This is a genomic window from Legionella donaldsonii (assembly GCF_900452385.1).
GTDB classification, from domain to species: domain Bacteria; phylum Pseudomonadota; class Gammaproteobacteria; order Legionellales; family Legionellaceae; genus Tatlockia; species Tatlockia donaldsonii.
Genome location: NZ_UGOA01000001.1, coordinates 1892978 through 2008320 on the forward strand (window position 1 = coordinate 1892978; position 115343 = coordinate 2008320).

A 115343-nucleotide genomic window follows, 5' to 3' on the forward strand; every position below is an offset into this window, starting at 1 on the left:
TAGCTTGCTATAAATGTCTCTTAATTTTACATGGCTTGGGATTTCATAAAAGGCTTTCTTAGCCTGCTCATCTAACCCTTTTGACTGGTCATACAGCTTATCAAGCTCTTTTTCAAGTTTCGGCATTAGTTGTTTTTGCTGGTTATGCAATGCAGCCCTATCCAGTGCAGGACGTACATAGAATTTTTGGAAAGCTTGCACTTTAGGATCGTCTGATTTAACGGCCATCGCCGCTGCTAATTCATTAAAATTAGCCATGCTCTTTTCAGAACGCTTAATCTCAGTCTCCAATTTTTTTACTCTTTGGATCATATAATTTGCTTTATCGCCTTTTTCACTGTCTTTGGCACCGGCAAATGACTTGAGTTGCGTATCTAATCGTGTATTTAACGTTTCTGGATTAATCTCATCTTTAAAAGCCACATAGCTCTCATAGCTCGATTTAACCTGAACCTCTGGCCTTGCCATATAAGCATCAAAGAACTCTTTTTCCAATGCCGGGCAACCACTGGCTTTTACTAACGCGTGAATATTAAAGAAATCTTCCGCAACACCAGGACTGGTACTTGGCTGTATACGAGCCCAAAACTCACCCTCATCGCTAAATTTTTCCTTCACAGGCGCAGAGACCAGGGAAGTCAGTCCACCCCAAAGTCTACTCACCATAGAAGTGTGAGTTTGTTTAGCGACATAGGGAGTATAATGAGATGGTAGTAGATATAATGCCCAGGAAGCCACTTTTCCAGCTGTAGGACCCACTGCGCGATAGAGTGAAGCAGTTGCATCCAGCATGGCATCAGCCGTGTTTCTAACTGACTCTGACGAGTTATTTTTAATAAAAGATCCTAAACCTGTGGTCAACCCGCCTACTACCTCGCCAGTAACGGATACTATGGCACTGCCTACAGCGACAGCATCGCCTGCATATTTTACATAATCAACAAATCCTGGTAGACGATCTCTGATTTCCTTGGGAATAGTTCCTATTGCAACACCAGCCTCTTCAACGCCATTTAGAAATTGTACCCAATCGTTGCCATCCCAGGTCGAAAATTGTCCTAATGCAGCGCCCGCATTACCTGCTGCCTGAGTGAGTTCCTGCATAGGTTTGTATAGTGAATTGACACAAAGAGTAGTTAAAGAAGGAAATTCAATACCCATTGCACTGAACAATGCTTTACGTGCACTTGACTGTTCTATACGTGCCTTTTCCCGAGCTTCTCGTGCCATCGTCTGTTCTGGAGTTTCGTCTTTTGCGGCTTCCTCTGCTTTTTCCAGGAAAAATTCCGTTTTTTGTTTTTCTAATTTTTTACCTTGATCCAAAATACCATTAACTACAGGCAACAAATCCTGGATACTTTCCAGAGTAACTGAATCGACTGGCAAATCAGGGATAGTCATTTTTGCTATTATTTTGACTGTTTGAACCAGCTTTTCTGCGGTCCAGCTACCTTCCTGGCTTTTTTGTACAGTATCTAATAAGGCACTAATGACTTGTGCGTTTTGTCGTGGGGTATAATTTCTACCGCTGTTTTGTTGCAGTGCACCAACTAATTTCTCAGCAGCAAACGGAAGATGAGCAACCGCATCAAGATAAGAAATGTGGTCATCTAATAAACTTTGATAGCCTGCCAATTCGGCATTTTTAGGATCGTCTTCTAGTTTTCCGAGTATTGAATCATGCAACACAGCAGCAGCGGTTCTTTCCTTGTATAAGGCAGGAAAAAAATAGTCATTAACAAGACGTTCTGCCGTAGATCGTTTATCCTTGGGAATAGCTCGCTGTTGCTCAATGCCAGACACAACACGCGACACAACCGTTGCAATTCTCTCATCAATTGCTTTTAACTTCTCTGCCCTGACTTCGTCTTCGACTTCAGTCTCATCGGCATCAAAGCCTATTTTAATGGCATCTTCTAACAACTTATCTAATTCCTGGGCATTCATGAAGGTATCGCGATTAACAGCAATCACTATTTCTGTAGTTGCCTTATCATCACTCCCCAGTCTGCTGTAACATAGTTGTCCGATATAATGTTTGAGACTTTCAATATCTGTTATTGGATCTGCCATAGCTAAATACCAAAGTGTTTATTTATAGTTCAATTATAGAATAATTATCCTTATGGTTTGATTAACAGATGGGCATAGAGAGAAAAAAATTAGAAAAAACCCCAGTAATTGATTAAAAACAAGCAATTAAGTAAAATAAAAAATCAAGTTAGGGATTCAATGAATCACCAAACTTAGGGAATTTAAGTCGATTACAGCAGAAATTTATTGTCTGATCCGCTATCCAGGCAAGCAATAATAGCTCGGTCTAACAAGAAAAGTATTTGATATTTTTTTGAAATAAACTTATTGAGTGAGTACCGTAATACTCGATACCTGCATAGGGATTGTTTAGCAGTTACGGCCTACAAGGTTAACCTTGTTTAAAGAGTTGCATGGGATTGTCAGGTGTCAAACAAGCGCGCAACATATCCGCCATACCATCCAATTTCTGTTTAGCTACCTGATTAGACGCTGTGGGTCTCGTCTCACTCATGGTATTGGTCGTGTTCTGCAAAGTTTCCAGAGGCGCAACAACAGTTTCCTGCACGACCGCCTGGGTCTTTTTTCCTAACAGAGCTGTAATAGTTTGGTAGTTACTCATTATCTATATCTATAAAGATCTATTTGAGATAAGACCTAACTATAACAACTATTTATTAACATAATATTAAGAAAACAAAATATAAACACTACAAATTTGTAATGTCCCCCTCAAAAAAAAGAAAATCTGTTCAGACTATCAAGGAATATTATTGGCTTAAAAGCCCGCTTATGTAACTATAATCGTTGGTTATTTTTATTTATATTATTAAATATCAAGTAGTTAGAATCGACTTTTTGCAAGGACATCAATTTTTGGCCAAAGGATATCAAATGAAGATAAAGCATTTAATACAAAAAATGCTTATGGGGATATGCGTTATCCTCATTACTACTCTAGCTTACGCAGGAAAACCCTTATGGACGTTCATACCCTTAACAGATACCACAGTAATTTTACCACTTACTGGCGCAGGAACTGTCAAATATAAAGTCACGAATCAATCCCAAAAATCACATACACTCGTGATGACAACAATTCCTGGTATTGTTCAGGCTACCACAGCAGGTAATTGCTCTAATCCATTTGTTTTAGGCTATCAAGAATCCTGTATCCTAACGTTAACTATCGATGGCGGCGCCTTGAGTGGGAATGTTAAACATGGCCCTATAGTGTGCGAACAATTTAGTTCATCTCTATGTTATCAGCCAAGTGAGCATGAAAGCCTGAATATTATCAGAGAAACTGCTGTATATTCGGCAATAGGTGGCTCTGTTTTCGGTCTTCTAGGCACTTTGGTCTTACAAAATAATAGTGGTGATGTATTGACCATGAATGCGGATGGCCCTTTTACTTTTTCCAATAGTTTACCCCCAGGAAGCCCTTATTTAGTTACAGTTCAAACTCAGCCGGCCACTCAAACTTGCACAGTAAGTAATGGTAGCGGTATCACTAACAAGACAGATGTGACCAACATAACAGTCAACTGTTCCACTAATACACATACAGTAGGAGGAACTTTATCAGGCTTATCAGGCACGGTTGTGCTTCAAAATAATGGTACAGATAATTTGCCTGTTAATAATAGTGGTTCATTTACCTTTTCAACTCCAGTGGCACAAGGGGCTGGTTATAACGTCACTGTATTAGCCCAACCAGCCACGCAAACCTGCACGGTAACAAATGGCAGTGGTTCGGTGGGAACGACCGACATCGCCAGTGTGCAAGTCAATTGTGCTGACAATGCTTTTAATGTGGGAGGTACTGTATCCGGCTTATCGGGTACAGTTGTGCTACAAAATAACGGGACAGATGATTTGTTTATTAATAACAATGGCTCATATACCTTTTCCACACAAGTGGCACAAGGGGCTGGCTATAACGTCAGCATATTAACTCAACCCGTTACGCAAACCTGTACGATAACAAATGGCAGCGGAACAATGGGGGGAATGGATGTAACCAATGTTGATGTTAACTGTATTAATAATACCATTTTATCTACCAGCATTACGGACTTGGCACTCTCTGTAAATAACACCGTACTCAACGCGGCTTTAACAGGTACAGCACGCGTGATTACTCTAAGGAACACAGGGAGCTTTACAGCAGTGAATCTGAATATTACTCCGCCTACCTGGCCTACAGGTACAACAAGCATAACGACCTGTGGCAGTAGTCTAACAGCAGGAAACGATTGTACTATTACTATTACTCCCGGTAGCACTGCCACCTCTAATGGTACAAATCCATGTTCTAATGGTACAGCACCGGTAGCGGGAGAAATCCAGATAACTGCGAATAATGCAAATAGCATTTCAACGAACGTGGTGGTATTGAGTTATGGTTGTATCTATCAAGGAGGCTACGTGTTCTCTGTAAATGACAGCACCCCAAATACGAGTAGTATTAAAGGTAAAGTAGCAGCCACTTCAGACGAGGCAACTTTACAATGGGCAACTGTATCCAATGACACTGGTGCCGATAGCAATTCAAATGGCTTGGCGAACACAACCGTGCTGGAGACACCCGCAGGGCAATATCCAGCCGCGCAGGCTTGTTCAAACAAAACAACCCAAGGTTACTCCGATTGGTATCTGCCAGCTATTTGTGAAATGGGCTATGATGCCTCAAGTGACGGTAGTGGTTGCGGTTCTGGAGGGGCCCCCCTATTACAAAATCTGTATACCAATCTAAAAACAAACGGCAATATAGGAGGGTTTGGTACAGCTATCTATTGGAGTTCTACTGAGGCGTCTGCAAGCCCACTCATTGTTGCGTGGCTTCAACTCTTCATTAATGGCAGCCAAACCTTCACCAATAAAACTGGCAATTTCCGGATCAGGTGTGTTCGTAGTTTTTAGTCATAAAGACTATAAAAATAGGGTTTTCCCGCGAAAGCGGGAAACTATTCTTTAAACTCGGACTTACTTTGCAAGATAACTCCTCACCTTCACGGGAAAGTCATCATTTGCGGAAAAAAAGGTTAAAGAATTATTATTTGTACAAACTATATCAGAATCACTTAGCGTGAGGGTGAAAAACCACTAGCTTCCTGTCTGCACAGGCGACGAATAAAGCTGACGCTCCTTCACGTAACAGAGTAACTACGCTTCATTAAAACTACCGAATAAAAATTATTATTTTTTGTCTTGACATAAAGCACGTTAAACGACAAAATCACGGCCTCTTGTGGCTATGTAGCTCAGCCGGTTAGAGCGCGGCACTCATAATGCTGAGGTCGGTGGTTCGAGTCCACCCATAGCCACCATTAAATTCCAAAATCGATAAACCTTCTGAAGCGCTTCCTTGTCTAGTACTTGAAGAGGTGCGCTGTCTCCACCACACGTGTTTTGCCATCTTTTTCATAGTTCAATCTTAACTAAACCTTAAAAATCACAGTTTTTGTTAAATACAAATGACTATCACTAGAGCATTTTAAATAATTTTTTACAAACAATTTTTTGGAAGTACTCTTCCTTATGGAAAGGTCATTAAAGAAAGATAATTTTCAAGGACAAGCCCTTACCTATTAGCCTGTATTTACTCCGCAGAATTGCGGAAAACGCTATTGTATCTTTCTAAATTTAGTTATTATGAGAATACTAATTATTCTATGGTTGTTTGATGCGAAAATTTGCGTTTTACGTGGTGGTTTTATGCTATTTAACCCTTGCCCATGCCGCTGACGTCAATATTAGAAAAGTTACCTATGAAGGCAACCCGGCCTATATGCTTGATGTGGGCGCTTTCACGCACGAAAATAACGCGCTTCAGCTCAAATTTAAACTTGCATCCTTAACGAAGCAGCCCGTTACAATTGATTTATCACCTGACAAAAAATTGTACTTTGTCAAAGTTGGCCCACTCACCGATTATGATCTTGTACAAACTATTCAAAAGCAAATACTCGCAGAGACACCCCTGCCAACAATTAACAGCCTTCCTCAACAACAACCCCTATTGCCCGTAGCAACGCCAGTCGCTGCTAAAAAAAGCGAAGCGGACGAAATTGAAGAAACTGAACCGGAAGAAAAACCTCAATCGGCGCTTAATGCAAAGCAAAAACTATGGAATCTGCGAAACGCAGATATTCGTGCTGTCATTGCTGAAGTATCACGCGTTACAGGTAAGAATTTTGTGATCGATCCTCGCGTGCAAGGCAAAATATCGATTGTTTCCAGTACACCCATGTCTGATAAAGAATTATATCAGGTATTTCTGTCTATCTTGCAGGTTTCTGGGTATGCAGCCATACCCAGCGGAGATGTGATCAAAATTATCCCCAATATCGATGCCAAAACTCAATCACCGGATTTACTGAGCCAAATGCGTAATCCACCACGTGGCGATGATATGATGGTAGAGGTTATACCAGTTCATTACGTTCCTGCTGAACAGCTTGTCCCTGTGCTTCGCCCTCTAATGCCACAGTGGAGCAGTGTATCAGCCTATGCCCCCTCTAATATGTTGATTTTATCCGGACGGGCGAGCAACATTAAACAACTATCACATATTATCAAGCAGGTAGATAGCTCCTCCTCTAATGGCATTGACATCGTGCCTTTAAGACATGCACTAGCCATGGACGTGGCCAATACTTTAAAAGATATTGTAAAAACACAACCAGGCAGCGGTCATAGTCAAACCATGTTAGCAGCCGACGATCGTTCCAATGCCATTTTACTCAGTGGTAGTAAAACTGAACGCATACGACTACGCCTGTTGATTGCCAAATTAGATCGACAAAGCCCTAATGGTACTAATAGTAATACTCAGGTCGTATATCTGCATTATTTACGCGCAGAAGATTTAGTCCCTATCTTGGCAGGCATTGCGCAGGCTAATTTTAGTGGTAATGTTGGTACTACCATCGGGACAATTACCAGACCAGAACTTGATAGCACTAACCCCGCTTCAAATCTGGTGAATAACTCTTCCAGCGGCAATCAAAGCAGCATGTCTGCTCCCAGCTCTCAAACATCCTACGGTAGTAGCAATCCAGCTGCGACTCCTAATACAAGCGGCGCAAGCACCCAAAATGAAGGAACAACCAAACCAACCGTGCAAATCATTGCAGAGCCCAATACCAATTCTATAATTATCAATGCTCCGGCAAGCCTTATTCGGATTTTAAAATCAGTTATCAGTCAACTGGATATTCGTCCTGCCCAGCTATTAATTGAAGCCCTGGTTGCTGAAGTTGATGAAAGTGATATCAATAACCTGGGTATAGAATGGGGCTCTGACCAGCAGACGGGTAAACCAAGTGATTTTAGGCCAGGTTTTGCCATTATCAATTCAAAAACATCCATTGATGATTTTCAAGCACAAATTTATGCACTGGCACAACAACGCAAGGCAAATATTCTATCAACGCCATCTGTTGTCGTATTGGATAACAGGCAAGCTAAAATTCTGGTAGGTAAGCAGGTGTCAGTGGCAACCACCACTTATCCTAATAACGCAGGTGGAACTACCACAGCCAGTCCTTATGTGACCTTTGATCGAGTTAACGTTGCCTTGCATTTGTATGTCAGACCACAGATTACTCGCGGGAGTGGCATTCAATTACAAATTGATCAGGGTAACGATACCCTTGACCCAGCCAGTACGACAAATACTGATAACCCTACTTTTAAAATTTCCAGTATCGTCACCTCAGTGCATGTGGAAAGTGGTGACATTGTTGTTCTTGGGGGATTGACCCAGGACAGTTTAGGGAAGGATGATAACCGTATTCCTATTATTGGGGATATACCCGGTCTGGGGCGCCTTTTCCAACACAATATCCGTAACCGTGAAAAACGAGTATTGATGGTCTTCATCAAACCAATTATTTTAAGAAGCGAAAATGATGCCGTACATATCTCTGGTAACAAGTATAATAATATACGCCAATATCAGTTAGACTGGTTACGTAAAGAAGACTATAACGAAACCGATGATCAAATATTATTGCCACCTCTAAATCAGCCAGCAACGTTGCCGCGCCCCTTTGCTCCTTTACCTAGAGAAACCGTAGTAATGGGTAGCGGTCATGGAAAATAATGACAAACCCAAACGACTACCCTATCTTTTTGCCAAAAATCAGGGCGTTATCGCCACTCAGGAAGAAGGAGGCAACATTCTGGTTTATCATTTAGCCACTCCGTCCTTACAGATTCTGGCTGAAATTAAGCGACTTTTAGGGGGCAAACTGATCCTTAAAGAAGTTAATGAGTCTGAATTTCAACAACAGCTGGCTCATCTATATCAATCGCAAGGCTCTATTCTTGATGCAGCGGAAGGAATGGAAGAGGAAATGGACCTCTCACTCCTTGCTGGTCAATTGCCTATTAGTGAAGACCTGCTTGATAATCAGGATGATGCCCCTATAATTCGTTTGCTCAACGCTCTATTTACCCAGGCCATCAAACAAAAGGCTTCTGATATTCACATTGAAACCTATGAGAATCGTGTCCTGGTACGGAATCGTATCGATGGAGTACTGCATGAAGTATTAGAAATTCAGCGTGCCATTGCTCCCCTGGTCATATCTAGGGTTAAAGTTATGGCAAAGTTAGACATTGCCGAAAAACGCATTCCGCAGGATGGTCGTATTGCACTGCGTATTGGAGGTCATAATATTGATGTTCGGGTATCCACTCTTCCTTCTAATCACGGTGAACGCATCGTTTTGCGGATTTTAGATAAGCAAACGGCGCAATTGGATTTAAGTCTTTTAGGGATGCCCAAAACGACTATGGCTGCCATGCGGAAGATGATCGCACAACCGCATGGCATTATCTTGGTAACCGGCCCTACCGGTTCCGGGAAAACCACTTCACTCTATGCGATGTTAACGGAACTGAACCAGGTAAGCCGCAATATCTTAACCATTGAAGATCCGATTGAATATGATTTACCCGGTGTAGGACAAACCCAGGTGAATACCAAGGTACAAATGACCTTTGCTAAAGGCTTACGTGCCATCTTGCGCCAAGATCCTGATGTCGTCATGATTGGGGAAATCCGTGATCTTGAAACCGCTGAAATCGCTGTTCAGGCAAGTTTAACCGGCCATTTAGTTCTCTCTACCTTGCATACTAACTCAGCCTTAGGAGCCTTGACTCGTTTGCATGATATGGGTGTTGAATCATTTTTATTATCATCAAGTATTGTGGGTTTGATTGCTCAACGTTTAGTCAGAAAACTATGCCAACATTGCAAAATCCCCCACAATTTGAGAGATGATGAGCTGGAATTGATGGGCATTCAAGCGGGAACCGATACCTCAAAAGTTTGCGAGCCACTGGGTTGTGATCATTGTAATCAATTAGGCTATCGTGGCCGGACAGGTATTTATGAATTAATCACTATCGATGAGGTCTTACGCGGAATGATTCATCGCAATGAAAGTCTGCAAATTATTGATAACTATCTTCGCCCGGCTACCCCCACGATACGCGAAGATGGATTCAAACGAGTACTGGCCGGTGACACTTCACTGGCAGAAATCTTACGTGTAACCAGCCAACATTAAAACACTTCTTTCAAAACGCTACTGCATTGGAGCATTACTTCGTCAATACAGCGATCGAATCCTCCTGCACTGTTGTGTACACCGTCTCTGCGCGCCGAATCTTCTCGCCCTTCGCACACTCTCATAGCAGCAAATTTAGAAAGAGGTCTACTATAAAGTGACCCGTTTTAGTCTTAAGATAAGCGCATTCCGTCTGGGGAGAAATCTTGTTCTGCCTGCTCCGTATTCATGTAAAGTTGATAAACAGGTGATTTATCCAATTCAGCCTTCGCCAAAGGATCTGCCAATAATTTTTCCATAGAGCGTCCAGTTTTCGCTAAAAGATTGTCTAACCACAACAGTTTTTCCTCCAACTGCTGAAAAGAGTCCTGTTCAGCCATCTCCAGCAAGTAATGATGACAAATAGCCTTTGCAATTTGCTGATTTTCCAACTGAAACCCTATGCGGGTTTCCATTAGAGGATTAAAAATTTCCGGTGAAGTCATAATTAAATCAAGTAAGAAGTGAGGTTCGTTTCGTAAGTGCTCGGCTAATTTGGTGGTAAACTCTCTTTCCCCCCTTTCCGCAATAAGAATTTCCACCTGAGCATGACTATCAAGCGCAGAAAAATCCTTATCTGCACGTGAAGAAAGCCAAGTGATAAAATCATTATTAGGAACCCTTAGAGAAGCTGCAAATTGAAATTGTGGTCTATAGCGAGACTGTGTAACGGGGAGATCCCAGTTGATGGATGAGCCTTTTTCTTCTGCCAAAGCATTCATTTTCATTTTCACGACATACAGTTCGACCCCATAATTTACAATGACGGGCAATGCTTGCTTTACAGCCGTAACCAACTCTTGTAATGAAATCGAAGGGCCCTTTTTGTAGTTATCTAAAGCATTTTTTAATCTTTGTACGTCAGGATGGATGCATTTCCCTGTTTTTTTTGTCTGAAGTTCAAACATATATGCTAATGAGTTCTCTAATTCCCCGAGTGGATCGCTCATTATCCCTCCTATTTGCGCTTCATAATTTAAAAGTAGTTCATAAATTATTATTTACCAAATAAGAGGCAACATGTTTTTATTTGATCTGTTTAAACCAATAATTAAATAAGAAGTATAAAATCTGCTTTAATGTTCACCCTGGTTATGCCACGGTAAAACCAAAACTACTGCCATCCATCTCATTTTCTTGCATTTTTTCAATATCTTGTGCCACAAAAACCTGTGGATGAAGTTTCAGTTCTCCACTGATTTGGCTAAAAATCTCCCTTCGCCGAGTTAATGTATTTTTTAGGGCTTCTCTTGTTTTTTCATGACTAATTGTCGTATCGATTATGTACCGATATTGCATGAATAATGTCGTTGTAATTCTATCCAGAGCCTTAAAAATCTCTTCCTTTCTTCGCGGTGAACTGAGAATATCCAGAAACCCAGGTTCCCACAGTAATTGTTGGGCAAAGCACCTTGCGAAAAAATTACTTTCTCGTCTTTGAAGAATTTGGCGCAGTTTGTTTGCCCTTTCTTCAGGCACAGGCCCCAAATCAAGATCGAAGATAAATCTTAATTCCCTCGCGATCATCTCATAAGTATTATGTTCTCCAATAAAATAAGAAGAAAAACAAAACTCAGGGTCAAATCTAACTACCTGCAACACATTCGTATTGCCTTGAACTACCCCGATATTACTGATATCAAAATCTCCTAAAAAATAACTGATGATCAAAGAAGTAATTAAATCAATAATAGGTTGATTTAAACCAAAAATTTCTTTCTCTTGGGCAATCAAGTCAACTTTTGTACTTATTAGATAACAGTTATCTTCATTGTTAGCCCTTCCCCCAATAAAATACATTGGCTGTGCCTCTCCCATAAGCAAGGCAAATAATTTACCCCCACAAACTGCCAACTCGGCTGATGTTTTTAAGGAATTTGCGTGCCAACCAATTCTGTTATAATAAAGTTCGCCAATCGTAGAAAGAAAAAATCTACGCTTCGTGAACAAATCCTCCAGTTCTCGGCTATGGGTATCAATGCTAGCTAACATAAATTGTTCGCCACGAACGTAAATTATTTCATTTACCCAAGACTCTGTGCTCACATCAGAATCATCTGAATCACTAAAACTAACATCAGAAAGAGTGTCCATGTCTTCACTCACCACAGAATTACTATCATTCGCGTCTAATGCGGACCCTATATTCCAATAGGAAGACTGTATATTTTTTTCTTCTGACTTATTTTTTTCGGAGGGAGGGTTAAATAAATGAAATTGGTACATATAATCCTAAAAAACAAAATGTATTAAATAAGGGATAGTTGCTTTCAAAAGAAAATGGCTAGTTATAGATTAAAATTTACTTTTTTAATACAGAAAGATGGGGTTATCACTTGTAGCAGTTAGAAATAACCCGCAAGACTTGCGGCAATTATCAAACTTCGTATAACAGCAATAACAAAAATACCTTAGCCACCTCAAGATTTATCTTTAAAACTAGTAGACTATTCTCCTCGCTTTCTCCACGTTGTGCCATTTGCCCCATCTTCCAATTCAATTCCTTTATTTGCCAAGAGGGTTCTAATTTCATCAGCACGCGCCCAGTTACGCTGGGTACGCGCTTCTAATCGTTCCTTAATCAGATTTTCAATCATATCTTTCTCATCATCTTGCAGACCCGCTTGCAAGAAAGATTCTGGCTCAGCTTGAAGTAACCCTAACAGGGAAGCCAAATGTTTTAACGTAGCAGCGAGGCGAGGTGAATTCGTCTTATTAAGTTCATGACTTAACTGAAACAAGACTGCCAGAGCAACTGGCGTATTAAAATCGTCATTCATGGCCTGGTTAAACTGAGCAAGCCATTCATTATCGATTTCATGATTGGCACTTAACTCAATCTCTTTTAAAGATTGATAAAGTCTTGTCAATGCTTTACGAGCATTCTGCAAATTTTCTTCAGAGTAATTTAATGAACTGCGATAGTGACTACTTAACAAAAAATAACGAATCACTTCGGGATGATGCTGTCCTAATATGTCCTCAATAGTAAAAAAATTACCTACTGATTTCGCCATTTTTTCATTATTCACCTGCAACATTCCGACATGCAGCCAATAATTGGCAAAATTTTTACCACTTGCTGCCTCACTCTGAGCAATTTCATTTTCATGATGAGGAAATTGCAAATCCAATCCGCCACCGTGAATATCAAATTGCTCACCCAATTCATGCATTGCCATTGCTGAACATTCAATGTGCCAGCCTGGACGTCCATCTCCCCATGGGGAAGGCCAACTCGGCTCATCGGGTTTTGCTTTTTTCCACAAAACGAAATCTAAAGGAGAGCGCTTTTCTTTGACTACCTCAATTCGAGCTCCGGCCATTAGACCCTCCAAATCTTTGTGGGATAATTTGCCATAATTTTTGAAAGAATCCACTTGATAACAAACATCGCCATTGTCACTGACATAGGCATGATCCGTATCAATTAATCGTTGAATTAATTTAATAATAGAATCAATATGTCCTGTAGCTCGCGGTTCTATATCAGGGGGCAAAATATTTAAGGCGGATGCATCATCATGCATTGCTTTGATGTACTGACTTGTTAGCTCATTAATCGATACGCCGCGCTCATTAGCACGGACAATAATTTTGTCATCAATATCAGTAATATTACGCACATAAGTCACTTCATAGCCTTGAGAACGTAAGAAGCGAACAATCACATCAAAACAAACCATCGAACGGGCATGGCCTAAATGGCAACGGTCATAAACTGTAATGCCACAAACATACATCCCGATTTTACCGGGTTGCATGGGTTTGAATGGTTCTTTTTTTCGTGTAAGTGAATTATAAAGATTTAACATGCCTGCCCCTTAACCCATTTTTCCCCAAGTATCTTTAAGACCTACAACGCGATGAAACGCACTAACCTTGTCGTTATTCAATTGATTGACGCAGTAATAACCCAAGCGCTCAAACTGAAAAACTTCTTCTAAAGACTGCTTAGCTAACGAAGGTTCGCAAAAAGCCTCTTGAACCTGTAAAGAATCATGATTGAGGAATTGCAGAAAATCCTCTTCCCGCGCAGGATTAGCGTCATTAAACAAGCGATCAAACTGGTAAATAGCGACTGGATGAGCTTGTTCACAGGATACCCAATGAATAACTCCTTTTATTTTTCGATCGGACGGATTTTTTCCCAAGGTATCTTCATCATAGGTACATCGCAATTCGCTAATATTACCCTGCTCATCATGAACGACTTCCGTGCAGCGAATCACATAGGCATGTCTTAAACGAACTTCGGCTCCGGGAGATAGACGGAAATATTTTTTAGGAGGATCTTCCATAAAATCACTCCGTTCAATATAAATCTCTCTACTAAAAGGCAGAATACGATTTCCTGCTTGTGGATCTTGTGGGTGAAATGGCGCTTCTAATTTTTCCACTTTGCCTTCTGGGTAGTTTTCAATGATCACTTTTAATGGCTCAACTACACAGAGGGCACGTTTTGCTGTTTTATTTAATTCATCCCGTACACACTCTTCGAGCAAAGACATATCAATGACTGAATCACTCCGTGAAATACCGATGATTTCACAGAATTGCCTAAGCGCTGCCGCAGGATAGCCTCGTTTGCGCATACCACGCAATGTTGGTAAACGCGGATCATCCCAGCCAGTAACAATTTTTTTCTCAACAAGCTCCCTGAGTTTACGTTTACTGGTGACTGTATGCGATAAATTAAGTCGGGCAAATTCAGTCTGCACCGGTTTTGCTGGAACTGGCAAATTATTTATAAACCAATCATAAAGTGGCCTGTGATCCTGAAACTCCAATGTACATAAGGAATGAGTTATTTTTTCCAAAGCATCTGATAGTGGATGGGCATAGTCATACATCGGATAAATACACCACTCATCCCCTGTGCGCTGATGATGGGCATGTCTTATCCGGTAAAGAACCGGATCACGCATATTAACATTACCTGCTTGCATATCGATGCGTGCACGTAATACATGGGCCCCATCGGCAAACTCACCGGCTTTCATCCGGGCAAACAAATCAAGATTTTCAGCAACTGAACGATTTCGATAGGGACTTTCACGGCCAGGCTCTTGTAAAGTACCACGGTAGGCTCGGATTTCTTCCATGCTTAAACTATCAACATAAGCCTTGCCTTGCTTGATTAAATCAACTGCGTAATCATACAATTGCTGATAATAGTCAGAAGAGTGGGTCATCTCACACCATTTAAACCCTAACCACTTCACATCATCGATAATTGCATTAACAAACTCCTCTTCTTCCTTAATAGGATTCGTATCATCAAAACGCAAATAGCACCGTCCCGCAAATTCTTCAGCCAGGCCAAAATTCAAACAAATTGATTTGGCATGCCCTATATGCAAATAACCATTAGGTTCTGGGGGAAAACGAGTTATAACATCCTGATGCTTGCCACTGGCTAGCTCTTCTGAAATCAACTGTCTAATAAAATGAGGTCTTTTTTCACTATTTTCGGTCATAATCATCTTACTCGTTATTATCCATCGCGCGCCGCATTGCATTTATCAAAGAAGCACCGGCAGCAGGTACATTATCGTTTGACTGATAGGCATTCAATAGTTGACTGATCAAAGCTGCTCCCACAATAACGCCGTCAGCAAATTGAGCAACTCCTGCTGCCATTGCAGCCGTTTTGATGCCAAACCCTATCATTAAAGGTAGACTGGTCTGTGACTTCCGTTGCTGGTACTGCTCCCGAACAGATTGCAAATCAAAATTACTTGAGCCTGTAACCCCTTTTAATGAAACGTAATATAGATAACCGCTACCATAGCGATTAATCATTTCCATACGCTCATTTGAAGTCGTTGGTGAACATAAATAAATACTATGTAAATTCTGAGCCTGCCAAAGAGGGGCAATTGCAGCACTTTCTTCTGGCGGTAAATCAACAAGAATTGTTCCATCAACACCAACTTGTTTAGCTCGCTGAGCAAATTGCTCATAACCATATTGCTCTATGGGATTGACGTATCCCATCAACACGATTGGCGTTTGTTTATCCTGTTCACGGAATTTTTCGACCATCGCCAATACATCGTCACAGCTAATATCATAGCTCAAAGCGCGCTCCATAGCAGCTTGGATCACAGGACCTTCGGCCATAGGATCAGAAAAGGGAATACCTATTTCAAGAACGTCAGCACCTGCTTTTACTAATTCATGCATCAAAGGGACAGTCAACTCAGGGTGAAGGTCGCCGGCTGTAATATACGGGCTTAACATTTTTTTGCCGCTAACCCGCAATTGCTCTAATGTTATGTCAATTCGATTCATAGATTACCTTCAATTTTATGCTGACTTACACTGATAAACCATCAATACTGGCAACTGTATGCATATCCTTATCACCACGACCAGATAAATTAACCACAATACTCTGTTGCGCTGACATCGTTTTTGCAAGCTTCATCGCATAAGCTACTGCATGACTAGATTCTAAAGCGGGAATGATACCCTCTACCCTGGTTAATGTGCGGAAAGCATCCAGAGCTTCATCATCATTAATTGCAACATATTGTACCCGTCCACTATCTTTAAGGTAGGCATGTTCTGGCCCTACACCGGGATAATCAAGTCCAGCAGATATTGAATGAGTGTCTTTTATTTGACCGTGTTCATCACAAAGTAAATAGGTGCGATTGCCATGCAAAACACCTGGTTTTCCCGCAATGAGAGAAGCAGCATGCTCGCCCGTTTCAAGCCCTTTTCCTCCAGCTTCTACTCCGTAAATAGCTACAGATTGATCGCCCAGGAAGGGATAAAACAAGCCAATAGCATTAGAGCCCCCGCCAACACAAGCAACCAAAGCATCAGGCAATTGACCTGTTTTTTCTATAATTTGCGCTCTCGCCTCTTCGCCGATTATTGCCTGGAAATCCCTTACCATCTGTGGATAAGGATGGGGACCTGCTACTGTACCAATAATATAAAAAGTATCATCTATGTTAGAGACCCAATCACGCATGGCTTCATTAAGAGCATCCTTCAAAGTTTTTGACCCGGCAGTTACCGGCACAACCTCGGCTCCCAACAATTTCATTCTATAGACGTTACTCGCCTGGCGTTTAATATCCTCTGAGCCCATGTAAACAACGCATCTAAGACCAAGTTTGGCAGCCACTGTTGCTGACGCCACTCCATGCTGGCCTGCACCCGTCTCGGCAATAATCCGAGTTTTTCCCATCCGCTTGGCAAGCAAAGCTTGTCCAACCGTATTGTTAATCTTATGCGCACCAGTGTGATTCAAATCTTCACGCTTTAAATAAATTTGTGCACCACCTATTTTTAAACTGAGGTGCTCGGCGTGATAAAGCGGTGTCGGACGTCCCACGTAATCCTGTAACTCAGCTCTTAATTCCGCTAAAAATTGAGCATCATATCGATAGTGCTCATACGCTTTTTGTAATTGTTCTAAAGCATGCACTAGAGTATCTGCTACAAACATTCCACCATAAGGCCCAAAATGGCCATGATTGTCTGGAAGCTCTTTTTCAATCATTTTTTACCCCATAATGCATTAACAAACTGGCTCATTTTGCCGTGATCCTTGACACCTGCTGATATCTCAACCCCGCTGCAAACATCAACTGCATAAGGTGAATACAAGTTTACAGCTTGCGCAACATTAGCCGCATTGAGGCCTCCTGCTAAAATAAGTGGCTTCTGCAGATTTTTTGGTATTAACTCCCAATCAAATACTTCGCCAGTACCACCATGTTGTATCGACGGTGTATCCAAAAGAATAGCGGCTGCATTCTCATGTTGGGCAACCAAATGCTCAATAGCCTGTGTAGATGTTGCCTGGATAGCCTTAATATACGGTTTTTTGAATTGACTACAAAACTCAGGAGATTCCTCACCATGAAACTGCAGCCATTGAATTGGTAATTCGCTGATAATTTCATCAACCTGCGCCAAGGTAGGATTTACCAATACCGCAACGACATCAACGAAAACCGGATGCTTGGCTAACAACTTCTTTGCTTGCGCAATTGAAATAAAGCGTGCACTTTTAGAATAAAAAATTAAACCAATAGCATCAACACCCAAAGCAATAGCCTGGGCTATATCTCTTTCCTGAGTCATCCCGCAGATTTTAATTCTTACCCTATCCCGAATCAATTAACGCTCCCACAGAAATAAAGGTCCAGGATTTCCTTCGATTACCCCGAATTCTTTGGGATAAGTAACCGCAACCAGATATAACCCATAAGGCGGTGCCGTTTCAGCGCCAAGGCGCCGATCTTTTGCCTGTAGCACTTCGTTTACCCAGGGAATTGGTCTTTTTCCTGAGCCAACAGCAATTAAAACACCCGCTATATTCCTCACCATATGATGCAAAAAGGCATTTGCAGTAATGTCAATCATTACCAAATCACCATTGCGCTTTACCTGTAAATGATGAACATTGCGCATTGGTGTCTTGGATTGGCATTCTACAGAACGGAAAGAAGTATAATCATTTTCACCAATCAAATGTTGACCCGCTTCCTGCATCGCACGGTGATCCAGTTGGCGATATTGCCAAGTCACACTACTACGCATAAGCGCTGGGCGAATCGGTGAATTATAGATGATGTACCGATACCGTCGTGATAGAGCAGAATAACGAGCATGAAAATCCTCAGGCATTTCTCGTCCCCACTTCACACATACATCTTTGGGGAGAAAAGAGTTTGCACCATGAATCCAGGAACGAATTGTTCTCTCTTTTTCACAATCAAAATGAATAATCTGATTGGTAGCATGAACACCCGTATCAGTTCTACCCGCACAGACAATACCGATTTCTTGATCGGCCACTTTAGCTAAAGCCTGCTCCAATACCAATTGCACCGTGCGCAGGCCTGTTTGCGCTTGCCAGCCATGATACTGGCTACCATCGTATTCAACCCCTAAGGCAATACGCATTCGCTTTTCCCGCTGAAAACGGCCAATGTATAACACCAGAACACATTTGTCTAGGGTATGAGTAAGTCTCAGAGCGTGTTAATTAACTCTACTAAAAATGAACACTGATAACCATTTCCTGCAGCTATTGTTCTATTTTTAGCGAATTAATTAACACGATCGCATTAACCTGGGATGATTGCATAAGTGGCCTTGCTATTTCATAATGCCATGCAAATTTATTCTTATCGCATAACATGACCGCATCTCTATTAGACGGCAAATTGGTTGCTGCACAATGTAAAAGTGAAATTAAATCGATCGTGCAGGCCAGGCAAGCTAAAGGCTTACGCGCCCCTGGATTAGCGGTAGTCCTGGTAGGTGATGACCCTGCATCCAGTATTTATGTTGCCAATAAGCGCAAGGCCTGCTTGGAAGTAGGTATCAATTCGTATGCCTATGATTTGCCAGAAAATACTACTGAAATAACGTTGCTTAATTTAATTGAAGAATTAAATCAATCTCCTGAAGTCGATGGTATTTTAGTGCAATTGCCATTACCTGAAAGAATCGATAGTAATAAGATTATAGAGTGCATTAATCCTGAAAAAGATGTCGATGGCTTCCACCCCTATAACGTTGGCCGTCTTACCCAACGCAATCCCCTGCTAAGACCTTGTACGCCCTACGGCATTATTAATTTACTGAAGTTTTACCAAATATCTCTTTCCGGCAAACATACCGTTGTCATTGGTGCATCGAATATCGTGGGTCGTCCAATGGCAATGGAATTTCTTCTGGCTGGTGCTACTGTGACTATCTGTCATCGTTTTACCCAAAATTTAGAACAGTATGTAAAAATAGCTGATTTAATAGTAGTTGCGGCAGGTGTTCTTGATGTCATCAATGTGGACTGGTTGAATGCTCAGCAAGTAATTATCGATGTGGGTATTCATCGCTTAGCTGATGCTACAATCCGCGGTGATGTGGATTTTCAACGGGCCAAAGACAAGGTCGCCTGGATAACGCCTGTCCCTGGCGGAGTGGGTCCTATGACTATTGCCATGTTATTACAAAACACAGTCAATGCAGCTAATCAACTTAATCCTCTGAGTTAGGCTATTGGATTGTTAGTTATAGATCTCAACGTTCGACATCATCCCAGTCGAAGTCTGTATCCCATTCCTCTTCGAGCTCTTCTTTTAAACGTTTGCGCTCCAGCTTTTCTTCCAGCATTTTGCGCACTCGTTTTTTATGGCTTAATTGCTCCACTTCTTCTTCATCATAAGAATATTCTGTAAAAGAGTGATTCTCATCATCATATTCTCTTGGCAAACTCATAACAGCCTCCATTTTCGCCTCTTTCCACCCTAAGTATAGTGCAAAATAGTTAGAGTAATTTTTACCAATAGAGGACTTAGGCTATAAAATTGGCTCCATTAGGTAACCATTCCTACCGTTGGACTATTATTAGAAAACCTAAAGCTAATACTGAAAAAATCATCACAGGATTGGATTAGCGATCACATAAGGCTATACTTCGGCATCTTCTTTTAGTTAAGTTCCTTTATGCTGAGTTATCAACACGGATATCATGCAGGCAATTTTGCCGATGTTATCAAACATCTCACCTTGTCACGCCTTATCAATTACATGATTGGTAAAGAAAAACCGATTTTTTATTTGGAAACTCATTCTGGCCGAGGAATGTATGATTTGCATGACAACCAGGCTGCTAAAACGGGTGAATATCTTCAGGGCATTCATTTATTGTGGGAGCATAAAAAGCAATTTTCACCACTGTTCACTCCTTATTTACACTCTATTAATAAGATTAATCAATCCGGTGAATTACGCTTCTATCCCGGCTCACCTTGTCTGGCTATTGATCTTTTACGTCCACAAGATAGATTATTTTGTTGCGAATTGCATCCTCGCGAATTCGAGCATTTAGAATCTTTGCCTCATTACGGTAAACGGGTATTTGTCAGCCATGAAGATGGGATAGCAAGCCTTCATGCTTCACTCCCACCGACAGAACGCCGTGGCTTAATTTTTATTGACCCTTCTTATGAGGTTAAAACAGATTATAAGCTAATACCTCAGGCTCTAAAATCAGCGTATCGTCGTTTTTCTACTGGTGTCTTTTGCCTTTGGTATCCCATAGTGGACAAACGCTTACATGAACAATTGTTGCGAGGATTAAAGGCAATCGAAGTAAACAGCTCATTGCATCTTGAGTTTTATTTAACAAGTGCTATCCAATCGGGTATGACAGGTTGCGGTTTATGGGTTATTAATCCTCCTTACGTTCTCGCTGAAGAAATGAAAATTATCCTGCAGCAATTACGTGGATTTTTTAATCCGGGTATTTCTTCTTTTATCGTTGAAAGTTGAGTTATTTACTCTAGACTAAACATAGAGCGAAAAGGAGTTTGCAATGAAAATTCTACCTATTCCCGCCTTTAACGATAATTACATCTGGCTATTAATTAATGAAGAAGAGCAAACCGCTATTTGTGTCGACCCTGGTGACGCTAACCCAGTCCTGGCCTTCCTGGAACAAGAAGAACTTAAACTAAAGGCTATTTTGTTAACTCATCATCACTATGATCATACCGACGGTGTTAACGAGCTTATCAATACCTATCCTGGAATCGCTATCTATGGCCCTAAAGACTCTCGCATACCCCAAGTGAATCACATCCTCCAAGACGGTGATCTGCTGCCCCTCCCTCCCTATCATTTCCGAGTCCTAAGTACTCCCGGCCATACAGCAACTCATATTAGTCTGTATGAGCCAGAATTTGGTTTGTTATTTTGCGGTGATACCCTATTTTCCGCCGGTTGTGGTCGAGTATTTGACGGGACTATAGAGGATTTATTTGCTTCTCTGCAAAAACTCAAAGCCTTACCAGATATTACACAGATATATTGTGCTCACGAATATACACGCCGCAATCTTCGTTTTGCAGCGACTGTAGAACCCGACAATTTAGCTATTCGCCAACATGCACATCGTTTAATGGCAAAAGAAAATCAGCGCTCTTTACCTTCCAATATTGGTCTCGAAAAAGAAATCAACCCCTTTTTCCGTACTCACCTGGAGAGTATGCAAAATTATGTGGCACTAAAAGGCAATAAAAATAAGGATCCTATGTCAGTATTTAAACAATTGAGAGCCGATAAAGACAACTTTTCTTAGCAATTAGAGTTAATTTAAACCTTTTAGGTTGATGTAAGAACAAAAAGGGTTTCTTGCCGGGATTTTATTTAGTACACTGTCCAGCCATTAATTCATAATAGGCTGTCACATTGAAGTTTAGACCAATGAAGTTTAGACCAATTAATCTTTTTAGGTGTTTCCTTTTACTAACCAGTTCCTATCTGTTTTCTAATATTGTTTATGCAGCACCCAATGTCTGGGATGTATTGCGTAGTCAATTCGCCTTAAACCATGAAGTAACACAACCTGAGGTTCAAACACAATTACGTTGGCTGGTTTCGCATCCAAGCTATCTGCAAAAACTAGCTCGATCAGAACCTTATATTTATCATATTGTGACTGAAATTAAAAAAAGAAGAATGCCTGGTGAGATTGCTTTATTACCCATGATTGAGAGTGCTTATGATCCCTTTGCTTACTCCGGAGCTGGAGCTGCAGGTCTGTGGCAATTAATGCCAGGCACAGGGAATAATCTTGGTCTTAAACAGGATTGGTGGTTTGATGGTCGCCGTAGTATTCGTCCCTCAACTGATGCAGCCCTCAATTACCTGACCTATCTCAATAAATATTTTAATGGCAATTGGATACTTGCTATTGCCGCTTACGATTCCGGTGAAGGAACCGTTGCACGCGCTATCAAAAACAGTCGCCAATACTCGCGAAATATCAGCTTCTGGACTTTACCCGTTCCACAAGAAACGAAAGCCTATGTGCCACGCTTGCTTGCCCTCGCTGAGATCATTAAATACCCACAGCGCTACCGTATAACCCTGCCTGATATTCCTCATGTTCCCTACTTTGAGGAAGTTAATATAGGTAGCCAAATTGATTTGAATCATGCAGCGAAGCTCGCGGGTATTTCCTACAAGGATTTAATTAAATTAAATCCAGGATTTAACCGTTGGACCACAGCACCTTACAAGCCGTTCAACCTTCTTATTCCAGCCGATAAAGTAGCTCATTTTAATCGTAATCTGGCCAATGTGCCGGAAGAAAAACGAGTCAGCTGGACACGACACCAAGTGTCCGGAGGTGATAATTTAGGTTCTATTGCCCGTAGATATTTCACTACTGTCAAATTAATTCGAGAACTTAATCAGCTAAAATCAGATAAATTAAAATTGGGACAATACGTGTTAATACCGAGTACAAAAAACACAACCGTTGCTGCTGCTAAAAAACCTGTGCCCCCTATCACTGATCAACCAGCAACTGCGCAAAGCTATAAAGTTCTCCATATTGTTCAAACAGGCGATACCTATCAATCATTAGAGAAAAAATACAATGTTTCAGCAGCTAACATTCGGCTTTGGAACCATATTAAAGGGAAAACCCCACTAAAAACTGGCTCACAATTAACACTATGGAAAACCACAGTAAAATATGGTGTTTATATTGTTAAAGCAGGCGATAATTTGAGTAGTATTGCGAAACGTAATAACACCAAAGTTGCAGTCTTAACCAGATTAAACCCCTCTATTAACAAAAGACTGCTGCGCCCCGGACAAAAACTGGTGATTGGTTAATTCTTTTTACTGTATCTACTGAATCAGTACCCTAGGGAAATAAGAACTCGAATAGCCTGTCAGTTCCAGCAAGTACAACACTGAGATCTCTTTTTCGACTTTTGTCGTGATAAAGGAGAGTGTCAATCAGCAAAGCTAAGGCTCTGTCTCTCCAGAGAAGGTTAATTACAAATAAATACAACAAAGTTAGAGGTGCATGAGAGTTACAAATCCTGTGTTATACTTATTGGAATGTTGGAAATTAACAAAAACACCATGAAATTACTCTTTGATTTTTTCCCGATTTTGATTTTTTTTATTAGTTATAAATTATTCGGAATTTATAATGCTACTGCTATCGCGATGGGGGCGGCGCTTATTCAAGTTGCTTTTTACCGCCTGAAACATCAGCGTTATGAAAAAATGCACTTAATCAGCCTGGCACTTATTTTTATTTTAGGTGGCGCGACTTTATTTTTTCATAATCCATGGTTTATAAAATGGAAACCAACTGGGATTTATTGGCTGACCTCCTTAGTGTTTCTCGGCACCTCCTTTATTGGCAAAAAACCACTTATTCAAAAAATGATGGATGGAAATATTAGCTTACCGCAAAAAATCTGGTATCGTTTAAATTATGCGTGGGCTGCGTTTTTTGTTGTAATGGGTGGCTTAAATCTCTATGTTGCTTACTTTTATAGTACAGATGTTTGGGTTAACTTTAAACTATTTGGTGGCGCAGGATTCACTCTGATTTTTGTTTTTTTGCAAGCAATTTACTTAACCAGGCATTTAATAGAACAACAACCCTCAGGCGATTCCCATTAAGGGCATGCCTTAACATTAGGAGCGGCAATGAGATTGCTACTTGTTGAAGACGATGAATTACTTGGGGATGCAGTTAAAGCCGGCTTAACTCAATTTGGCTATATTGTAGATTGGCTAAAAGATGGGGAAGCTGCTCGGGCTGCTGTCAAGTCTGAATCCTTCGAGTTAATTATTCTGGATCTGGGTCTACCCAGACTGTCTGGACTCGCCTTTCTTCAAGCTATTCGTCATGATGATAACAGAACACCTGTTATTATCCTGACTGCCCGAGAATCAGTAGAAGACAGAGTAAAAGGTCTTGATGCGGGTGCCGATGATTATATGACAAAACCTTTTGATTTAAATGAATTAAGTGCCCGAGTTCGAGCCTTGGTTCGACGCTCCCAAGGACGTGCTGATGCGGTCTTGCAATATCGTAATATTACCCTCGATCCAGCAGCGCACTCTGTTTATGTTGATGATGTTATTGTCAATGTTCCGCGCCGCGAATTTTCTCTCTTGCAAAAATTACTCGAAAATAGTGGTCAGGTACTGTCACGTGAACAATTAATGCAGAGTATTTATGGTTGGGATGAAGATGTGGATTCTAACGCCCTTGAAGTTCACATCCACAATTTGCGTAAGAAACTCAATGCTAATTTTATTCGAACCATTCGTGGCGTTGGTTACATGGTCGAGAAAAACGAGAGTAATTAAGTATTGTGAAATCTTCTATTCGTAAGTTTTTGCTAATTAATTTATTATTAGCCATCACAATTACTACAACTCTGACTGCGATAGGTAACTACTATCTCGATCAAAAAGATATTCAAGAGCATCTTGATACCTTAATGGCGATGTCAGCACTCTCCTATCAAGCCTTATTAGGTGATGACTTACACCAACGCCCACTGACTAAAATTCAAGATGCACTGGAGATCATCCCTCAAAAAATCGATAATTATTATCAGCGACGTTTTTTAAATGATTTACCCCCAAAAAATTATCTCGATAAATTTAATTTTCAAGTATGGACTAATGGCGGCAAACTCTTGCTCCACTCATCAACAGCCCCTAAAATCCCATTAATTGCTGAAATTGATGGTTTTAGCGATAAAATGCTAGGTGATCAAAAATGGCGTGTCTTTACTACCTATAACGAAAAAGCTGGTGTACGTACTGTTCTGGCAGAACGTTATGATACTCGTAATGAGTTAGGCCATCGCATTGCACAAGATGATCTATATATCATGTTGCTCACCTTCCCCTTATCAGGACTGCTTATCTGGATTATTATCGGTCGTGGTTTGGACAGCCTTGATCGTGTAGCACAAGAAGTTGCAAACCGCGCACCTACCCACTTAGAACCAGTAGACTTGCAAGAAGTTCCCGAAGAGATTAAGCCGGTTATTGATGAATTGAATAAATTATTTTATCGCCTCAAGGAAGGGTTTGAGCGGGAAAAACGCTTTGCTGCAGATGCAGCTCACGAATTGCGCACACCGCTTGCTGCTCTTAAAGCGCAAGCTCAGGTTGCTTTAAATACCAGTGATATGGATGAAAAGAATTTAGCCTTACAAAAATTAATTGCTAGTGTTAACCGTAGCACTCATATTGTTCAACAGCTGTTAACTATGAGTAAACTGGTTCCTGAAGCAACCAATATCAACGATATCGATGAGGTCAATTTAGTCAAGATAACCCGTGAAGTTTTAGCGATGTTGGCACCAAGTGCTGTAGAGAAACAAATAGAACTTGAGTTTGAACACGACGAGCAAACCCCTGTTTTTGCAGGAAATCTTACAGCGCTGAGCATTCTTATCCGTAATTTAGTTGACAATGCTATTCGTTATTGTAAGGAAAATGGTAAAGTATCTGTTCGCGTTTATAGCAAAGAGCAGGAATTAGTTCTGGAGGTACGTGATAATGGCCCGGGAATACCGAGTGAGCTGCAAAACCGGGTCTTTGAGCGCTTCTTCCGTGTCTTGGGAAATAAAAGCCCTGGTAGTGGTTTGGGCTTAGCTATTGTAAGGCAAATTACCGATCTGCATGGTGGACGGGTAGAACTAGACTCTCCTGCAGAAGGTACAGGTTTAATCGTGCGGGTCTACTTCCCCATTCCAAATGGAGCATCATCCCAACAAGGTTAACTTGAAAACAAACTCGCTACCCTGTTCTAGTGTAAATTGATTTTTAGCGAAGAGTATTTACCGGGATTTCTTGAATTTCACTCCTGATCGTATCAATCAACTCACTACTATCAGCGAAAGGAAATTCTGGATACATTTCTTCATCAGCATACAACGCGATAGAGTTATCACTGCCCAAACTAACCATTTCCAATGATTTTAGAGCAGAAAAGTACAGTTTGCTTACATTATCCACCAATATTCCGGTCTTATCCTTGGGTGCGAGCGAGTTAAGTAAAAATGCCGTTTGGTATTTAGCATAACCATCAATCAACAATTTGAATCTGCCGCAAGAGGTGGAATCCATCGCTTCAATGTAGTGTTGACTATTTTCAAGTAAGCTAACCAACGCTAATTTTTGTTTTTCGCTTAACCCATCTTTTTTTGCTAAATGATGAATGTGAACTAAATAGGCACGTAAAACAAAAGGATTCCCTTTTTGCAAACCCTTCTTAAAAAATTCACTTCGATCAATAAATTGCTCATATATTTCGTTAAATAATTTTTGTTGTGCACCAACTTCACCTAGAGCGGCTCTGTAAGTTATTAATTGCGATACATAATGTATTAAACTATTTGTATTATGTAATGATAAAGAAATATTTATTGGTAATGCCTTTCCCTTTGTACATTCAAAATACAGTTCCTTCACGAACGCCGAGACTTTTTCTTTTACTACAGAACTTTCTATTTTATGAGGATTCTTAATTATTGCCGCAATTAAGCTCACTATTTTATCTTTAGAAACCATGTCAACCTCTTGATGCATAAAACGACTCTACACCACCAAAAAATCACCGTCTTAAACTAATATTTCTTTAGCTCATAGTTGGCTTAAATTCATTATCCTCAATTTCATCAAGGACATCACCCACAGGATGAGTAAGTGCATTGGCCAGTTCATCAAGATCACCAAGATCTTCCATATCAGTTGGCCCTGCATAATCATAGCTTGTGATAGGATTTGCATCATCATGTATAGACCATCCGTAAGGCCCTAAATTTAGTACCGGTTTACTTAACCATTCAGAAATTTTTTTGTTAATAAAATAATAAGCGGAGTCAGTGAGATGTTCAGATGTTTGCAATGTTTCGCGGTTTGGTAATAAAGCCCAGGGCCTACTCTTATCCATTCGCCAGGGGGATGCCTCAGCCTGAAAATGACTAAAATTAGAACCTTGCACTTGTGTAGATTGTAAAAACAACACTTCAGGAAGTATGCGTCCGCAATTAATCCCCATCTCTTTACCAACCTTGGTGCTTGCAAAATGAGATGAAAATCTGACTTGAGCTCCCTCAATTTTGGCAAGCTCCCGATATAGAGTGCCACCATCTTTTATTTTAAAATGAGCTCCCTTTAGGAACTCATTTGCACTGTAACCCTTTAAACCATGTGCTTTTAAGCAAGACAAAATCTTTATTGCCCGAGAAAAATCATCTCCTACCTTGGAGTTTTTGGCTTTTTCCATGATCTTTGCTCTTAAATCTTGATCAAGTTCTAATTCTTGTAAGAGAGAACTTAGTTTCTTGCACTGAATAACCTGGGCTGTAGGATGAATAGTCTTTTTACCATAATTTTTTAATGCGTCCTTTTTGCTGGTTACCGTGTTTGATAATCCAGCAATTAGACTCCCAAGAAGAGAAGCATTTTTCATTTATTAATTTCCGGTTTTTAAAAACCAATATAAAAGATTGGTTTACCACAACTCGTCCGGAGTTATATCAAATAACAATCAATTGTGTTGAAACGACAAAGCATGAATGAATGTTTATAATCTTGATTGAATTAAAAACAGGAACTCAGCCCAGATGTTCATCGATTATCTAAGTAATCGACTGCGGGCAGATTCTACCGATTCATAGTAATAAAGCAAGCTGTTATCGGCTTGCTAATAGCTGCAGCGCCTGACGAATCAATTGCTCACAGGTTTTATTTCCATCATCAATTTTATTGATCGCTTTAACAGCCTCTTGTTGCTTATATCCCAATGCTTCCAATGCACTGATTGCTTCATCCTGCTCACGGTTAATCGATAGTTTCTGCGATAATTGGTTAGAATCCATGCTGTTAAACTGTTTCACACTATCTTTCATTTCAATCACCAGGCGTTCGGCTGTTTTTTTACCAATACCAGGTAATTTAGTAAGAACTACCGTATTCTGTTGGGTAATACATTGAATAAATTCAGCGGGCGTAATACTTGAAAGAATAGCCATGGCTAGTTTAGGACCCACACCATTCACTTTAATTAAAGCCCTGAATAATGCTCGCTCCTCTTTATCCAAAAAACCAAAAAGCAATAAAGCATCTTCTCGAACGATTGTATGAATATGTAAATTTATCAACCCGCGCTGTGATTCAAGTTGAAAAAAAGTTTGTAAGGAAGTTTCTACGTCGTAGCCTACTCCGTTGACATCAACAACCAATTTACCGGGTTGATGCTTATCAACAACCTGCCCACTTAACCAGCCTATCATCGCAAACGTCTCCTTGTGCTCGGCCGTGATCGTTGTAAACCGGATAGCCCATGCCGCATGTGGCTGTGACAAATTGCGATAGCCAACGCATCAGCAGCATCATTCTGAGGTGGGCTATTAAGCATGAGCAAAGTTACGACCATATGTTTTACTTGTTCTTTCTGGGCAGCACCATAACCTACTACCGCCTGTTTAATCTCACGAGCAGAATACTCACTCACACTAACACGATGGGAGGCAGCAGCAACCATGGCTACCCCTCTAGCATGTCCCAATTTTAGTGCTGAATTGGGATTTTGATGCATAAAAACCTGCTCTATGGCAACCTCATCAGGAGCATACTCGTCCATCAATTGGCAAATACCATTAAAAATTTGCAACAATTTTTGGCTCAATTCACCATCTGAAGTTCTAATGCAACCGCTATCCACATAAAAAATTTTGCGCTTTTCTTCTCGAATGATGCCATATCCAGTAATACGTGAACCAGGATCAATCCCTAAAATAATACTCATCAGACCGAGGTTTCAAAAAGTGATTCAGGAAACTCAGCATTACTATGAACCTCCTGCACATCGTCCAAATCTTCTAACATATCGATTAATTTGAGTAAACTCTCCGCTGATTCTTTATCCAAAGGAATCATTGTTTGAGCCCGCATCGTTAAATGTGACTGCTCAACATCATAACCTGACTGTTGAATCGCGGTTAAGACAGTGTGATATTTATCTGCAGGAGTAATTATTTCAAGCTGGCCTTCTTCGATTACCACGTCTTCAGCACCCGATTCTATAGCAACTTCCATTGCATCTTCTTCCGCTTGTCCGGCGGCCAGAAGAATCTCACCTTGCTTATTAAACAGATAAGCCACTGAGCCATCGGTTCCCAAATTACCACCATGTTTGGTAAAAGCATGTCTTACTTCAGAGACAGTACGATTTTTATTGTCAGATAAACAATCCACCAAGATTGCAACACCACCGGGACCATACCCTTCATAGCGCATTTCAATCATATTATCACCATCTAAACCACCTACACCACGCTTAATAGCGTTGTCGATCGTATCGCGCTTCATATTGGCTTTTAGTGCTTTTGTTACAGCATCGCGTAATCGTGGATTCGCCGTTTCATCACCACCACCTGCACGTGCAGCAACCGAAATTTCGCGAATAAGCTTGGTGAAAATTTTTCCGCGTTTGGCATCTTGTGCACCTTTGCGAAACTTAATATTAGCCCATTTACTATGTCCAGCCATAAATATACCTCAATCAAATACCCGCTCATCCCGAAAAATAATGTCATTTTCTAAGACGAGCTTACATTAAATAACATGGATTATACATCGTCAGTAACCTAAAAAGAACGGTGATTAGACCAGGCTCTGTTGACATTTCGCTAGCTTGAGTCGAGAAACGTTGATTTACAAGCATCCCAGCATAATTTACATGAGGGAACTGAGTAGCGAAGCACAGGAAATCAACGTTTTTCGGCGAGGATTACAGAAATGTCCACAGACCCGATAATCAGTCTCGACATTTTTCACTCTTTCAAGCTATGCTAATGGCGTTAAATTTACGAGGGAGATAAACGGTGTATTTGGCAGGATTTGGTAACCACCATCAAAGCGAAGCTATACCAGGCGCTTTACCTAAAGAACAGAACTCCCCTCAACACTGTCAATTTGGTTTATATGCCGAACAATTAAGCGGTACCGCCTTTACAAGACCCAGGCATGTTAACTCCCGCAGTTGGCTTTATCGTACCATTCCATCTGTGGTCCATGAGGATTACCAACCTTATGAGCATGCCGCAACAGCCAATTACGCGAAACTACAAGCACCCAATCCTTTCCGCTGGTCACCGTTTGAAGCCCCTACTGATAATAGAGATTTCGTTGATAGCTTATTTCACATTGCCGGTAATCAATCCACTAATGCCTACCTCTATCAATGCAGTCAATCAATGCAGACTCGCTATTTTAGTAATTATGATGGCGAAATGCTTCTAGTACCTTACTTAGGCGAGATAATACTTTATACAGAGTTTGGACGTCTTGCGATTGCTCCTGGAAAAATAGCTGTTATACCGCGCGGAGTAAAATTTAAGGTTGAACTCATATGCCCTCTGGCTTGTGGCTATCTTTGTGAAAATGCTGGGACGCCACTGGGTTTACCACCATTGGGTCCTCTTGGAGCAAACAGCCTTGCTAATCCACGTCATTTCCTTTATCCACAAGCCTCTTATGAAAATTATAATGACGAAACCACTTTAATTTGTAAGTATCAACAACAATTTTGGGTGGCCAAAAGCAATCATTCTCCACTCAATGTAGTTGCCTGGCATGGAAACTATGCCCCCTACATTTATGATTTATCCTTGTTTAACACAATTAATACCGTTAGTTTTGATCACCCTGATCCCTCCATTTTTACTGTTTTAACCTCAGAAAGCGAAATAGTTGGTGTAGCAAATCTTGATTTTGTTATATTCCCACCGCGATGGATGGTAGCAGAACATACTTTTAGGCCGCCTTATTTTCATCGTAATGTTATGAATGAGTTCATGGGATTGATTCACGGCGAGTACGATGCAAAAACAGAAGGATTTCTACCGGGCGGTATAAGTATTCATAACTGCATGACAGCACATGGACCTGATACAGAGACCTATCAAAAGACTATTCAAGAAGAACTAGTTCCAACGCGTTATCAAAATACCCTGGCCTTCATGTTTGAAACAAAAGCTCCCTGGCTAATTAGTAAAAAAGCGTTGGCTCACCCGAGCAGACAATTAGATTACACAAGCTGTTGGCAGGGCTTGGGAGCCGCCTCCACCAATGTCCCCTAGCTCTGGGCTCGCCTTTTTACATGACTTAAAATAAATCTTCCTGGGTCAAACCTACGCGCTCTAAAAGCCCTCTCAAGGTTTTTAAAGCCTCGACCTGGATTTGTCTGACACGCTCTCGAGTTAAATCAATTTCCTTACCGACATCTTCAAGTGTTGCCTTTTCAAAACCACGTAGACCAAAACGTCTAGCAATCACTTGTTGCTGGTTTTCCGTGAGTTTATCTAATAACGATTCAATATGGTTACGTAAATTCTCATCGGTTAAAAGCTCTGCCGGATTCATACTATTTTCGTCAGCAATAGTATCAAGCAACGATTTGTTTTCATCGTAACCAATCGGCGTGTCCACTGATGCAACTTTATCATTTAAACCAAGCAATTTTTCAACATCCTCAAGCGGTTTATCAACCATTTCAGCAATCTCTTCTGCCGATGGTTCATGATCAAGTTTTTGTGTCAGTTGGCGTGCTGCACGCAAATAAATATTAAGTTCTTTAACAACATGAATTGGTAAACGTATTGTGCGAGTTTGATTCATTATTGCACGCTCGATAGTTTGCCTAATCCACCAGGTAGCATAGGTCGAGAAGCGAAAGCCCCTATCAGGATCAAACTTCTCAACTGATTTCATCAAACCGAGATTTCCCTCCTCGATAAGATCAAGAAGCGGCAAACCGCGATTCAGGTAACGACGCGCTATTTTAACCACTAGGCGCAAATTAGATTCAATCATCTTTTTACGAGCGGCTGCATCGCCTTTAAGAGCCAGCTTTGCATAATGAACTTCTTCTTCCGCAGAAAGTAAAGGAGAAAAACCAATTTCACCCAAATAAATTTGCGTCGCATCCATAACCTTGGCAGCATGTCTACCGCGCTGAAAGCTGGGAAACGCTTCTTCATCACTAAAATCAGGCAAATGCTCTTCAATATCTTCGGCGTTTTCAACGTCGATACCCGTATCATCAGAGAGCAACGCGTCATCAGGAGATTCATCCCATTCCTCTTCGGGAGTTACCTCTTCTTTTGTTGATTCGTCATCTGCTTGCATGATATCACCTATCGTGTTTATATCTTTTAAGAAAAAAACACCATCTTCGCACTAAGCATGGTTAATAGAACCAATTTCTTGTTAACCTTTTTGCAGATAATTCAAAGGATTAACAGGTTTTCCTGCCCTTCTGATTTCAAAATGCACACCCCAAAACCGTCTATCTATAACTCCCATTTCGGCAATAACCTGGCCAGCTTTAACTTGTTGGCCTTCGTGAACCATATTACGTAAATTATTGCCGTATGCCGTTAGAAATTGGTTATTATGTTTAATAATAATCAAGTTTCCATAACCTGAAAGTCCGCTTCCAGCATAAGCAACAACCCCACCGGATGAAGCTCTTATTTTCTCTCCTTTCATTCCTGCAATATCTATGCCCTTTTTGCCTTGTTGCGGAATAAATTGAGTGGCAACTCGGCCGTTCACGGGCCACAACCAGGATTGGTAACGACCAGGTCTTGCCCAAGAAGCTTGATACGAAGGGCTAACAGGCCTTGCTGAAGGGATATTTCTTGCCGTATACACTGGTTTGGTTTTGGCATGATAATAATGTCTTGCCGGTGTTCGTGAAGCCCCCTGTAAGCGAATAATTTGACCTACGCGCAAGGCATAAGGACTATGTAAATGGTTTAATGCGGCAAGCTGCCGGTAATCTTGGTCATAGCGAAAAGCGACTGCATAGAGCGTTTCGCCACGCAGTACTCTGTGAGTAGTTTGATTCGGATTTTGCGGTTGCCACTTTAACTCCACCACAGGTGCTAAATCAGATCTTGATCCACAACCAGTAAGAAGAAGCGCCGATAAGAATACGCACAATTTGTACATATTTATTTTCTCAGAATAACCATTTTATAAAACATAAGCCCCTATTAATATTAGCGCAGAGAAATGCGCTTTGTTCGTAATACTAATTTTGGCTCATATTCCCAATCTTTTTGTTACCATAACAACAAAAACTGCAAGTCATGAAGTCCAACTAATCTCATCAATCAACGCCGATAATTGTTCAAACACCTTATAATGCGTCATATCAAGATGTAACGGTGTAATAGATACGCAATTTTGATTAATCGCATAAAAATCTGTACCTGGACCTGCATCAGCCTCTAAACCGGGAGGACCAACCCAATAAATGGGGCGGCCGCGTGGATCATATTCTTTAACAATGGGTTCAGCACCATGGCGTGTCCCCAGACGAGTCACTTCTATTCCCTTAATTTTATCCAATGGTAAATCCGGGATATTAACGTTGAGGATAGTTTGAGACGGCAACATATTTGCCCGCATTTTTAACACCAATTGCCGAGCAATTGCTGCACCAGTATCATAGTACTGAATATTATCGCCGACCATAGAAAAAGCGATGGCTGGTAAACCAAGATATCTCCCTTCCATTGCTGCAGCCACAGTCCCTGAATAAAGAATATCATCACCGAGATTAGCACCCTCATTAATACCAGAAACCACGATGTCAGCATTTGGATCTAGAAAACCAGTAAGAGCCAAATGCACACAATCAGTCGGAGTCCCTTCTACGCTATAATGCCCATTGTCCAATTGTTTGACACGCAAAGGCCTGGTCAAAGTCAAGGAGTTACTTGCACCACTACGATTTCTCTCGGGAGCTACAACGATAACATCCCCGATAGTTGACATTTCATTAGCTAAAGCACGAATTCCTGATGAATGCACACCGTCATCATTACTTACTAAAATTCTCATTAATTAACTCTCTGGTGACTCTAACCATCTGACAATTGCCAAGCGTTCAGCCAAGCGCTGCTCATTCTCTTCAATCATTTTTCTTAGTTCAGGCTGATTAGGGTTTTTCTTGAGTACAATACGCTGTTTTGCCAACTCTTGCTGTATAGACAATATTTGCTTACCAAACTCCTGGGGGTTAATTTGGATCTGGTAAACTAATTCATAAACAGAGCTGTTAATAGCGGCTAATTGCTGACAGCTTATCTGCGCTGGTTGTTTATGGGGGCAATCTTTAATTGCCTGCTGTAATGCTTGCGGATTCAAGCGATAATACTGTTCATCCCGGGTTGAGCAAGCAGCCAAAGCGATGGAAGCTGTACAAACCAAAACCCACAATTTTCTCATTACAACCTCTTGATGTTTCTACAAAGTTATCGATGTTATCATTTGTAAATAACTAACGCTATGCTAACGTGAGGCGTTACCTGCTCTTTGTTTTGGAGGCTGCAACCGATTTGCTTTTGTATTTATGAGCAGCAGTGTTGCCATGTTTAGGGGTGAATGTCCCATTTATCCCCGATTGTGATTTCGCTACTTTGCCTTGGTGAGCTATTTTCTTCTTAATTGCCGCAGTCGCCGGATTAGGCGTTGCAGGTAAAGAATGGTTAGGCTCAAAGTCATCGACCTCAACCCTCTCAATACGTCTTTTAATTAGTTTCTCAATATCATGTAACTGCTTGAATTCATCAGCACAGACCAATGAAATGGCCTGACCTGACGCCCCAGCTCGGCCAGTACGCCCAATACGATGCACATAATCCTCAGCAACCTGGGGTAAATCAAAGTTAATGACCAAAGGTAATTGATCAATATCTATTCCTCTAGCGGCAATATCTGTCGCCACCAAAATAGGTACTTTCCCTGCTTTAAATTCATTCAACGCATTCGTACGTTGAGATTGGCTTTTATTCCCATGAATAGCCAACGCTTTAATATTATCCTGTGCCAAAAGTTTTACCAGCTTATTGGCACCATGTTTAGTACGAGAAAAAACAAGTGCTTGTTGCCATTCTTTATCACGAATTAGATGACTGAGTAAGGCAGTTTTGCGAGCTTTATCTACAGGATGCACCAGCTGTACAACCTTGGAAGCTGCAGTGTTACGAGGGGCAACATCAATTTCAACCGGATTGATTAATAACTCTTTAGCCAGTTTGCGAATTTCATCAGAAAAGGTTGCTGAAAATAATAAATTCTGGCGTGTACGCGGCAAATAAGAAAGGATTTTCTTAATATCATGAATGAAGCCCATATCGAGCATTCGATCTGCTTCATCTAAAACCAAGGTTTCAATTTGTTCGAAACGAATAGCATTTTGTTTATAAAGATCCAGTAAACGTCCAGGAGTCGCTACCAGAATTTCAACACCGGAGCGCAATTTCATCATTTGAGGATTAATTTTAACACCGCCAAAAACAACGGCGGAACGTAAACCTACATATTTACCATAGAGCATCACACTTTCATGAACCTGCGCGGCTAACTCTCGAGTCGGGGTAAGTATCAAAACCAGAGCGCAATTATTCCGTGCCCGTGTTTTTTGGGCCAATCGATGTAAAATAGGCAAAGTAAAACCAGCGGTTTTTCCCGTTCCGGTTTGCGCTGAAGCTAATAAATCATCACCACGCAATACGGCAGGTATTGCTTGTGCCTGAATAGGAGAAGGGGCTTCATAGCCTTGTTCACGGATTGCTCGCAGCAAAGGTTCAGCTAATTGCAAATTTGCAAAAGTCATTGGTATTTCCTCTCATGGTTAGACTACATCTCACCATGAAGATCTACCCCCATTATGACCGATGTGTGAAGTAAGCACGTCCATGCACTCAAAAGTAAGCTATCCAGCTAGACTATTCATCCAGATTTTTAGATGAATTATGAATAAAGTCGTGACATTTTATCATAGTTTTGGGCAAATCGCATTGTTGCATTGAATAAATGCCCTTGATTGGCTATTGTATGCGCACTAAATTTTATCTGAAAATAACAACCATGCTAGATTTCAAAATAGTACGCGACGAGCAGACTGGCGAGCAGTTTATCGAAACTTCCATTTGCGGCAAACCCTTACTGACTATACCGCAACTTAACAAAAGTACTGCTTTTACCCAGGAAGAGCGACATGCCTTTGGGTTGTTAGGAAAACTACCGCATCGTGTTGAAACCCTTGATGAACAAGTAAAGCGCGCCTACTTACAATACTCAAGCTATACCTCACGTTTGCAACAAAACATTTATCTTAATAATTTACACGATAAAAACCAGATACTGTTTTATAAGCTAATTAGCCGTCATTTGGGGGAAATGCTACCTACGATTTATACACCGATTGTTGGTACTGCTGTTAAACGCTTCAGTCATGAATATCGCCAACCACGAGGTTTATACATTGCCCATTCAGATAAAAACCAAATCGAAGACATTATCAACAATCGTTCTAATCCAGAAATTGATCTAATCGTTGTCACCGATGGAGAAGGTGTACTCGGTATTGGCGATCAGGGCATTGGCGGTATGGATATCCCAGTTGCCAAACTAATGGTTTATAGTCTTTGCGGTGGAATAGATCCCACCAGAACACTGCCTGTTTTTCTAGATGTAGGAACAAATAATCAGGAATTACTTAATGATCCTCTTTATTTAGGTTGTCAGCATCCTCGTATTGACACAGAGCAATATGATGCTTTCATTCTTACCTTTGTGAATGCTATCCGCCAACATTTCCCTCACGCCTTTTTACATTGGGAGGATTTTGGTCGTGGAAATGCCCGACGTATTTTAGATAAATTTCAAGATGAGTTATGCACCTTCAATGATGATATCCAAGGTACAGGAGCAGTCACCTTGGCAGCCTTACTGGCTGCTTGTGACGTTAGTGGCATTAAGCTAGAAGATCATCGTATTGTTGTCTTTGGTGCAGGCTCCGCCGGAACAGGAATTAGTGATCAAATTGTTGATGCAATGGTAAGGCGTGGCTTAAAGGTAGAGGAAGCGTATAGACGCTTTTGGCTAATTGATCGCCAAGGCCTTTTAATCGACAGTGATCTGGAGCTAACTGAAGCACAAAAACCCTATGCACGGCAGTCAACCGAAATAGCCTCTTGGGAAATTCAGGGCAAACAACAACTTTCTCTTACCGATACAGTCCGTCAAATTAAACCAACGATTCTTATTGGTTGCTCAGCTCAACCTGGTTCATTTTCACAAGATATCATCGAGATCATGTCTAATACGTGCGAAAGACCAATCATTTTTCCTCTTTCTAATCCGGATGAAAAATGTGAGGCACAGCCTACTGATATTCTCACCTGGAGCCAAGGTAAAGCGTTAATTGCCACAGGCACCGCCTTCCCGGCAATTGAATATCAAAACCGTTTATTACAAATTGCTCAGTGTAATAATGCGTTGGTATTCCCAGGAATCGGCCTTGGTATTTTAGCAGTAAGGGCATCAAGATTATCCAAAGGCATGATTTGGGCAGCCGCAGAAATTTTAAGCGAACACGCGCCAAGTAAAAAAGACAGTTTTCTACCCCTCCTCCCCTCTCTTGATGATGCGCAGACAGTCGCTAAACACATCGCCGTTGCTGTTGCCCAAACTGCAATAGACGAAGGATTGGCCCAAATTAATCAGCAGGCTGATTTGGAAAAATTGATTCAAGAGCTATTTTGGGAACCAAGGTACTTACCATTCAGGAAACTGGGTTAACTTAATTAAGTCAAAAATTTAAATAATTCCAGGCCCTAAGGGTAAACCCTCAGATATTAATAGCCTAAAGAGTCGAGCGATGTGCATAAACCCACGCTTCTATACCAGAAGTTAATTGAATCTTCACACGAACATAATCATCTACTTCGTATTCATCTGCTTTATGCAATTCAGTCTCAGTTAAGTCAAACACCATTCCCTCTACGCTATCAGCTTCATTTTGTGTTGCTAACAGAATTTGATGCACGGCCTGGCCACTCACTTCGATAACATAAGGATCGGTAATTTGCAGATCTTTGAGCACATAACCTTGCAAACTATCTTTAGTCCCTTTTAATAAACGGGAAAAAGTAGCGATTTGAACGGATTCCAATTGCAGGGTCCCATAAGAAAAAAGCTTTTGCATCACCTTCAATACTCCTGTTCGCTCATGAAGGCTGATACTTTAACATAGCGTGACTTTAATCTACAAAAGCCAGCAGAGAGGGAAGTCATTACTATAGAGACGAAGTAACAGTAACTAAATGTACTATTCCAAATTGTCCACCTGAAAAATTCATCTGAACCAATAAATTGTGGGTTAGCGCTTCTACGCCTTATTTACCATGCTATGATAATTGCTGCCAAAATATGACAGCATTGTTCTAACTAACCATTTAGGGAACTATAAATTGACTCGTACTGAACGCCTGCTTGCCCTCTTACAAATTTTAAGACGTAATCGATATCCAATACGGGGAGCAACCCTTGCTGAAGAATTAGGCATCAGCCTTCGTACTCTCTATCGTGATATTGCCACACTGCAGATGCAAGGAGCCCAAATAGAGGGTGAACCAGGGCTTGGCTATCTTCTAAACCCTTGCTATATGCTTCCTCCTTTGATGTTTTCTGAAGAAGAAATTGAAGCACTCGTTCTTGGCTCGCGCTGGGTAGCAAAACGTGCCGACTCCTGGTTGGGAGCAGCTTCCCGTGATGCCATCGCAAAAATTGCTGCCGTATTACCTGTTGATTTACGCAACAAACTTGATGCCTCTTCTCTGCTTATTGGCCCAGGACAAGCCATTATGGGAGGGGATCAAGAACAAGCGCTTATCAGGCAAGCTATACGTAATGAACGTAAACTTGTAATTCGCTACAAAGATGTCCAAGAAAACGAAACTGAACGTACCATCTGGCCTTTTGCAATGGGATTTTTCGAACAAACACGGATAGTCATTGCCTGGTGTGAATTAAGGCAACAATTTCGTCATTTCCGCATCGATAGAATTACCGGTCTTAACCTCACTTCAATTCGCTATCAACGTCGCCGTCAAGCCCTTTTGAAAGAATGGCGATGCCTGGAGAATATTCCTACTCAATAAATAAAAGACGATTACTACTGCAGCGACAAGAAGAAACAGCGCGGAATCGCTGTGTAGACGCCAAAACATGTGGATTCGAATATCGTATCGACGAAGCAATGCTCCAAATCCAGTAGAATTTCGAAAGAAGTCTACTGACAGAATTTGGCAGTAGTGTCCCTTAAAATCAATAAACCTGAATGACTTCGGGAATAAGGCCTAAATTTTTTAGGAAACTATCTTTTTAACAGGGAGACTCCTATGTTGGATCCAAATTTTATAATACTCTATGTCAACAAGCCCAGTATCAGTACTGCCTTTTATACAAAATTACTCAATAAACAACCTGTTGAATCTTCACCCGCTTTCGCAATGTTTGTATTAAACTCTGGTGTTAAACTAGGCTTATGGTCAAAAGATGATGTAAAACCAGCGGTAACAGCCGCAAGTGGCAGTAGTGAACTTGCTATTGCCGTTAACGACGATGAGCAAGTTCGTACTTTGTATGATGAGTGGAAAAAAAAGGACTTATGTCTAATACAACCACCAACTCCAATGGATTTCGGACTGAATTTCGTAGCCCTTGATCCAGATGGCCATCGGATTCGTGTGTTTACTCAGACTTATTGATCACCAGGCTGCCCCCGCAACTTGTTTGCGGGAGCAGTCAGTGTTTACAGTACTTCTTGTTGTATACCACCAACAACCCAATCAGGATTATTGTTGAACTTACGGAAATGCCAAATTTCATTTAACTGGGTTAGCTCACCATTTTCCTTAATAGTACCGGTAAAACGTACACTTGCCATTATTGAATCAACCTGGTTTGAAACATCCAGCAAGTGGGCATCCAGATTAATAACGTCTGTGGTATTGGGTTCATTACCACGCTCCTCAAGTTGCATTTTGATTTCAGCGAAGACTTCAGGCGCCGTAAAAGCAGTCAGATCAGCGAGATTTTGTTGATCATAAGCAGCCTGTAAGCGAATGAACTTGACTTTGGCATCACGTAAAAAGGATTCCTCCACAAATCCTGCTGGATAGGCAGACGAACTACCGCGTGCTTGAAAATTGTTCCTAAAAGCATCAGCCGTTTGATTAAAAGGAGACGCTTGCCTAAACGCATTCGATTGAGTCGATTGAAAACCAGGCTGCATTTTGCGGCGCAAAAACCCAACGAGAAAGAAGAGAATTGAACCAACAATGAGCCAGGATAATAAGCCACTGCCCAAGCCATTGCCCATAAACAGGCTGGCTAATAATCCACCCGCCAATAAGCCCCCTAGCACCCCACCCCACTTACTTTTATTGTTAGGGGCACGTTGCCCGAATGATTTGGTTGTTTGTGCAGAATGGGAATTATATAAACTACTGTGGGAACGTTGTACCCCAAAACTCCTCCCGCCACCAAACCGCTTGGCAGCAGCTTCATTAACTACTAAACCAAAGGTCAGAAATACAATTAAAAGACATGAAAAAACACGACTCATTTTATTTACCTTTATTTTTTAAGGAAAACTATTATAACTGAACAAAAACTAACTTGCCTGTATAAACCAATAATTTTTCTACTGCCAACATTGCAGAATTAACGGCTCGATAAGGCAATTTTTAGACCGAAACCAATGAAAAGACCACCTGTTAAACGATCCAATGTTTGAATAACTTTAGGATTTTTTAGTCCTCGAGTCAGTGGCTGACTTGCTAAAATCAACAAGGCAAACCAAAGCATGCCGAGTAGTGAGTGAATCAACGCTAATAAAAAAGTATAACCAGCAATCGGCATATCCTGTGGAATGAATTGCGGTAGGAAAGAAACATAAAAAATACCCACTTTCGGATTCAAAAGATTTCCTAAAAATCCTTTCCATAGCCAGCTAAAATCACTTATTTTTTGCCCCGATTGCCCTACACCAGTTACACCGGAAAAATCTGTTCGCGGACTTAACAGCAACTGCAAACCTAACCAAGCAAGGTAGAATGCTCCCACCCACTTGAGTAGTTCATAGGCCAGTTGCGAAGCTGAAATAAGTGCACCCAAACCAAACGCAACAGCAGCTCCCCAGGTTAAACAACCAATATTGACACCAATTGCAGCAAACCCTGCTTTTTTAGCCCCTTCTGCAGCAGACGTTCTCAAAACCAAGGCGGTATCCAGTCCAGGTACAATAGTGAGGAGTCCGCCCGCGAGGACAAAAGCAATTAATGATTCACTAACAGTCATAGATATTCCAAAATAGGTCGCTTTTTAATAGCAGTACGATCGTCATCTTAACCTAGAGGTTAGAAAGTTTAAATATATCTCATGGACTATCAGAAATTATAAGTTGACTTGAAGAACCATTTGCTCAGATATCAAAACGAAGGGAGCTTATGGTGCTAAAAAACAGAACGTTCTTCCTCCCTATTTATTCCAGTTACCCTACAGGAGAAGCGTCTAACCACCCTCATTAAGCAACACTGTTACCATAATTATCCAAGTAAAAACTTACCTTCTTTTGGAGCAACTTAGAAAGTCGTTGAATACAATTTTGAATAGAGGAAGTTGCTTTAAACTGCACTTAAATAAAAGCTATGATATTTTACTCGCATGAGGAACAAGCGTGATAAAAGAATATGAGTGACTTAGCGATTAATCAAGTACGAGCTGATACACCAGGTTGCCAACTGGTACTACACTTCAATAATGCAGGAGCAGCTTTACCTCCCAATGCAGTAGTAACCGCAATGAAAGAACATCTGGATTTAGAAGCGACCACTGGTGGTTATGAAGCAGCCGCACTTCATTTGTCCCAATCCGAAAAAATGTATGTTAATGCCGCCCGTTTAATCCATTGCAAACCGGAGGAAATCGCCTTTGTCGATAATGCCACCCGGGCGTGGGAAATGGCTTTTTACAGCTTTCAATTTAAAAAGGGTGATCGCATTCTTACTGCATGTTGTGAGTATGCCAGTAATTACCTCGCATTCCTTCATAGGGCAAAACGGGTTGGTGTCGATATTGAAGTCATTGCTAATGACCAATATGGCCAACTTGACTTGGGGGATTTGCAGAAAAAAATTGATAAGCGAATTAAATTAATTGCCATTACTCATGTACCAACTCAAGGTGGTCTTATTAATCCAATTATCGAAGTGGGGAAAATTGCTAAGCAAGAAGGAATCCCCTATTTGGTGGATACAACTCAATCAATTGGTCAAATGCCCATTGATGTCGAAGCAATTGGTTGTGATTTTCTGTGTGCTACTGGTCGCAAATACTTGCGTGGCCCGCGTGGAACTGGTTTTTTATACGCTCGTAATTCAGTCCTTCCCCAATACGAACCTCCTTTTATTGATCTGCATGCCGCTTGCTGGATTAGCGATAATGACTATCAATTGCGCACTGATGCGCGTCGTTTTGAAACTTGGGAGCAAAATATTGCTGCTAAAATCGGTTTGGGCGTGGCCATTGAATATGCTCTTGAACTTGGTATTGATGTTATTTGGCAAAGGATCCAATATCTCGCAACACGATTACGCCAGCAATTAGCTACTCTACCCTCACTTGCATTACACGATCTTGGTCAACATCAATGCGGTATCGTTACGTTCACCTGTAAAGGAATAATACCCAGCGTCATACAACAAGAATTAAGCAAACAAAAAATTAATGTTTCGATTTCCTTGCAAGAATACGCTCGCTTAGATTTAGCTCCGAGGAATTTACCCGCTTTAGTACGTGCATCTGTTCATTATTATAACAATGAAGAAGAAATCGATCAATTTTGTAATGCCTTACAAGCCTTAATACAAACGCGTTAATCGTTGCTTTTGATATTGGCTCAACAACACCAAACTGTTAACTAAAAAAGTTAAAAAAGCGGTCATTATTGGTACGATAATGAAAAAATGCCAGCGCTTAGTTAAAGCAATATCCAGTATAAAGGTCGCCAGGTATTGATTGATAAGTGTTGCGGTCGTGACAGCCAATAATCCCGCATAAAAACCGATGATTAACGATTCACTACTTTGGATCCAAATGAGTTGTCTCTGTCCTATACCCAAGATTTTAAGAATCTGTGTTTCTTGCTGTTTTAAGCCGCTAAAAGACAACATAGCTAAGGTCACAATGATTAAACCTGCTAAAGCGCCAAAAAAAGCCATAAAATTAATGGCCTTGCTAGTATTATCGAAGATAGAATGAATTTTATTTAATATATTTGCAATGTCGATGATAGTCACATTAGGGAATTGAGTAACGAGAGCATTTAACACTTTTTGCTGGCTGCTTTTCAGATAAATACTGGCAATGTATGTTTGTGGAAAATCGTTAAGAAGACCTGGTCTGAATAACATAAAAAAGTTAGGTGTAAATGCAGCCCACTCGACCGTACGAATACTAGTGACTTTGGTAGAGATAGTTGTTATTCCAATTCGAAAAGTCATAACATCGTGCAGTTTTAAACCCAACTGATTAGCCACTCCCTGTTCTATAGATACCCAATTTTCCGCCTTATCAGCAACGGGCCAACTTCCCGCGACAATTTTATTATCGGGGGGTAATGCAGAAGTCCATGACAAGTTAATTTCTCGTTGTAACGCATTAATCTCTTTCATTTTTTCGCCAAACAGTCGTTGCACTGGTTGACCATTAATAGCGATCACCCGCCCTCTAACCATGGGATAGAGATTGGAAGTCCTAATATTTTTTTTCGCTAAAAATTGAGTTAGTGCTTCAACCTGGTTAGGTTCAATATTAACGATAAAGTAATTAGCCGCAGTATCAGATAATTGCTGCTGCCAATTATGAATTAAATCATTCCGGAGAATATATAAACTCAGGATTGCTGTTAAAGCCAAGCCAATACCAATAACCTGCAAAGAACTATTAGCAAGATTTCTCGCAATATTCGCAAAACCAAAGCGCCAATTAAGATGGATATAATGTTTAATCGTGGTCAAATAATTAAAAATGAGCCATAAACTACCTGTAACTACCGCAATAAATCCAAGACAGGCGTATAGGACACTTACTGTGAGGCGCCAGGATTGCGTATAAAAATAAGCGAGTCCGGCAAGCAATAAAAAAGCCAGGCCATAACCCAGCCAGGTTTCAGTGGTCCAGGCCAATTTCTCTTTACGTAAAATAGTGACTGCTGTCACATGACGCAGTTTTAAAATATTCATCAACGAAAAACACAATAAGACGATCATGCCAGTAGTTATACTTAGCAAAGCCGGTTTGATGGTTAAAGACGCCTTAAACTGTGGTAATAAGCCACTTAGCCATTGCTTCAATAAAGGCTGTAAAACATAACCCAGAAAAACACCCAACAAGCAGGAGATAAATCCTAAAAAAAGAATACTACTTAAATAAACAGCAATAATCTGGCGTTGAGAGGCACCAAAGCAGCGCAAGATTGCAACCTGCTGCGTATGACGCTGGCTATATCGAAGACTGGCCATACTAATTGCCACACCGGCTAATACCAGACTCATCAAAGTACCTAAATTAAGATAATCCAAAGTACGTTGAATCGTTTGAGTGACAGAGAGATTTGTGGTTCCATCAGCTAATTCCTGCTGTTCCGTCAACTTGTCTTTTAAATAGTATTTCAACTGTTCAAGGTTGTTTTTCTCGCCAGTTAATAACCACCGATAAGCTAAATTACTACCCGGCTGAACTACCTTGGTTTTAGGAATATCGACCTGATTCATGATGATTCTTGGCGAAATGTTAAACCAATCCCCTGTCTGACCAGGTTCCTCTATCAACAACGCAGCCACTGTAAACTCCGCGGCTCCAATCGTTAACGTACCACCTACCGCAACATTTAATAACGGCAATAAGCGGGGACTTAACCAAACTGTACCGTTTTCAGGTATCTCATAAATGCTGCGTGCCTGCCCAGATAGGGTATTCGCAATTTTTAACTCCCCTAACAAAGGATAAGGCGCTTCAATCGACTTGATTTGAGCCAGTTGCAGATTCTCGTTATGAGCCACCATACTTAAGAAAGTTAACGTAGTGGTTTGCTTTAACCCCAGCTCTTTTGCCTTGATAAACCACTGTGAGGAAATCGGCACACTACTACTAACAACCAAATCTGCGCCCAGCATTTGTGAAGCCTGTTGCACTAATTGTTGGTTCACCATGCCGGCAAAAATAGTTAGCGCGCTCACACAAGCCACAGCAATAACTAAAGCCAGTGACAAAAGAGTCAACTCACCACTTCGCCAATCCCGTAACACAGATTGTACGGTCAAGGGGGTCCTCAGCATATCAATTTTCCATCATCAAGAGGCCAATGCAGCTGACAGCGCTTTGCAAGACTTTCATCATGCGTAACAATTACCAGCGTTGTCTGATGTTGCCTGTTCAGATCAAATAACAGATCTATAATTGTTTGCCCTGTTTTTTTATCCAAGTTACCAGTTGGCTCATCAGCAAACAGTACATCTGGAGCCGAAGCAAAAGCTCTGGCAATAGCAACTCGCTGCTGCTCACCACCCGATAACTGAAGAGGATAATGTTCGCCTCGATCTCTTAAACCCACTTTATCAAGCCAGTACGTCGCTAAAGATAAGCCATCTTTTCGATGGTGAATTTCCAGTGGCAACATAATATTTTCTAGAGCGGTTAAATTAGTAAGCAATTGAAAAGATTGAAAAATAAATCCGACGTAGTTCGCCCGCAATTTAGCTCGTTCATCTTCACTCAATCTCGTTATTTCTTGCGAACCATAATAGACCTGCCCGGAGGTGGGAACATCTAAACCGGCCATAATATTCAATAAAGAGGTTTTGCCTGAACCAGAGGCCCCAGTAATTGCGATAGTAGATCCCGCTTGGATTGCTAAACTAATATCTTTCAAAATATGCAGCTGACTAGAGCCACTCATTACTATAAAATTGATCTTATCCAAGCTAATGACAACATCCTGACTATTCATGAAATCCGCTATCCTGGCAATATTCCTATTAGTTTTTAGCATAGCACCAATCCACGCAAAAACGATTGTTGTGCTTGGTGACAGTTTGAGTGCTGGCTATGGTATCGATGAAAAAAAAGGCTGGGTTAACTTGCTCAATAAGGAATTACAAAATAATCATTATCCATATCAGATTGTTAATATGAGCACCAGTGGTGATACGACGAGTAATGGTTTAGCAAAATTACCGCAGGTCCTACAGACCTATCGTCCTGCCTTCGTACTTCTACAACTAGGAGCCAATGATGGTTTAAGAGGCTTGTCCTTGACTCAAATGAAATCCAATCTCGCCCAACTCATTGAAATAAGCCAGAAAGCAAATGCAAAAGTTCTACTCATTGCCACCCTGTTACCTCCTAATTATGGGCCTGTTTATCTGGAGAAATTTAAGCAGGTTTATCGGGATTTAGCCAAACAATACAAGATACCCCTAATACCCATGTTTTTAGAAGGTGTTGCTGGTAATCCGGTTTTTATGCAAAAAGATGGGCTACACCCCAATCAACAAGCGCAAAGCAAAATACTGGCTAATATCTGGACCACCTTAATGCCTATGCTAGATAAAGAATAAGTGCTAAATTAATAATCATAAAGGAATTATTTTGTTCGTTTCCATAATGAATAAAATAGTTGGAGGATTCCCTTATGAAACATATCCTATTGCTGTTGCTAGCTTTATCACCTAACTTTTCCAGCGCAGCTAAAGCAGCTTCAGAAGTTATACCCACTTACTATGGTACTGGTCTCTGCAATTACCCTCAATACCAGTGCATTAAAATACAAAGCGGGCAAAGTTGGGAAAAATTGTTCCCGGATCCGGTACAACGAGACGTAGTACAACGTTTAAATCGCACCTATAATCGTTTATGGGCCGGGAAAATCATTGCTGTTCCACGCGCACTTGCCACTACCACTATCTTTGATATATCCCCCTTTGAGTTAAAAATTCCTCCTTCTGAAGACACACAAATTATTGTTGATCAAGAGAAATTGGCGTGGGCTGCATACAATAGACAAGGGCATTTAATAAAATGGGGGCCCATTTCATCAGGGCGTGACAAATGTTCTGACAGCAATAACTCTTGTCGAACGCTAACTGGAATCTTTAGAGTATTCAGTAAGGAAAATGAACACTGCAAATCTAATGCATTCCCTGCTGGCCGTGGCGGCGCGAGAATGCCTTATTGTATGTTCTTCCATAAAGGTTTCGCCTTGCACGGTTCCGACGACATACCGGGCTATCGAGCCAGCCACGGTTGCATCCGCATGTTTATTGAAGATGCCAAATGGTTAAACCATCATTTTGTTGAATCATCCGATAAGAAAAATAATTTTTCTGGTACGATAGTTATCGTCCGCCCCTTAACGACTTCATTGAAAACCAGTAAATCAGTAAGGCATTAATTTTATTATCATAATCCGGAGGAAAAAAAGTAAAGATAGACAGTAGTTTCAAAAGATCTGGAGCTTACCACAACAAAATTTTGCTTAGTCTGCCCTCCTGAATAAAAGCAATTTTAGCTGACTACTAGCAAGATTATGGAATAATGATACAATATAGGCTCGAACAACTAGGAATAGCAACATGTCAGAGAAAATTCGCGGTAAAGTAAAATGGTTTAACGAGAGCAAAGGCTTTGGTTTTATCGAAAGCAACGGTAAGGATTACTTTGTTCACTTCAGTGCAATTCAAGGTAGTGGTTTTAAAACCCTTCCTGAAGGAGCTGCTGTATTATTTAAAGCTGGACAAGGACAAAAAGGCCCACAAGCTGAAGAAGTTGAAATAGCTTAAATAGCAAGAGGCAAGCAGATCATAGATCTGTAGTTATTTTCGGGCATGATATTCAAAAGTGCCTATAAAATATCAAACTACCCCATTGTTATAAAACAATGGGGTAGTTTCAGTTATTGCTATTCAGATCAGCCTTCTGAAAATTAACTGTTACATTTTTCAGCGTGCCACTCTCAGGTTCCCAAGGCCTGGCGTACTTAAACTGCATAATAGTGTTTTGGGGATACGTTTTCCCTTTCACCAATTCAAATTTAAATTGCATCTTCCCCCCAGCTCCCATAAGATTTGTTTGTGGAGAAATATAGTGACTGGTTATCAATTGTAAAAATGATTTATCGTATTTTTTGACCGTCCATTGGTATCCTGTCGTTGGATTGGCAGGCAAGGTAATTGTAAATTGAGTTTGATTTGGATCAATGTTAACTGACATAGAATCCCCCGCATTAACCAGCCCCATAAAAAATAACAACAAACTGCCCAGTAAGATTTTCATGAAATCACTCGTCCAATTGATTGTTTTTTAATTATAAGCCATTCCAATACAACTACCCCAGAAATATCTCTCCCTGTAAATACAAACGACACGCTCCTGACAATAAAACCCTTTTATCTTTAATTTCACAGATCAACTCCCCCTGTCGCTTTAAGCCCTGCAACGCATGAATGGTATTTTTTTTAAAATAGTCACACCAATAAGGAGCAATAACACAATGAGCTGAACCAGTGACAGGATCTTCAGGCACATCACAACCTGGGTAAAAACAACGGGAATAAACATCTGCTTTTGCAGACGGTGCAGACAAAATAACACCTCTATGAGGCAAAAGACTTATCGCATTTAAATCAAGCCTCGCTTTTTCTACCTCGGATTCGCTCTTCAAAATTAAAAGTAGATCAAACGTACTTTTATAAACAGCCTGTGGAGAAACATTCATTGCCGCAAGCAATTCTGTTGATGGCTCAATCTGGGTGTAGGGTAAAATAGGAAAATCAAGTTGTAACTGTTCTCCTTGTCGATTAACACATAACTCTCCACTTAGGCTATCGAATATGATTTGATCTTTCTCATGACCAAGCATTTTAAAAATCACATAAGCACTAGCTAAAGTAGCATGCCCGCAAAGAGATACTTCCGTGTTTGGTGTAAACCAGCGAATATGATAGCGCTCACCATTTCGGACAAAAAAAGCTGTTTCAGATAAATTATTTTCTCTGGCAATCGCCTGCATTAAAGCATCACTTAGCCATTCTTTTAAAGGACAAACCGCTGCCGGATTACCACCAAATAATTGTGTGGTAAATGCATCAATCTGGTATATGATTTGTTTGTTCATAGTAACTCCAACTAATTAAGGCATAGCTATATAATAGCTTGCTATTAATTAGCAAGCAATACAATGGGATTTTTATGCAAACTTCTACCTTATTAAAAAAAGCTAACCGTCTTTTGATTAAAAAAGCCAACGAACTCTTAAAGCCATACAAGATTACACATGCTTATACTTATTTTCTTATGGAACTCTATAATCAAGATGGTTTAACACAAGCAGAGATGCACAAACGAATCGGTATAGAGCAACCGACTGCAGTAAGAACCTTGGATAGAATGGAAAGAGACGGATTTATTCTACGTAAACCATCCTCTGATGACAGACGTGTTGTTTTAATTTATCTCACCGAAAAAGCACAGCACTGTAAAAAGGAAATTGATCAATGTGCCGTTCAACTTAACGAATTGGCATTATTAGGTTTCAATGAGGAAGAAAAAATAAATTTAAATCAAATGCTTAAACGATTAAATCAAAATTTAGAGAAAAAATAAGCGCTTGTGTCTATGATATAACTCTATATTAGTTATTTTTATAAGGACATCACATGAAAGCAATTGGCTATCAGCATGCTACACCCATTGAAAATATCAACAATTCACTGATTGACATCGAGTTACCAACCCCTCAAGCATCTGGCCATGATTTGCTTATTGAAGTCAAAGCCATTGCAGTAAATCCAGTCGACTGTAAAGTGCGCCGAAAAGTAGATCCTGATAAAGGAGAATACAAAGTATTAGGTTGGGATGCGACGGGTATTGTTAAAGCTGCAGGTGCCAAAGTAACGCTCTTTCAGCCTGGCGCAGAAGTATGGTATGCCGGTGATTTAACTCGTCCCGGTTGCAATAGTGAATTTCATTTGGTTGATGAGCGCATTGTCGGTAAAAAACCCGAGAGTCTGTCTTTTGAGCAAGCAGCTGCCCTGCCTTTGACCACGCTCACAGCATGGGAATTACTATTCGATCGCCTGAATATAGATCCCAAGGAAAAATCAAGCCTTTTAATTACGGGCGCTGCTGGTGGTGTTGGATCAATTCTAGTGCAATTAGCCAAACAACTTACATCTTTAACCATTATTGGCACTGCTTCCCGGGGCCCATCAATGGACTGGATAAAACAGAACGGTGCTCATCACGTGATCGATCACAATAAATCAATGTCCCAACAGCTAACAGAGTTGAATATCAATGAAGTAGATTATGTCATTAGCTTGACCCATACTGATCAGCATGTAAACGAACTCGTTCGCTGCTTAAAGCCACAAGCCAAGTTTGCTCTAATTGATGATCCGGAACAACTTGATATCAAACTGTTTAAACCAAAAAGTATCTCTATTCATTGGGAAATGATGTACACCCGTTCCATGTTTAAAACGCCAGACATGATTAAGCAACATCAAATTTTAAATGAGGCAGCTCAATTAGTTGATAAAGGTATTATTAAAACCACCTTGAATGAGCACTTCGGTGCGATAAATGCGCAAAACTTACGACGAGCTCATCAACTTCTTGAAAGTGGGCAGGCCCGAGGGAAAATTGTTCTTGCTGGCTTTGGTGCATAAAAATATTAGGCCAGCTCCATTCTAGAGGCTGGCCCTTCTAACTCATCAGTATTTCATCCTGACTGCCATAACTATAGCCCTGTTACTAACCGTTTTGCCAACAGCCGATTAAATTAGCAAATCACTTGACATTAAACTCACTTTAAATACATACTGAGCACAATTTGGTGATAATCAATCACCTACCAAACTACTGAGATGAAGATGCAAAAACATTTCACAACAATGATGATGCGAAACCTGGACACTGTTTTCCAGGTTGGCAGATAAGTTTGTGAATAAGCGTTAAACATCTAATCTAGTTCCAACACCAGTGTCCAGGAGCAAACACACTGGTTCCCCTCCTGAACCAAATCCCAACGCTCATTATTACTTAAATGAAGTCATTTTCGTGCTGAATTTAAGTTGAAGTTTCGGCTTTTTCTTGAAGCTTCAGATGTAAAGCGAGGTTTTTATGAGTACAAATCAACTTGATGTGCGCTTAGCGCATACCGAACTTCTATTTCTTTTCAAAACTTATATTCAGGCAAATATTCCAGCAATAGGACCGAAGTATGCAAATTACCCCAATGAAACAGGTGTTAACCCAGCCTTGGAATCAATTAAAGAAGTCCGCCAGAGACTTAGAGTAAATGAAAAACGATCTTTTGCCATACGTAGTGATTGCACTCTGGTAACAGGCGTTAAAAATGCTTATCAAGAATATAATTATCATGGCTTAAGAGATGTTCTTGATGAATCCGTACACCAGTATGTTAATTGGCAAGATCGTTACGGACACCCTTCTCTTGCCGGCGAAGATGGCAAACTACTCTATGCAGGATTTGTTTGTCAGCGTAAAAATTATCTGGAGATTTTTTTATCTTCAGGGCGTTTTAATCGCGTTGATCGGCAGAGTGAAGGAATTGAACCTCTAACAGAAGATCAGGTAACAGTGATTGAAACTTATCTGGTTTTACAATTCAACAAAGCCTACGGCACTCAACCAGTCATTGTTTATGATACCTTGCCTGGACAGCAAGATGATGAAGATTCAGCTCTCTTTTTTATGGACAAACCTTTCCCTCAAAATAAAAAATACCGCAAATACTCTCAATCCTCTATTTCTTCTGCAGTAGCGATTATTGAGATTGATGCAAAATACAGAAACGCTCAGCATTATATACAGAAAAATATTAGTCCGGTTAAACCTAAATATTCTTATTCAAATGAAAATAACATTAATCCAGCTTATCAAGAAATTCATTGTGTTGAGGCCGCTTTACAACCTTTTGAAAAACGGATTTGGGTGCTAAGAAGTGATTTTATTTTAGCAACAGGAGTAAAAAATGCTTATCAAAAAGAATTTGGCTATACCGGATTAGCTGACACGTTTTCAAAAGCACTCCACCGCTTTTTAGATTGGGATGATCGATACGGACATCCTTCTCTGACTTTAGCCACTGATACTTATGATGGAGGAGTGTTTTATGCGGGATATATCTGTCAAAGAAAGGGTTACTTACAAGTGTATTTAGCGTCAGGGCGTTACGATCGCACCGATTTAACAACAGAGCAAACGGCCGTTCTTGAAGCTTACATTGCAGCTCAATTTCAAGTGGCTTATGGCAACCAAGAAATTGTTTTTGATTATGCAAATCCGGACGATAGTTTTTACCACACAACCTTCTTCAGTCATGGCATCTTTCCAAAAACCAATCCTCAACGCCGCTATACACAAACGCTAATTAGGGATATTTTGAATGGAATCAATAGTGATAGCGATCACCTAAAAAACATTTCAACCTCTGAGAAGGAAGAAGATATGGCGACCAACACAGGAATTTATAATCCTTCTTAGATCGCTTTTTCATTATCCAGCCTTGATGAAATTAGTCTCATTAAGGCTGGTGAAAAATCACTGAGACGGTTTCTTATTCCTTGGGAGAATCAGTGCGTCATCTCCTGACAAAGGAGTAGAGATTTATAATTCCTTTCTAAAATAGTACTTCGCCATAGGCCCTTCATTAAGGTAGCCCAGTTTTTTATAAAAATCATGGGAACCATCTTTAGCTCTTCTTTGACCGGAGGTCAGATCAATAATGCAAGGGCAGAAAGCCCTGGCATAGTCTTCCAGGAAATGCATTAATTTTTTACCGATACCTTGCCCTCGATACTGATTATCAACGACAAGTCCTTCGACATGAATACGAACTTTAGATGAAACAAAAATCATCGTTGTTGACCAGGCAATACAGGCAATAATTTTTTTATCCCGCTCTGCAACAGCAATCCCGTAACCATCTTGCTCAGAAAATAAAGCAATCCGGTTCTCGATTTCCTCCAAACTTTGGGGATAACCTAGCTGTTTCAGTAAAGGGAGCAAAGCTGTTGCGTCCTGTCTAGCTGCACTCCTGATAATTGTCATTTTTACGCTACCTGGTCTAAAAATATTTAATAAAAAAGGTTTTAGTCAATTTAGGATTGGTTTTATTTTCTCGTACAAACTCAACTTCATAGCCACATTTTTTATAGAAAGCAGGTGCTTGAAAAGCATTGGTCACCAAATTAATGTTGTTATAGCCTTTCCCTCTAAAATGGTCTTCCAGTGCAGTTAACAATAACCGCCCATAGCCTTGGCCGCGGATAGATTTGTCTATCCAGAGATCATCAACATAGATCTCCGCATAGACTGTAAACGCGTTAAGAACCCCAAAGGCAATCTCTTGCTCGTCTAACAATAGAAAATAGAAACGCTTGTAATTGATTTCAATCCCATGCTCTTCCTCATACTCAATAAATCCTTGCTCCATTCTTTTTTCTACGTCTTCACTTAAGGTTTCAGTTAATTTAATTTGCAAGTTTTTCATGGTCTAAGCGCTGGAGAATGACTTAATTAGAAAAATCTTACCATTATTTATTGTCAGGAATGAGAATTTTATTACCAATCAACAAAATACACTTGATCGCCCTGTTTTGATTTGGGATTATCGACGAGTTACCCATTAAAAGGATTTAACGTTCCACTCTAAATTTCAGTATGATTTACTTTTAGCAGGCCTGCTGCTTTTGGCATTAACACCACGTCTTGCTAAAAAACATTTATCCGTCTTTCAATGACCTTATGATAAGATCTAAGAAGGCAAACTTGCACATCGCCTCTCACATTCATTAGAGTTATACTATTCATTAAGCCATTGCCCCAAGTACTATTTCCAGGAGCATTTAAGTTTAATGATCAAGATAAAGGTACCGGGTAATAAATAGATACTTCTGAACGACACCAAGCTCAAGTAATAGCGTTTGAGGGAAAATAATGAATCAAAAAGTTTTTGTAAACCGTATCTTAAATATGAAAAAAATCAAGCTTATTGGTTTAGACATGGACCATACTCTGGTTCGTTACAATACAAAAAACTTTGAAGAGCTGGTTTTCAAACTTGTCATCGATAAGTTAATCGAGAAAAAACATTATCCCGAAATAATCAGGAGTGTTAAATTTAATTTTCACGACGCCATTCGCGGTCTGGTGATTGATAGTAAAAATGGTAATATATTAAAACTCAGCCGTTATGCAGCTATTCGTCATAGCCATCATGGTACCAGACCAATTAGCTTTGCTGAGCAGAAAAAAATTTATCGCAGTATTTATGTTGATTTAAATGATCCTAATTACATGGCAATTGACACGTCTTTTTCAATTGCTTTTTGTGTTTTATATGGCCAATTAATTGATCTGAAAGATACACATCCGCAGGAATTTCCAAGTTATTCTACGATCGCTATCGATGTATTGAATTGCGTAGACACAGTTCATTCTGATGGTAGCTTGAAGTCTTATATTAGCCAAAATCTTGATAAGTATGTTCTCAAGGAAAAAGAAGTTGTGGACGGACTTAAACGTCTTATTCGCCATGGAAAAAAAATATTTATCCTGACTAATTCAGAATATCATTACACCAATCTCTTGCTCGAACATACGATTGGTCCTTTCCTCAACAAAGGGGAAACCTGGCATGACCTATTTGAATACGTTATAACTTTAGCGAATAAACCACGTTTTTTTTACGATAATTTGCGATTTTTATTGATCAATCCCAGTGATGGCAAAATGACTAATCTCAATGGAAGGATTGTTCCCGGGATCTATCAGGGAGGTTGTGCCACCAAACTTACCGATGATCTGGAAGTCAATGGCGATGAAATTCTCTATATTGGCGATCATATTTATGGGGATATACTGCGATTGAAAAAAGATTGTAATTGGCGTACAGCGCTTGTAGTTGAGGAACTTGGAGAAGAAATAGATTCACATACCAAAGCCCTGCCAATAGAGAATAAGATCGTTGCTACTATGAATATAAAAAAGACCTTGGAACAACAATACATTGACCTTCACACTATAAGTATTGAAAGCGAATCAAAACAATACGATGAAGAATTGGCTGAATTGCAAAAGCAAATTACAGTTCTTGATGCAGAAATATCCAAATTATTACAAGAAGAGCAGGCTTTCTATAATCCTCAGTGGGGACGTGTCTTTCGTGCGGGAGCAGAAGAAAGTTATTTTGCTTACCAGGTAGATCGATTCGCTTGTATCTATATGGAAAAACTTGCTGATTTGCTTGCACAATCACCAATTACTTATTTCCGAGCAAATCGGCGTCCGCTCCCTCATGATTTAGATAACTGAATTTGACAGGTTAGTAAGTCTAAGGTGCTCACAAAATGCTATTAAGCAACATTGTCAACCAAAAATTAATTGTTGCCAATGCTTGCTAATTTTCTACTTGGATTTTATTCGCTGAGTCTTGCTGACCGCCCCATAACACCAGTTGATTGACTGCATTCTGTAATGCTTTTAAATGCACAGGCTTACGCAATACTTGATTCATCCCCGATTGCAAACAGCTATCCTGTACTTCATTCACTTCTTGCGCAGTTAAACCTACAATAGGTAACGGCTTTTTATGCATTTCTTTTTCCCATTCACGAATGCAAGGCGTTAGAGTCTTGCCCGAAATACCTGGCAAATCAACATCAGTAACGATTAGGTCAAAATCATTTGTCTTTATTAACTCCAAGGCATGCTCGCCATCAACCGCTGAATAATATTCATATCCCGCCTTTTCAACAACAGTTTCAATAAGACGCAGAGCATTCATATTATCTTCCACCAGGAGAATAAGTGGCACTGTCGCTTCTTTTTGATTTACTGCGACCACAGGAATTTCGGTTGTAGTAATACTTCGAGCTATATCATCCTCATCCCTTGCTACTTTCATAGTAAGAGTAAAATAAAAGGTTGAACCGTTGCCTAGCTCACTATTTAGGCTTATTTCCCCACCTAATAAACCCACATATTTTTGGGCGATATGTAAACCGACACCACAACCACTATGCGTTCCCTTATACGATGGATCGGCACGAAAGAAGCGATCAAAAATTCTGACTTGTAATTCATCAGGAATACCAATGCCGGTATCTATTATGCTAAATCGCAGTTGAACATAATCATTTTCATTGGCAAGCACTCGGACCTTAATAGTGATACTACCTTTATCAGTGAATTTTATGGCATTCCCTAAAAGGTTTAAGAAAACTCTATGCAGTTTTGTACCATCCGTAATTACGCGCTGTGGAACAGCTTCATCAATTTCAATATGCAACTGTATTTTTTTCATTTGCACGGTTGGCTGTACAAGCTGAGAAATATCCTGGATGTTTTTACGCAGATCAAAAGATTCATCCTGAACATCACTTTCGCTAATATTATCGACTGAAATGAGATCCAATACCCCTTTTAACAATTCAAGTAATTGCTCACCACTTTCGTTAATCCAACGAGCATACTGTTTTTGTTCGGGATCTTGAACTTGCTTCTCTAAAAGCTTCGACATACCCACAATACCACTTAAAGGCGTATGGATATCATGGCTCATATTAGCGATAAACTCCGTTTTAGCTTGGTTTGCAACTTCGGCATTTTCTTTTGCGCGGCGTAAAGCAACTTCCATTTTCTTGCGTTCAGTGATGTCCAGAGAAATCCCTAGCACACCAATAATTTCATTATTCTTATTACGTAAAGGGACTTTTTGTGAAATATAAATAGCCATTCCATTCGCCATTACAGCGTATTCTTCTGCGGTATGTGGTATTCCCGTTTCCATTACCAAATTGTTGACTTTGTTTAACTCTTCAGCTTGATCTTTCCATGGCATATCGAAATTAGTTTTACCAACAATATCTTTTCTTGACGACAATTGAGCATTCTTAGCTTGTAAATCATTGCACCCCAAAAAAATATTATTTCTATCTAGCCAATAAACATGCCCAGGCATTAGAGCAATGATACCTTCATAATAATCATGAATGCTTTGCAATTCATTTTTAAATTTTTGCTTTTCTTCTTCCATACGGGCAGTCAAACGATAAATTTCGTCATTCTTTTCATCAATAATCTTTTGCAACTCATTTATTTTTTCGAAATCCATCTTCCACCTTCGATAATCATAATATTCAGAAGACCACACCATCATAAGTTAACGATTATTCTCACAAAATTCCACGAAATAAAGAGGATACTTTGCACATTATCAATATCAACCCTCTTCACTATGAAAATCTACTCTTCTCTCTAGATAGTAGCAGAGATTATAACTTAATTATGAGGCACGAAGTGAGTTATTTTCATCATTTTTTATCATAATGATCTATTTTTGTGCTACAATTAGGTCCAAAACATGAGGATAATATTAAAATACTTAATATTAGCCTAATAATCGTCAAGTATAATTAGCCAAATTTTTTAACCAGTAGAGAACACCACATTGGTTGGTGGATGTATAAAACTCTAAGGACCGTAAATGCCAAAAAAGCTTGTCAAGGGTTCCAAAGACGGTAAAGTTACCCAAACCAGTTTTGTCGGAAACTCAAAAAGCCTCTTCTCCTCATTAAAAACCACTAAAGACTTAGTTCTTCTCAGTATTGCTGGAAACGAACTCTGTGCTGGTGAATACCTGCAAGGCATTGTTAAGCAAGCAGTTGTGAATCATGAAGGCAATCTGAACCCAGGGGAGCAAAGAGGTAAAACAACTTTTTTAATTGCAGATGAAATTTATTGGCACAATTTAAAAAAATTAAATCCGTCAGATAATGATGTTGCAGATCTTAAAGCCCAAGCCATGCAATTAGGAGATAGCTATTTTACCGATAATATAGCCGCTTTTTTAGCACCATTGGGTTTAACCCCTGAAGAATTTAATAATGCGCATGGGGGAAAAACAGTTACCGAAAAAATCGCTATTATTAACCAATTAGCTGCGGAACAAGGCAAAAATTTTGAAATAGTCCGCTGGCAAACTTGGGTTAGCCAAGACAGCACAAAGCAAATAGAAAAAATGATACCTCTTTATGAATCTGTAGAGGGGCTAAGCGATAGTATTTCTTTGGCTGTAAATGACTTTGCCAAACGCCATAGTGACGACAATAATCCTGGAAGCAAGGAGCTGTGGAAACACCGCTCTAGAGACTACCTCACTGAAGAATGCCCTTCTGTAATGTGGTTAGCGGCTTCTTTAGGGTATAACTTTGTTATTTACCCGGGTGAAATGATACCTCCTTTTGGAACAACAAAGGATTTCTTCGTTGTCGGAGAACATAAAGCAAGAATAGAGAATGGAGAGAATATTAAAGAAGCCTGCGCTCATTCTGAGTTTTGTGTCCATGTTAAAGATCCCAGGCGTTTAGTTAATTGGCTGGAGGTTCATTTCCAAAAAAGTCCTCTTACACCACCAAAAAAACCTGAAACGGTTGAATCTGAGCCAACGGTTCCAGTTCCTCCTAAACAAACTTCCAGTACAGTTTTACGTGGTTCTAATACCTTTTTCGCCCCCAATCCAGGTAATGCCCTGACTTCAAACGATAATAACACACCACTCCAAGACGAGTTTGTTTTGGAGAGAACCTCTACTGAAGGCGAATCTACTGGTGATAAAGGCGTATCGAATGAGCAGAGAGTATTGATGGAGTCGTTGATTACAGGAATTAATCAAGCGCTAGGACAGGAGGAGCCTCAAATCCCCTCCAAACAACGAAAATCGAAAAAGCATGAGCAAGAAAATCTAACTGATATGTTTCGTGGCATTGCGTTAGGTATTATGGAGACACCCACAATCAGTGTTCCAACAAAGCTAGAAATACTGACAAAACTTGTTGACGACTTCACTAGTAAACATCTACCACAAGTTCAGCTCTCTCTACAAAAAAAGTCCCCTGAATCTTGTCCAGCGTCAGATCCAGAGACGAGTAATAGAACAAGGCGAGTACTCTAACTGCTTCTTCAGAAAAATTTGGCATCAAGGTTATTATCTTACTGAATCATACCCACCTTTGATGCCTGTTTTCGAAAAAACGATTTGCCATAACTGCATCACACGCGAATTAAAACCACCCGCACAACACAATAAATAGTAATTCCACATCCGAAAAAACGTTTCGTCATAATTAGCTTTTAGTATCTGCCAGTGTTGATTAAAATTATTGTGCCAAGCCATCAATGTTTTATAGTAATCAACACCAAAATTATGCCAATCTTCCATTATAAATAATTTCTCTGTTGCCTTCCCAATTTGCATAACCGAAGGCAACATGCCATTAGGAAAAATGTACTTTGCAATCCAGGGCATTACCTGAGTCGTCGTTTCATTACCTCCTATAGTATGCAACAAGAATAACCCTTCATCGACTAAACAATGATGTACTATTTGCATATAATGGCGGTAATTCATGTATCCAACATGCTCAAACATACCAAGCGAAACGATACGATCGAATTTTTCATCCACATCACGATAATCCTGGAAACGTATTTCTACGGGCAGATTTTTGCAGCGCTCCTTGGCCAACTCATATTGTTGCTTAGAAATGGTTATGCCAACCACCTGCACATCATATTTTTCCGCTGCATATTTAGCCAAAGCCCCCCAACCACAGCCAATATCAAGTAAACGCATACCTGGTTTAAGTAATAACTTCCTGCAAGACAAATCTAATTTGGCCAATTGCGCTTGTTCTAAGGTTTGCGCATTCTTCCAATAACCACAGGTATAATTCATATTACTGTCTAACATGGCTTTAAATAAGTCGTTACCAAGATCATAATGTTTTCTTCCAACCTGTAAGGAGCGCCTTTTGTTTTGAAAGTTGAAAATCCTCGATAGTAGTAATTTAAATGCAAAGCGGAAGTTAACTCTTAGTTTATTTTCAATATTTGCCTCAACAATGCGAGTAATTAACATATCAATACGGGGGCAATCCCACCAACCTTCCATATAAGCTTCACCTAAACCCAAATCTGCATCATGCAAGACACGGGCATAAAACTGCTCATTATGAATTTGTGGATCCCAAAGTGCGTGGCCATTAATAGTAATGCCTGCTACCTGGAGAAGATCAGTAATCATTGCCCTAGCCAAATTTGTCTTCATGAAAATGATCCATTCAGTCCATTTATTTGGATTAATTAATCAAGAATTAAGCCAATTTAACTCAAATAAACTGCTTGGAAAGCATTTTCAGCGACTATTAAAATCGTAATTAAAACAACGGATTTTATGGCGGGTATAAAGAATTAGGAAGGCTATAAAGAAAGAGTAGTACCCTTGTCGCAGTTCGTCATTAAAAAGTGGATTCCTCTTGAGATGTTTTAGGCTTCTTAATACAGGTTAAGCTTGCACACCACATCTACAATCTGGCCTCCATAATTTGTCTTATTAGCCGGACAAGAAATACTACATCTTAGTTTTAAAGATAACTCAGTCATTCTGTAATTGCAAATGAGGAATTGTTAAATTATAGAAAACAATATCAATCGGTTCTCTCTTCGAATAATTGTATCATGATGAAATCATTGAAAAAAAAGTACTATTTCCTGTCAAAGATCCACTGCCTGAAGGGGTTCATTAAAAAGAGCCAGAACAACCTCCTAGCGAGGTGAGAGAAAAGATCAAGCACCTTGCTGCGGTTGTTGCTGCTCATTAATCGCTTATTTATGGAGCATCAGTTATAGAAATACTTCCAGTTACCCCCTGTGCCTGTATGGTTGGTACATACATGGATTCAGCAAAAACTGGAGGCACTTTATATGTGCCTATATTGGTCGCTTTGATGCGATAAACAAGCTCTTTAGCATTTTGATCGACATTCATAAAGAAAACTACTCGATCTTCTCGTATGTCTGCATAGTCAACATTATCGGTACTAACAGAATCGCGTATTACCTCAAAACCTCCTGGTAGCAGATCAACAACAGCCACATGACTCAAGTAACTATCATTTAAGGCTCTCAATTGAATATGAACTTCAATATCGCTACCTAATGTGGCACTGGTGATCACCTTTCCTTCTAAATCGCGGTACTCACGATAAATCTCCAAGCCCTGCTTGATGGGTTCAGTTGACAATTTTTTATCAAAACCTGCCTGGGTAAGCTGATAAAAATAAATTTGCTTACCAGGGCTATTAAAGGTAATTTGCTTCACATTTTCATCAATACTGACCTTTTGATAAGTCTTATCAAGAGTAGTCAACGTTTTTTGCTGGTTATCGTTAAAAATCTCGTTAATTGAGAAAGTAGCATGATTACTTGTTTGATTAGCTTGCCCATAGGCACTCAATGCCAAACTTGTATAACCTGACAGGAGAGTATTGATTTCATCGCTATTCATTGCCGTTACCAGCGGTTCTATCAACTTATTACCTAGACTCATTAGACGCTCAGGGAAATGACGGGCCACCAAGTACAAATATTGTGCATTGGCACTGTTTTGGTCATAAAAATCCGTCGCCTCCGCTCTATTTTCTTGCGCTTTGTAACCTGTAATCAATCGCTCAGCTTCAGAAGCACTTTTCAATAATTGATAAGTCGCTGCCATATAAGCACTGCTAATATCTTGTCGCCATACCTCTTTATGATTTTGTTCCAAATAAATTTGCAGGTTAGTTAAATAATTAGTGGTAACAATTTCATTACGCGTCAAAATATAAATAGCGTAGGCCTGAATGCGTGCTACATCAAGACTGGTAGCATTTTGCGCAGCCAAATCTTTAAGGTAGGCAATCCCTGCACTAAACATTTCATTAGGGATACTATACCCTTGTGCTCTGGCCTCTGTGAGAAAATGCATCGCATAGACGGTTGAGAAACTATTACTATTATTCTCACCCAAGCCCGGCCAATAACTAAACGCTCCACTCGACATTTGCCGTTGTCCCAGCATTTGCACAGTGGTTAAAATTTTCTCCGTAATTGCTCGGGTATCATTGGCAAACCAGGATTGACCGGCCATCGCCAACAAAGGCATCGCTTTACTGGTTAATTGTTCCGTACACCCATAAGGGAAATCCTCTAAGTAACGTTGTAAACCAAACACTAGAATTAAAGGACTGCTGGAAATAGCTGCCTCTACTTTACGGTATTCGGGATAAAGAGAACGCTCCAGAACAAAAGATTTACTTGCACTCTGAGAACTACCGCTGATTAAGGAAGTAGTAAAATTACTTGCAGGCCGTACACTGAGGGTAGCATCCATGCTACTAAATTTATCCCCAGTATTAGCGACTAGAGTCATTTTGGCAGAACCCAAAGAGGGTTTTGCCCGCAGTTTAAACCGAACGGTTTTCTCTTGCCCTTCACTAATTTCTACAGATTCAGTGGCGGAACCTAATATTTCTAATTCCGGTGTAGTCTTTAGTTGAACAGTCACATCAGCATTAGCGCCAGAATTTTTCGCATTATTAGCAACACTGGCTGTGATTTCGAACTCATCACCAGGCGCCACGAAAGTAGGTGTGTTTGGATTGATGACAAAATTACCGCGAACCTCTGATTTCTTTTCAGCTGCACCGACAGAATCATTGGCAACAGCAACAGCCATTACTCTCAAGGTGCCATTGAAATAATCAGGGATCTGATAAACCAACTGCCGTGGCGTTGAGTCGGTATCAACAATCCCTGACCAATAAGCAACCGGCAGATCCGTTTTACGTTTGAAAGGATTCAGGTTGGAGGCCAGGAGCTCTTCTCCACCGTCACCTCCAACTGCAGAAAGCTCTCGTTCCATAATAAACTTCGGTAAAATCTGATCAACCGTTTGTTGAGTAACTACTTCCAGAGCTCGCTTTTGGAAAAAGAAAGCAAGTGGATCAGGTGTTTGATATCTGCCTACTTGTAAAATACCTTCATCAACAGCAAACAGGATAATTTTACCGGGTTTATCACTTTTATATTCTATTGGGAACGGCTCACCTGGACGTGCCAATGCTGGTGTATTTAGATCAATATGAACGGCATGCTTCTCATGATCCACCTTAAATGGAATGACACTGTAGCTAAGAGGGCTAATGAAAATATCCGGTGAATTCCAATCACGAACAAAAGCAACATTCACATAGCCGTTACCTTGAAAATCACTGGGGATATGAATTTTCTGTACGGAACTGGTCGTGTCAGCTTTAAACCATTGGACTGCATAAACCTTATCTCTCTCTATAGTGATTAGGCCAGCACCGGTATAGGGTGCTGTAATTTGCAACTCAATATCTTCATCCGCCTTATATTCTTCTTTATTTAATTTAACACTAAGCTCGGCATTTTTAGCTAAAGGTAACTGACTAGCGCCTACAACACTAAATTTTAAACGACTCAATTCTGTATTGTTTTTATCGAGTATATTGATAGCAAAATCGCCGATCTGGTCGGTAGATAAAACATAATGACTACCCTGCTCATCAACAGTAAATGGCTTGGTACTAAGCACCGTTGTTTGAATAATGGATTGGTATTGATAAGTTCCATCTGATTTTTTAACTAGAGTAGACACTGGATGTAAGGCAACCAGTTGTATTTTTAAATCCTTAACCGCTTGTTGGTTTAATTGCGGATTTACAGCAATGAAATTCACACTGCGTTGGCTATTCTGCTTGATGTAAGCCAAATCACCGTCTGGTTTATAACCAATAAAATAAGGAAGTGGGCTAACTAATGCCGTAGATTGGGTCGTGACACTACGACCACCTTCGGCCTCAAAACCTTCCGCAAAAAAAGTTAATTGATAAGTCGCCTTATCAAAACGCTCCAAATTCAAATCAAATTGTGCTTGACCTTTATCGTCTGTGGTTACCGTAGCTAAGTTATCAGTAAATACTTTCGGCGGCTTGTTTGGATCAAGAAGCGGATCAGCAAACACGTAGTCAGGGTATTTATCAAATTGAACACGCTGAGGAGTTAACAAAATTTTTGCAGCTATTTTTCTATCAACTGCAGGCGCACCATACAAATTCCATAAACCTACTTTTGCAATAAGTCCTGCCGGAGAAACCCAACCTTCTACAGGTTCTGGTGCTAGATGCGAATTGATACGCATGCGATCCGGTAAAAATTCAGCGACACGAACAGTTGTTGAGCCAAGCAGGCTGTCGGGATGATTGTCCTTAACGATATAAAGATTGATCAGGTATTGCCCTGTTGGCGAAGTTGCATTCGTTTGAAAATCCAAACTTAAATACCCACTCGCATCCAACGTCAATTTTTGATCCTGGATTGTAGTTCCACGCGGATCAATGACTGTCGCCTGAAGAGGCAAACCAGCAGGCTGCGGTTGGGCATAAATTTGTTTTACGATCATCCCTAAATGGACTTTATCACCAGGACGATAGATGCCACGATCTGAAAATAAATAAGCACTCAAACTATGTAATTCTTGATTATTGTTATAGACACCACCAATATCATAGCGTGAATAATTTAATTGGCGATTGTAGTTAGAGTATGGAATAAAAGAAACATCGCTACCAAAACTGGCAAGATAAACAGTAGGTTCCCGGTCTTCAATAAAATCCTTCAATCCTGGAAAATTGACTCGGCCTTGGACATCCGATGTACGCGTCAAAATAGGAAGACCATTTTTACCTAAAACAGTGACATTGGCATTAGCAACAGGCACGCCTTGGGTAATCGATTGTACAAATACATCATGACTACCATCGTTGTTATCTTTGACCACCAACCCCAAATCAGTGATTAAAACCAATCGACTTGTTTTGACATCCAAAGGCTGTTGTTGTTCAATATCCCAGCCTGTAGCCTGCAACAGGAATAATCCCTGTGGCCCGCCGGTATTCATTTCCGTGGAAAGATACTTGGTTAAATCCAAAGCGGTATATTGCTGTTTCGTTAAATCAGTCGAATCAAATTGCCTTATTTCAGAGAAAATTTCACTAATATTTTGTTGAGTAAAGCTTTGGTTAATAAAGTAAGGGTTATTAAAATCACCCTGCGTTTGTGTCACCAATTGATTGACATTATCCGGCAGCACCCGCGCGATAGAAAACTTAACGGCGGGTAAACCACGAATAGTAACTGACAATTTTTTCTCACCACCTAAAGCGAGCAAAGCTCCTTTATGAAGAAAACTAATTTCTTTTGGATACTCAGGTACTTTAATAATCGCAGCATAATCATTCGTTAAAACAAAATCACCGAAAGCACGAACACCTTTATCCAATTTAAGATAAATATAGCGTGGAGTTTGAGCATTAAATCTGTAACTATGCAAGGTCGCATACTTCCTGTCTGCAGGAAGAGGCTGCATAGGCAATGCAGTTGAAAGCGCCAAAATATTTGCCGTCACTTCTCCTGGATTTTGCCATTCATAATTTTTCTTTTCTTCTTCTGCCGCTGTAGCTGGGTAGTTTTCTGGTAATAAATAAACATGTAAAGATTTATTAATTTCAGCGTCAGTAACCCCTAAGGTTGTCTCTACAGTTAACATTTGTTCTGGTCTATCCTGTTCATTACGAATGATGGACGCAGACGCCGTACTAACTTTGAAATAATCACCGCTATCCGGAATTAAAAGATTTTGGGAAACAATCTCACTTGTTTCAGAGGAATCAGTTGCGGATTTTACGCCTTTATCAATAGTTAAGAGTAGATAACGGGATACTTCTGGCAGCGATAAGGTTTCAGAATGCAAATAAGCGGTACGCTTAAATTTGTCATAGGTCACTGTAAATTTATATTTTTGCGCCCCTAAATCCAATCGCTCCTTTTTCAAGGCTTCAAGCATAAGAGAAATTTTACGCTCAAGACTATCCGGATCAACGGGGAAATTGAAATTAATCGTGGCAATTGCTTGTCGAATTTTAGCATCAACAGGATCTTGATAAAACTTAAATTCAGTAATCGTGGCCTGGAAAGGCTCGGTAGAAAAAGAATAGTCAAAACGTTCCATTTTTGCTGCCGTCGCAAAAGCATGTTTGGCAAAATGAATATCGTAGCTTTGTCCTGCCGGCCAATCGCGATCCGGTGTAAATACCAAACGGCTATCATTCTCCCATCGCCATTTCCCTGGCATCGCAGGTGATAACTCAATGCCCTCTGGAACTTCTTTACCAATTAATTGAAGTGGTGCCACTGATTGTGTAACAAAATTATCCGGCCCTTCTTTGAAACCAAAATCAATAGTTAAGTTATCTGGAACAAGCGTTTCTTCCTCAGTCAAGGGTGTAATTTTAGGTGCCGTAATTGAGGCAGTTACTAGCTGAGGTTTTGGTTGATTTTTGTACCAATAATAACCATAACCCAAACCAAAGAGTACAATGAAAGCGGCACTCACAATCCCCCAAAAAGGTTTTGGGCTTGCAATAGCTTTACGCCGCAGGAAAGCGAGCCAGGGAGGACTACTCCAGTTGAATTTACCGAGTATAAGAGCAAAAAAAGAACCGATAGCGGCACCCAACTTAGTAAACGGTTTTTTGTTCATATATAATCCAACTTGACAGGAAGGTATATTATGCCACAGGGTGGCTAACTATATTAGATAGCTGTCCAGCTTTTTAACGACATTTCATCACAATTTGATGTAATTAACATGCAAATTACACCTATACCCCTCTTCATGCTGTATAGTAGTACTCACTATGAAGAAGTTTTGTAAAATCTCTAGCATAATACTAGTTTTTGTTTTTGTCAGTGGATGGACAATACTATTTTTTTCACCTAAACCCGCTTTATTAAGCGGGATCAGCTTTTCCACCGCCGTGTATGATGAACAACAGCATTTACTGCGCCTGACTCTCAGTCGTGACGATAAATACCGCTTGTTCACTCCTTTAGATAAAATCTCCAAACAACTCGTTGCCGCCACCTTATTACAAGAAGATCAATATTACCGCTGGCATTATGGGATTAACCCTTTTGCGACGCTTAAGGCGGGTTGGCAAACCTATGTCATCAAATCGCGCCGAATTGGTGCCTCAACCATTACAATGCAAGTCGCTCGCCTTCGCTTTGGCATTAATTCAAAAAAATTCTCAGGAAAACTTTGGCAAATTATCCGCGCGCTACAACTGGAAAGGCATTACAGCAAAGACGAAATTTTGGAAGCCTATTTAAACCTTGCGCCATATGGCGGGAACGTTGAAGGAGTTGGGGCTGCAAGCTTAATTTATTTTGCTAAACCAGTTAAGAATCTTAGCCTACCAGAGGCATTAACTTTAAGTATTATTCCACAAAACCCGACACAACGAACCTCTCAAAATAAAAATCTTAAGCAAATTCGCAATAAGCTTTTTAGCCGTTGGCTCACTCAACATCCGGAGGATGAGAATAAAAAATCGGCTATTGATTTGCCGCTGGCAATACAGAATGTTCATTCTTTACCGTTTGCTGCTCCTCATTTAGTTAATACAATATTGAATACAACTCCCCCTCAACAACAAGAGATAACAACTACCTTAGATATACGCTTACAAGCTATTTTGGAGCGTATTACCCGTAATTATTTAGCACGGAAAAAAGGAATCGGTGCTTTTAATGCAGCTATTTTATTAGTTGATAGCCGTGATATGAGTGTCAAGGGATTGGTAGGCTCTGCCAATTTTTTTAATAAAGCGATTAGTGGACAAATTAATGGCACAGAAACCAGGCGGTCGCCTGGCTCTACTTTAAAACCTTTCATTTATGGTTTAGCACTTGATCAAGGCTTAATTCACCCTAATACCGTACTAAAAGATGTACCTCACAGTTTCAGCGGCTATAACCCGGAGAATTTTGATTATGATTTTATGGGGCCCATCAAAGCAAAGGATGCTTTAATCCTAAGCCGTAATATCCCAGCCATTTATCTTGCCAGCCAGTTGAGTAATCCTACTCTACATGAGCTACTAGAAAAAGCGCAGGTCGCTAATTTGAAGTCAGAATCCTACTATGGCCTGGCTTTAAGTCTTGGTGGTGCTGAACTAACCATGCGAGAACTCACCGGCTTATATGCCATGTTAGTTAATGATGGACTGTGGCATCCTTTGCGGATGCGAAAAGATGAACCCATACCTCCTGGTAAACGCTTACTCAGTCCCGAGGCAAGTTTCCTGGTATTAGATATGTTGAAAGATACTCCCAGACCTGAAGCTGCTTATACACCAACTAATCATAAAACAGCAGTGGCATGGAAAACAGGAACCTCTTCAGGCTATCGAGATGCCTGGTCAGTAGGGATCTTTGGCCCCTATGTTTTAACAGTATGGATTGGCAATTTTGATAATAAAAGCAATCCTGCTTTTGTTGGAAAGAATATAGCAGCGCCTTTATTTTTTGAACTCATTGATGCAATTAGGCATGAAAGAGGTCCTATACCAATTGTAGAAAAACGTCCAGAAAGTATGCATCTAACGCAAGTTGAGGTTTGTAAAGCCTCCGGAATGTTACCTACCCGTTATTGTTACGATACAGAAATGACTTGGTTTATCCCAGGAAAATCTCCCATTAAATCCGATACGATTTATCGTGAGATTGCTATCGATAAAAATACTGGCTTGCGTACTTGTCATTTCGATGACAATACTCGCTTCGAAATCTATGAGTTCTGGCCCTCGGATTTACTTAGAATATTTAAACAAGCCGGCATTCAGCGTCGTACTCCCCCCTTTTTTGATCCCAGTTGTTCACCACAAGGGCATCCAGGTTTAAGTCCACAGATTACCTCACCCCAAACAGGTTTAAGTTATATCCTGCGCACTAATGCATCCGAGAAAGCCCAGATCCCGTTTATTGCGGTCACTGATGCCGGTATAGAAACACTGTATTGGTTTATTAATGAAACCTATTTGGCAAAAACCCGCGCCGACCAGCCTTTCTTATGGCAAGCCAAAGCAGGGAAATTTGTGGTCCGTGTAGTTGATGATCATGGCTTGTCAGATGCACGCGATATTGAAATTCAAATAAGCAATTAATGAGTTCAATATAAAAAAAGGATCCCGTATTTTAAAGTGAAAATAAATCCTCTCCAAAGAGATTTTGTTGTACATAAGAAGCTGTATCACTCACGGGATAAAACTGCACTCCTAATCCCAACAACCTGATCGCTTGATTCCTGTTAGCATGAATTTTGTGAAACAAATCGTTATACCGTTTTAAAACCAGTTGTTCGCTTTTTATTTCGGCTGTTACCTGCTTGAAATCACTAAATTTTATTTTAATGAATTGCGTCTTAATTAACCGATTGGGCGCGGATGTTTGAAGTCTTCTTGCAAGACTCAAATACAAGTGATGAATTATTTCAATACAATGCCTATAACTGTTAGTATCTTGTTCAAGCGTTGTTTCGACACTCAATGACTTCCTTATTCTATTAGGCTCAACCGGCCGATTATCAATACCTCGGGATTGGTTATACAGATGAACGCCAAATTTACCGAATTGTTGGGTTAGGAACGACAAAGGCAAGTTTTGTGCATCAGCACAGGTAATAATGCCTAGCCTGTGCAGCTTTTGAGCTGTAATCTTACCGACCCCAAACAATTTGTTAATTGGTAATGGCTGAATAAAAGCCTCTACTTGTTCTGGGGCAATAACAAACAAACCATTTGGCTTATGCCAGGCACTCGCTATTTTCGCCAAAAATTTATTAGGTGCTACGCCTGCCGAAGCAGTAATTTTTTCCAACTCTAAGATTTTTCTTCGAATTGCCTGTGCTATCCAGGTCGCGCTACCTTGATAATTAACAGAATCAGTCACATCAAGATATGCTTCATCAAGTGATAAAGGCTCGACTAAATCAGTAAACTCATGAAAGATGCGATTGATCTTCCTGGAAACCTGAACATATTTAGGCATGTTAACTGGTAAAACGATAAGATCTGGGCAATGGCGCAAAGCGATAGAAGTCGCCATAGCCGAATGAACACCATATTGGCGTGCAATGTAATTACAGGTACAAAGAACACCGCGCTTTCCAGCTGCCCCACCCACAGCCACTGGTTTACCGGCCAAGTCCGGGTTATCACGAATTTCTATAGCTGCATAAAAACAATCCATATCAACATGGATAATTTTTCTTGCTTTATGATTCTGCAGCGTTTTTATTGACATAGCAAAACCGCAAATTGTTAGGAAATCAAATGACTACTGACACGAGGTCAACCAGGACTGAGTATAGCATTTATCGGTAAGACTCATTCACGCTCTTCTGAAAAATGAGATAAAATGTTATTGTTGCCCTATATCAAAAATGCAAAGGATTGTCATGGATTTCAGCGATAAAAAAGTAATCGTTACAGGTGCAAATCGCAGTATAGGGAAAAGAATAGCATTGGCTTTTGCAGAGGAAGGTGCGGATATTGTCATCAGTTATCACAATGATAACGCAGGCGCCAAAGAAACGGTTGAAGCAATTAAAGCCACCGGCCGTAATGCATTGGCACTTTATGCCGACTTTTCTAAAATGGACAATATTCCCTCTTTCGCTGAACAGGCTCTCATGCATTTAGGGCATGTTGATATTTTAATTAATAACGCAGGCATGCTATGCCGTGAAACCTTGTTTGAGCTGCCTCCAGAAAAAATGCAAGCAGTTTTCCAGGTTAACACCATTTCCCCCCTCTACTTATCACAGTTGTGTGCAAAAGATATGGTCGATAAAAACACTAAAGGCTGTATTTTGAATATTTCCTCTATTAGCGCCAATGTAACTATGCCCAAAGGCATTGGCTATGGTTCGTCTAAAGCAGCCATGAACAAATGGACCAAACATGCAGCATTGAATCTGGCAGAACATGGAATTCGGGTTAATGCCATAGCTCCAGGGGTCATCGAGGCCGGTATGAATGAGGATACTGCGACAACTAATCCGGCTTTATGGGATTATTTCCTCAGAAATATCCCACTAAAAAGACCTGGCACACCAGATGATGTAGCCAATATGGCTTTATTTCTTGCCTCAGAAAAAGCGGCGTGGATAACCGGGAAAATATTTGAAGTTGATGGGGGGCATGTTTTGTAGTGCAAAATAAAATCTTTAGGCACATAATGACTTGAATTATTTCATTTGACACCAAATTTTTCTTATTCAGCGCATCGCTTTTTGCAATTGCTGAAAATGCTTCAAATGAGTACCCAGATCGCATACTAGAGGTAACTTGGATATACTGGCCATCCTTTTAAGGATGGCTTCCGAAAAAAACTAGATTATGCTAGGTCGCATGGCTCTAGTCTTATTAGGATTGTCCAGCGGCTGATAAGGCTGATGGCCATTAACAAAATCGTATAACCTGTCAAAATTTCCTTTCTTTGCCTGAAAAGAAAAAGGCCCCTTAATTTTATCTGCGTCTTCTTGTAAAGAAACCCCATAAATATTATGGATTTTCATCAATAATTCACTATAAGGGATTTTATATAGAGGGCTGGGGCCCTTTAAAGGAGCCGGAACATTGGGATCGGAGAGATAAACAAAAGGTTCGCCATCACAATTTTCTGCACCAGCAATGAGGAGCGAATGACATCCCTCTTTTTCATCAATTGACTTACCAGCAGAATAAATTTTATACGTATCACTCTCTACTTCTAGTTTACAGTTAGAACTATCAAATAATACACAAGGTTCCGTATAGATAACCTGAGGCCCAAATTCTTCAAGCGTTTCCATAAGTGCTTCTATGGGCTTTGTAGGATCCCAGTCCGAACCTTCTAATTGAAAACAAGACGCTGCCAGATTCAGTACTGCCTGATGATAGATTGGCGCGAGAAATTCAGGATTATCAAGGGTAAGTCGCAACATGCTGCCATAATTGTCTCTGGAATTAACGACTGATTTTATACTCTCATTAACATAGTTATTCAGCACTTCTTTGGGCTCAAATGCCGTAATAAAACTTAAACTTGCGATAGTTCTTTGTGCAAGCTTAATAAGATCAATGTTTGCCTTCTGAATTAAAAATTCTTCAAAATCGTCATACTCATAGTCATTGTCAAGAAATTCTTGACAAATCTCTTTATATTGTTGAATTTGGTTTTGAGTTTCGACAGTATCTGAAGAGAGTTTCTTAAATGCGGCCAAATTTTTTTCTAACTCTAATAAATAGTTTTTTACGTCAGCTACCGTTATTTTTTTCAGATCGGAAGCAAGAAAATCGCGTATTTCTTCTAATAACAATTCACAAATTGGTTTATTCGCGTCAATTTTATTAATTGCACGACGATAGGTAGAAAAAACCAATTCAATATGTCGATCCCTATTCGTTGCCAGATATTGATTACCAAAACGAAAGCGCAAAGGATTAAAGGCATATAAGCCACAAGTGTCGCCTTTTTGCGGTGCCTGCATACGATGAACCTGGGGTGCACCTACATATCTTTTCCCACGGTGAAGATCAATTAAGACAAAACCAGATGTTTTGACTAGAAATTTTGGCATCGTATTGCTCATTAAAAAAATTTGAGCAATTATATAGCTTATTTATTAACAGAAAGTTAAAACCCCACTCAAGTCTTACAAATCTGCCCCTGAAATCAAGAATAGTGTCACAGTAGTTCAGTGGCCTTATTTTGTTGCCGTTTATACCACATCAAAGTGCCACCAATTACCGCTGCCGGCATAATTAAAATATTTAAAAAAGGTATAAAACTCAGCAAACTAATTATAAAACCAAATCCCATAGAAAAACGTTTACTGCTTTTTATTTGCTTGCGCATGGTATTAAAATCCACCAAATTATTATCCATAGCGAAATCTTGATACTGCATGCTTAACATCCAGGCATTAAAAATAAACCATAGAAAAGGCAAAAAAGGATGAAGTGGTGGAATCAAAAATAATAGGCACAAACCAATAAAACGAGGGAAATAGTAAAAAATAAATTGCCCCTGCCGTTTTATACTTTGCACTACCATCGTACCTAACGGCCTTTCAGGTACAGCGATGCCATATAATAACTGTTGCGCTTTTTCCGATAATAAGCCATTAAACGGCGCGGCAAATACATTAGCCACTACTGAAAATGTGGATAAAAAAACCAGCACAAATAACAGAAAAAATAATAGGGTAAAGACACTACTAAGAAAACTAAGCCAATGAGGCAATTGCTTAATATAATAATCGGTAAATGCAAATAAATAGTGATAACTTAAATAAGCGATACCGCCGTAAAGTAAGAAATTAAACAGTAGCGGTAATACTACAAAACGTCTTAGTCCTTGTTGGTTTAGGGCTTTTAATCCAAGAAAAAAACAGGATATTCCTGTAACGGACATTCCGCAGCATGAAAAAGCTAAAATTAGAATTATCCCCAAGGAATTATCGCATTAGTTAAATTGAGAAAAAGATCAAGCCGATATAAGAAAAAGATCACAGCCCACAAGAGAAGAATCAGGTACCCTTGTCTCCCAAAGACCTATTGGAGAGAAGGATGCTGAATCGAGATACAGTAAGTTCAGAGCAATTGGGGCATTTAGGACTTGTTGCAGCAACGATTAGAGAATTAGGGATAATAGAGAGAATTGATGCACGCCTTGAGTTAAATGAAAAAAAAGGAGGCGTGGTAAGCTATGGTCGTCGAGTAGCGGCGATGGTTATCAATGGGTTGGGTTTTATGAATAGCCGGTTGTATATGACGCCGCATTTTTTCCAAGATAAGCCTGTGGCTCAACTGCTTGGTTCAGAACTAGACGCGGCACACCTGAATGATGACAGTCTTGGTCGCTGCCTGGATAAAATCGCAGAATACGGTGTGACCAGGCTTTATTCGGAATTGGCTTTTGAGATTGCCCGAGAAAAAAATTTACTAAGCCAGAGACTGCATTTAGACAGTACAAGCTTTGTTCTTTACGGCCGCTATGACACAGAAGAGGCCGCGCCCGGGATTGCGCAACCAGACTACGGATATTCCAAAGCGAATCGCTCTGATCTAAAGCAAGTGATGCTGTCACTAGTACAAGGAGGAGCTGCGAATATCCCCTTATGGATGGAGGCCTTAGATGGGAATAGTAGTGATAAAACAAGTTTCCAAGAGACGGTTAGGAGGGTGCAAGCGTTTACACAAAGTATTCATGGGATGCCTGATGGCCTTTGTTTTGTGGTTGATGCCGCCTTTTATGTTCCAGAGCAGTTGGCAAGCCTCAATAACGTGTTTTGGATAACCCGAGTACCTGCACAGCTTAATGAAGCCAAAGTATTGTTGAACAAGCCTTGTGATGCTCTGACCTGGGAGCCGTTTGATGCAAACTATCGTGGAAGTGTTCATGAAACGGTTCTTTATGGTATTCCACAACGCTGGGTTTTGATTGAGTCGCAACAGGCGAGGTTGCGAGAGCTAAAGACTTTTCAGAGGCATTTGGATAAAAAATCTCAAGAGCTCATTAAATCCTTATGGCATCTTGGTCACCAGGTCTTTCAATGTCCTGACGATGCAAAGCAGGCATTAAAACCGCTCATCAAATCACTCAAATACCACCAAATTCATTATGAGATTCTACCTGTTGAACGCCATACAGGGAAAGGTCGCCCAAAACCTGGAGCTCAAAAAATGGTGATTGGATATCAAATACAAGCCTGTCTTTCTACCTGTCTGGAGAGGGTGGGTGCTAAAAAAGAAACACTGGGACGCTTTATTTTGGCCAGTAATCAATGTGATAGCTCGCTATTGAATAATCATGCCATGCTTCAACAATATAAAGAGCAATCCTGTGTCGAATCAAGCTTTAAATTCATGAAAAACAATGCCTTCGAACTGGACTCTTTCTTCCTTAAAACACCTGAGCGAATTACAGCCTTGATGATGGTAATGACGCTTTGTCTCATGGTGTACAATTTTGCTCAAGCTCACATCAGGCAATGCTTAAAGGAGCATGATGAAGCACTTCCCAATCAGCTGGGTAAGCCAGTACAAAATCCCACAATGAAATGGATTGCTGAGCTGATGAACGTGATAGCTGTTGTAACCATCCTGACAAACGATCAAAAACATCGTGTGGTAACTAATCTAAAACCAGTACATCAACAAATCATTTCTTATTTTGGTCAGTATGCTCTTGAAATCTATGGACTTGCCGCAGAATCTGCGCGTGGCACAGGCTTCTCCTGCCTGGCTATTGAACAGAATAATTATAAAAATCGTTTATCTTGGTGCGAAACGTAGGCTGTAAAAAAAGATTTCATCAATTTCGATACCCACCTATAAAAAAAGTACACAGATTAAACAAAGAGTCAAGTGGGTAAAAGTACCCATGGTTATCTCGAAAACAAAATGGTAAATTATTGCGCACTAGCAATCTACTTTGAAAATTATAGTCCTTCCTGTAGACGATAAATTTCTCTTCTTGTTGTTAAAAAGGGTGTAATAATATAATGATTCCAACTAGTACGACGAATGACGATAGTATAACAGCTTCTCCTCACAAAAAAGTTATGGTTGCGCAAGGGGAGCAATTTGCTCAGTGGCAATGGCTTCCTCACGATCTCTGGAAAGAAATATTGGCTTATGTTCAGTATGAATACAATCAGCACCACCATGCTTTTTTCAAGCCAGCCTATGCCCGAGTCAATAAGCAATTTAACCAATATGCCAATTTTTTGATGTCGTTCCCCACAGAGAAGAACTATCAATTAATGGTTCATTGTTTAATTGGTAAAGAAGGTGTTGAGCATTTAATCCGTGTTGCATTTCCTACCTCAAAAAATAGCTATCAGGCCTTGTTTAACCACATCAGTCTTGAAGTGGCAAAAATTGTCCCTGACATATCCTTTGAACCGTTTGAAGCAATTTGTAATGAAAAAGAAAACTTCATTCAGAGCTATGATGATTGGAGCGATGTCTTGACCTGTCTTAGCCCGTCTGGGCAAGAATCAGAGATTAAAAGAGAGGAGCTACTTAATCAGCTTTTTGGACTGGATGCAAAAATACAAGAGCGGTTAATGACCCTCACAGCCGACAAAACTTATCATTACGCTTTACTGGCTCTGGCTTATATTCAAAAGAATAAATCTTTGAAAAATCTGGAGAAACTAGCCTGCCTATATGCCGAGACTGGTTTTTTGAGAGGGGCCCTATTTATTCTGGAATTTTGCCAAGGGTTTGGGATATGGCAAGATTCAAGTCAACTCCATACCTTCCGGTTGGATAAGAACAATTTCTTGCTTAAAGTATTAGAATCCTCCGTTGTCTGGCCGCCTTTAGGCGAGCGTCTTGGTCGTTATATGATGGATCATTATGCGTTTCATTATGATCTTGGTTTCATTCTGAAAGCACTAGCGGTTTGCAGAACATTTAACCCGGCAGTTAAGCTTTTATTGCTGGACGTGCGTCATTACAAATCCCCCATGGAGTTGTTGAAGCTTATTGTTGTGGTTGGGGAACATCTGGAAAATTCTGACGATAGCCAATTATTTCCTGCCCAGCGACTTGAGGCAATTGACAGTTTTGTTGCACAGCTGCCGCAGATTGAGCTCAGTGAAGAGGAAGAAAAAGCGAGTGAAGACCTGAATGCTGGAGATGAAGATGAAGGATTTTTGCTCGAAGCGGTATACCTTATGGTCAAAGGAATAAAAGCCCGCATGGAGAACCAAACTTTGTCTTTGCCTTTAAGCATGGTGACTGAAATTGATGATGATGAAGAGGAGAATGAGGATGATGAGGCTGTTATGGAACCAGTAGGCGATTTGCAAGAATTCTTTGCGGCCACGCCGGGCATAGCCAATGATCAACAACAATTTTACGATGAAGCTGCAAAACTTTATCAGTCACTTGCATTGACTCACTCACCTGGGAAGGGATACTGAGTTATTAGACCTCTTGCATAATAGGTATATTTTGTTTTAGTGCAAGGCGTCAGCGTTTCGAGGAGCGGAGTTTACATGAAGTAAATGCACCGGAGAAACGCTGACAACGCAGCAATGAGAGAAAAGATGCGGTTATGCAAGAGGTCTATTCAAGATGTTTCCAGTTTGATAACTTATTCCGATGCCGGCAACACCATCAAACGTTGCCCTAATCGATTAGTAGATCGCTTACGAACTTCAGAAATTAAGCGTGTCTTCAAAACCAAAATTACGCATATCTTTTATACGTTGTGGGAAAAGGATACCATCAAGATGATCACATTCATGCTGCACAACTCGGGCATGAAAACCCTCTGCAGTTCGAGTGATTTTATTACCTTGTAAATCGTACCCACTATACGTAATTTTATAAGCACGAGGAACCAAACCCCGTAATCCCGGAATACTTAAACAACCTTCCCAGCTTTCGATATTTTCTTCACTAAGAACCTTATAGCTTGGATTAATCAGAATGGTAAAAGGGACGGGCTGTTCATTTGGGTAACGTTCATTTTTTTCAAAGCCGAACATGATAATTCTTTTATTACACCCTATTTGGGGCGCCGCAATGCCAACGCCTTTTTTTGCCTTCATCGTATCCCGCATATCTTCAATCAGCGTTGGAATTTCAAGACTATGAAAATCATCGACCAGTAATGATGGTGTCGATAACTGCTTATTACCCATTTTCACAATCGATTGATCAGTCATCCCTAAAATCCTGTTTGTTAATAAGTCACTTCCAAACGCGATATCCTAATGCATAGTGGGGACGAATCTATGCAGTACGTTATCATGATGCTACTTAGTTCGGGAAAAATTGATACTACAATACGATTCCTGCAAAGACCACCCTTTTTCTATTTCATCTTCAGCCAACTTTCGAATCCAGCCTGATTTATGCTACAGTCATTTCTCGTTAAATAAACCATTTCTATGATGTTTTTTAGGGAGATCAGGATGAAGCAATTTATATTAGCCACCCTTTTTACCCTAAACACACTTCTTATTCACCCAGTCACAGCAAAAGCACTTTCATCAACCGAAGCACAGATTAGTAGCTATGTTCTTGCCCAACATGAAAATCAACTTAATTTATTGGAAAAGCTTGTCAATATTAACAGCGGTACAGAAAACATTGCAGGAGTTAAACAAGTGGGAAATATTTTAATCCCCCTATTTACTCAGCTTGGTTTTACAACACAATGGATTGATACTCCTCCGACCATGCATCGTGCAGGTACCTTAATTGCCCAACATAAAGGTCATAAAGGTAAACGATTGTTGTTAATTGGCCATATGGACACCGTCTTTCCGATTAACAGCCCTTTACAGAAATTTATTCGTCAGGGTGATCTTGCAACAGGTCCAGGAGTCATCGATGATAAAGGGGGTGTTGTGGTCATTCTTTATGCCTTGCGTGCCCTTCATAAAGCACATGCTTTAGACGATGCCACAATCACCATTATTTTAACAGGTGATGAAGAGGACTCGGGAAAACCAACCTCCATTTCAAGAAAAGCCCTTATAGAAGCAGCGCGGAACAGTGACATTGCCCTCGATTTTGAGTGGGCTGTGACTAATGATACTGCTACCATCGCTCGGCGAGGAATCAGTAATTGGCTCATTAAGACACAAGGTAAAGAAGCACACTCCTCAGAAATTTTTCAGGAAAAAGCCGGTGACGGCGCGATATTTGAATTAGCTCGTATTCTACATCAGATGAGGATTCAACTGTCTTCGGAACAATATCTTTCATTCAATCCCGGTTTAATTTTAGGGGGAACAACAACAAGCTATGATGTACATCGATCAGCAGGCAACGCTTTTGGCAAAACCAATGTAATTGCCAAAACAGCAATGGCCAAAGGAGATTTACGCTTTCTCTCTACCGCGCAAAAGGAAGGTGCTGAAAAAAGAATACTCGCAATCGTCAACCAACACCTGCCTGTAACTAACGCCTCCGTTGCTTTTGAAGAAGGTATTCCGGCCATGCCGCCAACCCCACAAAACTTACAGCTTCTGCAATTATACAGCGAGGCAAGTACTGCTTTAGGTTATGGAGCAATCAAGCCCCTCGATCCGGGTCTGCGAGGAGCTGGTGATATTTCTTACATCGCCTCTATGGTCTCTGCTAATTTGGCTGGTTTGGGTCCCGTTGGGACAGGTGCCCATTCCATTAACGAAACATTGAATGTTCCTTCATTGTCGATGCAAACACAACGCGCAGCCCTACTTATGTATCACCTAATTAGTTAAGTACTAGTGTCGTTGACATTTCGCCAGCTTGGGCCGATTTACAAACATCACAGCACAGTTTATATGGTAGTAAATGACCAGCGTAGAGCAGGAAATCAATGCTTTTGGCCAAGATAGCAGAAATGTCAACAGCTCCTAAAGACCGGAGCAACTAATAAATGCAGGGGCCAATGAATCTTACGTTGTTTTTGTGAATCCCCCCACGCACTTTCAAGTTTTTTAAAAACAAGATTAATCGGATTCCTTTGCTCACGCTTTTGGTATTCTTTTACTGCTGACCAGGTATTCAAATAACCAATCAACTGGGCAAAATCCATATTTTTTTCAATAACAAAAGTCGGTGCAGCGAGTTTTTCAAAAGGAAAAGGAATTGTACGGTATTCATCATCAATAAAACGTCGCTCTTTGGGCCAATACTCATCGCCTAAAACCGTTTCATAAAGCTCTGTAATACTTTCATCAAGTACAGTAACATCAAACTTCCCTAGTGAATAACACCAAGCGGCAATCATTGCTTCAGGCTTACTAACTCGACGTACTTCCTTGTAAAACAAATCAAAATTAAACCAATGCAACGCTTGTGCAATTGTAATTAAATCAACCGAGTTGGCAAGAATTGGAGTATGTTCCGCAGGACAATTAAGATAAGAGATTGCTTGCTGGCGAGGCGCAACATCTAACTGCGCCTGATTAACATCAGTCGCGATAATTTCTTCAAAATAGTTGGTTAACGCAACAGCAGCTTGTCCGTTACCCGTTCCACAGTCCCAAGCACAATCATGAGTCTTAGCCAGGGAAGATAAATATTGATACAAAGAATTTGGATAATTAGGTCGAAAATTTAAATAATTAGCAGTCTGCTGGTTAAAATGCTTAATATAATCCATATTAAAAGCCTCCTTGCTGTTGTTATACTTTACCTCGCTGATAGGCTTGGTGCTGAGGTTCGAGACTCTCCTTTATTCTACCTTCTTCGAGCTGGTGCAACCCAATTTTCCCCATTATAGCCACTGTTTCCTTGATATCATAAATCTTGGCTTTGGTCGCTTTAACTGTGATCACTGTCTTTGGATGACTAAGACCGCGCTCCAAAACTTCTCTCTTGGATAAACTGGAGTCATCCGCTCTGAATTCCACACGCCCTTTATCCATTTCTGGTAAAAAAGGTTTATTCTTTAAAATACACCGTTTAGCATGGTAATAAGAATTCAATTGCTCGTAAGTAAACTCTGCCTCTACTTTTTGAGTTTCGGAATAGATATTCATCAAATCATTCCTTGGTAATTTTGGATCGTGACACAAGGGTGCTTGAACTTCATTCCAACCAAAGATAATTTGAATCGCTGAACCTAATCGATGTACAAGATAGATTGCCAGAGGAACAGCGGCCAGAATATACAAAGCCGTAGAAGCTGCTATCAGCGGAATCAAGGTGGGCATAATAATAGGAGCAGCTGCTTCCCACACCATAGTAGCCAGACCCAAGGTAAAAAATAATTTTGCTACTAAAGATTGCTGATTTAACCAACTAAAAAATCGGCTAAAATCAGACTCTTTTTTACCATTAACCTTATCCATTAAAAAAGCCAAGGACTTATCGACTAAAAAAGCGGTCATGACGCTTGAAACAACAATATTGAACATTAACAATGTTGGAGCTGTCAATGCAGGAATAATCAATGCTAAAGCAAATGCAGGCTGCGAAGAAAATAGCAAGGCAAAAGCAACCGTCAAAGTGAGCTGCATCTTATGACTTAAAATATAGCGCAACACAGGAAGAATGAGATAATAAAAGGGAATAATGGCGGTGTAATAAAATAAACTTCGCATCATTGTATAAAGGATGAAATTGCGTTTACTACGTGCTTCATTATCGGCTTTCGTATCCACGCCAAGGAATTGTGTTTCAGCAAGGCCAGCATAATTCATGGCGTGGGCAGCCAGGGCATTAGGACCTTCTTTGTCTTTTGGTGGAATAACCTCAATTACATCCCAATCCTCTTTCCAAACACCAAAAGGAGAAACCGGATCATTCTTATTTTTTTGTACACAGACCGGAGGTTTTACGTCTAATTGCTCCCAACGGTCAAAACGACTTTTCCGCCAAGGGAGATAAAGTCCAGCTGGATTTAATATAACAGCACGCGACAGCTTGTCTCCCTGATGAGTAGATAAAATGCCTACTAAAGCGCCTCCCAGGCTAATACCACACGCATGTACTTTCTGCTGCTGTTTATCCAGCCATTCAATAATTTTTTTATGCCCGCTGCGATAAAGCTTCTTTCCAGCGGTTTCAAAAGCTTCCATATCTGTTTTGATTTGGGAGAAAAAACCCTGGCCAGCCGGATAGGTAGTTCCCATGAAAATTAAATGAGGCTCAGCGTCAGGTCGGTTAATAGGCTCTAGACCATAAGCAAACACTCTATCCTCATCTTTGATGAATAAAGCCTTAAAACCCCTTGTTGGTGTTAACTCAATGGGAACTACTTTATAGTCTACTAACTGCCAGCTGTTATTAATCCATTGTGGTATAGCGACAGACTCATAAGGGTTAAGATCACCATAAGGTAAGAGTGATAAACAATTACTGAGGAATAATTGGGCTTGTTTAAATTGTAAAGGAGCGGTCTCAGGCGACACACTAGCAGACTGTAAATGCTCACAAACGTGTTGAAATCCTTGCTGAAAAGCTAATCGCATACCGCGCATTAACTCTGGATCACGCCTTAGAAATACCGCTTTAATGACTTGTAAAGAAAGAAGATCTTCCCAACCATTCTGCCAGCCCATCATTAATAGACGTAAGGCATTTCTGGCAATAATGTTTGCTTGTTCCTGCGAAGTGCGTCCATCAGCCGATTTTTCAAAATGGGCCGATGCAAAAAATGGTATATTCAAGCCGCCAGCATACACGTCGCCGTTACCCATATGATCTTACCTTAAGCACCCTAAAATTGGCTCCTATTCTATCATACTGCCATATAAAATAACAAAACAATCACCAATGCAAATAGCGTTAATTTACATTCAATTCTTGCTCAGGCAAAAAGCCTCCAACCTGTGCGTCCCACATCGATTTGTATAAACCATTTTTGGCAATCAATTCTTCATGACAGCCATCTTCGACAATAACTCCCTTCGCAAACACTAAAATTCTATCCATATGAAGCAATGTTGATAAGCGATGTGCAATGACTAATGTCGTTTTACCCTGCATTAACCCAAGCAACGATGCTTGAATCGATTCTTCGGTAATCGAGTCCAATTGGGATGTTGCCTCATCAAGAATCAAGATAGCGGCATTTTTAAGAATGGCGCGCGCGATAGCCACTCGCTGTCTTTGTCCACCAGAAAGCTTTACTCCCCTCTCACCAACGAGAGTATCATAGCCTTGTGGCAAACTGCTGATAAAATCATGGCAATGAGCTTGTTGTGCAGCAGCAATAATCTCGGCTCTTGTTGCCCCATCCCTACCAAAGCCTATATTCTGTAACAAACTGCGATGAAATAAAGTTGGGTCTTGCGGAATCATACTAATCGTGTTTCGCAAGGACTCCTGAGTTACCTGCCTGATATCCTGCCCATCAATTAGAATACGACCTTCTTCCACATCAAAAAATCGTAGGATCAGATTAATGAATGTTGTTTTTCCACTCCCGGAATAACCTACTAAACCAACACGTTGCATAGGTTGAATGACTACCGATTTTTTTTCAAAAATTTGATTACCTTCGTGGTAATGAAAACTCACATTATCAAATTCAATTTTTCCTTTCTTCACTAGCAATCGTTTTGCATCTGGTTCATCAACTATCTCGATAGGTGTAACAATCAAAGATAAAGCCTGTTGGGCTACACCGATTTCACGGAATAAATCAGCCAGTGCATGGCACAAATACCACACCTGGGTCATAATCGCAAAAAAAGTATTAAAAATAAACACCAGATCCCCAGTGGTTATTAAATGACGTTGCCAGAAAGACAAGAGCAGGTAGACCATTAGCGCCAGCATCACTGTTACTGGTATATCTAAAAACAAGCGAAAGAGGTTCATGTAAATGATAAGTTTCTTATTACTTTGTACCTCTCTTTCCTGGCTTTTACTGACGTAGGATAATTCATCGCGGCTACGCGCAAAAAGTTTTACCGCACCAATATTACTAAGAGTATCAACAATTTTTCCGCTTAACTTGCTTTTATCTTCTGCATTTTCTTCTGCATAACGATTAATATTACGAGCGAAATAAAAACTAATAAAACCCTGCAAAATAATCCAGGATAATAACAAAACTGTAAACCAACTATTAATTGTGGCCATCAATACCAAAGCAACAATAGTTGCACTGAGGGTAGCTATACCATTCCAACTGATGATCATACGAATGGCCTCAAGAGCCCGAGGAAGATCATTCACTTTATTAGCGAGGCTACCCGCCATTTGATTAGAGAAGTAATGATAAGAATGACGAGATAAATAGTCCAAAACAGACATTCGAACCTGGGCTTGGAATCTTGGTATGACATAGCCTTGCCACCAGTTTTGCAAGCGAATAATAATAATTAAGCCAGCCCAGGCTCCTCCCCCTAACCATAAAGCCGGTGCTACAGCAACAAAAACACTGGTGCGATCACCTTGTTGATTAGTAATTGCATCAATAATCATCTTTAAGGAATAAGGGATAATATTGGTTTCTAAAATGAGTGCTAAGGGAGCTAAAAAAAAGATAGCGAAAGCAATAGGCTGTTTTTTAATAAAATGCCAAAAAAAAGAGGTTAAGTTTTTAGGTAACATCTCATTTTCGGCTAAAGTGTAATTTACTTTTTCTTGCATGGCAGGCAATTAGTTTAATTCAAACCAGAATAACATTAAAATGCTATACCCTACCCTTGTTATCTACACAATAATCGAAAAACCTAATAACAAACCATGCTGGACTGGAATATTGGATAGACGCCAGCTTTCCATAGAGGGATTAGCTCGAATTTTTGGAGCAGCACCAAAAACACCCTGGTATAGTAAATTCAGACTGGTCACTTCAGTAATTGGATAACCAAAACCCGCTTGCACTTCTCCAGCCAACTCTGATTTATTGTCAATCAAATAACTGGCAATTTGCCAGCGCCGGTAAGCAATTCCCCCCTTCACTTGTGTGTAGAGAAGGCTTTCAGTGACTGGATTACTATTGGCTGTGATTAATAAATCCAGCATCGGTTTTACTGTTGTACGAACCACACCACCCAAAACATCCAGAGTACCGTGAGGGATACCCAGACGCATACTTCTACCGTTTTGGACACCAAACTCTATGCCAAAACTGCTTTGCGTGGTTGCCAATAATTCTGCCGCAACAGCCATTCGCGCTACCACTGAATGACCATCGTTGTGATACATATTTTGATACTCGGTGTAGCCTGTACTGGCAGTAACAGACCAACGATTATCCTCAATTCCTACATCTTCTAATACCACAACTGGTGGCAGCGCCCCATGAGCATGGAGCGACAAAAAACAGCAACATAGGATTGCAGGCCAAGTTCTTCTAATTTTTCTTTTCATTCGTTGCACAAACTAAACTCACAAAAAGACTATGACCCCACTTTATACGGTATTTAGAAAGATTTTTCCACTGGAGAAAGTAACTTTTGTTCCCAAGATGAAATTCCAGGATAGCTTATTGAAAACAACGATAGAAGGCGTAATCGTCATAAACGAATAGCTTTTATCTTGTTCACTATCACCTTAAACACAAAGAATGTATTTCTATTGATTAGTATATAATTTTTTAAACGATGTACTTTTACGCAAGTAATAACACAACGACAGGTTTTCATAATTCCTTCATTTCTTTAATTACTATAGATTAAAAAATAACCTTCATTATTGATGACAATAAGAAAACAACAAAACCATGATGTAATTCATCTTGATCTTAAACGGGATAAAAGCGATGATTTTTTCTTTTCGATGGTTAAGGAGTTGGGGTGGAACACGAAACAATGGAATATGATGTGGTCATTGTCGGCGCAGGACCCGCTGGCTTATCAGCGGGTATAAAATTAAAACAATTGGCCAGCAAGGAAAATAAAGAGCTTCGTGTGTGCATCCTCGAAAAAGGAGCTCAAGTCGGCGCTCATACGCTTTCAGGAGCAGTCCTTGAACCTCGCAGTTTGAAGGAATTATTACCTGATACCTGGCAAGACGCCCCATTAGACACACCAGTTAACCAGGATTTATTTTATTTTCTTAGCAGCAAACGCGCTTATCGCCTCCCTACTCCAAAACAAATGAAAAATCATGGAAATTACATAATCAGCTTAGGGGAGCTTTGTCAGTTTCTAGCAACCCAAGCTGAAAACCTTGGTTGTGAAATTTATCCGGGTTTCGCAGCAACAGAGGTTTTGTACAATGAAAAGGGACAAGTCATCGGTGTAGCAACAGGAGATGTGGGCGTTGATAAAAGCGGTAATAAAACAGCGAATTATCAGGCCGGGATGCATTTGCATGCCAAGCAAACCCTTTTTGCAGAGGGTTGCCGTGGTCAGCTCAGCCAAATTTTAATGCATCGTTTTCATTTACGTAATGATGCTCAACCACAAACTTATGGTTTGGGAATCAAAGAAATATGGCAAATTTCTGCTGACAAGCATCAGCGCGGTAAAGTGATCCACACGGTCGGTTGGCCTCTTGATAATGCAACCTACGGTGGTTCTTTTATTTATCATTTATCAAAAAACCGAGTGGCAATCGGTTTTGTCGTCGGTTTAGATTACAAAAACCCCTGGTTAAATCCTTTTGCTGAACTCCAACGCTTTAAAACCCACCCTTTTGTCTCTGAATTGCTAAAAGATGGTGAACGTATTAGCTATGGGGCAAGAGCTTTGAATGAAGGTGGTTGGCAAGCAATGCCTAAACTCAGCTTCCCTGGCGGAGCATTAATTGGTGATGCAGCCAGTTTTCTAAACGTACCCAAAATTAAAGGTATCCATACCTCCATGCAATCTGGCATGCTTGCGGCAGAAGCATGTTTCGAACTTCTAAAGAACGAGCAGACTTCACAAGCAGAACTCAGTGCCTATCCAGAAAAAGTCAAGCAGTCCTGGCTTGCTGAGGAATTATATAAAGTAAGAAACATTCGCCCGGGTTTCCGCTATGGTTTATGGATTGGCCTATTCAATGCTGCCTTTGAAACCTATGTCAGTCATGGTAAATCCCCATGGACTTTAAAAAATCACGCTGATTATTCAACACTACTTCCCGCTGCCAAAGCTAAAAAAATTGAGTATCCAAAACCAGACGGCGTCCTTACTTTTGATCGGCTTTCTTCGGTTTATTTATCAAATACGTATCATGAGGAAAACCAACCTTGTCATTTAAAACTTCGTGATCCCAAACTCGCGATAGAAGTTAATTATCGGCAATATAATTCCCCTGAAACACGTTACTGCCCTGCTGCTGTCTACGAGATTGTTGAAGAAGAAGCTGGCCCCAGGTTACAGATCAATGCCCAAAACTGCATTCATTGCAAAACCTGCGACATCAAAGACCCTCGTCAAAATATTCTCTGGTGCGCGCCAGAAGGTGGTGGTGGACCGAATTATGTGAGCATGTAATTCAATTAGGCTTCTTCAGGAGCTCTACTATAGAAGAGAATTGCTTCGCCTATACGGTATTTCAAATCTTATGTACTTACTGTATACACTCTATTTATGCGCTCCGTATCTCCTTGCTCTTTTCTCTTTGCAGCAAGGTTCTGAAGAAGTCTATTAACCAATAATGCAAGTTCAAGATTATTGTTATTTCAGATTGATGGCGTTAGACTTGCTACGGTTTTATGAAGTCCCGGTGGCACAGCTGGATAGCGCAGCCCCCTCCTAAGGGGCAGGTCGGAGGTTCGAATCCTCTCCGGGACGCCAATGGAATCAATAAGTTATAAATTTAAATTGAAAATTAATTTTTTATTCCATATTTAGGTATAACCAAAATAAATGTCCACATCTAAATGAAATATTGTCATTAATCCCAGGCTAATAAAACTACTAAACATGGGTTTGCAACTACTCATTTAAGTTGTTGGAGGTTCCATATTTGGTGTATCTGCATTTTTGTTATTCGGCTGTTCATTTTGAACGGGTTTAAAAATACTCATGCTAGAAACTTGTACAGTTGAAACCTCGTCCATTTTTTCAGTTTTTTTATCAAAACCATCCATTTTTTGAGTCAACTTCTCGAGCTCAGTTTTGATCCTTGCATCATCATATGCCTCAGTAATTGTTCTTTGATCACTGGGTTGATTAAAGCACCCCTCATAATAGAAGTTTGCCGCATCATCATTAAACCAGCGAGTGAAATAATCGAATTGCTTAAATAGAGATTCATCTCCCTCTTTTTGATAGGACGCTTTGTACAAGGGATGAGTGGTAACACAGCTCCAAGCATGGTCAATTAATCGAAAATTGTCATAATTATGTTCAAACTGTCTGACAATACCCTTAACATGAAGTTCATTTTGAATTAGAGATTGATGACGCTCAAGAGACTCTGTCGTTAACGGCACCTGATTATCTGTTTTCATAAAATGAAAAAGATCAAATCCATTGAGTTGACGCTCATGCATGACTCCCTTACTGTCTTTAAAGTACAACTTCTCAACTCTATAGCCCTCTCTTTGCACCTCATGCTCATCAAAATATTTTTGTTTTGTTTGTAAAAAAGCAATTGTATTCGGTTTTAAGTCCGTGACCGCGGGTTCTTGACCAGTTAAAATAAAATTGAATTGATGTTTATCTAATAGCTCCAGTGTGCGCAATAATTTGGTCAATGTTGTATCCTGTTCAGTAGAAATAAATGGGGCAATTTTTCGCTCTATTAAGCGCTTAAAATATGGGTGTTCCTGATAGGGAGTACTCCTAGGTAACTCACTTAAGAGAGAATCAAGTTCTTTTTTTTCTTCTATCGTCATTTCTTCATTCTGCTGAGTAAGCGCTCTTAGCGGAGCAAGCTCCTTTATCACCTCCACTGCAAATCCTTCTTCCTTGTAGTACTTGTCAATAAGATGACTTAGCCTTTGAAATTTGTCGTTGCGGATTTTATTACGATTAACTAGTTCCACACTCCCTGGAATTTCATCAAAATCAGTAATACTATAATTATTTTCAAGAGCGTCGATAAGTGCTCGATTAGCTTCATCACCAATCTTATTACCCCAAAGTTTACAAGAAGATATTGTGTTGTTTAATTTGAGTGTATTGGCAATAGATAACACGCCTTCGTCGCTAATCTTATTTGTCCTAAGCGAGATCCTTTGCACAGAGTTGTTTGTTTCAAGAGCTTTTGCGAAAGCTTTTGCGCCCTCATCACCAATATGGTTACTTGACATGATCATAGTAGTCAGCGAAGTATTTATTTTCAGTGCTTCAGCAAGAGCTTTAGCACCTTCAGCACCAATGTCGTTATTCGTAAGATCAATAGCCCTGAGTGAATTGTTTTCTTGAAGGACATCTGCCAAGATTTTAGCCCCTGCATCACCAAAGTTGTTCCGCGAAATCCTAAGAGTCTGTAGGGAGGGGGTTGTTTTGATAATATCCGCCAGTACTAGAGCCCCTTCCTGCCCAAGGTTGCTTGACTCTAGAACAATCGTCCCTAGATTCACTTTGTTTTTAAGGCCATCTGCAAGAATTTTAAGTTTTTCAATATCAATATCGTTAAGATAAATAATCTGCATTTGAGTGTTCGTTTTAAGGGCTTCTGCAAGAGCACTAGTTTGATCTTTATTGAGATTTGATCCTGAAATGTATAAAGAAGAAGCGGCGTTATCCTTTATTTTTTGAATAATCTCTTCAACAGAAGGCATGACAAACTCTGGTAAATAAGATATTGGTCATTATAATAAATGGGCGCAATTAAATCAAATTGATAAATTATATAACACATGAGTGGCTTCCTTTGCTGGAAACGCAAGCTCGCGACTATTTTTTATTATGAAGGGCGTGTTGACAATCGTTCCGCCGCTTCGGACAAGCCCCGAGGCATCCCCTCAAATTTTTTCGCCTCGTAATAATGCAAAATGATCATTTTGTCATCCACGCTTGCGCGCGCTACTGTTCGGTAAAAGCGAGCCGCTACATCTAGTGGCTTGCCTGCTTTCAATTTTACTCCGATGTTTCGTTGAAATCAGGAATGCTCGTCGTCACCTTGACTTTCCACAAGGCCGAGTTAGATAGGTCTGGGAAAAGGAAGCCAGCACAAAGATGTGCTGACACAAGACGTGAAATTTGCAACTTAGCAAACCAATTTAATCTTCTAGTACATCCGTCTTCTTAATCAGCCCATAGCGAATACCTACAATAATCGCACTGGTTATATTCCTGCATCCTAATTTTTTAAAGATAGCTTGCCGATATTGAGTCACTCGCCGTATGGAGACCTTTAGAAACGCCGCAATTTCTTTAAGTCCTTTGCCTTGGGCGGATAAGTAAAGACATTGTTTTTCCTGCTCACTTAAACGCAGGTCGAAACAAATCGGTAGTCTTATCCAGGTACTGGAAAGTAAGGCCTGGATTTCGGCTAGCTGTTTGTAAGTTGGATTACTATTCCCCAAATAATCCAGGTAATTTTTTGCAAAGACTTGAAAGAATGGGCTATCGATTAAATTCGTTTCCGTTAAGGTTTCTCGTTTTGTTTTCACCATTATTCTTCCTTTATTTTTTTAAAGGTGTGACGTAGCACAGGAATTATTGAAAAAAATAATTCCTGTATCTCTAGTCGCTGAAATGATTAAGATTTTTGGTTAATAGCGAATTAACAGCACGCTATAAACCATGCTCCTAATGTTCAACCGGTGTAAATAATGGGAAATTTTGGCGGCTTCTTACGGACATGCCATTGAAATACAAAACTGAAATAGACTAAGATTCGTTTAGCCATAATTTATCCTCGTAGATAGATTGTGGTTAGCTGGCGGCGGGAATTGGTCGTTCCCTCTGTCAGCGCTTATTGCATTTAAATACGTCAAACGCAGATTTATACTATTTGATTCTTGAGTGTCTTGCAATTGAATTTTAATTGCAGGGCACTACAGAAATTTCTACTTTCTATTTCTACACTTTAGCCTCTTTTATCTGTTTCTTATCTGTAAGTTATTTGTGACTTTGCAGCAATAATGTATGTCCATGCAATGAAAAACCAGAAAAGTCCTTTATTTATAAGAGCATCATTTGCATGGAGATACATAGAAATATATTGATTTGTTTATTAAATCCCCCTCTCCTAAGGAGTTCGAATCCTCTCGGGAGGCCAGTTTCACAGGGTCTTTACCGATGCGACAGCTCATCGATATATATTGATAACACCCACGCTCTTTACGAGTTATTAGCTTCCTGATAATTTAAACCCGCTTCTTAACGTAGTGACGTCAATTCATGGTGCCTGTATGTATTTATTTGTTATTTATATCGGTGGTACGCATAAACAATCGTTAATTGAATTGCATGATATGCGTTTTGTCGTGGCCAGTAGTATTGAAGAAACTTATCCTAGCTTACGCCAAAGCTGGTGGGGTACTCCGGCAAGTTTGCATCTGGATGCCTGGGGAATTCTCGATTATGCCGATGGTTATAATATCCATATTTCAACCGAACCGCCAAAAGATAACGCAAATAAACTCTATTTTGTGAACCTGGGTGGTTACGATCCCCAACAATTTACAGAATTGCATAAAAATATTTTTGTTGTGGCTACTGATGAACAACAAGCAAAACAAAAGGCTGTACAACAAATTAGTGAATGGGAATCACCTCATCGCGATCATTTACATCAAATAGAGGCTGCTCTCGAACTAAATGCATTATTGGCGAGTGATAATCATTATCTGCATTTGACAAAAGCCCCGCAAACAAAATCGTTTGCATTCACTTGCCGCTATGTTCCAATCGGAAAATTAGCCTCGTCTTAGTTAATCAATTTTCCCGGTACCACCTGAATAAAAATTATCTTTTATCAATATATTACACTTTGAAATGCCTGCAATTTGAACATAAAGATCAATAATGATTACTTGACTCAAAATCTATACTATAATGTTGCAAAACTATTTTCCTTACAGCTTTTTAGAGAGAAAAAATGAAAAAATGCTTGTTGGTAGTATTATCGTTTACCCTTGGCGCCTGTACTCAAACCTATTGGGATAAACCCGGTGTTTCACCGCAAGAATACGCCAGAGATAGCTATGAATGTGAACGGGATATGCGTCAAAGTTATTTTGATGAAAATACAGAAGGCTCTTACGCACGCAGCAATTTTGAAGCCCGCTGCATGGTATCAAAGGGATACACCAGAATGGAAAGATCAATCTAAATAACTCTTGCAATCGAGTATTCTAAAGAATTAGAATAGGAAGTATCGAATTTCCGATACTTCCTATTCAGGTCAAAAAAACTGCAATAAATCCAGTCTGCAAAATCTCTTCCAAGCCAGTAAAATGTCGTTTACAAAAATGTAACATTTGGTAATTTTTTTTAAAAACTTTATAAAACTTATTTGCAGAACGTAATTTCATTGTCTATGCTTAAAATCCAGCCTAATACTGGAGCGAAAATACAGATAATGAGTATCTGTTGTACAAGGAGGATAAAGTTCATGGAAAGAATTAGCCTTTTTAAAATCGCCTTTAGAGTCGTATTTGGTTGCTTTTTCTTAGTAGCGTTTATGCAGACTAAGAATACTTTGTCACAATATAGTACTCAATCTAAGCCTTTAACGAGTAAAAGTATTATTTCTAAGCCTTTTGAAGTACAAGCATGATGTGTTGTGATATCGATTTAGCCTTTTGCTTTTAGAAGTCAAAAGGCACCTCCCCCCTTTGGAGGCGCCCATCAAATACCCCCCATGGTGAAAACAATTAACTACTTAACATTGGCAATAGCTCACTTGACTCTGCTGAAGTGTTCTGGGGCAAGGAAAAGATTTCTTTTTTTTCAATCGCTTCAACAAGTCTGGCTAAATGCTCGTTTCCCCTTATTTCCATACGATACATGGAAAGGCGTGACTCAAAAAATGCCTGAACATCACTCGCACTACAGTTAAACAACATGGAATTTCCTGTTTTCACCCAAAGCGACAAGACTTCAATTTCAAAAAGATAAGCATTTGACTCAGAGTTTGTTATTCCTGCTGCCACATTAAAAGCATGCCCTACTTCATGAACAATAATACCAATGATCATCATTGGCTCTTTCTCCAGGAAATCTTCTTTTACTGCTATTGTTTTATTTTTCCTCCAGACATGATGATGTTTGCCCAAGAGTCGATAAGTATCATGATTTACAAAGATTGCCGGATTATTACTTATCCCTAAAAAATCTTTTGGTGGTAATAAAAAATCAACACTTAACGTTGGAACAGATGCTATTACTTCATTAAGTCCTTGTTCTCCAATTTTACGACACTCGTTAATTATTTTTAAGATATCTTCTTTTGCAAGCATCGTGACTCTCCTTAAGTGATTTTCTTCCTGTTTTTTGCCTTGCACTTGCTTCTTTTTTTAGCCAGACAGATTAAATTTAAATTTAATTGAGCGACTGGTCAACTTAATGCGATGTTCGAGAACTAATAAATAAATAAAAAACCATTCAAATTGATGTTTTTTACTTGTATTGAAAAAAAATCATGCAGTTATTAACAATTTTTAGCGATTTCTAGAGAAATTTAATCTCCCCTTAAGCTATTTAATTTACAATAGTTCTTTTAAGCGATGATTTGGGGCTCAATTAACATGAGAGTAATAGATAACAGCGGCAAGGGAAGTTGCATGTATTATGCCTATGCTATTTCTTTAATGTATCACCTTAAATCGCTTGGCTCGCAGCATGAGCATAAGGCACAGCTCTTTGCTTTATTAAAGTTAAATACGGCAGAAGAAGAACTCTTAAACAATATTTTAGAAAAACCAGGTTTCGTCTCCCCAGCAGATATTCGAATAATTGAATTGATACTCGAACCTAAACTAAGAAAAATTGCTGCTGAAAAAATAATCAGCGATTTTATTAAAGACCCTCTTTGCTCCTCTTTATTTAGTGCTGTTGCTTTTAAATTTAAAGAACTAGTTAAAGCCAAACTCGCCAAAGAACACCAGGAAATCATGACGCAAATCCAGGTTCCGGAGGATAATCGATCCAAGCGAGAATTTAACGAAGCAGAGATTTACCGAGTTCCCAATATATATGCTGCAATTAGCGACTACACGACACGGTTAGCTGAAGAGATAATCAACGATACAGAAGTAGCCGGCAAAGTAGCGCATCTTAAGGAAGTTGATCAAGCTGATGATATAGCGAAAACTCAAGCTGAAACTGAACTCTTGCAAGCTATTGATGCTTTTTTTCAAACGAAAATAGTTGCCTTCTTTAAAGACAATGAAGGGCAACAGCTGAATGCCTATTCAGCAAGATTACAAGACTCTCGCTCCTGGGGTACTGAAGAAGCGCTTAATGCATTACACGGAGTCATCACCGGTAATGAGCTTCGCCAAAGTCAAGGACATTGGGAAGAACACACTGAACGACCAATTAATTTTAAAAATTTTAAAAATGGCAGCCCCGCAGTTCTATACACTGCCAACGAAAACCCAGATATGATTCTTGATAACTGGGGCAACTCCCACTGGGTAAGCCAGATTCCTGCTAAAAAAGATTTGCAAATCCTTCTTGTCGATAACCCTGGTGATGAAACCATTAAGGCTATTCTTGCACGGAGTGATGAAATAGACGGTTTATTAAGGGCATACCTCGCTAAACCCTTAGCGGCCTCTATAACAGCAGATAAAGATAAATCTCAGGAAAAAAGATTAAAAACAAGTCTGGCAATCGCTACGGCGACCTTAAAAGAAAAACTTTTAGCAGAGCTCTTAGTCCAAATACAAGAAAGAGAACCCATTGACTTGGAAAAAAATTATGCTTATCAGCAACTTATAGAATGTAAGAGAGCCGTTGAGTTCATTACTGATGATAGCCATGATCAAGCAGCGAAAATTGATTTCCTTAAAACCTATGAGGAGCAGGCAAAGTCTAATCCTACCGGATGGGAAATCTTCGGCCAATTCATTAAAGGTTTTCTCTTGGCTAGTTTATCTACCGTCCTAGGCACTCTCGTTGGAGCCGCTATCGGTGGTGCACTCGGTTCAGCTGCCGGACCAGGTGGGACTCTTGTCGGAGCTGTATGGGGAGCCTTTAAAGGCGGAAATATGGCTGTCCTGGCAGGCACCGGGTTTGGGGGCTTCTTTGGCAGTGCATTATGGATCTTGCAAATGTTACCGCCAGTTAATGCAGTTCAAGAGTATACTGCACAAGCCCGGAAAGCGGTCCAAAATAGCCTTGAATATAGAGTAATAGAAGAAGCCGTTAAGAAGGAAGAAGTTGAGGAATCGCTGGAGCATGATGACAAGGGTTCAATAACTGCGAATGTGGAGAGCCTTGCTTCCAGTGTTGGCGAAGTTGTCGAAGACAATGCCCAAAGTGACCAAAGGGTTCAAACAAGCCAAACTTTGGCTTTCTAATTTTATACAGTAATAAAAGTTAGTTAATTTGTGTTTGGTGTGTTAATCCCAATCCAGATATTCTTCTATCTTGGCATCACTTTGAGATTTTTCCTTCTTGGCAAGCATTTTGGGAGATTCAGGGGCGTTTAAAGCCTCCTCCAAGCTAACGAAGGTAAAACCATTTTGCTTATAAAGATTAATAATGTCAGGTAATACATAGGCATTCAGCAAGTTAGCATGGATTAATAGAATTTGGGCTTGATCTGGTTTGTGATTATAACGATCATGCTCTTCTGCCTTTAAAGTCTGCTGCCAGATAAAATCGATATAAGCTACTTTTAATGCCTCCAGAAAACTACGCCGTTGATTTTGCGGTACATCCAATAAAAGCTGATTAAAGATAAAATCTTTACTATCAATTGTAATTGGCGCGACATGATAATTCTTTTTTGAAAGGTAATGTAATACTTTTTCTTTTTTATTACCGCCACTCATTGCTAAATAGGGATAACGGAAAAATTTTGGTTCAGTAAGCACCGGCATTAACATTTTGTCAGCTGCATCGATCTCTTCAATATAAGCCTCCGTATCTACTTTATTTAAATTTAAATGCGAAAAAGTATGATTACCTAATCCCAGACCAGCATCGCGAAATTTATGCAACATTTTCCAGTTATCAGGATTAACCTCGCCAGCGATAATAAACCCCGTTGCTGGAATTTCATGCGACTTAATGGCATTAATTATCATATTTAAATGAAAGTTTTTGGCTTCCCCTACAAAAGGCAAATCATCAATAGTAATGGCAATCAGTCTTTTTTGGGCAAAACTGGTGTCCGCCAATACAGTAAAAAAAAGCAAAGCTATGATAAAAAATTTTCTAACCAAGGTAATTCTCATTAAAAATTAAAAAGTTACGATATTTGCCTAATAAAATTTTATATTCAAACAAAATCTGGCTGGATATTATCGGTATATTGTGAGCATTTATCAACCAAATATAAACAATTTCACTACAATTATTGCCGGCAAACCCTGATCAGATAAGAAAACCAACTAACTGAGGGTAGAAAAAAACCAGTTAAAGGACTAAAAGTCCCGCTTCGAAACTGCAGTAGAAACAATATTCTAGCGTAAATTTATAGGATCTTAAAAACCAAAACGGCATTTTAAAATAAAACTGCTCAGAGAAGGCACACTTCTTGAATGATTCAGCACTATTCATTCTACAACGGAGTATAAAAATGAAAATTAACTCCATGTTAATAAAAGTGATGCCACTGCTTGTTTATGCACTAATTTCTGTGTATCACAGTGCAACAATAATTTTTTAATAAAGGCAACCGATAAAATCAGGAAGATACTTGTATTTTTGCTTTAACTCGTTATGCTGTAGGTTTTCGCGGGGCCGTTAGCTCAGCTGGTAGAGCAGGAGGCTCTTAACCTCTGTGTCATAGGTTCGAACCCTATACGGCCCACCACTTTCCCGCAACATGTCACGCATGCCCAAGCCATTGCTATAAAAAAACACATTATGTATACTGTTTTTTATCAAACATAACCAATGTACTACAAACAATGCTTTCTATAAGCTTTAATCTGATTACTTTTATTCCCTTCATTATTATCGGCTGAAAAGCCGATACGAACTGCCACGCCCATTTTCTGCTGTTACAACTTTATAAACCTTAACCTGGTGAGGCTGCGCATGTTTACACAAAAATATAAATACTTACCCTTTGTAATGTGGTTTTTCCCTTTAGTGTTTTTTGCTTATCAATTCATCTTACGCCTTTGGCCTGGTTTGATGATGCCGCAAATGATGACCCAATTTTCTATTGATGCCAGTCATTTCGGTTTGATTGCAGCTTTTTATTATTATGGCTATTCAAGCATGCAAATTCCTGCTGCGCTTCTCTTGGATCGCTTTGGAGCTCGATACATAGTGGGATTTTTTGCCATTGTTTGTGGTGCAGCGACGCTGTTATTTACTTATACCAACAATTGGTATTTAGCTTGTTTAACTCGATTCCTGGTCGGAGTTGGTTCTGCGGCAGGTTTTTTGGGTGTATCGAAGGTAGTCTCCGAATGGTTTCCCAAAAATCAATATACCAGGATGATTGGTTTCTCTTTTACTATAGGTCTCATGGGTGCTATCTATGGAGGTAAACCTCTTAGTCTTCTTATTGAGATGTATCATTGGCAAAAAGTTGCCCTGGCCCTAGCCCTGGTTTCTATTGGGGTGGGTTGCAGCACTTATTTTGTTTTACGTAGCCCTACGCATAAAAAAGAAAAAATGGCTCCGGAGTCATTTAAATTATCCAGTTTTAAAACACTCCTGTCCTCGCCTGTTATCTGGTTATTAGCACTTGCTAATTTGCTAATGGTCGGCTCTCTGGAAGGCTTCAGTGATGTATGGGGAGTACCTTATTTAATGACTGCCTACTCCATTAGTAAAAATGATGCAGCTCAACTTATTTCATTCGTATTTTTTGGTATGCTCTTTGGAGGGCCTGTCTTAGCATTTTGTAGTAAACAATTAAGTCACTACACTCTCGTTGCCTTATGTGGCTTTGGTATGGCTGGCCTATTTGCTGCCTTATTAATGCAGGAAAATTACCATTGGTGGTTTCTTGCCAGTTTATTTTTTTCTCTTGGCTTACTATGTTGTTATCAAGTACTTGTCTTTGCAGCAGGTTCCGCTTTAGTCAAGACAGAACAATTGGGTATTACTATTGCTTTTCTCAATTGCATCAATATGCTTGGCGGCTCTTTTTTCCATACTGTCATAGGTAAGGTCATGGATCTCTCCTGGAGTGGTTTATTAAGCAGCGAACATATTAAACTGTATAGTCTATTGGCCTATCAACGTGCATTAATGTTAATACCAATCTGTGCCATTTTAGGGGCTTTGATTGTTTGTTTGCTGGGTTTGAAATCCAGCAGACAGCAAGAACTATCTGGATCTGCACTCTATACATCATAGCCGGAGGGAAAATTATGGAAAAATTATTTTGGCAGGATCCCTATCGATGTACACTCAACACCAAAATTATTTCCATCGTCGATAATGATATTTTGCTAGAAAAAACGATTGCCTATTCATTTTCTGGCGGCCAGGAAAGTGATAAAGCTTATATTAATGATCTTGCGATTATTGATTCCAGAATGGACGGCTCCCTTATTTATTATACGCTTGCCAATAACCATAATCTTAAGATTAATGATGAAGTAGTTATGACTATCGATTGGCCACGTCGCTACAAGCTTATGCGTTTGCATTTTGCTGCGGAATTAGTTTTAGAACTCGTCACACGAAAATACCATTTTAAGAAAGTTGGTGCCCACATTGCTGAGCATAAAGCTAGAATCGATTTTATTCATGACAGAAATATTTCTGCAATTTTTGGGGAAATATTAGGCGAATACAATACCATTATTGAAGCTGACAAGCTCATTCAAACGGGCTATTCAGATATTTCCACACAACGTCGTTTTTGGAAAATTGATGGCTTCGCTGAAGTTCCTTGTGGCGGGACACATGTTAAATCGACAGCTGAAGTAGGCTATGTTTCCTTAAAACGTTCCCATCCTGGAAAATCGATTGAGCGGATAGAAATTCACTTGCTTTAATTCAAGTTTATTCATCTCTATGCTGCGACTTGTTCGCAGCATCCCAAAATCAACACTTAATGATCGGTAAAACCCAACTCAACCAAAATGCAGGGGCCATGGGCAATAACATTCATTTTATTTTTCAGGCAATTATTAATCGCGGTATCGCTTTCCGCTCCCGGCTGCATCCAAATATTTTGAATTCCCTTTTTTATAGCTTGTGCCACAATTTTTTCTGTAATCTGAGGGGGAGTAATAATGGAAATGCTATTTACAGATGGGGGTAAATCGGCAATTTCCGCGATACAAGGCAATCCTTCAACAATTTTTTCCCCAGGGTTCACTGGATAAACCGTTTTATTATTTTGCAAATAGCAACGCAGGACTTTGTTACCAAATTTTTGTCGATTATTTGAGGCACCAATGACAGCGTATGCACTAGAGGTAAAAAATTGGTTTATTTTATCTAACATGCTTGATTCCCATTCTATGGTTTTACTGAGTATTTATTTAAGTTTATACCATTCAATTAGGCCGCTTCGATTTATCTTTTTTTCTTTTTATTTATAACCAAGCGCAGCCAATGTTATTTTTCCAACTGCACCTAAAATAGAAGGCCAAACACCTATCCACCAAGACTGCTTAAAACCGAAATGAGCGCTTTATAGCAAAAACCACAGAATAAAATCAGTGTTTTATTCGAGGAGAGGCAATCATACCCAAGCGTTTCCTTAATCGACCATAATTTGGATGACTTAACCACCCGAGAATGCTATAATATTTAACACCGTGTTTTAATTTTAAATAAAATGCCAAAACCATCACCCACTGAAGTTACATCTCAATTAACTCTAGTCCCTATGCTTAATCTCTATCTACAAGCCAATAAGATAGATCTTAAAGCAAATAAAACCGGGATCTGTAATGGCTTGGCAGCTGTCTATTGTAAATATGCTTTAGAGGATAAAGAAGAAGAATTTCTTACCATGCTGCAATATATTGAGCATAAAGGTAAAGAAATTTTATATGCTCAAGAGCATGGTGTCGCCCCCCCTCCAAGCACTAATGATAAATTTTCCAATCTAGATGACAGTAAAGCGAATAAATTTATTGGTGAAGTTCTATTTGCCTATTTACCTAAGGAATTTAACAAAACGCTTAATCAAGATGATTCAATCCAACTCTTAAAATTTCTTGATAAGGATGGAGTAACCCAAAAACCCATTGTTAAAGAATATAATCTTGCTCTTGTCGCGGATGTAAAGGATTGGAGCCAGATATTTAATAAATTAAAAGGGGAAGGTACTGCCTGGACTGTTGGTACACCTACTCATGCAATCTCCGTTTTTGTGAAAAATGGCGAATTTCGTGTCTATGATCCAAACCATACCCTAATTGATATTTGCAAAGATGGTAAGGCTCTTGCCAAATTGTTAACCACCGTTTTCCCAGATAATGATAAGGCAGCGGCGTTGTTGCCTTTAACCATTAATATCTGTAGTCATCCTGATAAACCCAGTAATCATGAATACCCAACTAAAGAATGGATATTTAAAAATTTATTAAAAAAAGAGCCGGGCAAGATCAATCAATTTATGGAAATTAATGGCCATAAATTTGATTCACTAGCGATGGCTGTGTTGCAAAACGATGTTGCTCAAATTCGTCTATGCTTTGAGAAAGGAGCAAATAATCCGGAAGTAGCCTTGCAACTGGCCGCAAGAGATAACCGCCTTGATGCGCTTGACGTCTTACTGGAAGATGAGCATCGCAAACTAATCAAGAACCCTGATAAAGTCTATGTAGAAAGTTGCAGGCTTGCGCTCGAAACAGGGCGATATGAAGCCTTCGAGCGATTACTCAAAGATGAGGCTATTAACACAGCTTTTTGTAGCTCTATAAGGGACGCTAAAAACCGAGCAGATTTCTTACAGTTAGTAGCAACCTCAGGAAGTCCGCAGTGTATTGAAAAGCTGGTTGATTGTTATCAAAAAAACATTGCAGATATTGACATCCCTGCTTTGATAAAATCAAGCAATGCTATCGGGGCCGCGGAAAAATCTGGTAACAAACGTAGTGTACAGCTTCTATGTAATCTTGCAGGGGTTGAACTTCAAACATCACAGGAAAAATCGCTGGTTGATTTTCCCAGTAACGATAAAGAAACCCGTACGCTAATAGAAGGCTTTTGCACTTTCATCCAATTCATTAATGATATGATCCATGCGGCGATAAGTTTAATTCTCCCCTCGGCAAAAAAACAAGAGACCCTTGCTTATACAAATGCACCCTATGCTCGCCTTTTTAAGCCTGCCCCTGATAAGACGGAAAGCCCCTTGCTTGCGCCCTTAACTACAGCACCTGATAAATCTGGCCCACAATAATAGAAGGGCCAGAAAGAAATATTTTCTAATTTTAGGCTCCGGCTATATATAACTTGCTTTCCTGCATAAACAGTCTTATACCTATAAGTGATATTTTATTTTATATAAGGATATTGTAATGGACCTAAATAAACGCATTGAGCCTAAAACATGGGCATTTGTAGAGAAAATACAAAAAGCAGGGGGGAAACCTCTTTATGATCTACCCGTATCTGAAGGTAGAGCCATATTTGATAAATTGCAAGAATTGAAGTCCGAAAAACCTGATGTCGACATTGAAGATCACACGCTCCCCGTTGGCCCCAAAGGAAAAGTTTCCATTAGGATTATCCGTCCTAAAGGAGCTAAAGAAACACTGCCTGTACTCATGTATTATCATGGTGCTGGATGGGTTTTTGGCGATTATCAGACTCATGGACGCCTTGTTCGCGAACTCGCCGTTGGGTCGCATGCTGCCGTTGTATTTGTCAATTACAGTTTAGCACCTGAAGAGCAATATCCTACTCAAATAGAAGAGGCCTATGCCGCAACAAAATATGTTGCCGAGAATGGTAAAAAATTTAATCTCGACACCTCTCGCTTTGTAGTAGCAGGAGATAGCGTAGGTGGTAATATGACCATCGTCATGACCCTGCTTGCTAAAGAGCGTGGCGGACCTAAAATCGACTATCAAGTGCTTATCTATCCAGTGACAGATGCTAATTTTGAAAATGGCTCTTATAAAGAATTTTCTGAGGGCCCCTGGCTAACCAAAAAAGCGATGGAATGGTTTTGGGATAATTACTTACCCAATAAAGAAAAACGAAAAGAAATAACCGCATGCCCATTAAAAGCCTCTATAGAGCAATTAAAAGGGTTACCACCCGCATTAGTCATTAATGGTGAATGCGATGTACTCCGTGACGAAGGCGAAGCGTATGCCCATAATCTGAATGCAGCTGGCGTTTCTGTTACCGGTATCCGCCATCACGGAACTATTCACGATTTTCTGATGATAAATGATATCGCGGATACCCCTGCTTGCCGGAATGCAATTGAAACCATTAATGCTCATCTGTGTAATGTCTTTAATCATAAAAAGAAACAATAACGCCCTACTCCATGCTAACATCAAAGGCCCACATTCCTTTGATGTTAGCACTCTCCTTTGAATAGACAGTAGGTTTCAACGGAATGATTTAAGTATCAAACGCATAAATCAATCAAGACAGTAGGTTCAAATTAAATGTAATTAAATACGGTTAAACCTTGAATGCGGGCAAAACTTTGTTGTGCTGCTTGTAAATAAATGCGCTGCAAATCCAGTTTGACCGCGACTTCAGGAAGATTCACATCTTCCAGTGAAGAGAGGGTCTCTGTGCTTGTTTCAATTAAGTCCGAATTGACTTGATCAGCCACATCCAATTGATTCAGACGAGCTCCTACCTGGGCTTGGTAAGCAATGATATTGTCAAGTGCCGTGTCGAACTGATCGAGCAATTGATTATTTTCAGTTTGAACAATTGCTTTATCAATAGGGCTGGCAAAGGGACTATTAAGATTATCAACCATACGCGCCACTGTTGAAAAAAGAGATTCATTCCGCGCAGGATTGATAGCAAAACTATCACCGACCTGTGGTTCACCGGAAACGGTTATTTGTATACCATTGAAACTAATCGTTGATCCAGATTCATACACTGGTGCATCATCAACCAAACCAGTAGGTGGAATTACTGAGCCACTACTGACCCCACTTACCATGACCACCAACTGATTTGATGAGTTTAATGCAAATTGCAAAGTATAATCATCTGGAACAAAAATAGCTGCATCATAAACCGTTCCAGAACTCACTGAAGCAGTACCCGTATTTGGAGTAGCAGTAGGTGTAACGGTAAAAAAAGTGTTTCCATTGAGAATACGCATGAATAAATCAGAGCCATTATCATTGGTTGCAATTTTCAAACCGCCACTAATAGTCTGTAAACGTTGCGTTTCGTCACCGTTATAAAGAAACGCTCCGTTGACATCTCTGGTAAATGGTTGAGTCGCTGTTTTACTGCCACTAAATAAATAATAGCCATTACTATCCTGCGTGTTTCCCATACCTAATAACTGGTCTAAAAGGTTTTTTGCTTCCTCACCAAGAGCATGACGATCGGCTTCTGACAGAGCAGTACTACCCGCTTGAACCTGTAATTCCCGAAGACGCTGAATAACACCAATTGTATTACCCAACACACTTTCTTCAAAAGTCAGGGCACTAACTGCTGCTTCCCGATTCTGTTGCATCCGCTCAGCCGCATTAATCCGTTGCCTCATCAAATCAATTTTTGAAGCAGAAATAGGATCATCAGACGGTGATTCTATTTTTTTCTGGGATGACAACTGCTGTTGTAATTTCAAAGTCTGGGCTTGCTGTGTCAATAACCCATTAAGTCCACGCAGAAAAATTTGATTGGTTGAAATGCGCATTATTCACCTCAGTGCAGCAAATAATATATCCATTATCTGGCCTGAAATAGCCATTACTTTGCTTGCTGCTTGATAAGCTTGCTCAAAACGGAGTAAATTGCTAGCTTCCTCATCCAAATTAACCCCACTTTTACTTTCGCGAAATTCAACAGCTTGCTGATGTAATATATCGGCCGCATCACTGCGAAGTTTAGCTTGATAGGTTCTTCCGCCAACCTCAGCGATTAAATCAGAATACCTGTCAAATAAACTTTCTGTCCCGTTTTCAAAGATCTTATCTTGTTGCAGAGAGGCCAACTTCAAACCATTATAATTATCGCCTATACCACCGCTATTATAAGAAGCAGTAAATGTATCACCTGTCTTAGGGATGCCTGATAATACAATTGAATACGAAGGGGTCAGTGTATCAGGAATCATTATCGTATTATCAATATTAGGAGTAAAAGTGAACGGTCCAGTTGTTATCGTATCTGTGACATTCACCAGGTTGTATTGTGTATCAGAAATAAATTCAATACGGTATTCTTTATCCACTACAGTCGTATCAAAAATTTCCCCCAGAGTAATATGTCCTGTTCCAGTATTGGCTAAAGAAGCCTGAGTACGGACAGGTGCGGCATAAGCGATCTCGCGCGCATCAGAAATATTTAATTTAAGATCACGCGCAGCACCCCGGGTGGATGTCAACATATAGTGATCGTTATCAACTAAATTATTTATATTATCAACGGTAATAGTTAATCCATCGATCACCACTTGAGCAGCTGGTGGTGTAGGAGGTGTATCAGTCCAATTTAAGGTTGTCGATTGTCCGTCTGATTTACGTATGATTCTTATTTCATTGGTAGAAATATCGCTAACCAATAGTTCATAGTCACTTAGCTCAAGTTGGCTAATATCAGAAATTTCGACTGATAAAACACCTGTGCCAGTATTGGTTATTCGCGGAGTTGAACGCTCTAATTGCAAGCTCATTTGATTGAAATCAGTAAAAAAATCTTTACCAATTTGGCTATTCATATCAAGGCCTAAGCGGTGTTGGTTATTAAACGTTGCTGCAAGTCCAATAGCCATTTGTCCCAGCAATTGACTTGTATTTGAAAGAATCCCCTGTTCAAAATCAAGGAAACCACCCAACATACCAGAGTGTAAATTACGGCTGATATCAGTTTGCCCTAAGCCATTCTTAATAAAAATTTTTGTTCCAAACTGATCGCTATCGCGGAGATCAACCTTTAATTCACGTTGCTCGGAGCCAATAACCAGCATTTCTCCACTGCCAATTCCAACACTAATATTTGAATCGCCCTGTTCAATCACGGTGACATCGGTATACTGTGATAACTCACGTAGTAATTCATCTCGTTTATCCATTAATTCAGGTGCATTTGGCATAGCACTAAGTTGAATATTTACTTGGGCAATATTGGCAGTAATTTGATTGATTTGCTCAACAGCTTGTCTAATTTGCGCCGTATTATTTTGTTGATACTCATCTAAACGGAGTTGCATTGTATTGAACTGATCGACTAACAATTGACTTTGTTTCAATGCAACACCACGTGATGCCAAACTATCTGGCGCATCATTTAATTGCCCGAGCGAGCTAAAGAAATTTTGTAACGCCGCTGAAATACTGGTGCCTTCTTGAGAGAGAAGCTTGTCAATCTGTAATGCCTGTTGATAAAAAGTATCGTATTCTGTTTTGGTCGTCAGGGTATCGCGTAACTGCAGAGTAGCAAATTGATCATTATTACGCTTAATATTGGAAACAGCGACTCCAGTGCCAATAAAAGAACCCGCATAGCGTTGGGCGGGTGTTGGCGTAAAATGAATAGTTTGCCTGGAATAACCGCTATTATTTGCGTTTGCAATGTTATTCCCTGTCACCTCAAGAGCGCGTTGGAATGCATTGAGACTTGATGAAGCAATACCTAAAATTCCTGCCATGCTTCTTACTCCTAAATATTGAGGCGATGTTGTAGCCAATAAAGCCTACAATTCTAAAATTTAAACATCACGCACGCCCCCAAGTAACATTAATCTATTCCTGAAAAACCATTTCTTTCTAAAGCCTGTTGTAACTCATCGCCATGGTATATTGCTAATATTTTACTGGCATAACCCGGATCTGTCGCATACCCCGCACGATGCAACTCATCCACGTAACGCTCAGGATTACCAGTGTTTGCCAAAGCAGCTTCATAACGTTCATTTCCCTTAATCAGAGAGACATAATCATTAAAACTATGCTCAACGGATGGATACTTTCGAAAAGAAGCATTCATCTTAATAGGTGTATCGGCAATATACTCCGTAGTTTTAATTTTTACTGTTTCACCCTCTGTATTTGAGGCCGCTTTAATATTAAATAGATTATTACTACTACTGCCATCAGATCCTTTGGCGATGAATTGCCCCCACCCTGTTTCCAAGGCTGCTTGAGCTACCAAGATTTTAGGATCAAGGCCTAGTAAACCAGCTGCCTGTCTTGCATAAGGCCATATCGATTTTACAAAATCATCAATATCTGCGCTGCCAGCATTTGTTTTTGTCGAAGTAACCGCTAAAGGAGCGACACGAGAGGCTAACATGTTTTGTTCTATTACATTGGTCGTCTTGGGATTAACAGTAGTAGTAGCAGCTGTATTGACTGATTGTCCCAATTGCTTGGCAAGCATGTTTGCCAAGCCAAGGCCTTGTCCATTGGAAATATTATTAGCATATTGCCCGTCAAGCATGTCTTGAAATATTTGCTCATTTTTACCCATAAATGGGCTTGCATCATCAAGAAAATGCTGGCCCATTCGCATCGCTTTTAGCATCGATTGCAGAAAAATTGCTTCGAACTGTTTAGCTACTTCAGGTAATGCCTGTTTAGCATCCTTCTGTGCCTCTAGCTTTAAATTTTGCAAACCCTGAAAATCAGTTACCGCTAGTCCTTCTATCGTCATCTCAGTTCACCCGTTAAATGATGATTATGGTCGCATTTAATGCCCCAACCTGTTTTAAGGCTTCCAGAATAGCAACTAAATCAGCTGGCGTAGCTCCAACTGCATTAATCGCTTTAACAATATCTTTTAAAGAAGTACCTGGTGCGAATAAAAAGGTACGGTTACCCCGTTGTTCAACATTGATCTGGGTATCAGGAACAACGACTGTTCGCCCGTTGGCAAAAGGATTAGGTTGACTCACCTGCGGATTCTCACTAATCGTCACTACTAAATTACCATGTGAGACAGCAGAGGGCTTCACGTGAACATTTTGCCCAATCACAATTGTTCCAGTCCTCGGATTAATAATTATCTTAGCTTCAGCCTCTCCTGGCGTAAATTCAATATTCTCCAATACAGAAACATAATCTACTCGTTGCGACATCAGCTTGGGTGCTGACACCTCTACTGACGCAGCATCTATTGCCTCTGCTGTACCTGGTCCCATTAATTCATTAATGGCATCCCTCATCCGTTTTGCGGTAGTAAAATCAGGACTATGCAAATTGTAAGTCAGTTTTCGTGAAAAATAGAAAGGATTAGGAATATCAACTTCCACCGTTGCTCCATTGGCAATGCGTCCGCCGCTTGGTACATTCACTGTAACGCTCGAGCCATCGTCACCCTGCACTCCTAAAGCAACAACAGTGACGTTGCCCTGTGCCATAGCATAAACACGCCCATCAGCCCCTTTTAAGGGGGTAAGCAATAGGGTTCCACCGCGAAGACTTTTTGAATCCCCTATAGATGATACATTCACATCCATAGTCTGCCCTCTTTTCATAAATGAACTCAGGTTCGAAGTCACCATGACTGCAGCAATGTTTTTAGAATTCAGTTTGACTCCGGGAGGAATATTGATCCCTAACTGCATCAACATATTACCAAAACTCTGCTCTGTAAATCGGGTGCCAGAGCGATCGCCGGTGCCGTCAAGTCCTACTACCAAGCCGTAACCAATCAGTTGGTTATTACGAACGCCTGCTAAGGTCGCCAGATCTTTGATGCGCTCAGCAAAAATCAAACCAGTGAAGGTGCTGATAAGCAGAAAAACAAAAATTACAGAGCTTTTACGCATTAGCTGGTCCCTTAAAAATTGACAACTTATATCGGGAAGAGAGGCCCCCAAATAAATCGGGCAAACCAACCTTGTGCATTCGTATTATTGATTTGACCCACACCACCATAGGCTATTTTCGCATTGGCTATTCTATCTGACGTGATAGAATTATCTGGCCGAATATCCTGAGGTCGGATAATTCCCGACAACCTCACAAACTCACTACCCTGGTTAATACGAATCCACTTTTCACCCTGCACCACCATATTTCCATTTGCCAGAACCTTGGCCACAGTTACTGAAATACTGCCTGCCAATTTATTATTCTGTACAGATTGTCCCTCTCCTTCAAATTTACGGTTGGCATCTAAATCGAAATCAAAGTTATAACCACCACCCAAATTCACCGGACGCCCCATTACCGTTGCATTCACAATTTGTGTTTTATCATTTTTTCGCTGTCGGGTAATAGCACGCTTTTGAGCATCCGTTTTTTCCACCAGGATCACCGTAACCAGATCACCTGCATGCCTTGCACGAGGCGTTTCAAAAAGCGGTAATACCGTTTCTGCATTGTAAATAGCACCATTTGCATAACGCTTCTGGGTAGGATCCGGCGTTGTTGGGTAGGTAGGCGAATACTCGGGTTCAGTTCCTGGATAGGGTGGATTTAATGCTTCACAACCTGTGAGCAAGTATATAATTCCTGCGCCTAAGAGATACCGAAAATTAGTCATCGCCAATACCTAATTACAACGTTTGGGTTAAATACTGCAACATGTTATCTACAGTCTGAATTCCTTTTGCAGTAATCTCATAACTACGTTGAGCCTGGATCATATTCACTAGCTCTTCCACCACGTTGACATTAGATGCTTCCAGGGAACCCTGTAAAAGGCTACCTAAGCCTGAGTTGCCTGGGTTATCAGTTTGTGCAGGCCCACTAGCAACAGTCTCAACAAACAAATTCTGACCTAGTGGTTGCAGACCCGCTGGGTTCACAAAATCCGTTAATTGAATAATACCAAGTTGAGTTGGCACGTTATTTCCTGCAACAAGCGCACTTACAGTACCATCATTACCAATGGTTATACTTAAAGTTTGCTGCGGGATAACCATGGGGGGTTGCAACACGTAGCCATTCGCCGTAACAAGCTGACCTTGAGAATCACTCTGGAAGGTCCCATCCCGAGTATAGGTTTCTGTGCCATCAGGCAATAATACCTTAAAAAATCCTCTTCCCTGAATGGCAATGTCGAGAGGGTTTTGGGTATTCTGGATACTTCCCTGATTAAATATTTTTTGCGTGGCAACCATGTGCACACCAGTACCCATATTGATACCAGTCGGTATTTCTGTACTTTGGCTGGATTGAGCACCTGCCTGACGCAAATTCTGATAAATTAAATCTTCGAATACTGCTCTTCCCTTCTTAAAACCTGTTGTGTTGACGTTTGCCAAATTGTTAGCAATATTTGCAATATTTTTATCTTGCGCATCAAGACCGGTTTTACTAACCCATAATGCTGGTTCCATGGCCGTTCCTTGTTTTTATTATTATTTTTATTATAAAACTCACACTTGCAATAGTTGTGCCAATTTCTGTGAATTTTCGTCGACGGTCTGCATAACTTTCATTTGCGCTTCAAATTCTTTTCCCGTATTAATTAATTCAACCATGTTTGCAACAGGATTCACGTTAGAACCTTCCAAAGCCCCCTTCACCAAGACCACCGAGGCATCTGCGAGAGCTACGCCCCCCCCTTTTAGTTTCATTAAACCCTCATTACTTTTAATGAGATCTTTGTTTGCTAATTTAACCAGTTTAAGGCGATCCAAGACTGCAAGTTCATTGGGCTCTGCACCTAGCGGTACTATTGATATCGTACCATCACTTCCAATCTCAATTCGCTGCGCGGGAGGAATGGAAATTGGTCCTCCATCACCCAGAACAGGATGCTTTGATGCTGTCATTAGCATTCCATTTTCGTCGACATGAAAATCACCTGCCCGTGTATACGCTTCCTTGCCTTGTGAATCCTGTATCGCAAACCAGCCATCTCCCTGGACAGCAAGATCTAAATCTCGTCCAGTCGTCATTAAAGGACCATCGGTAAAATCCACACCATGTATTTGCTCGCCAACCAATGCTTCAGCAGTAGTTACTGAACCAGTAAGATACATAGATTGTGCCTGAAATAACTCACTTTTAAATCCTACTGTACCACTATTAGCCAAATTGTTTGCGCTAATTGCCTGACGATTAAAATCGGTTTGTGAGCCGTTCATGGCATTATAAAGGATGGGTTCCATATTCTATGATCCTCTTCTTATTATTGGCGCTCATCTTTCACAGCGATTATTCATAGAGCCTATTTTTAACGGATATTAATAATTGTTTGCGTTACCGCATCCGCAGTTCGTATAGTCTGGGCATTCGCCTGGAAATTACGCTGGGCACCAATTAACTTGACTAACTCACCGGTCAGATCCACGTTTGAATCTTCAAGCGCACCTGATTGGATCAAACCAAGACTACCGGTGCCAGGGTTACCAATCAAAGCTTGTCCTGACGCCGAAGTTTCAGCCCAATTGGTATTTCCTAAAGACTGCAAACCATCTGGATTGGCAAAATTGGCTAACTGAACTTGCCCCATGACTCGCGATTGCCCATTCGTATAACGTCCAAATAAAATACCTTCTTCATCGATATCCAAACCATCCAGGCGCCCTGTGGTGAAACCATTTTGAACGTTTGATTGCACTGCAAAAGGACTACCAAATTGAGTACTATTGGTGAGGTCTACGTTAAACGCTAGAGGATTTGCTCCATTCGTTAAAGCAATTGATAGAGGAATCTGGTTATTGGCTAAAGGAGCATTGGTTAAATCTGCCGCACTGGCAAAAGATCCATCACTATTAAAATTAATACGATATAAATTATCCGTGTTGTTTACAGCACCTAAAGGGGGAAGATCCTGATTATCCAATTGGAATGCCACATACCATTGGTTAGTCGTTCCTGGAGGTGTGGACGCATTCGGAGCCCCTAGAACAGCGGTGGAGTCAGCATGAATAAAATACATGGATAAAACATGTGAATTCCCCAGGCTGTCATAAACTGTCGAGGATGTAACATTATTGTAAGTATCACTTGCTGGAGAAACACCACCCGCCCAATTGACCGTCGGCGCTGTGGCATTCGAATATAAATTTAAGCCACTGGTCACGAGTGTTGTAGCATTTGGGTTGATATTAGCGGTATTAATTTGCAGATCACCGGCCAAACTACTTAACGCACCAGATTGATCGGCAATTAGCCCTGTCAAACGTTGATTGGAACTATTTACGATATAACCATCATTACTTACCCCAAAGGCACCTGCTCTGGTGTAAACTTTGGAGCCTTGATCATCCAAAACAAAGAAACCGGAACCACTAACGGCCAGATCAAGACTGTTATTGGTAAAAGTAAAACTGCCTTGACCAAACGTTTGCTGTACTCGGGATAGACGTACACCACTTCCAATAGAATTGGCACCGCCTCCATAAGAACCAGTGGCATATACATCAGCAAATTCAGCCCGCGAACTTTTAAAACCCGTGGTTGCCGAGTTTGCAATATTATTACCAATCACATCCAAATCAGAAGATGCTGCCTGAATTCCACTCAGTGCTGTTCCAAATACCATGACTGCCTCCTGTCCGTTTGATTCTGGTTATCAGATTTAAACCCCAATTTGATAACCTTTGGCACTTGCAGTTTATTCTCTTGAATGCGCTGCAAATTCCATTTACCCGGTAATTTGTTTTACGTCATTGAGTGATACCGGCCCCACACCGGCAACATTCAATTTTAAACCCTCACCATTTTGACCTAAACTCACGCTGTCTACATTGGCCGCTGTCATAGTTCTTAAGGCAACTTCCTTGCCAGAATAAATGCCATTTACTTTAATGGCATATTTTCCGGCAGAAACACGCTCACCTTTTTGATTAAATCCATCCCAACTGAACTCAAATTGTCCCGCACTTCGTTGCCCTAAAGGAATTTTTCTAATTAACTCCCCTGATTCGGCATAAATAGAAGCTGTCAAATCACTCACCCCAGCAGGAATATCAACGGCAGCTTTTGTATCACCTTCTTGTCCAAGACTTAAGCTAGTGCTATTCACTAAAACCTTACGGCCCACTAAAGCGGATGCTTGTAATGCCTGATTTGATTGCAGGGAGCTAGCAAGTTGCTCAATCGATTCTTGCATCTTAGTAATACCGTCATTCGTACTAAACTGTGCCAATTGGGCCAGGAAATCACCGTTAGTACTAGGCTCCAGGGGATCTTGATGTTGAACCTGTGCGACCATCAATCTTAAAAAATCCTGTTGGCCTAATCCCTTGCCTTGCGTAGTTCCTGCCTGTGACAATTGATTGACACCTATATTTGCCCCATTCACCGGATTCGTAGTCATTATTTACCCCTTACTGTCCTAACTGCAAAGTGCGTTGTATTAGTTGTTTGCTGGTATTAAGCATTTCAAGATCCATTTGATAGGCTCTCGATGCAGAAATAATATTCGCCATTTCTTCCACGTAATTAATATTGGGTGAATAAACAAAGCCATCTTTATCAGCCAGTGGGTGATTAGGTTGATACTGTTTGACAGGCTCTGCCTGACTTTCATAAATTTGCGGGACTGCGACTCCTGCCCGAACTTCATTATTCATCCATTGCTGACTCTCTTCCTGTATTTCTTGGAACACTGGATATTGGGCTCGGTAAGTACCCTCTGGACTACCCGTTACAACATTGGCGTTGCTCATATTACTGGCACTACTTGCCAGGCGTGTAGTTTCAGCAACCAACGCTGAACCAGCAATGTCAAAAACGTTATTCAATGACATGATGATTATTCTCCTCTCAACGCCGTTATCATTGACTTAATCTTATTATCCAAGAAAGTTAAACTTGCCTGGTAAGAGATCGCATTTCGAGCAAATTCAGTTATCTCCAAATCCTTATCAACCGTGTTACCGTCTAATGACACATGACTCGGTGTGCGATATTTAAGTTGACCTGCAAAATTTGTCTGTCCATCGATATGGTTTGGATTATCCACAACCATTTGTTGAGCAGAGGATGACATGGACTGGGCTAAAACATCATTAAAATCAATATCTCTAGCTTTATAATTAGGTGTACTCACATTTGCCAAATTATGAGCAAGTTGCGATGAACGCTGATCGCGAAGCACTAATGCCTTCGCATGTATACCGAGGTAACTGTCCAGATCAAATGCCATTCCTTTACTCCTGAAACCCTGTAGTAGCATGCCAAGCAAATGCTGTGCCAATTCATTAAATTTCTTCGTAAACTCGCTGCAGAGGAGAATTGCTTCGCTACAGTGCTCGCATTCCTCTTGTACTTTCCGTGGGCACTCCAGCTCTACGCTTGCACTTCTCCCCTGTAGCCAATTCTGGTGACGTCTATTCTTTTAATTCTCCGACTCTCAAAAACCCTAATAAGGTTTTATGAAATTTTCTCGCGATGATTGTCATTAACACAATTTAAGAGTAAGTTGCTTATGTTGTTCACTTAGTAACTTATAACTCAATGAATAGGGAAACTCTTGATAATCGTGCCAGGAATGCCTGATTGAATCAGAGGTAATCAAATGAAAGATAAGTCTGCAGAGCTACCAGAAAATGCCATTGAATCCATTAAATCTTATCTTTTGCAATTGCAAAATAATATCTGTAACACCTTAACTGAACTCGACGGCCAAGGGCAATTTCACGAGGACTCATGGACGAGACCGCAAGGTGGTGGCGGTTTAACGCGTGTCTTTAATGGGGGAAAAGTATTTGCCAAAGCAGGAGTCAATTTTTCCCACGTCTCTGGTGAGCAACTTCCCCCTTCCGCCAGCAGCCACCGTCCAGAACTTGCAGGCTGCTATTTCAGTGCTCTTGGGGTATCACTTGTTATTCATCCTGATAATCCTTATGTGCCAACTTCACATGCTAATGTACGTTTTTTTGTTGCTGAAAAAGAAAATACCCCCCCTGTTTGGTGGTTTGGTGGTGGATTCGATCTGACACCCTATTACGGTTTTCGCGAGGATTGCCAACATTGGCACCGAACAGCCCTTGCTGCCTGTCAACCGTTTGGCAGTGATCTTTATCCGCGCTTTAAATCATGGTGTGACCAATATTTCTATCTTAAACATCGTCAAGAGGCGCGCGGTATTGGAGGATTATTTTTTGATGATTTCAATGAAGGCGGTTTTTCTCATAGTTTTGGCTTGATGCAAAGTATAGGCAACCATTTCATGAAAGCTTACGAACCCATTGTTAAGAAGCGCATGGATCTGCCTTATGGCCCACGAGAAAAAGCTTTCCAACTATATAGACGCGGGCGTTATGTTGAATTTAACCTAATCTATGATCGCGGTACCTTGTTTGGCTTACAATCAGGTGGACGAGCTGAATCTATTTTGATGTCACTGCCTCCCGAAGTGCACTGGAAATATGACTGGCATCCACAAGAAAACACGGCAGAGGCCAGCCTGTACAGTGATTTTCTACCCGCTCAAGACTGGCTGGAAGCATAGGGTAAACAGAACAAATTGGAATCACATGGTTAACCTTCAACTAGTAGCTATTGCCAGGCATGAAGGTTAACTACTCCAGTAGAGCATTGACTTCCGATAATTTTATTGAATAATTTTTGCGCGATAAAAACTGCTCTTTAACAAAAACACGCCAATCAATAGCGCATTGGCCGCCTTCCAAGTCAATAACAAAATAACTATTCAAAGCATCTCTACTCCGTGTGCACAATAAAGTTCCGGCATGCAAAATCAGACAAGGTTTCATGTTATCTTTTTTGATTAAACTCACATGCGCATAGTGAAGATGTCCCGTGCACACTATATCAATATCACTACTGCGCAAAAAAGAGAGAAACTCCATTTCATTTTCCAAAGGTTTGTGTAACCCTTCAATACGATCAAAATTATGGTGAAAAAATAAGATATTAACGGCTTTTTTCTCTGTTCTGAAATATTGCTTTATTTTCTTAATTATTTTTGATGATAATTGGCCATCTTTAATTTGATATGGATCAACACTATTAACACCCAAAATTGCAAGGGAATCTGTAGAGAATTGAGCATTGAAATGCTTGGCAATGTATTTTTTATACGCTTTAAATGGATAAAATAGTCTCCCAAGCAGATTGTATAGAGGAATATCATGATTGCCAGGCACAACCAGGACTTCGCCTGGCAAACACCGTAAAAAAGATTGCAATAACTCAAATTGATAGGTCTTGGCACGTTGGGTCAAATCACCTGAAATGATTATAATTTCAGGTTTTAATAAGGCTAATTCAGCTAAAAAAGCCTCTCTAACATGATCTTGATGCATTCCAAAATGCAAATCAGAAATGTGGATTATTCTCATATTTATTCGTCAACAGTTGAAGAGACTTAGGTATAGTTTTATAAATCAAGGGGCAATCAGTCACTACAGCATCTCCATCCAAAGAAATAGAGATTCTCTCTTTATTCTTAACTTCTACTTTAATTGGAGTCGCAGATTTCATTATTTCAAAATTAGTGCTCTTTCCCAGGAGGTGTTGAATCATTTTTTCCAGGCTAAGCTTGCCATACTTCAAAAAATAAATACCAAGAAGCGCTTGTTTGAAATTACTACGTTCTATTTTGGTAGGAAATTGATAAGAGTAAAGATTATTACTAACCATAAAAAAAGAAGT

At 40.1% G+C, this 115343-nt stretch carries 96 protein-coding genes, 3 tRNA genes and 1 other RNA gene (2 of these 100 running past the window's edge); 40 read left to right on the plus strand and 60 right to left on the minus strand.

Features of this window, described 5'->3' with window-relative positions:
• Positions 1 to 2073: the beginning of a hypothetical protein gene (locus DYC89_RS08695; RefSeq protein WP_115221431.1), read on the minus strand. 4446 nt of this gene lie to the left of the window's left edge; only the first 2073 of its 6519 coding nucleotides appear in the window; its start codon is at positions 2071 to 2073; its stop codon lies beyond the left edge, outside the window.
• 352 nt (positions 2074 to 2425) lie between these two features.
• On the minus strand, positions 2426 to 2656 hold the full coding sequence (locus DYC89_RS08700; RefSeq protein ID WP_115221432.1) for a hypothetical protein: 231 nt from the start codon (positions 2654 to 2656) through the stop codon (positions 2426 to 2428).
• Positions 2657 to 2928: 272 nt separating this feature from the next.
• Between DYC89_RS08700 and DYC89_RS08705 the strand changes: the two genes are divergently transcribed.
• The 4 genes from DYC89_RS08705 (at position 2929) to lspE (ending at position 9620) form a co-directional block, all read left to right on the plus strand.
• Positions 2929 to 4959 carry a DUF1566 domain-containing protein gene (locus DYC89_RS08705; protein ID WP_115221433.1) on the plus strand — a complete coding sequence of 677 codons (2031 nt, stop codon included), beginning with the start codon at positions 2929 to 2931 and terminating at the stop codon, positions 4957 to 4959.
• A 330-nt stretch (positions 4960 to 5289) separates the two neighbouring features.
• A tRNA-Met gene (locus tag DYC89_RS08710) sits at positions 5290 to 5366 on the plus strand.
• Between the two features lie 356 nt (positions 5367 to 5722).
• The gene (gene lspD / locus DYC89_RS08715) at positions 5723 to 8146 is read left to right on the plus strand and encodes a GspD family T2SS secretin variant LspD (protein WP_115221434.1); all 2424 of its coding nucleotides are present in this window, start codon (positions 5723 to 5725) and stop codon (positions 8144 to 8146) included.
• A complete protein-coding gene (lspE, locus tag DYC89_RS08720) occupies positions 8136 to 9620 on the plus strand; it encodes a GspE family T2SS ATPase variant LspE (RefSeq protein WP_115221435.1) in 1485 nt (494 codons plus the stop codon). The genes lspD and lspE overlap by 11 nt, the downstream gene beginning before the upstream one ends.
• A 173-nt stretch (positions 9621 to 9793) precedes the next feature.
• Here lspE and DYC89_RS08725 read toward each other — a convergent pair whose 3' ends face one another.
• From DYC89_RS08725 to truA, 8 genes are all read right to left on the minus strand, one after another.
• A complete protein-coding gene (locus DYC89_RS08725; RefSeq protein ID WP_115221436.1) occupies positions 9794 to 10609 on the minus strand; it encodes a hypothetical protein in 816 nt (271 codons plus the stop codon).
• Between the two features lie 142 nt (positions 10610 to 10751).
• Positions 10752 to 11753: a hypothetical protein gene (locus tag DYC89_RS08730; RefSeq protein ID WP_147285496.1), complete on the minus strand. Its 1002-nt coding sequence runs from the start codon at positions 11751 to 11753 to the stop codon at positions 10752 to 10754.
• Between the two features lie 353 nt (positions 11754 to 12106).
• Positions 12107 to 13474, minus strand: coding sequence for a cysteine--tRNA ligase (gene cysS / locus DYC89_RS08735; protein ID WP_115221438.1), 1368 nt, complete (start codon positions 13472 to 13474; stop codon positions 12107 to 12109).
• 9 nt (positions 13475 to 13483) lie between these two features.
• A complete protein-coding gene (locus DYC89_RS08740) occupies positions 13484 to 15139 on the minus strand; it encodes a glutamine--tRNA ligase/YqeY domain fusion protein (protein ID WP_115222709.1) in 1656 nt (551 codons plus the stop codon).
• Positions 15140 to 15146: 7 nt separating this feature from the next.
• The gene (gene trpA / locus DYC89_RS08745; protein ID WP_115221439.1) at positions 15147 to 15956 is read right to left on the minus strand and encodes a tryptophan synthase subunit alpha; all 810 of its coding nucleotides are present in this window, start codon (positions 15954 to 15956) and stop codon (positions 15147 to 15149) included.
• Between the two features lie 25 nt (positions 15957 to 15981).
• Positions 15982 to 17181 carry a tryptophan synthase subunit beta gene (gene trpB, locus DYC89_RS08750; protein WP_115221440.1) on the minus strand — a complete coding sequence of 400 codons (1200 nt, stop codon included), beginning with the start codon at positions 17179 to 17181 and terminating at the stop codon, positions 15982 to 15984.
• Positions 17178 to 17768, minus strand: a complete 591-nt coding sequence (locus DYC89_RS08755; RefSeq protein WP_425451569.1) for a phosphoribosylanthranilate isomerase — start codon at positions 17766 to 17768, stop codon at positions 17178 to 17180. Before DYC89_RS08755 ends, trpB begins: the two co-directional genes overlap by 4 nt.
• Before the next feature lie 36 nt (positions 17769 to 17804).
• Positions 17805 to 18593 (minus strand): tRNA pseudouridine(38-40) synthase TruA, encoded by a 789-nt coding sequence (truA, locus tag DYC89_RS08760; RefSeq protein ID WP_115221442.1) that lies wholly within the window; start codon positions 18591 to 18593, stop codon positions 17805 to 17807.
• A gap of 236 nt (positions 18594 to 18829) precedes the next feature.
• Between truA and folD the strand changes: the two genes are divergently transcribed.
• Positions 18830 to 19690: a bifunctional methylenetetrahydrofolate dehydrogenase/methenyltetrahydrofolate cyclohydrolase FolD gene (gene folD, locus DYC89_RS08765; RefSeq protein ID WP_115221443.1), complete on the plus strand. Its 861-nt coding sequence runs from the start codon at positions 18830 to 18832 to the stop codon at positions 19688 to 19690.
• Between the two features lie 25 nt (positions 19691 to 19715).
• On the opposite strand, the gene DYC89_RS08770 is transcribed toward folD, so the two are convergent.
• The gene (locus tag DYC89_RS08770; protein ID WP_115222710.1) at positions 19716 to 19913 is read right to left on the minus strand and encodes a PA3496 family putative envelope integrity protein; all 198 of its coding nucleotides are present in this window, start codon (positions 19911 to 19913) and stop codon (positions 19716 to 19718) included.
• Between the two features lie 228 nt (positions 19914 to 20141).
• On the opposite strand from DYC89_RS08770, the gene DYC89_RS08775 reads away from it, so the two are divergent.
• The 6 genes from DYC89_RS08775 (at position 20142) to DYC89_RS08800 (ending at position 26260) form a co-directional block, all read left to right on the plus strand.
• Positions 20142 to 20969: a 23S rRNA (adenine(2030)-N(6))-methyltransferase RlmJ gene (locus tag DYC89_RS08775; RefSeq protein WP_115221444.1), complete on the plus strand. Its 828-nt coding sequence runs from the start codon at positions 20142 to 20144 to the stop codon at positions 20967 to 20969.
• 43 nt (positions 20970 to 21012) lie between these two features.
• A complete protein-coding gene (gloB, locus tag DYC89_RS08780) occupies positions 21013 to 21777 on the plus strand; it encodes a hydroxyacylglutathione hydrolase (RefSeq protein WP_115221445.1) in 765 nt (254 codons plus the stop codon).
• 125 nt (positions 21778 to 21902) lie between these two features.
• Positions 21903 to 23324, plus strand: coding sequence for a lytic transglycosylase (locus DYC89_RS08785; protein WP_115221446.1), 1422 nt, complete (start codon positions 21903 to 21905; stop codon positions 23322 to 23324).
• A gap of 255 nt (positions 23325 to 23579) precedes the next feature.
• On the plus strand, positions 23580 to 24131 hold the full coding sequence (locus tag DYC89_RS08790; protein WP_115222711.1) for a septation protein A: 552 nt from the start codon (positions 23580 to 23582) through the stop codon (positions 24129 to 24131).
• Between the two features lie 27 nt (positions 24132 to 24158).
• On the plus strand, positions 24159 to 24827 hold the full coding sequence (locus tag DYC89_RS08795) for a response regulator (RefSeq protein ID WP_115175030.1): 669 nt from the start codon (positions 24159 to 24161) through the stop codon (positions 24825 to 24827).
• Positions 24828 to 24832: 5 nt separating this feature from the next.
• Positions 24833 to 26260 (plus strand): ATP-binding protein, encoded by a 1428-nt coding sequence (locus tag DYC89_RS08800; RefSeq protein ID WP_115221447.1) that lies wholly within the window; start codon positions 24833 to 24835, stop codon positions 26258 to 26260.
• A gap of 43 nt (positions 26261 to 26303) precedes the next feature.
• Here the strand turns inward: DYC89_RS08800 and DYC89_RS08805 are convergent, their stop codons facing one another.
• The 5 genes from DYC89_RS08805 to DYC89_RS08825 all read right to left on the minus strand — a co-directional run bounded on the left by DYC89_RS08805 (position 26304) and on the right by DYC89_RS08825 (position 30035).
• The gene (locus DYC89_RS08805) at positions 26304 to 27050 is read right to left on the minus strand and encodes a hypothetical protein (protein WP_147285497.1); all 747 of its coding nucleotides are present in this window, start codon (positions 27048 to 27050) and stop codon (positions 26304 to 26306) included.
• Between the two features lie 67 nt (positions 27051 to 27117).
• Entirely contained in the window at positions 27118 to 27954 is an 837-nt protein-coding gene (locus DYC89_RS08810; RefSeq protein WP_115221449.1) for a hypothetical protein, read from the minus strand.
• A gap of 223 nt (positions 27955 to 28177) precedes the next feature.
• Positions 28178 to 28777, minus strand: coding sequence for a Holliday junction branch migration protein RuvA (ruvA, locus tag DYC89_RS08815; RefSeq protein ID WP_115221450.1), 600 nt, complete (start codon positions 28775 to 28777; stop codon positions 28178 to 28180).
• Entirely contained in the window at positions 28774 to 29292 is a 519-nt protein-coding gene (gene ruvC / locus DYC89_RS08820) for a crossover junction endodeoxyribonuclease RuvC (protein ID WP_115221451.1), read from the minus strand. Before ruvC ends, ruvA begins: the two co-directional genes overlap by 4 nt.
• Complete coding sequence (locus tag DYC89_RS08825; RefSeq protein ID WP_115221452.1) at positions 29292 to 30035, minus strand: YebC/PmpR family DNA-binding transcriptional regulator; 744 nt, start codon at positions 30033 to 30035, stop codon at positions 29292 to 29294. Before DYC89_RS08825 ends, ruvC begins: the two co-directional genes overlap by 1 nt.
• A gap of 335 nt (positions 30036 to 30370) precedes the next feature.
• Here DYC89_RS08825 and hmgA point away from each other — a divergent pair, with 335 nt between their 5' ends.
• Positions 30371 to 31627, plus strand: a complete 1257-nt coding sequence (gene hmgA / locus DYC89_RS08830; RefSeq protein ID WP_115221453.1) for a homogentisate 1,2-dioxygenase — start codon at positions 30371 to 30373, stop codon at positions 31625 to 31627.
• A gap of 25 nt (positions 31628 to 31652) precedes the next feature.
• On the opposite strand, the gene rpoS is transcribed toward hmgA, so the two are convergent.
• The 5 genes from rpoS to DYC89_RS08855 all read right to left on the minus strand — a co-directional run bounded on the left by rpoS (position 31653) and on the right by DYC89_RS08855 (position 36177).
• Positions 31653 to 32675: an RNA polymerase sigma factor RpoS gene (gene rpoS, locus DYC89_RS08835; protein WP_115221454.1), complete on the minus strand. Its 1023-nt coding sequence runs from the start codon at positions 32673 to 32675 to the stop codon at positions 31653 to 31655.
• 81 nt (positions 32676 to 32756) lie between these two features.
• Positions 32757 to 33503, minus strand: a complete 747-nt coding sequence (locus DYC89_RS08840; RefSeq protein WP_181879361.1) for a peptidoglycan DD-metalloendopeptidase family protein — start codon at positions 33501 to 33503, stop codon at positions 32757 to 32759.
• A 138-nt stretch (positions 33504 to 33641) separates the two neighbouring features.
• Positions 33642 to 34400: a 5'/3'-nucleotidase SurE gene (surE, locus tag DYC89_RS08845; protein ID WP_115221455.1), complete on the minus strand. Its 759-nt coding sequence runs from the start codon at positions 34398 to 34400 to the stop codon at positions 33642 to 33644.
• A 3-nt stretch (positions 34401 to 34403) separates the two neighbouring features.
• Positions 34404 to 34787, minus strand: coding sequence for a hypothetical protein (locus tag DYC89_RS08850; protein WP_115221456.1), 384 nt, complete (start codon positions 34785 to 34787; stop codon positions 34404 to 34406).
• Between the two features lie 76 nt (positions 34788 to 34863).
• A complete protein-coding gene (locus DYC89_RS08855) occupies positions 34864 to 36177 on the minus strand; it encodes a DEAD/DEAH box helicase (RefSeq protein ID WP_115221457.1) in 1314 nt (437 codons plus the stop codon).
• Positions 36178 to 36431: 254 nt separating this feature from the next.
• Between DYC89_RS08855 and DYC89_RS08860 the strand changes: the two genes are divergently transcribed.
• Positions 36432 to 38147 (plus strand): NAD-dependent malic enzyme, encoded by a 1716-nt coding sequence (locus tag DYC89_RS08860; protein WP_115222713.1) that lies wholly within the window; start codon positions 36432 to 36434, stop codon positions 38145 to 38147.
• A gap of 64 nt (positions 38148 to 38211) precedes the next feature.
• Here DYC89_RS08860 and DYC89_RS08865 read toward each other — a convergent pair whose 3' ends face one another.
• Positions 38212 to 38553, minus strand: coding sequence for a gamma-glutamylcyclotransferase family protein (locus DYC89_RS08865; protein WP_115221458.1), 342 nt, complete (start codon positions 38551 to 38553; stop codon positions 38212 to 38214).
• Positions 38554 to 38818: 265 nt separating this feature from the next.
• On the opposite strand from DYC89_RS08865, the gene DYC89_RS08870 reads away from it, so the two are divergent.
• Positions 38819 to 39508, plus strand: coding sequence for a helix-turn-helix transcriptional regulator (locus DYC89_RS08870; RefSeq protein ID WP_115221459.1), 690 nt, complete (start codon positions 38819 to 38821; stop codon positions 39506 to 39508).
• A gap of 240 nt (positions 39509 to 39748) precedes the next feature.
• Entirely contained in the window at positions 39749 to 40117 is a 369-nt protein-coding gene (locus DYC89_RS08875; protein WP_115221460.1) for a VOC family protein, read from the plus strand.
• A gap of 44 nt (positions 40118 to 40161) precedes the next feature.
• Here the strand turns inward: DYC89_RS08875 and DYC89_RS08880 are convergent, their stop codons facing one another.
• Entirely contained in the window at positions 40162 to 40977 is an 816-nt protein-coding gene (locus DYC89_RS08880; RefSeq protein ID WP_115221461.1) for a Tim44 domain-containing protein, read from the minus strand.
• A gap of 98 nt (positions 40978 to 41075) precedes the next feature.
• Positions 41076 to 41711 carry a LysE family translocator gene (locus tag DYC89_RS08885; protein ID WP_115221462.1) on the minus strand — a complete coding sequence of 212 codons (636 nt, stop codon included), beginning with the start codon at positions 41709 to 41711 and terminating at the stop codon, positions 41076 to 41078.
• 392 nt (positions 41712 to 42103) lie between these two features.
• On the opposite strand from DYC89_RS08885, the gene DYC89_RS08890 reads away from it, so the two are divergent.
• A complete protein-coding gene (locus DYC89_RS08890) occupies positions 42104 to 43291 on the plus strand; it encodes an aminotransferase class V-fold PLP-dependent enzyme (protein ID WP_115221463.1) in 1188 nt (395 codons plus the stop codon).
• Here DYC89_RS08890 and DYC89_RS08895 read toward each other — a convergent pair.
• Entirely contained in the window at positions 43274 to 45751 is a 2478-nt protein-coding gene (locus tag DYC89_RS08895) for an ABC transporter permease (protein ID WP_115221464.1), read from the minus strand. The genes DYC89_RS08890 and DYC89_RS08895 overlap by 18 nt on opposite strands.
• Complete coding sequence (locus DYC89_RS08900; RefSeq protein WP_115221465.1) at positions 45745 to 46422, minus strand: ABC transporter ATP-binding protein; 678 nt, start codon at positions 46420 to 46422, stop codon at positions 45745 to 45747. The genes DYC89_RS08895 and DYC89_RS08900 overlap by 7 nt, the downstream gene beginning before the upstream one ends.
• Between DYC89_RS08900 and DYC89_RS08905 the strand changes: the two genes are divergently transcribed.
• From DYC89_RS08905 to DYC89_RS08915, 3 genes are all read left to right on the plus strand, one after another.
• Complete coding sequence (locus tag DYC89_RS08905; protein ID WP_115221466.1) at positions 46421 to 47032, plus strand: arylesterase; 612 nt, start codon at positions 46421 to 46423, stop codon at positions 47030 to 47032. The two genes, DYC89_RS08900 and DYC89_RS08905, sit on opposite strands and share 2 nt — an antisense overlap.
• 74 nt (positions 47033 to 47106) lie before the next feature.
• Positions 47107 to 47865, plus strand: a complete 759-nt coding sequence (locus DYC89_RS08910; protein WP_115221467.1) for a L,D-transpeptidase — start codon at positions 47107 to 47109, stop codon at positions 47863 to 47865.
• A gap of 181 nt (positions 47866 to 48046) precedes the next feature.
• A complete protein-coding gene (locus tag DYC89_RS08915) occupies positions 48047 to 48253 on the plus strand; it encodes a cold-shock protein (protein WP_019217163.1) in 207 nt (68 codons plus the stop codon).
• A 109-nt stretch (positions 48254 to 48362) separates the two neighbouring features.
• On the opposite strand, the gene DYC89_RS08920 is transcribed toward DYC89_RS08915, so the two are convergent.
• Positions 48363 to 48746 (minus strand): protease inhibitor I42 family protein, encoded by a 384-nt coding sequence (locus tag DYC89_RS08920; protein WP_115221468.1) that lies wholly within the window; start codon positions 48744 to 48746, stop codon positions 48363 to 48365.
• Between the two features lie 52 nt (positions 48747 to 48798).
• The gene (locus tag DYC89_RS08925; RefSeq protein WP_115221469.1) at positions 48799 to 49587 is read right to left on the minus strand and encodes a PhzF family phenazine biosynthesis protein; all 789 of its coding nucleotides are present in this window, start codon (positions 49585 to 49587) and stop codon (positions 48799 to 48801) included.
• Positions 49588 to 49661: 74 nt separating this feature from the next.
• On the opposite strand from DYC89_RS08925, the gene DYC89_RS08930 reads away from it, so the two are divergent.
• The 3 genes from DYC89_RS08930 to DYC89_RS08940 all read left to right on the plus strand — a co-directional run bounded on the left by DYC89_RS08930 (position 49662) and on the right by DYC89_RS08940 (position 52982).
• Positions 49662 to 50075 (plus strand): MarR family winged helix-turn-helix transcriptional regulator, encoded by a 414-nt coding sequence (locus DYC89_RS08930; RefSeq protein ID WP_115221470.1) that lies wholly within the window; start codon positions 49662 to 49664, stop codon positions 50073 to 50075.
• 53 nt (positions 50076 to 50128) lie between these two features.
• The gene (locus DYC89_RS08935; RefSeq protein WP_115221471.1) at positions 50129 to 51142 is read left to right on the plus strand and encodes a zinc-binding alcohol dehydrogenase family protein; all 1014 of its coding nucleotides are present in this window, start codon (positions 50129 to 50131) and stop codon (positions 51140 to 51142) included.
• Positions 51143 to 51596: 454 nt separating this feature from the next.
• Positions 51597 to 52982 carry a hypothetical protein gene (locus DYC89_RS08940; protein ID WP_181879362.1) on the plus strand — a complete coding sequence of 462 codons (1386 nt, stop codon included), beginning with the start codon at positions 51597 to 51599 and terminating at the stop codon, positions 52980 to 52982.
• Positions 52983 to 53105: 123 nt separating this feature from the next.
• Here the strand turns inward: DYC89_RS08940 and DYC89_RS08945 are convergent, their stop codons facing one another.
• A complete protein-coding gene (locus DYC89_RS08945) occupies positions 53106 to 53549 on the minus strand; it encodes a GNAT family N-acetyltransferase (protein ID WP_115221472.1) in 444 nt (147 codons plus the stop codon).
• A 16-nt stretch (positions 53550 to 53565) separates the two neighbouring features.
• Positions 53566 to 53991 carry a GNAT family N-acetyltransferase gene (locus DYC89_RS08950; RefSeq protein ID WP_115221473.1) on the minus strand — a complete coding sequence of 142 codons (426 nt, stop codon included), beginning with the start codon at positions 53989 to 53991 and terminating at the stop codon, positions 53566 to 53568.
• Positions 53992 to 54437: 446 nt separating this feature from the next.
• On the opposite strand from DYC89_RS08950, the gene DYC89_RS08955 reads away from it, so the two are divergent.
• The gene (locus DYC89_RS08955; protein ID WP_115221474.1) at positions 54438 to 55814 is read left to right on the plus strand and encodes an HAD-IG family 5'-nucleotidase; all 1377 of its coding nucleotides are present in this window, start codon (positions 54438 to 54440) and stop codon (positions 55812 to 55814) included.
• A gap of 85 nt (positions 55815 to 55899) precedes the next feature.
• Here the strand turns inward: DYC89_RS08955 and DYC89_RS08960 are convergent, their stop codons facing one another.
• On the minus strand, positions 55900 to 57537 hold the full coding sequence (locus tag DYC89_RS08960) for an ATP-binding protein (RefSeq protein ID WP_245953969.1): 1638 nt from the start codon (positions 57535 to 57537) through the stop codon (positions 55900 to 55902).
• A gap of 450 nt (positions 57538 to 57987) precedes the next feature.
• Between DYC89_RS08960 and DYC89_RS08965 the strand changes: the two genes are divergently transcribed.
• Positions 57988 to 59454: a hypothetical protein gene (locus DYC89_RS08965; RefSeq protein WP_115221476.1), complete on the plus strand. Its 1467-nt coding sequence runs from the start codon at positions 57988 to 57990 to the stop codon at positions 59452 to 59454.
• Positions 59455 to 59487: 33 nt separating this feature from the next.
• Here the strand turns inward: DYC89_RS08965 and cfa are convergent, their stop codons facing one another.
• The 3 genes from cfa to DYC89_RS08975 all read right to left on the minus strand — a co-directional run bounded on the left by cfa (position 59488) and on the right by DYC89_RS08975 (position 66945).
• On the minus strand, positions 59488 to 60615 hold the full coding sequence (gene cfa, locus DYC89_RS08970) for a cyclopropane fatty acyl phospholipid synthase (protein ID WP_220271791.1): 1128 nt from the start codon (positions 60613 to 60615) through the stop codon (positions 59488 to 59490).
• A 179-nt stretch (positions 60616 to 60794) separates the two neighbouring features.
• Positions 60795 to 60898: non-coding RNA, 6S RNA (ssrS, locus tag DYC89_RS16950), on the minus strand.
• Between the two features lie 272 nt (positions 60899 to 61170).
• Positions 61171 to 66945, minus strand: a complete 5775-nt coding sequence (locus DYC89_RS08975) for an alpha-2-macroglobulin (protein ID WP_115221478.1) — start codon at positions 66943 to 66945, stop codon at positions 61171 to 61173.
• Between the two features lie 157 nt (positions 66946 to 67102).
• Here DYC89_RS08975 and pbpC point away from each other — a divergent pair, with 157 nt between their 5' ends.
• Positions 67103 to 69412, plus strand: coding sequence for a penicillin-binding protein 1C (pbpC, locus tag DYC89_RS08980; RefSeq protein WP_115221479.1), 2310 nt, complete (start codon positions 67103 to 67105; stop codon positions 69410 to 69412).
• Positions 69413 to 69443: 31 nt separating this feature from the next.
• On the opposite strand, the gene dinB is transcribed toward pbpC, so the two are convergent.
• Positions 69444 to 70550, minus strand: a complete 1107-nt coding sequence (dinB, locus tag DYC89_RS08985; protein ID WP_115221480.1) for a DNA polymerase IV — start codon at positions 70548 to 70550, stop codon at positions 69444 to 69446.
• A gap of 154 nt (positions 70551 to 70704) precedes the next feature.
• Here dinB and DYC89_RS08990 point away from each other — a divergent pair, with 154 nt between their 5' ends.
• On the plus strand, positions 70705 to 71460 hold the full coding sequence (locus DYC89_RS08990; protein ID WP_115221481.1) for an SDR family NAD(P)-dependent oxidoreductase: 756 nt from the start codon (positions 70705 to 70707) through the stop codon (positions 71458 to 71460).
• A 180-nt stretch (positions 71461 to 71640) separates the two neighbouring features.
• On the opposite strand, the gene DYC89_RS08995 is transcribed toward DYC89_RS08990, so the two are convergent.
• Together DYC89_RS08995 and cysZ are read right to left on the minus strand one after the other, a co-directional pair.
• Complete coding sequence (locus DYC89_RS08995) at positions 71641 to 72870, minus strand: hypothetical protein (protein ID WP_115221482.1); 1230 nt, start codon at positions 72868 to 72870, stop codon at positions 71641 to 71643.
• A 107-nt stretch (positions 72871 to 72977) separates the two neighbouring features.
• Complete coding sequence (gene cysZ, locus DYC89_RS09000) at positions 72978 to 73706, minus strand: sulfate transporter CysZ (RefSeq protein WP_115221483.1); 729 nt, start codon at positions 73704 to 73706, stop codon at positions 72978 to 72980.
• Between the two features lie 155 nt (positions 73707 to 73861).
• Here cysZ and DYC89_RS09005 point away from each other — a divergent pair, with 155 nt between their 5' ends.
• Together DYC89_RS09005 and DYC89_RS09010 are read left to right on the plus strand one after the other, a co-directional pair.
• On the plus strand, positions 73862 to 75589 hold the full coding sequence (locus DYC89_RS09005; RefSeq protein ID WP_115220201.1) for an IS1634 family transposase: 1728 nt from the start codon (positions 73862 to 73864) through the stop codon (positions 75587 to 75589).
• Positions 75590 to 75798: 209 nt separating this feature from the next.
• A complete protein-coding gene (locus DYC89_RS09010; protein WP_115221484.1) occupies positions 75799 to 77229 on the plus strand; it encodes a hypothetical protein in 1431 nt (476 codons plus the stop codon).
• A gap of 237 nt (positions 77230 to 77466) precedes the next feature.
• On the opposite strand, the gene def is transcribed toward DYC89_RS09010, so the two are convergent.
• Positions 77467 to 77979 (minus strand): peptide deformylase, encoded by a 513-nt coding sequence (gene def, locus DYC89_RS09015; protein ID WP_115221485.1) that lies wholly within the window; start codon positions 77977 to 77979, stop codon positions 77467 to 77469.
• A gap of 249 nt (positions 77980 to 78228) precedes the next feature.
• Between def and DYC89_RS09020 the strand changes: the two genes are divergently transcribed.
• A complete protein-coding gene (locus tag DYC89_RS09020; protein ID WP_115221486.1) occupies positions 78229 to 79527 on the plus strand; it encodes a M20 family metallopeptidase in 1299 nt (432 codons plus the stop codon).
• Positions 79528 to 79652: 125 nt separating this feature from the next.
• On the opposite strand, the gene DYC89_RS09025 is transcribed toward DYC89_RS09020, so the two are convergent.
• The 4 genes from DYC89_RS09025 to DYC89_RS09040 all read right to left on the minus strand — a co-directional run bounded on the left by DYC89_RS09025 (position 79653) and on the right by DYC89_RS09040 (position 85084).
• Positions 79653 to 80414 carry a class I SAM-dependent methyltransferase gene (locus DYC89_RS09025; RefSeq protein WP_115221487.1) on the minus strand — a complete coding sequence of 254 codons (762 nt, stop codon included), beginning with the start codon at positions 80412 to 80414 and terminating at the stop codon, positions 79653 to 79655.
• Between the two features lie 22 nt (positions 80415 to 80436).
• Positions 80437 to 82455: a hypothetical protein gene (locus DYC89_RS09030; RefSeq protein WP_115221488.1), complete on the minus strand. Its 2019-nt coding sequence runs from the start codon at positions 82453 to 82455 to the stop codon at positions 80437 to 80439.
• A gap of 88 nt (positions 82456 to 82543) precedes the next feature.
• Positions 82544 to 84358, minus strand: a complete 1815-nt coding sequence (locus DYC89_RS09035; protein ID WP_115221489.1) for an ABC transporter ATP-binding protein — start codon at positions 84356 to 84358, stop codon at positions 82544 to 82546.
• A gap of 63 nt (positions 84359 to 84421) precedes the next feature.
• Complete coding sequence (locus tag DYC89_RS09040; protein ID WP_228363829.1) at positions 84422 to 85084, minus strand: DUF3187 family protein; 663 nt, start codon at positions 85082 to 85084, stop codon at positions 84422 to 84424.
• Between the two features lie 425 nt (positions 85085 to 85509).
• Between DYC89_RS09040 and DYC89_RS09045 the strand changes: the two genes are divergently transcribed.
• The gene (locus DYC89_RS09045; protein WP_115221490.1) at positions 85510 to 87138 is read left to right on the plus strand and encodes an electron transfer flavoprotein-ubiquinone oxidoreductase; all 1629 of its coding nucleotides are present in this window, start codon (positions 85510 to 85512) and stop codon (positions 87136 to 87138) included.
• A 226-nt stretch (positions 87139 to 87364) separates the two neighbouring features.
• Positions 87365 to 87441: transfer RNA gene (locus DYC89_RS09050), tRNA-Arg, on the plus strand.
• 149 nt (positions 87442 to 87590) lie between these two features.
• Here DYC89_RS09050 and DYC89_RS09055 read toward each other — a convergent pair.
• Both DYC89_RS09055 and DYC89_RS09060 read right to left on the minus strand, forming a co-directional pair.
• Complete coding sequence (locus tag DYC89_RS09055; protein WP_115221491.1) at positions 87591 to 89378, minus strand: hypothetical protein; 1788 nt, start codon at positions 89376 to 89378, stop codon at positions 87591 to 87593.
• Between the two features lie 441 nt (positions 89379 to 89819).
• Positions 89820 to 90215 carry a response regulator transcription factor gene (locus tag DYC89_RS09060; RefSeq protein ID WP_115221492.1) on the minus strand — a complete coding sequence of 132 codons (396 nt, stop codon included), beginning with the start codon at positions 90213 to 90215 and terminating at the stop codon, positions 89820 to 89822.
• Between the two features lie 741 nt (positions 90216 to 90956).
• On the opposite strand from DYC89_RS09060, the gene DYC89_RS09065 reads away from it, so the two are divergent.
• Entirely contained in the window at positions 90957 to 91478 is a 522-nt protein-coding gene (locus DYC89_RS09065; protein WP_115221493.1) for a DUF1543 domain-containing protein, read from the plus strand.
• A gap of 167 nt (positions 91479 to 91645) precedes the next feature.
• Positions 91646 to 91879 (plus strand): hypothetical protein, encoded by a 234-nt coding sequence (locus tag DYC89_RS09070; RefSeq protein ID WP_115221494.1) that lies wholly within the window; start codon positions 91646 to 91648, stop codon positions 91877 to 91879.
• A 544-nt stretch (positions 91880 to 92423) separates the two neighbouring features.
• Here the strand turns inward: DYC89_RS09070 and DYC89_RS09075 are convergent.
• Positions 92424 to 93008 carry a hypothetical protein gene (locus DYC89_RS09075; protein WP_115221495.1) on the minus strand — a complete coding sequence of 195 codons (585 nt, stop codon included), beginning with the start codon at positions 93006 to 93008 and terminating at the stop codon, positions 92424 to 92426.
• Positions 93009 to 93332: 324 nt separating this feature from the next.
• On the opposite strand from DYC89_RS09075, the gene DYC89_RS09080 reads away from it, so the two are divergent.
• Complete coding sequence (locus DYC89_RS09080; RefSeq protein ID WP_115221496.1) at positions 93333 to 95075, plus strand: glycine zipper family protein; 1743 nt, start codon at positions 93333 to 93335, stop codon at positions 95073 to 95075.
• A 42-nt stretch (positions 95076 to 95117) separates the two neighbouring features.
• Here the strand turns inward: DYC89_RS09080 and DYC89_RS09085 are convergent, their stop codons facing one another.
• On the minus strand, positions 95118 to 95957 hold the full coding sequence (locus DYC89_RS09085) for a polysaccharide deacetylase family protein (protein ID WP_115221497.1): 840 nt from the start codon (positions 95955 to 95957) through the stop codon (positions 95118 to 95120).
• Between the two features lie 505 nt (positions 95958 to 96462).
• On the opposite strand from DYC89_RS09085, the gene DYC89_RS09090 reads away from it, so the two are divergent.
• The 3 genes from DYC89_RS09090 (at position 96463) to DYC89_RS09100 (ending at position 98690) form a co-directional block, all read left to right on the plus strand.
• Positions 96463 to 96538 (plus strand) — tRNA-Lys (locus DYC89_RS09090).
• Between the two features lie 215 nt (positions 96539 to 96753).
• Positions 96754 to 98043, plus strand: coding sequence for an MFS transporter (locus tag DYC89_RS09095; RefSeq protein WP_425451551.1), 1290 nt, complete (start codon positions 96754 to 96756; stop codon positions 98041 to 98043).
• Between the two features lie 14 nt (positions 98044 to 98057).
• Complete coding sequence (locus DYC89_RS09100) at positions 98058 to 98690, plus strand: alanyl-tRNA editing protein (protein ID WP_115221499.1); 633 nt, start codon at positions 98058 to 98060, stop codon at positions 98688 to 98690.
• 56 nt (positions 98691 to 98746) lie between these two features.
• Here DYC89_RS09100 and DYC89_RS09105 read toward each other — a convergent pair whose 3' ends face one another.
• Positions 98747 to 99145 (minus strand): CoA-binding protein, encoded by a 399-nt coding sequence (locus tag DYC89_RS09105; RefSeq protein WP_115221500.1) that lies wholly within the window; start codon positions 99143 to 99145, stop codon positions 98747 to 98749.
• A 336-nt stretch (positions 99146 to 99481) separates the two neighbouring features.
• Between DYC89_RS09105 and DYC89_RS09110 the strand changes: the two genes are divergently transcribed.
• Both DYC89_RS09110 and DYC89_RS09115 read left to right on the plus strand, forming a co-directional pair.
• Positions 99482 to 101056 (plus strand): hypothetical protein, encoded by a 1575-nt coding sequence (locus DYC89_RS09110; protein WP_147285498.1) that lies wholly within the window; start codon positions 99482 to 99484, stop codon positions 101054 to 101056.
• 118 nt (positions 101057 to 101174) lie between these two features.
• Positions 101175 to 102146: an alpha/beta hydrolase gene (locus tag DYC89_RS09115; protein WP_115221502.1), complete on the plus strand. Its 972-nt coding sequence runs from the start codon at positions 101175 to 101177 to the stop codon at positions 102144 to 102146.
• A gap of 131 nt (positions 102147 to 102277) precedes the next feature.
• On the opposite strand, the gene flgL is transcribed toward DYC89_RS09115, so the two are convergent.
• From flgL to flgB, 11 genes are all read right to left on the minus strand, one after another.
• The gene (flgL, locus tag DYC89_RS09120) at positions 102278 to 103513 is read right to left on the minus strand and encodes a flagellar hook-associated protein FlgL (RefSeq protein ID WP_115221503.1); all 1236 of its coding nucleotides are present in this window, start codon (positions 103511 to 103513) and stop codon (positions 102278 to 102280) included.
• A 3-nt stretch (positions 103514 to 103516) separates the two neighbouring features.
• A complete protein-coding gene (gene flgK, locus DYC89_RS09125; protein WP_115221504.1) occupies positions 103517 to 105466 on the minus strand; it encodes a flagellar hook-associated protein FlgK in 1950 nt (649 codons plus the stop codon).
• Positions 105467 to 105555: 89 nt separating this feature from the next.
• Complete coding sequence (gene flgJ, locus DYC89_RS09130) at positions 105556 to 106470, minus strand: flagellar assembly peptidoglycan hydrolase FlgJ (protein ID WP_115221505.1); 915 nt, start codon at positions 106468 to 106470, stop codon at positions 105556 to 105558.
• Positions 106471 to 106483: 13 nt separating this feature from the next.
• Positions 106484 to 107587, minus strand: coding sequence for a flagellar basal body P-ring protein FlgI (locus tag DYC89_RS09135; protein ID WP_115221506.1), 1104 nt, complete (start codon positions 107585 to 107587; stop codon positions 106484 to 106486).
• 26 nt (positions 107588 to 107613) lie between these two features.
• Positions 107614 to 108306 carry a flagellar basal body L-ring protein FlgH gene (locus DYC89_RS09140; RefSeq protein WP_058445397.1) on the minus strand — a complete coding sequence of 231 codons (693 nt, stop codon included), beginning with the start codon at positions 108304 to 108306 and terminating at the stop codon, positions 107614 to 107616.
• Positions 108307 to 108319: 13 nt separating this feature from the next.
• The gene (flgG, locus tag DYC89_RS09145; protein WP_115174988.1) at positions 108320 to 109105 is read right to left on the minus strand and encodes a flagellar basal-body rod protein FlgG; all 786 of its coding nucleotides are present in this window, start codon (positions 109103 to 109105) and stop codon (positions 108320 to 108322) included.
• A gap of 39 nt (positions 109106 to 109144) precedes the next feature.
• Positions 109145 to 109882 (minus strand): flagellar basal body rod protein FlgF, encoded by a 738-nt coding sequence (locus DYC89_RS09150; protein WP_115221507.1) that lies wholly within the window; start codon positions 109880 to 109882, stop codon positions 109145 to 109147.
• Positions 109883 to 109947: 65 nt separating this feature from the next.
• The gene (gene flgE, locus DYC89_RS09155; protein WP_115221508.1) at positions 109948 to 111261 is read right to left on the minus strand and encodes a flagellar hook protein FlgE; all 1314 of its coding nucleotides are present in this window, start codon (positions 111259 to 111261) and stop codon (positions 109948 to 109950) included.
• Between the two features lie 102 nt (positions 111262 to 111363).
• Positions 111364 to 112038: a flagellar hook assembly protein FlgD gene (locus tag DYC89_RS09160; protein WP_115221509.1), complete on the minus strand. Its 675-nt coding sequence runs from the start codon at positions 112036 to 112038 to the stop codon at positions 111364 to 111366.
• A 10-nt stretch (positions 112039 to 112048) separates the two neighbouring features.
• On the minus strand, positions 112049 to 112471 hold the full coding sequence (gene flgC / locus DYC89_RS09165) for a flagellar basal body rod protein FlgC (protein ID WP_115221510.1): 423 nt from the start codon (positions 112469 to 112471) through the stop codon (positions 112049 to 112051).
• Positions 112472 to 112476: 5 nt separating this feature from the next.
• Positions 112477 to 112869: a flagellar basal body rod protein FlgB gene (gene flgB, locus DYC89_RS09170; RefSeq protein ID WP_115221511.1), complete on the minus strand. Its 393-nt coding sequence runs from the start codon at positions 112867 to 112869 to the stop codon at positions 112477 to 112479.
• A gap of 372 nt (positions 112870 to 113241) precedes the next feature.
• Between flgB and hemF the strand changes: the two genes are divergently transcribed.
• The gene (gene hemF, locus DYC89_RS09175; protein ID WP_115221512.1) at positions 113242 to 114177 is read left to right on the plus strand and encodes an oxygen-dependent coproporphyrinogen oxidase; all 936 of its coding nucleotides are present in this window, start codon (positions 113242 to 113244) and stop codon (positions 114175 to 114177) included.
• Between the two features lie 70 nt (positions 114178 to 114247).
• Here the strand turns inward: hemF and DYC89_RS09180 are convergent, their stop codons facing one another.
• A complete protein-coding gene (locus tag DYC89_RS09180; protein ID WP_115221513.1) occupies positions 114248 to 115030 on the minus strand; it encodes a metallophosphoesterase family protein in 783 nt (260 codons plus the stop codon).
• Positions 115008 to 115343 carry the 3' portion of a diacylglycerol/lipid kinase family protein gene (locus DYC89_RS09185; protein WP_115221514.1) on the minus strand. It continues 549 nt past the right edge of the window, so only the last 336 of its 885 coding nucleotides appear in the window; its start codon lies beyond the right edge, outside the window; it ends in the stop codon at positions 115008 to 115010. Before DYC89_RS09185 ends, DYC89_RS09180 begins: the two co-directional genes overlap by 23 nt.

Bases quoted from the DNA above. Each gene is read 5' to 3' on its own strand.
- DYC89_RS08700 (WP_115221432.1), bottom strand. From the start codon at position 2,656: ATGAGTAACTACCAAACTATTACAGCTCTGTTAGGAAAAAAGACCCAG.
- DYC89_RS08705 (WP_115221433.1), top strand. From the start codon at position 2,929: ATGAAGATAAAGCATTTAATACAAAAAATGCTTATGGGGATATGCGTT.
- lspD (WP_115221434.1), top strand. From the start codon at position 5,723: ATGCGAAAATTTGCGTTTTACGTGGTGGTTTTATGCTATTTAACCCTT.
- lspE (WP_115221435.1), top strand. From the start codon at position 8,136: ATGGAAAATAATGACAAACCCAAACGACTACCCTATCTTTTTGCCAAA.
- DYC89_RS08725 (WP_115221436.1), bottom strand. From the start codon at position 10,609: ATGAGCGATCCACTCGGGGAATTAGAGAACTCATTAGCATATATGTTT.
- DYC89_RS08730 (WP_147285496.1), bottom strand. From the start codon at position 11,753: ATGGACACTCTTTCTGATGTTAGTTTTAGTGATTCAGATGATTCTGAT.
- cysS (WP_115221438.1), bottom strand. From the start codon at position 13,474: ATGTTAAATCTTTATAATTCACTTACACGAAAAAAAGAACCATTCAAA.
- DYC89_RS08740 (WP_115222709.1), bottom strand. From the start codon at position 15,139: ATGACCGAAAATAGTGAAAAAAGACCTCATTTTATTAGACAGTTGATT.
- trpA (WP_115221439.1), bottom strand. From the start codon at position 15,956: ATGAATCGAATTGACATAACATTAGAGCAATTGCGGGTTAGCGGCAAA.
- trpB (WP_115221440.1), bottom strand. From the start codon at position 17,181: ATGATTGAAAAAGAGCTTCCAGACAATCATGGCCATTTTGGGCCTTAT.
- DYC89_RS08755 (WP_425451569.1), bottom strand. From the start codon at position 17,768: ATGACTCAGGAAAGAGATATAGCCCAGGCTATTGCTTTGGGTGTTGAT.
- truA (WP_115221442.1), bottom strand. From the start codon at position 18,593: ATGCGTATTGCCTTAGGGGTTGAATACGATGGTAGCCAGTATCATGGC.
- folD (WP_115221443.1), top strand. From the start codon at position 18,830: ATGACCGCATCTCTATTAGACGGCAAATTGGTTGCTGCACAATGTAAA.
- DYC89_RS08770 (WP_115222710.1), bottom strand. From the start codon at position 19,913: ATGAGTTTGCCAAGAGAATATGATGATGAGAATCACTCTTTTACAGAA.
- DYC89_RS08775 (WP_115221444.1), top strand. From the start codon at position 20,142: ATGCTGAGTTATCAACACGGATATCATGCAGGCAATTTTGCCGATGTT.
- gloB (WP_115221445.1), top strand. From the start codon at position 21,013: ATGAAAATTCTACCTATTCCCGCCTTTAACGATAATTACATCTGGCTA.
- DYC89_RS08785 (WP_115221446.1), top strand. From the start codon at position 21,903: ATGAAGTTTAGACCAATTAATCTTTTTAGGTGTTTCCTTTTACTAACC.
- DYC89_RS08790 (WP_115222711.1), top strand. From the start codon at position 23,580: ATGAAATTACTCTTTGATTTTTTCCCGATTTTGATTTTTTTTATTAGT.
- DYC89_RS08795 (WP_115175030.1), top strand. From the start codon at position 24,159: ATGAGATTGCTACTTGTTGAAGACGATGAATTACTTGGGGATGCAGTT.
- DYC89_RS08805 (WP_147285497.1), bottom strand. From the start codon at position 27,050: ATGGTTTCTAAAGATAAAATAGTGAGCTTAATTGCGGCAATAATTAAG.
- DYC89_RS08810 (WP_115221449.1), bottom strand. From the start codon at position 27,954: ATGAAAAATGCTTCTCTTCTTGGGAGTCTAATTGCTGGATTATCAAAC.
- ruvA (WP_115221450.1), bottom strand. From the start codon at position 28,777: ATGATAGGCTGGTTAAGTGGGCAGGTTGTTGATAAGCATCAACCCGGT.
- ruvC (WP_115221451.1), bottom strand. From the start codon at position 29,292: ATGAGTATTATTTTAGGGATTGATCCTGGTTCACGTATTACTGGATAT.
- DYC89_RS08825 (WP_115221452.1), bottom strand. From the start codon at position 30,035: ATGGCTGGACATAGTAAATGGGCTAATATTAAGTTTCGCAAAGGTGCA.
- rpoS (WP_115221454.1), bottom strand. From the start codon at position 32,675: ATGCAAGCAGATGACGAATCAACAAAAGAAGAGGTAACTCCCGAAGAG.
- DYC89_RS08840 (WP_181879361.1), bottom strand. From the start codon at position 33,503: ATGTACAAATTGTGCGTATTCTTATCGGCGCTTCTTCTTACTGGTTGT.
- surE (WP_115221455.1), bottom strand. From the start codon at position 34,400: ATGAGAATTTTAGTAAGTAATGATGACGGTGTGCATTCATCAGGAATT.
- DYC89_RS08850 (WP_115221456.1), bottom strand. From the start codon at position 34,787: ATGAGAAAATTGTGGGTTTTGGTTTGTACAGCTTCCATCGCTTTGGCT.
- DYC89_RS08855 (WP_115221457.1), bottom strand. From the start codon at position 36,177: ATGACTTTTGCAAATTTGCAATTAGCTGAACCTTTGCTGCGAGCAATC.
- DYC89_RS08860 (WP_115222713.1), top strand. From the start codon at position 36,432: ATGCTAGATTTCAAAATAGTACGCGACGAGCAGACTGGCGAGCAGTTT.
- DYC89_RS08865 (WP_115221458.1), bottom strand. From the start codon at position 38,553: ATGCAAAAGCTTTTTTCTTATGGGACCCTGCAATTGGAATCCGTTCAA.
- DYC89_RS08875 (WP_115221460.1), top strand. From the start codon at position 39,749: ATGTTGGATCCAAATTTTATAATACTCTATGTCAACAAGCCCAGTATC.
- DYC89_RS08880 (WP_115221461.1), bottom strand. From the start codon at position 40,977: ATGAGTCGTGTTTTTTCATGTCTTTTAATTGTATTTCTGACCTTTGGT.
- DYC89_RS08885 (WP_115221462.1), bottom strand. From the start codon at position 41,711: ATGACTGTTAGTGAATCATTAATTGCTTTTGTCCTCGCGGGCGGACTC.
- DYC89_RS08890 (WP_115221463.1), top strand. From the start codon at position 42,104: ATGAGTGACTTAGCGATTAATCAAGTACGAGCTGATACACCAGGTTGC.
- DYC89_RS08895 (WP_115221464.1), bottom strand. From the start codon at position 45,751: ATGCTGAGGACCCCCTTGACCGTACAATCTGTGTTACGGGATTGGCGA.
- DYC89_RS08905 (WP_115221466.1), top strand. From the start codon at position 46,421: ATGAAATCCGCTATCCTGGCAATATTCCTATTAGTTTTTAGCATAGCA.
- DYC89_RS08900 (WP_115221465.1), bottom strand. From the start codon at position 46,422: ATGAATAGTCAGGATGTTGTCATTAGCTTGGATAAGATCAATTTTATA.
- DYC89_RS08910 (WP_115221467.1), top strand. From the start codon at position 47,107: ATGAAACATATCCTATTGCTGTTGCTAGCTTTATCACCTAACTTTTCC.
- DYC89_RS08915 (WP_019217163.1), top strand. From the start codon at position 48,047: ATGTCAGAGAAAATTCGCGGTAAAGTAAAATGGTTTAACGAGAGCAAA.
- DYC89_RS08920 (WP_115221468.1), bottom strand. From the start codon at position 48,746: ATGAAAATCTTACTGGGCAGTTTGTTGTTATTTTTTATGGGGCTGGTT.
- DYC89_RS08925 (WP_115221469.1), bottom strand. From the start codon at position 49,587: ATGAACAAACAAATCATATACCAGATTGATGCATTTACCACACAATTA.
- DYC89_RS08930 (WP_115221470.1), top strand. From the start codon at position 49,662: ATGCAAACTTCTACCTTATTAAAAAAAGCTAACCGTCTTTTGATTAAA.
- DYC89_RS08935 (WP_115221471.1), top strand. From the start codon at position 50,129: ATGAAAGCAATTGGCTATCAGCATGCTACACCCATTGAAAATATCAAC.
- DYC89_RS08940 (WP_181879362.1), top strand. From the start codon at position 51,597: ATGAGTACAAATCAACTTGATGTGCGCTTAGCGCATACCGAACTTCTA.
- DYC89_RS08945 (WP_115221472.1), bottom strand. From the start codon at position 53,549: ATGACAATTATCAGGAGTGCAGCTAGACAGGACGCAACAGCTTTGCTC.
- DYC89_RS08950 (WP_115221473.1), bottom strand. From the start codon at position 53,991: ATGAAAAACTTGCAAATTAAATTAACTGAAACCTTAAGTGAAGACGTA.
- DYC89_RS08955 (WP_115221474.1), top strand. From the start codon at position 54,438: ATGAATCAAAAAGTTTTTGTAAACCGTATCTTAAATATGAAAAAAATC.
- DYC89_RS08960 (WP_245953969.1), bottom strand. From the start codon at position 57,537: ATGGAAGAAGAAAAGCAAAAATTTAAAAATGAATTGCAAAGCATTCAT.
- DYC89_RS08965 (WP_115221476.1), top strand. From the start codon at position 57,988: ATGCCAAAAAAGCTTGTCAAGGGTTCCAAAGACGGTAAAGTTACCCAA.
- DYC89_RS08975 (WP_115221478.1), bottom strand. From the start codon at position 66,945: ATGAACAAAAAACCGTTTACTAAGTTGGGTGCCGCTATCGGTTCTTTT.
- pbpC (WP_115221479.1), top strand. From the start codon at position 67,103: ATGAAGAAGTTTTGTAAAATCTCTAGCATAATACTAGTTTTTGTTTTT.
- dinB (WP_115221480.1), bottom strand. From the start codon at position 70,550: ATGTCAATAAAAACGCTGCAGAATCATAAAGCAAGAAAAATTATCCAT.
- DYC89_RS08990 (WP_115221481.1), top strand. From the start codon at position 70,705: ATGGATTTCAGCGATAAAAAAGTAATCGTTACAGGTGCAAATCGCAGT.
- DYC89_RS08995 (WP_115221482.1), bottom strand. From the start codon at position 72,870: ATGCCAAAATTTCTAGTCAAAACATCTGGTTTTGTCTTAATTGATCTT.
- cysZ (WP_115221483.1), bottom strand. From the start codon at position 73,706: ATGTCCGTTACAGGAATATCCTGTTTTTTTCTTGGATTAAAAGCCCTA.
- DYC89_RS09005 (WP_115220201.1), top strand. From the start codon at position 73,862: ATGCTGAATCGAGATACAGTAAGTTCAGAGCAATTGGGGCATTTAGGA.
- DYC89_RS09010 (WP_115221484.1), top strand. From the start codon at position 75,799: ATGATTCCAACTAGTACGACGAATGACGATAGTATAACAGCTTCTCCT.
- def (WP_115221485.1), bottom strand. From the start codon at position 77,979: ATGACTGATCAATCGATTGTGAAAATGGGTAATAAGCAGTTATCGACA.
- DYC89_RS09020 (WP_115221486.1), top strand. From the start codon at position 78,229: ATGAAGCAATTTATATTAGCCACCCTTTTTACCCTAAACACACTTCTT.
- DYC89_RS09025 (WP_115221487.1), bottom strand. From the start codon at position 80,414: ATGGATTATATTAAGCATTTTAACCAGCAGACTGCTAATTATTTAAAT.
- DYC89_RS09030 (WP_115221488.1), bottom strand. From the start codon at position 82,455: ATGGGTAACGGCGACGTGTATGCTGGCGGCTTGAATATACCATTTTTT.
- DYC89_RS09035 (WP_115221489.1), bottom strand. From the start codon at position 84,358: ATGCAAGAAAAAGTAAATTACACTTTAGCCGAAAATGAGATGTTACCT.
- DYC89_RS09040 (WP_228363829.1), bottom strand. From the start codon at position 85,084: ATGAAAAGAAAAATTAGAAGAACTTGGCCTGCAATCCTATGTTGCTGT.
- DYC89_RS09055 (WP_115221491.1), bottom strand. From the start codon at position 89,378: ATGCCTTCTGTTGAAGAGATTATTCAAAAAATAAAGGATAACGCCGCT.
- DYC89_RS09060 (WP_115221492.1), bottom strand. From the start codon at position 90,215: ATGGTGAAAACAAAACGAGAAACCTTAACGGAAACGAATTTAATCGAT.
- DYC89_RS09065 (WP_115221493.1), top strand. From the start codon at position 90,957: ATGTATTTATTTGTTATTTATATCGGTGGTACGCATAAACAATCGTTA.
- DYC89_RS09070 (WP_115221494.1), top strand. From the start codon at position 91,646: ATGAAAAAATGCTTGTTGGTAGTATTATCGTTTACCCTTGGCGCCTGT.
- DYC89_RS09075 (WP_115221495.1), bottom strand. From the start codon at position 93,008: ATGCTTGCAAAAGAAGATATCTTAAAAATAATTAACGAGTGTCGTAAA.
- DYC89_RS09080 (WP_115221496.1), top strand. From the start codon at position 93,333: ATGTATTATGCCTATGCTATTTCTTTAATGTATCACCTTAAATCGCTT.
- DYC89_RS09085 (WP_115221497.1), bottom strand. From the start codon at position 95,957: ATGAGAATTACCTTGGTTAGAAAATTTTTTATCATAGCTTTGCTTTTT.
- DYC89_RS09100 (WP_115221499.1), top strand. From the start codon at position 98,058: ATGGAAAAATTATTTTGGCAGGATCCCTATCGATGTACACTCAACACC.
- DYC89_RS09105 (WP_115221500.1), bottom strand. From the start codon at position 99,145: ATGTTAGATAAAATAAACCAATTTTTTACCTCTAGTGCATACGCTGTC.
- DYC89_RS09110 (WP_147285498.1), top strand. From the start codon at position 99,482: ATGCCAAAACCATCACCCACTGAAGTTACATCTCAATTAACTCTAGTC.
- DYC89_RS09115 (WP_115221502.1), top strand. From the start codon at position 101,175: ATGGACCTAAATAAACGCATTGAGCCTAAAACATGGGCATTTGTAGAG.
- flgL (WP_115221503.1), bottom strand. From the start codon at position 103,513: ATGCGCATTTCAACCAATCAAATTTTTCTGCGTGGACTTAATGGGTTA.
- flgK (WP_115221504.1), bottom strand. From the start codon at position 105,466: ATGGCAGGAATTTTAGGTATTGCTTCATCAAGTCTCAATGCATTCCAA.
- flgJ (WP_115221505.1), bottom strand. From the start codon at position 106,470: ATGACGATAGAAGGACTAGCGGTAACTGATTTTCAGGGTTTGCAAAAT.
- DYC89_RS09135 (WP_115221506.1), bottom strand. From the start codon at position 107,587: ATGCGTAAAAGCTCTGTAATTTTTGTTTTTCTGCTTATCAGCACCTTC.
- DYC89_RS09140 (WP_058445397.1), bottom strand. From the start codon at position 108,306: ATGACTAATTTTCGGTATCTCTTAGGCGCAGGAATTATATACTTGCTC.
- flgG (WP_115174988.1), bottom strand. From the start codon at position 109,105: ATGGAACCAGCATTATGGGTTAGTAAAACCGGTCTTGATGCGCAAGAT.
- DYC89_RS09150 (WP_115221507.1), bottom strand. From the start codon at position 109,882: ATGGAACCCATCCTTTATAATGCCATGAACGGCTCACAAACCGATTTT.
- flgE (WP_115221508.1), bottom strand. From the start codon at position 111,261: ATGGTATTTGGAACAGCACTGAGTGGAATTCAGGCAGCATCTTCTGAT.
- DYC89_RS09160 (WP_115221509.1), bottom strand. From the start codon at position 112,038: ATGACTACGAATCCGGTGAATGGGGCAAATATAGGTGTCAATCAATTG.
- flgC (WP_115221510.1), bottom strand. From the start codon at position 112,471: ATGTCATTGAATAACGTTTTTGACATTGCTGGTTCAGCGTTGGTTGCT.
- flgB (WP_115221511.1), bottom strand. From the start codon at position 112,869: ATGGCATTTGATCTGGACAGTTACCTCGGTATACATGCGAAGGCATTA.
- hemF (WP_115221512.1), top strand. From the start codon at position 113,242: ATGAAAGATAAGTCTGCAGAGCTACCAGAAAATGCCATTGAATCCATT.
- DYC89_RS09180 (WP_115221513.1), bottom strand. From the start codon at position 115,030: ATGAGAATAATCCACATTTCTGATTTGCATTTTGGAATGCATCAAGAT.